We start from the raw sequence: 95,091 nt of genomic DNA, 5'->3' as shown, positions 1-95,091 counted from the left end.
GTGGTGGCACTGTAGAAGAACCAGGCGGTGGTGGCACTGTAGAAGAACCAGGCGGTGGTGGCACTGTAGAAGAACCAGGCGGTGGTGGCACTGTAGAAGAACCAATCGGCGGTGGTGGCACTGTAGAAGAACCAGGCGGTGGTGGCACTGTAGAAGAACCAATCGGCGGTGGTGGCATAGGAACAGGCAACCCAAACATATTCCCGATCGGATTACCGAACTCTAACGGAACTCCATTGGGTATAACGGAACCTAACAATCTGCCTCTTAGTGTGCCTCCCACGGTAAGTTTTTCCCAAGCTACTTACAAAGTCAAGGAAAGTTCCACAGGAGTCGTTCAGGCAGAAATTACTCTCACTCGCGCTGGGGATCTAGACAAAATTTCCAGGGCGTACATACAACCTGTTACTGGTGGTTCAGCGACTTTGGGAACAGATTGGAACTTTGCCTCCAGTTACTCTGGTCAAGTCACCTTTAACCCAGGCGAAGATACCAAAACTTTCACAATAGGCATCTTATCGGATAGTCAAGCTGAGGGAACAGAAGAAATCGCGTTTCGGATAGCTAGTGCGGATAATGCCGATATTGGCACTCAAAGCTCTACCACCTTGCAAATTTTGGATCAAGTTTTCACCAACGAACTCGCGGATCTGAAGATACCTGGTTTTGTCGGCCCTAATGCCTGGGGAGACTACGACAATGACGGCGATTTGGATCTGTTGGTGATGGAAGGAGGTAGTTTACCAAACAACCCACTTTCTTTTCCCCGATCGCAATACCTCCCGAAAGTGTACAGCAACGAAGGTGCTCAAGGCTTTAAACCAATTGATATAGGGCTGCCTCCCGTTTATGGAGGTGTGATTCAGGAAAATGGGAAGAATCATGATTCCAAACCTTCTGCTACCTGGGGAGACAGCGACAATGATGGCGATCTCGATATCTTGCTCACAGGCGTAATTAATGAAGGAGACACCTCTGGTTCGCCACGCTACACCCCCATCACCGGACTGTACCGGAACCAAAAGACTGATAGCACTATTCCCAATTACCCAACCTCCATCGACACCACTAAATTTACTCTAGACACGAGGGTAAAGCTGCCTGGTATTTTCAGCGGTTCCGCAGCTTGGGGAGACTACAACAACGATGGCAGAAAGGATCTCGTACTCACAGGTGACACGAGTTCAGGATACATCGCCAAAGTGTTCCGCAACGAACCCATTGGTTTTAACAACGGCAGTATCTTTAACTACGCCCTTACCTTTGAGGAGGAGACTGGGGCTAGCTTGCCCGGTGTTATTGGCAATGCGGCCTGGGGAGACTACAACAACGATGGCAAACCCGATATCTTGCTGACAGGGGACACCGCTCTAAAAAGCGACCCCAAGCCAAATTACATCGCAAAATTGTATCGCAACACTGGCAATGGCTTTACCGAAGAGAGCAATCCACTACTGCAATATCAAAACCCCCAAGAACCTATTATTTACGGTGCATGGGGAGACTCCTACGGCGATGGCAAACTAGATATCTTGCTTACAGGTGGATCGTCGCGTCCAAATGAATGGAACTACGGCCGTACCAGATTGCTCGGAAACAATAGCTATGGGGATACTACTAGCTTTCAGGAAGCTTACACATTCGGGTATGGTGGTAGTCCCGGTGCGTGGGGAGACTACGACAACAATGGCAAGCTGGATATCCTTGTGACAGAACTGGATGGTAATTCGGGTTCCAGTGTCGCGAAAGTTTACGAAAGAAATGATTCTGGCAGCAATTTTGAACTCCTCAAGGATTCAGGGCTGCCTAATAATGTTGCCAGCCCGAGTTCTTGGGGAGACTATGACGAGGACGGCAGACTAGATATTGCACTCACGACAAGAGATGATTCATCTTTTCCGGGTGGCAGCTTTGTCAAAATCTACCGCAACAACACCCCTGATGCGAACACCCGACCCTCTGCACCTCAACCTCAATTTTTACAGTCTCATACTATTTCAGAAGAAGGAGTTGTATTAAGTTGGCGGCCAGCACAGAGTAGTACCTCAATCGACGGTAAAACTCTGGACTCTAAAACTCCTGATCGGGGTTTAAGTTACAACCTGCAAGTTTGGACTACTCGTCCCAATCCCAACGGTGGTGATAAGCCCCCCATTAAAGAGTACATTGTTGGCCCCATGTCCGGTGATGACGGAACTCGGCAAGTAGTGCAGTTGGGGAATGTCAACCAAGCCAAGATCAACCAAAACTACGGGGAGTACAATTGGCTGCTCAAGCCAGATTACTTAATCCCTGGACAAACTTATAACTGGAGTGTACAGGCGATCGACAGTGCTTGGGCGGGTTCACCTTTTGCCCAAGGAGAATTTAAAGCCCCCGATATCAAACCAACCCTCACTATCACTGCTACAGATCCAAATACGGCGGAAACAATCCCTGCAACCGAAGAACCCAATCCTGGAAAATTCACTATTACCCGTACTGGTGGCAACCTCGCTAACCCGCTGGATGTCTATTACAAAGTGGATAATCGGCTCGATAATATAAGCTACACTCCCATACCTGATACTGCTATACCCGGTATAGATTACCAATTGCTTTCCGAGTCCGGTGAGCCCTTGCAATCTAACGAGTCCGGCAACTTTATCACCATTCCAGCCGGTAAACCCAGCGTCAACATGGTTGTCAAGGTCAACGACGATAACCTGGTAGAAGGCGACGAGAAAGTTTTTATCACCTTACATTCTGACTACTCCCAAAAGGTAGGCGATCCCTCTCGTGCTATTGTGACGATCGCGGACGACGACCCCAATAACCCGCCTGGAGGTACTGTTATTGACGGCTACATAGACGGTGCAACTGTGTTCTTAGACGCCAACAAAAACGCCGTCCTCGATACCAACGAACCATCTACCACAACCGATTCAGGCGGTAAATTCAATCTCAACATCCCCTTCGAGATTTTCGACACCAACAACAACGGAGAAATAGACCCAGAAGAAGGGCATTTAGTAGCCATAGGAGGCATTGACACCGCCACCGGCTTACCCCTAGAAACACCAGTCACCGCACCACCAGATGCGAGTGTAGTCACCCTCCTAACCAGCTTAATCGCCGACTTAACCGACAAAGGAATTACACAAGAAGAAGCCCAATCTTTAGTCAAAGCCGCCCTTGGACTCCCCGCTGAAGTTGACCTAACTAGCTTAGATCCAATAGAAGCTACCAACAACAACGTACCGGGCGGAGTCCAAGTCTTAGCAGAAATGGTGAAAGTCCAAAACTTCATCACCCAAACCAGCGGTTTGATTGACGGTGCTTCCAGTGCAGTCAATACTGATATTGTCAAGGCTGTTGTCAGTTCAATTACCAATCAAATTGAATCAGGTACAGTCTTAAACCTCAGCAATGCAGCAGCTTTAGAACCAATCATTCAGCAAGCAGCCGCTAAAATCCAGCAAATAGACCCCAGTTTCAACTCTCAACAAGTCAGCCAAATTACATCGCAATCCGCGACAGTAATGGCAACAGCCAATCAGCGCATTGATGTGGCTGTCTCCAACCCAACAGGAACATCAATTCCTGAATCACTTGCCCGCCTCCAACAAGTAGCCTTGGGCCCAACCACTCAAGACTTCAAAGAAGTTGGTACAGGAAATAAACCTATTTCCCAGCTAGTTGCTGACAATACTGGTACTGCTTTAGATAGCAGAATTGAAGCTGTAGTATTGCCGACTGGGATTGCAACTCCTGTTGTCAGCGGCGATGCTGATTTGGGCAGCAATTCCCCGGATGCAATTATCGGTACAAATGGCGACGATATCCTGACTGGCGACAGCGGGAATAATGTGTTGATGGGGATGAGGGGCAATGATTCCCTCGACGGAAGTCTGGGGAATGACACTATTTTCGGGGGCAAAGGTAGCGATACAATCCTGGGAAGTAGCGGTGATGATGTCTTATTTGGCAACCGTGGTGCTGATATCTTGAATGGTGATGATGGTAATGATATTCTTTACGGAGGTAAGGGAGATGATTTACTGGCGGGCGGTTTGGGAAGTGATACTTTGGTAGGAGGAAGGGGATTAGATAAGTTCTTACTCTCTACCAATTCCGGTACTGATACTATTGCTGATTTTGAAGTCAGTCAAGACTTGTTAGTATTGGGTAACGGGTTGAGTTTCTCGCAATTGGCTATTGCTCAAGATAGCGGTTCGACTTTAATCCGGTTGGCACAAACAGGGGAGATTTTAGCTTCTCTCAATGGTGTTTCGGCTAGCAGTATTAGTGCTGCTAATTTCGGGTTGATTTAAAGGTTCGTAATGAGGACTTTCGTCCTTATTATTCTTCAGTCTCTTAGAGACGGGCTTCGTTTGTATATATGCGGTTTCAACCGCTGACTATCAAGGCCTTGATCCCCCCTAACCCCCCTTAAAAAGGGGGGGACAAGAAACTTCTCAAAGTCCCCCTTCTTAAGGGGGATTTAGGGGGATCTGACCTCGGCGGTAAACGAGAGATCAAGAGGGTTTTAGACTTAAGTTGACACCAATAGCCTAAACGGAATTCGTTTGTATATATGCGGTTTCAACCGCTTACTCTCAAGGCCTTGATCCCCCCTAACCCCCCTTAAAAAGGGGGGGACAAGAATCTTCTCAAAGTCCCCCTTCTTAAGGGGGATTTAGGGGGATCTTGCCTCGGCGGTAAACGAGAGATAAAGAGGGTTTTAGACTTAAGTTGACACCAATAGCCTAAACCGTATTAATTACAAATCAGCACCGCTGATATCGCATTCCTGGTAACTGCGAAACTAATCCCAACAATTCCAACTGCAAAAGTATACTAGAAACTGTTCCCGCTTCCAATCCCGCTGCTTCCACAATTACATCAAAAGAAATCGGCCCAGATTCGATCGCACTTAACACCTTAGCCAATTCCGGCTCCAACGGCGGCCCTTGCTTCTCAACCGTCGGATTTGGAGGAAATAGCGACAACTGCTCGGCTCTATCCAATTTTGGCATAGCTCCGAGCATTTCCAACAACCTGTCTTCGCTTAACAGTCGATCGCTACTCGGCAGAATCGGATGAGCACCTTTACTCAGCAACTCCAAACACCCAAAGGAACGCTCATCATCCAATCTGCCCGTCAGAACATACACATCCCGGCAAAAATCATTCGCTTGATAAGCAGTAATTAAAGCACCCGATTTATGCGGAGCTTCTATCACGATTGTAGCGCGGCTTAAGCCAGCAATTATGCGATTTCGGCGCGGAAAATTAGTTCTATTCGGTTGAGTCCCCGCCGGATATTCACTAATTACCAATCCCTGCTGCAAAATGCGATCGCACAACCTCTCATTTTGTTTAGGATATACAATATCTACTCCCGTCCCCACTACTGCAAAAGTCCTTCCTCCCGCCTCCAAACAGCCTGTATGAGCCTCTGTATCAATGCCCGCAGCCAATCCCGAAACCACGGTAAAACCGCTTCTAGCCAAAGCCGTACTAATTTTGCGAGTCCACCTTCTGCCGTATTCCGAAGGGCTGCGAGTACCAACCATTGCCACCGTCGGCGTAATTCCGTGATTCTCTTTGCGATCGACATTACCACGATAATACAACACCGGTGGCGGATTGGGAATTTCTAATAATAAGCGGGGATAATCTGGATCGGCGGGCGTCCAAAAACAGGGATTTTTTATAAGATGTTTCTCGATAAATTCTTCAGGATTAAGTTTAGTGCGTTCTTGCACAATGGTTTCAATTATCTGCTTGCCGAACCCTTCGATTCGCATTAAATCTACTGGTTTTGCCGCCCAAGCTTCTGCCAAACTATTGAAATTTTGGTGCAATCTTTGCAACAAAATCGGCCCGATACCGTTAATTTGCGACCATGCTAACCAGTAAGCGCGTTCTTCTAGCAACGAGTTACCCTCAACTTATCTGAGAATAATTTTATCATTTTTTGTTGAATGAATAGTAGGGAAACGGCATTGCCGTGTCCTGTATTCCTTGGGTAGGGAAATGGCACTGCCGTGTCCTGTATTTTCACAGATGTCCGGGTAAGGAAACGGCACTGCCGTGTCCTGTATTTACACGTATTTAAAACTGCTATATAAATGTTTTTTTACGAACCGCCAAGGCGCGTTAGCGCTAGAACGCGAAGAGAATTAAGAGGGAGATAAACAATTACTGGCTAAGCTTTCCAATCTACGAAACGGGCGTAAATATAAGCAATGATTTCTCCGATTACAGTCCGAAAACCTTCGCTCGATTTCCACCATTCTTGTGAGTTGTAATCTTGCGGTTCAGCAGCTATAATCCCGACTTTAGTGTCAGGATTCAGCACTTCTTTGAAAACAATCCAACTTCTGCGGGCGTGAGGGCCAAAGGAATAAAGATTAATTGAGTCAACTTTTATGGCAGAAGCAGCCAGCCAATCCCGAAGTGCGATCGCAGAAGCAGCAGTGCGGTGTTTCACAACACTCGCTGCTGGTACTGCTACTACTTTGTTTTTATCAAATCCTAGCGCAATACAAGTCGCGGCAGTTAGTGCGGCATAATTTTTATATTCAGCAAGATAGTAGCCTTTACTTAAAGGAACTCCTGTGGTAATTAATTGGCGGTATTCCCCTTTTTTGAATTCGGCGATCGCACTTTCGATCGCATAATCCGGCAACCAGCCTTCGACAACCAAGATATCTGCTTTAATCGGCGCATTTACCGCCAAAAACGGATGGATATTTGTGAGAATTAAGATCATTGCAATTATTAATCCCATCAGAGCAATTACCCAACCTTCCTTGGTAACTGCCCACATTTCTCGGCGGCGGATTAGACGAATTCTCATTTTAACTCGATCTAGATGTTTTCGGCTATGGAGACCGATTCGGCGAGACTGGGGAAGAGGGAAATACTGGGAAAGTGATAGAATTTCCCAATGCCCAATGCCCCATTCCCAATGCCCCATTCCCAAATTATTGGTGTTTCAGATACTCAAAAACGCTTTTATCCCCGATATCCTGCGGCATTGGTTGAAAAAACTTACGCACAGCAAAGATGATAAACAAAGCCGCCCAAATTGCCAGCAAAAATTGTTCATTCTCGGCTGACAAAAATCCAAAAATATGTCCTAAAATTAACAAAGGAACTCCCGGAGTCAAAAACTTAGTTTCGAGGCGATTAAAGCAGAATGCTTCCTTAAAATAAATGCCATTTAAGGCAGCAAAAGTAAAGCCAATTCCCCACAACGTGGCGGGATGTTCGTACACTGCTAAAGCTAGAGGTTGGCTACTTTGTAGGGCGACAAACAATGCTGCCGCGCCGCCGATCGCCCAAAACGCCTGTAGTGTGCGGTGCAGCGCAATCATGTAAATGTGAATAGTTGCCAAGCTGACGCCTAAAGCTATCCAGAAACAAGCAAAAACAGGCGTTACAGCTTGGATTGCCATCGGGTTGTCACCCTGTTGTAGCACCAGAGTAGCGCCGATCGCAAAACACAGCGCCGCCACCCCCAATCCGGCGCGGTAAATCAACACTCCCGTGCGATCGTTTTGAGTAATCGTAAATTCGCCGAATTGTCCTTGATAGACTGGCGATTCATCAGGTGATTTCAGTAGTTGCATTACAGCTTCCTCCTATTAGACACAATGTACTTCTGCCAAGATATACTGTATTGATAAACCGATCCAGCGAGACCGAGCGATGCCTAAATTTAACAAGCCTAAACTTAACCAGCCTAAAGTTAACAAGTCTAAAGTTAACAAGTCTAAAGTGGACGATCGCCCCGATCAAAGCAAATCCCTTTCTTCAGAATCCGAACTTCCTCCAGTTCAGCTTGATGAAACCATTGTAGCAGGCAGAAGACCGAAACCGGTCAACGACTTTCAGAGCCTGCTGGAGGAATTATCCGAATTGAGAGCGGGGTTCGATCCAGAAATGTTAGCGCATCTCGATAAAAATATGCCATTTAATAACAAGCAATTTGAAACTAAAATCAGTAAGATTTTGGGGTCAAAAAATATTGATTTCAGCCTAAAAAATTCAGTCAAATATCTAGAGTACATCAAGCAAAATATTCAACTTCCCTGCCACGTTACCGGCATAGAAGAGTTTGAATGGGAAGAAGAATATACAATGGGTTCGGGCAGCAAAAAAGAATATGCACGGCTCAAAAAAACTCAACCTTCTTATACTGATAGATTCACAATTAATCGGTTGGAAGATTTGGTGCTTCAGGAAGAAGGCATATTTGTGGAAGTGCAGCGCGTCAGCGATCGCCAAAAGTTTATGTTGCCTTTATCAGAGTTAGAATCAGTTGATGTGATCTCCCGGAACAATCAGTTATTAGATGATTATGCCGTGTGGTTTATCAATTATTAAGGAAGAGTGGAAAAGTGGAAAAGTGGGGGAGGGGAAGAGGGGGAGAAGGGGAGAGTGGGGGATAGGAAAAATCTTCCTTCTTCCTTCTTCCTTCTTCCTTCTTCCTTCTTCCTTCTTCCTTCTTCCTTCTTCCTTCTTAATTAAATGGAAGCCGGCAAGTGCGATCGCGAAACCAAAGCCAAAGCTTCAACCAAACTGCGAACAGCCGCAATCATCGCCACTTCGCTATTAAGTTGGCTGACAGCAGAACCGACACCAACACCCGCAGCACCGGCTCCAATAGCGAGGGGTGCGGTGACGCTGGAAATACCGGAAGCGCAGAGTACGGGGACGGATACGGCGCGGGAAATTTCAAAGGCTGCGGCCAAAGTAGGCGCTGCTTTTTCAATTAATCCCAAGGTGCCAGCGTGAATTGGTTGGGCGCTGGTGCCACCTTCGGTTTGGATGATATTAGCCCCAGCTTTGACTAATTCAATTGCTAATTGCACTTGTTTGTCGAGTGCCAAAATGTGGGGAACTGTCACAGAAAGAGTGATGTTTGGAAATAGCGATCGAGTTTCGCGAGTCAACTGCAAAACTTCCTCAGCTTCAAAGCGGCGGCCTACTGCGTAGAAAGCATCAAAGTTGCCAATTTCAATCAAATCAGCCCCAGCTTCTACCGCAGACACAAACTTTTCCGGTTCCACAGCCGAGACACAAATTGGCAAATTTGTCAACTGTTTTGCCATCAATACCAAATCTCGATCGGCAGCAATATCGACAAAGGAAGCACCGCCGAGATCCGCTGCTTTGACGACAGCCGCAACGTTTGCTGCATCAAAATTATTTAAACCGCTGATAATTTTCAGGGCGCGACCTTGCTCAAAAGCGCGCTGCAATTTAGAATTTACACTCATCGTTAGTTTTCCCAGTCAAAAAATTTCTTAGACTCATTTTGACACAAATTAGAAGATTTTTTGATTTTTAATTCTTAATTTTTAATTACTACGCGGCTGGCGAAATTTGTAAACATCTTTGATAACTTGTGCCCAGCCGTCAGAGAGAGATTCTAGAATACGAGTTCCCTTTTCTTTCGTCGCCACCGTCGCATCGCCCAACACACCACTTTCAGTCAACTCTCGCGTCAGCCAAGCAAAAGGCAAATTCCCTTCCATACTCAGCAAACTGTCTGTTGGTAAACCTTGCGGATATTCTGTAACAGCCAGTTCCATTTTTACCTGCGACGGCAAAATTGCCAACATCAAACTCGTTTCTGCATCGCCCGCGTGAATCCCAAACTCCAACTCCTTCGCAGTTAATAATTCAGCAGCCACATTCGGAACGCGCCAAACAAACAGCGGAAAAACAGAGAAATCCTGATATTTTTGATGAATATCCCGCGCCGCAATTTCCATCACCTGCGGCTGTCCGCCGTGACCATTCATTAACACTAATTTCCGAAATCCCGCCTGATAAATACTGTCCGCAATTTCGCTGATTACTGCTAAAAGTGTCTGAGCACTGAGCATAATTGTACCGGGAAAATGGCAGTGCTCGTTCGACTTGCCATAGTACAAAGGTGGCAAAGCATACGCGGGAATATTTGCCTCTAACTTTGCCAGGGCTTTGCCTGTCACCGCCTGGCTAATTGCCGCATCTACAATTAAAGGCAAATGGGGGCCGTGCTGTTCGATCGCACCTAGCGGCAGAATTATCACAGTATTTTCCTTATCCGGCATAGACTGAATTTCTATCCAAGTTAGATAGGAAAAAAAGCGCGATTCGGGAATAAAATTGTGCATAAGGTGGCGACAAGAGTAAAGGCAACTAAGGCAATCCACTAGCAGGAAAAATAAAAAGTAATTACCAAGATAGATAACTAATTTTGTCTCTCGGTAAATGCTATGATTTTTATCAGATGGTTTAAGAGGGCGCTGATGTATGCTCGCCAGCTCAGACCGAAAGACATAGAGACCATTAATTGATGGAAGCTTGGCACACCCCACAAACTAATTTAACCGACATTCCGATCGCCGAGGAACTGTCGCGCCGCACCCCTCGATCGCACGATCAAAAAGCAGAAAACCGAGCGCTGCAAACGCTGGCTCGACAACTGGCAACCTCACCCCACACGCTTCTCAAAACACTGGTTGCGATCGCTCAAGATTTGTGCGACGCAGGAAGCGTCGGAGTCTGCTTGCTAGAAGAAAATGCAACTTCCGAACAAATATTTCGCTGGGAAGCCTTGGCGGGAGCCTGGGAAGCAGCAGAACACAGAAACACACCCCGCAAGTTGCGTTTGTCGGGAGCCGGCTTTGATCGCCAAACTCCCCAGCTTTACTTCGCTCCCGAACAATACTTCACCGACTTACAGCAGCTAAAATTGCCGATCGCCGAAGCATTAGTCGTGCCGCTGCAAGCAGAAAATCAACCGCTGGGGGCAATATGGATTGTATCTCACGATTCCGATAGCCAATTCGATGCCGAAGACTTGCGGATCGCGATCGTCCTAGCAGACTTTGCCGTTGCCGCCGTACAAATCGATCGCGCCAATCAAACTAAAGAAGCTTTGCGAGAAAGCGCAGAACGCTGGCAGCTAGCCTGTGCCGGCAACAACGACGGCATTTGGGATCACAACCTGCAAACAAATTGCTCTGTAGTGAGTGATCGCTGTTTAGAGATTTTGGAACGTCGGCCTGAAGAAGTCAAGGACTTCAGCCAATTTTTGAGCTACATTCATCCCGATGATGTGGAGATAATGCAAAGCAATTGGCAGCAGCACCTGAATCGAGAAACCTCACATTACTGCTGCGAGTACCGCATTCGCCGTCGGGACGGGCGCTACAAATGGGTTTTAGCCAGAGGGCGAGCAATTTGGGACGAGTCAGGCAATCCCTTGCGGGCTGTGGGTTCCCTGACAGATATCAGCGATCGCAAACAAACTGAAATTGCCTTAAAACAAAGCGAAGAACGTTTGAGCGTCGCCATCGAAGGCTCAGGCATGGCAACCTGGGATTTAGACGTGCGAACAAATCGAGTAATTTGGTCGGCGACCCATTTCAGCATTTTGGGCTGCGAACCAGTACCAGACGGCGAAGTAAGCGTAGCTGTGTGGGAAAACTGCGTGCATCCAGACGACTTAAAGCAAGTCCTGCAGGCAATAGAAACAGCTAGGCAAACCCGATCGCTCTACTCCCCCGAATACCGCATCATCCGGGCCGACAACGGAGAAATCCGCTGGTTGAGAGCGTTCGGGCGCTATCTCTACGACGCCGCAGGCGAAGCAGTGCGGTTTATCGGAGTATTATTTGATGCTACCGATCGCAAAATCGCCGAACTCGCCTTGCAAGAAAGCCACAACCGCTTTCAGTTAGCTACAAGGGCGATCGACGGCCTGGTGTTTGAGTGGGATTTCGCAGCGAACTCAGTTTACCGTTCCGAGGGACTGTACTCGATCGTCGGTATCTGCCCAGAGGATGCACCCGCAACACCAGAGTGGTGGAGAGAACGCATCCATCCCGCCGATTTTGCAAGCCTCCAGGCCGGGGGGCAATCAATCTTGAATATTCCGGATCGCTACGAAGTCGAGTACCGAGTCCGGCACGAAGACGGGCGCTGGATAGACGTTTGGGAGCGCGGCTGTTCGATCCGCAACCAGCAAGGTGAACTGACCAAAATAGTCGGCTTCACCAGCAACATTACCAAGCGCAAACAAGCAGAAGCAGCACTGCGCGAGCGTGAAACCCACCTGCAGTTGATTCTCGACAGCGCCAAAGACTACGCCATCTTCACCATCGACACCAACGGACACGTGACCAGTTGGAACGCAGGTGCCGAGAGATTGCTGGGCTATCCCGAAGCTGAAATCGTCGGGCAGCACGGACGCATCATCTTCACCCCAGAAGACTCTGCTGCCCGAAAGCCGGAAGCAGAAATGCACATCGCCCTGACTCAGGGAAAAGCAGAAAACGAGCGCTGGCATCTCCGCAAAGATGGCAGCCGCTTTTGGGGCAGCGGACTGGTGATGCCCCTGCGCGACGCAGCCGGCGAGGGGCAAGGTTTCCTGAAAATTCTGCAGGACAAAACCGAGCGCCGGCAAATAGAAGAAGCACTGCGGCAAAGCGAAAATCTCTACCGCACCCTCGCCGATGGCGTCCCGGAATTAATGTGGATCAACACGGCCGACGGCAGGTTAGAGTTTTGCAACCAACACTGGAAAAGCTATACAGGCATGATGCCAGAATTGCCGCTGGCTGCGCCGGTGCTGCACTTATTTCATCCTGATGATCTGCCAACAGTTGTCGCCACGCGCACTCCTGCGATTGAAGCAGGAGAAGCCTACGAATTCGAGTGTCGGGTACGCAGGTTTGATGGTACTTACCGCTGGCATCTAGCGCGACTTGTGCCCGTCAAAGACAGGAACGGACAGGTGGTGCAATGGGCTGGAATCGGGATTGATATTGACGATCGCAAACGAGCCGAAGAAAGCTTAGCAGAAAGCGACCGCCGCTTCCGTTTTCTGGCTGAGTCGCTGCCCCACCTGATTTGGAACGTAGACTCTGCCGGGGAAATTCGTTTTACCAATCAACAAAAATGGTTGGAATATCTGGGAATGTCTTACGAGGAAGCCGCTCAAAACAATTGGGAATCCCTAGTCCCGCCCTCGGATTTGGCAGAATCTTGGGCCCGCTGGGAAGAATGTCTAATCACAGGAGAAGTTTATCAAGTTGAGCTGCGCCTGCGGCGGGCCGCAGACCAAATGGAACGCTGGCATTTGTCCCGCGCCGTCCCAATTCGCGGCGCAGGAGGCCAGGTTGTCGAGTGGATCGGCACGAATACCGATATTCATGATCGCAAAAGGGCCCAACTGAACGAGCAGTTTCTCGGAGAGCTCGAACTCCGCTTGCGGCAGCGCTCCAACCCCGCAGAAATGTTGTGGGAAGCCATGCACAGTCTGGGAGAATATTTAAATGCCGATCGCTGCGTGTGGCACGAAATCGATGTCGAAGCCGATCGGGCAATTGTCCACCAAGACTGGCATCAGTCCGCCCTTGCTAGCGCCGCCGGTACCTATCAAATCTCAGACTTTAAGACACCAGAACTGAAAGCTCTCTCTATGGCAGGTCAAACACTTGTCATTTCAGATATCGCTAATCACCCGCATACAGCGCATTTGGTCGATAACTACGGGGCCGCTAGCATTCGCGCTTTGGTCGATGTTCCCTGCCTTCAGGAAGGGCGCTGGGTGGCTCTTTTGGTAGTGACATCAAAGGCGGTGCGACACTGGCGGCCCGATGAAGTTTGGCTGATGCAAGAAGTGGTGGCTCGCCTCTGGACGGTGATCCTGCACGCGCGAGCCCTACAGGATCTGCACGAAAGCGAGGCTCGGTTCCGCGCTCTAGCTGACAACATCGCTCAGTTGGCATGGATGACAGATGCCACCGGCTGGATTTTCTGGTACAACCAGCGCTGGTTTGACTACACGGGCACCACCCTAGAGGAAATGCAGGGCTGGGGCTGGCAGCAGGTGCACCACCCGGAACACCTCGATCGCGTTGTCGCAAAATTTAGGCGCTGCATTGAAATAGCCGAACCCTGGGAAGATACTTTCCCCTTGCGCGGCAAAGACGGATCGTACCGCTGGTTTCTCTCCCGCGCCGTGCCGATTCGCGACGATCAGGGCAACGTGCTGCGCTGGTGTGGCACCAACACCGATATTACCGATCGCAAAGTTGCAGAAGCGGAACGGGAACGCCTTCTAGCACGGGAAAAGGCAGCGCGGGAAGAAGCAGAACGCGCTAACCGCGTCAAAGATGAATTTTTGGCTGTTTTGTCCCACGAATTGCGGACTCCCTTAAACCCGATTATGGGCTGGACGAAGCTGCTGCGATCAAACATTCTGACACCGGAAAAGCAGCGTTACGCCTTAGAGACGATCGAGCGCAACGCCAAACTGCAAACCCAGCTTATCGAAGATTTGCTCGACGTGTCGGGGATTCTGCAAGGCAAGGTCAGCTTGAATATTGCACCTGTGGATTTAGCCGGGGTCATCGGCGCTGCTATTGAAACGGTGCGTCTGGCGGCCCAAGTCAAGTCGATTCAAATCAGCACTCAATTTGCACGGAATCTCGGCCCGGTGTTGGGCGATGCGGGCAGACTTCAGCAGGTAGTCTGGAATTTGCTGTCGAATGCCGTCAAGTTCACCCCGCCGTCCGGCAAAATCGAAGTCGTTCTCGATCGGGTGGACACCTTGGCCCAAATTACTGTAACTGATACGGGAAAAGGTATCGAACCTGATTTTCTGCCCTATGTATTCGACTACTTCCAGCAAGCTGACAGCTCGATGACGCGCAAGTTTGGCGGATTGGGTTTAGGATTGGCGATCGTCCGCCATCTCGTCGAACTCCACGGTGGCACGGTAAAATCGGAAAGTGCAGGCGAAGGAAAAGGCGCGACATTTACCGTCAGGATACCCCTGATGCCGGTGCAACCTCAGACAAGTCTTGCGGCCGCTGCGCCAAAGCAATCCTTCAATTTGAGCGGTATCCGCGTGTTAGCGGTGGATGATGATGCCGATGCGCGAGATTTGGTTGTTTTTCTGCTTGAGGATTGTGGGGCAAGTGTTACAGCAGTTGCTAACGCCGCCGATGCCTTGGCAGTTTTAGCTGAGTCTGTGCCGGATTTGCTGTTGAGCGATATTGGAATGCCCGACACCGACGGTTATATGTTGATGCGACAGGTTCGGGCTCTGGCGCCTGACCAAGGGGGACTGGTTCCGGCGATCGCCCTCACGGCTTATGCTGGAGAAATTGACTATCAGCAGGCGCTGGCTGCGGGGTTCCAGCGGCACATTGGTAAGCCTTTAGACCCCGAAAAGTTGGTGCAGGGGATTTGGGAGGTGTTCGGTCGATCGGGCAAAAACATTGTTTAAAGTGTTTTTGTGTCGGAAAAGTCTTTATTTAACGAACCGCGAAGACGCAAAGAACGCAAAGGAAGAAGGGAAGAAGAAAAGAAGAAATAAATAATATCAAGTCCGGTTATATCTAAATGATATCGAGGGTGCAATGGTTGTTCGATCGCGCATTATCTCATATCGTTTCCGGTTGCATCGGTATTGTTCAAACAGTCAACAGTCAACAGTCAACAGTTAACAGTCATGTCTGAGTGCAACCGGAGTTGATATCAAACGAAAAAACCCCACCGATGGAGGTTTTTTGATGATTATTGGTGCTAGTCGGACAGGTTAAAACATCCTGTCCCTGCATGATGCCCACAGCCCTAAGACTCAATTTTTAGCGGTAGTCACTTCGCACGGCTGGCTCGCGATCACTCGTTGTAGTTGTATAGCGGACATTTTCTTCGCGTTTGCGGGGAATCAAGCCCAACAAACCAGACAAGCCTAGCAATCCCAACCATCCCCAATCAAAATCGCGATCGGTTTCAGCAGTGTAGACATCGGAGCGAGGAGTGGTGGTGGTGGTGGTAGTGTTGTTAGTACCAGGAGTTGTATCTGTCTGAGCAGAAGCAGGCAGATGAGCTGGTGCTATGGCTAAACCAGCAGCTATAATACCTGCACCGATTGCTTTGGATAAATCAGAACGTTTCATAATTCAAATGCTCTCTGTTGGCTAAAATCTTTAACTATCAAAACTATACCGATGGGCTATTAAAGTTAAATCCATCTCTAGCGGTAAACATTGCTAAGTTCCACGTATTACTACAGATTGATATCAAATTTTTAGCAGCCGCACGAAATTAAACATGGCTAGCAAAGGCAAAAACGGCACTCGCGCGGGGTGTCTCATATCGTTTCCGGTTGCATCGGTATTGTTCAAACAGTCAACAGTCAATCGATTTGAGATTTTAGATTTTAGATTAAAGAATTGAAGCATTGACCCCACGGATAAATTCGGGGGGCAAGTTTCATCGGATACAGGTTTTTTATTTCTGGACGGATGAATCACGTGGCGGGTATCCTGGATGCTTTCGGTCAACAGTCAACAGTCAACAGTCAACAATCATACAAATAATGTGTTGTTGACAAAAAAAGGTAAACTCAGATATTGCACAGACAAGTGTTGGAACTCGATCGACGGAGATCAAAACTTTTGGGTATAGAGCTACGCAGCTACGTATTTCTAGACAACTTGCAGCCGCAGCACGCAGCATACATCGGCACAGTCGCCGCCGGATTCTTGCCGCTGCCGGGGGATGCGTCGCTGTGGATAGAAATCTCGCCCGGTATCGAAATTAACCGAATTACCGATGTCGCCCTCAAATCTGCCTCCGTGCGCCCGGGAGTGCAGATAGTCGAACGCTTGTACGGCCTTCTGGAAGTACACTCGAGTCAGCAGGGGGAAACGCGGGCCGCAGGCAAAGCAATTCTAGAATTCATCGGACTCCGCAGAGAAGAATGTATCAAACCGCGAGTGATTTCCAGTCAAATTATTCGCAACATTGACCCCCACCAAACACAATTAATCAACCGCACCCGCCGCGGACAGTTGCTGCTGGCGGGACAAACGCTTTACGTCTTAGAAGTAGAACCGGCGGCCTATGCAGCCCTGGCCGCTAATGAAGCAGAAAAAGGCGCATCTATTAACATCTTAGAGGTTCAGGCTGTAGGCAGTTTCGGACGGCTTTACCTCGGCGGCGCAGAACGAGATATTATAGCAGGTTCCCAGGCAGCAATTGCGGCAGTGGAAAACGTGACGGGTCGAGAAAATCCAGCAATTGTTGGTCGCAAGGAATAGCCGTTAAAGGAGATGCAATTATGGCAAACACACAGCATTTAGCGCTGTTAAAAAAAGGTGCAGTTAGTTGGATTGAATGGAGAAATCTCAACCCAAATATAGAACCGGATCTCAGTGAAGCTAACCTCGCCGAAGCAAATCTCAGAGGTGCGTATCTTTGGCGATCGAACCTTTTTAAAACAGACTTGTTTAAGGCTAAATTAATTGCGGCAAACCTCGCCGAATCCAACCTCAGTTTAGCAAATCTTGCCGGAGCGCAACTGCTCGAAACTAATTTAATTAAAGCTAATTTAACTGGAACCAACCTGCGAGCGGCCGACATGAGGGGAGCTGATTTGAGCGGTGCTAATTTAATTGGGGCTGACCTTACCGCTGCTAATCTCCAACAAACCGATTTTGGAGAGGCGAATTTAATCGGTGCGGTGATGTTTCGAGTTAATGCGATGGGCGCAAACCTCAACTTTGCTAATCTCAGTCAAGCCAATCTGACTCAAGCCGAATTGATTGAAGCACATTGCTATGCAGCCAATTTCTCTAAAGCTAACCTCGCGGAAGCTCACTTCACAGCAGCATATCTTTTCCGGGCAAATCTCTGTTTTGCACAGTTGAGCGCGGCAGATTTCCGGTGGACAAACCTTGGCAAAGCTGATTTGAGAGGGGCTAATTTGACCGGAGCAAATCTCAGAGGAGCGAACTTGGCGGGAGCTAATCTGGGCGAAGCTATTTTGAAAAGAACAATCATGCCTGATGGCAGCATTGTTTGATAAATATTGGATAATATTTATTCTTCTAAAATAACTGCGATTGTGAAAAAAAAGTCAGTGGCGCGTTTACCGAAACGATTGTCAAAACATGAGCTTCTGGGGCGGGTTGAGGCTTTCTCTCTAATACAAATCCAAGATTGAGTAAACCCGCCTCGGCTCAAAAATCGCAACTGTCGATCGATTAATTTTGGCCAGCGGGCGATACTTGATAAAGTCCTCTAACAGGCCCTGAATCAGTAGGTGAACCTTCCTGCTGTGTGGGAAGTGTAAACTGATCTTGGAGTCCGGCGGGAGTAGGGAAACAGCCGCTTGGTTGAGATCCTAGCTGGCAAGCTGGAGGCAGCGCCATGACTGAGGAATCGAAGGGATTAACTGCATCCGGGACGCGCAGAATCGGATCGCTGGAAACTTGCCGCTGCATTACTCGTCGGTAAAAGCCGTTGATGCGACTGGCATCCCGCTCGATTTCTTTTTCGGGAAAGGCAACGACGCCGCTGGGGGAACCTATGCCTAAATAGTCGCCAAAGTAACCTTGCAAGCTGACGTTTTGGTAAAAGTCTCCTGAAGCTTCAAAGAATTGTCGGTTGAAGTCGTCGGCAATCGGGTGAAATCGCTCTGTTTGTGCTTGAGCTGGTTTGACGGATGCCAGCGCGGCAGAGGCGACAGCGAGAATCAACGCGCCACTCAGCCTTTTTAACTTTTGACTCATATATTTGGGCCTCCTTAATTAATTCCGATTCCAATATAAACTGATTATCGACGGATTATTTGTGTTTTTTACACGGTGTGAGTTATGAATGCTGCGGATTTAAAGGTGTTGCGCGATCGACTTCTAGATTTGTTGTGCGAGTTTGCCTATCGCGAAGGCGATTTTGTGCTGTCTTCGGGGCAGAAAAGTTCTTATTACATTAACTGCAAACCGGTGACGCTACACGCTGAAGGTGCTTTGGCAACGGGACGTTTGCTGTTGTCGATGCTGTCGTCGGAGGTGCAAGCTGTGGGCGGTTTGACTTTGGGTGCTGACCCGATTGTAACTGCTGTGAGTGTGGTTTCGGCTCTGGAAGGTCGATCGATTCCGGCGCTAATTGTCAGAAAGGAGACGAAGGGACACGGGACAATGGCGTACATTGAGGGCCCACTGTTACCAGAGGGCACGAATGTGGCGGTTTTAGAGGATGTGGTGACGACGGGTAAGTCGGCGATGCAGGCAGTGGAAAGGTTGCGGGGAGCGGGTTATAAAGTCGATCGCGTGTTGTCGCTAATTGACAGAGAGCAAGGTGGAGGGGAATTATATCGCGAGGCGGGATTGGATTTTCAAGCCATTTTTACCATTCAGGATCTTAAGGAATGGATTAGTAGCAAGAAATAGCAGTTTGTGCGATTCCCTTCGTTACCACGTAGAACTTGGTAACGGAGATATTTTCGCTCTGCCTCATGTTAACAATAGTGCAAGATATCAATCTTAACCAGCGAGTTTAAGGCTATGAAAACCATCCGTTTTATTGACTTATTCTCAGGAATAGGCGGCATGAGATTAGCCTTTGAATCCGCCGCTCGTTCCTTGAATCTGGAAACAGAATGCGTATTAAGCAGCGAAATCAATCCCGACGCTCAATTAATTTACCAGAAAAACTTTGCCGACAAACCTTTAGGCGACATCCGATTAATTGACAAACTGCCTGAACATGAAATTTTATTAGCGGGATTTCCTTGTCAGTCTTTCTCCTATGCTGGCAAAAAAGAGGGCTTTGGAGACACCAGAGGCACCCTATTTTTTGAGATTGCCAGGTTAATTGATACCTTTAAACCTCAAGCATTTATTTTCGAGAACGTGCGGGGGCTTGTCAGCCACGACGGCGGCAGAACCCTCGAAACTATTAAGGGCGAAATCAAAAGCCGAGGTTACAGCTTCGATTATTTTTTGCTCAACAGCTCTAACTTTAGTTTACCTCAGAACCGCGTCCGAGTTTACCTAGTAGGAATTTTCAATGCTTCGCCCCAATTTGGCTTAATTTCTGACTTAGGCCCAAAAGATTCGCATTCCTCTAGTCATCAACAGCTATCGTTATTTTCCCCGTTAAGTAAACCTGTCACAGTTGCAGATATTTTGGAAGACAATCCAGATCCAAAATATGATTGTTCGCCAGAATTTGTTAATGCCTTGAAACAAATAGTTAACAATGATTTCAGCCGACTGCACGGTAGGCGGCTAATTGACTATCGCGGTGGCAATTCGATTCATTCTTGGGAACTGGGTTTGCGAGGCGAGTGCAGTTTAGACGAAATTGAATTAATGAATCTTTTTATCTTGAAAAGGCGCAATAAAGAATTTGGATCTGACCAAGATGGCAAGTTATTAACTAAAGAGCAAATAGCTACTTTTTTTGCTCATCCCAATCTCGATGAAATTCTCGATTCCTTGGTAACAAAAAAGTACCTGCAACGCAACAACAATCAATACAAACCTGTATCAGGTAACTTTTCCTTTGAAGTCTATAAATTTCTCGATCCGCAGAAAATCTCTGTAACAATAGTTGCCAGTGATGCTAATAGATTAGGAGTTTACTATCATAACCGAGTCCGCAGGATTACTCCCCGCGAAGCAGCACGGTTACAAGGTTTTTCAGATAGTTTCATGCTGCATCCTAATGATGATAAAGCTTATCATCAACTGGGTAATAGTGTAAGTATTAATGTAGTTAAAGCTGTTGCTCTCGAAGTTATCCAGAATGTTTTGTGCTCTACCAAACAAAAAGTTAGCACCTGGTGAATTGGGAAGGGTGAGCCGAGTATTTCCGCCCACCCTAGCAACTAGCTTTGCGCTACAGGTTCCTTAGCCAAAAACTTCTCTAATTCCGCCAAAGCATCGGCATCAACCTTAGATCGCTGTTTTATTGGGTGGGATTAGAAACTATGCCCGCTCTAATTTTCTTATCAAAATCAGCTCAGGTACTTGCAGGACAAGGGAAAATAAAGTTTTCGGTGCTAAACAAGCGGCAGCTTTCAGGTTCAGAATCTCTACCAATCGGCAGATTTTAGCAGAGCGAAATTATAACCTGAGTGAGATATTAACTAGAGAAGATTGTTTTAATATGTTAGACGACGACGCAAGGAGAAGCAGTAATGATTTTACCTGCATCTATTAAAGAGAAATGGAAACTACTGGCAACAGCCTTTATTTTTCCTCTGACACTAATTGGTGTTGGGATTCAGCAACAACCGCTTCAAGCACAACAAAGTCCATCTAAGACTAATGTTGCTGCTTTGCCAGATGGTATTTACCTGTACGGAGATTCGCCACAGCCCAACCAAGTTCTTCAAAACTATATTGTGTTTCAACGCCAGGACGATCGGGTGGTTGGTGCAATCTACGCGCCGCGATCGGACTTTGCGTGCTTCACTGGTAAAATTCAGGGAAATACACTGTCCGGGAAGGCAATCTCAGCCGGAAAAATTCAAACACTTGAAATCAATACTCAGCTAACAAATCTGCATCCTATTCGCAAAATTAGCTCAAACGATCGCCGCATTCTTTCAACATGCCAACAGACAGCGCAAGTTAACATACCCAGGTAAATCTTTTACTTAGCTCAAAGGGTGCATTAGGCTAGGCGGTGCGTTACACTGCCTTAACGCAGCCTACGAATTGAAAATTTCTCGTTACCAGGCTCTACCTGGTGATGAATATCTAGAGGCTCTGCGTCGATTGAAAAATCGTACAAAATATGAGTTTTTAGCGCAGGCTTAATGGCTATGAAAAAAATTAGATTTATTGACTTATTCTCAGGAATAGGCGGCATGAGATTAGCGTTTGAGGCCGCCACTCGTTCCTTGAATCTGGAAACGGAATGCGTATTAAGCAGCGAAATCAATCGCGACGCTCAGTTAGTTTACCAGTACATGGTAGGCGGCTAATTGACTATCGCAGTGGCAACTCTCTTCATTCTTGCGAACTGGGTTGGCGAGGCGAGTTCAGTTTAGACGAAATTAAGTTGATGAAGAGTTTTATATTGAAAAGGTGAAATAAAGAATTTGGGCATGATCCAGATGGCAACCTATTAACTAAAGAGCAAATAGCTACTTTTTTTGCTCATCCCAATCTTGATAAAATTCTGGATTCCTTGGCAACGAAAAAGTACCTGCAAGGGAACATCGCAATTCTCCTTTTGGGAAACTGCTTTTAATATAACCTTAAGTAACGTGCGCCATCAGAACCCTACTTTTGAGCGGGCAGGATGCCCGCCCCACAAGAAACGAAACAGCTTTAGGATTAAGTAAATTGCGCCATCAGCACCCTACGAATTAATCCAATTAGCTTTGGGCTACAGGTTCCTTAGCCAAAAACTTCTCTAATTCTGTCAAAGCATCGGCATCAACCTTAGTCTGCATCGGACAGAACTTAGGCCCGCACATTGAACAGAATTCAGCAGTTTTGTAGATGTCCGCAGGCAAAGTTTCGTCGTGATATTCCTTTGCCCGTTCTGGATCTAATGACAGCTCAAATTGACGGTTCCAATCGAAATTGTAACGCGCTTTCGAGAGTTCATCATCGCGATCGCGCGCACCCGGACGACCCCGTGCAATATCTGCAGCGTGAGCCGCGATTTTGTAAGCAATCAGCCCGTTTCGGACATCCTCAGCATTCGGCAATCCTAAGTGTTCCTTCGGTGTCACGTAACACAGCATTGCAGTACCGTACCAACCAGCCATCGCGGCCCCAATTGCTGAGGTAATGTGGTCGTATCCAGGCGCAATATCTGTCACCAACGGCCCCAAAACATAGAAAGGTGCTTCCGAACACTCCTCCATTTGTTTCTTGACATTAAACTCGATTTGATCCATTGGAACGTGGCCGGGCCCTTCCACCATTACCTGCACATCATGTTCCCAAGCTTTGCGAGTTAATTGTCCCAAAGTTTTGAGTTCAGCTAATTGAGCCTCATCCGACGCATCGTGAGTGCAACCGGGGCGCAAAGAATCTCCCAAACTAAACGAAACATCGTATTTTTTGAAGATTTCAATGATGTCGTTAAAGTGAGTGTAGAGAGGATTTTGTTTGTGGTGATGCAGCATCCACCGCGCCAAAATGCCGCCGCCGCGAGAGACGATTCCAGTTAGTCTATTTTTCACCAACGGCAAATGCTCGATCAGAATTCCGGCGTGAATTGTTTGGTAATCAACACCTTGTTGAGCGTGTTTGTCAATGATGTGAAGAAAGTCATTGGGCGTCAGACTTTCCATATTACCATGAACGCTTTCTAGTGCTTGGTAAATTGGTACAGTACCGATCGGCACCGGTGAAGCTTTGATAATTGTAGTGCGAATTTCATCCAAATTACCGCCGCCAGTGGACAAGTCCATCACGGTATCAGCGCCGTATTTCACTGCTAATTTAAGCTTGTCAACTTCTTCTTCCATATTGGAAGAGTTGGGAGATGCACCGATGTTAGCATTGACTTTGCATTTAGATGCAATGCCGATCGCCATTGGCTCCAAATTCGTGTGATTGATGTTAGCGGGAATAATCATCCGTCCCCGTGCTACTTCGGCGCGGATCAGTTCTGCTGGGAGATTTTCTCGCTTAGCAACAAAGTCCATTTCCTCAGTGATGACACCTTGACGGGCGTAGTGCATTTGAGATACATTGCTCTGCCCGCTACGCTTAGCGATCCATTCGGTACGCATATTTAATTTCCTTGATAAACAGCTTCCCTCCGCTGGTATTACCCAGACTCAGGTTCTAAGGGTGTTTTCTCAGCCCGGATATTCGGGCACCCCTAGCTAAGCTGTTGATTGTATCACCGATTTATGGGCACGGTGGCAGCAAGTAAGGAAATCTTAATATTGAGAGATAGATGAGGGGAGCGATCACACTTTCCCGACTTCTGATATTTCTGCTGTGAAAAAAGTGCGATTGTACCCCATTTAACAATCTAAAAACAATCACACGTCATCAGGATTAATCCCCATTTCGCGCAATTTTGCTGCTAGGCGATCGGCGCGTTGTTTTTCTTCCTCCGCGCGAAGGTGTTCTTCTCCAGCGCGAAGGCGTTCTTCTCGGGCACGTTCCTCCCCAATTAACAGCAAATTCCCTTCACTATCCCACCAACGCAACCAAGGTAAATTCATCTCATCATATTCACCTTGCCAAATTCCCAACTCAACTCCAAGCTGAGGAATCGGATAGCGACCGCGCTCATTTACACTCATGCGCTGATAGCGATTGTCTTCTAAATGATACATTTCTACAGCCGCTTTTTTCACTTCATAAATGCCGTAGTAAGGCACGTGAATCGCCTGTTCGTAAACCCAAAATTTGCCCACCTTTTGTTCTTCGGCTTGACCGGGTTCGGGCGGCGGCGTTCTGTCTCGCTCTTCTGAACCGTTCCCCGACACAAATTCCAGTACAATCAGCGGTGCAACGTATTCTTTCCACAATACATAAGAACGTCGCACCTCACCATTTAATAGTGGGGGAACATTCGGCACATAAAACCAATCGGGCGCTTCGGCACCGCGTTCGAGAGGGTCAGTTAAACGCCAATAAATCCCACAATCTTGACCGATACGATAGCGTCCGTCAGGATGAATTTGCTGCAATACTGGTCGGAGTGAATCAGTCAGGATAATGCTTTGAGGAAGTTCTTGAAAGTTTTTCACAAAAGTACCGTCCGACTCTGGTAATTCAGTGTGGTCTGGGAGATGCGTGACTTCCAATTCAAATGGTTTGGCAATAGTCATAAAACTTGCGCTGATTTGAGGAATTAAACTTATTATAGTAGAAGGAAGAAGGAAGAAGCGAAATTTGGCGAATTACAAGCCCCCGGTAAATCAGTTAAATTTAATCATCAAAAAGTCAGCCTAACCCAATATAAAATCAACGCTCACTTCTAAATCGGGAAAAGCCAGCGGTGCAACTTGTTGACCGCGCCAAAACTTGAGCATTAAACTATAACCGTTCGGGCCTGGCTGACGGTAAACTTCCAAACAATTTTCAACTAAATCTACCAGCCAAACTTCCTGAATTAGCGATCGCGCGTAAATGGATACTTTCACATCTCTGTCATAATCAACCGTACTATCTGAAACCTCCACTAGCAGCAAAACTTCAGACGGTACTGGATGGGCTGTGGCGTAGTAGTCAGCGCGAGGTTGCAGCAATACAACATCCGGTTGAGGTTCAGTGCGCTCAGTCAACTGGATAGGGTCTTGGACACCCAGAGTCGCCCGATCTTCTGGAATGAGGCTGAAGCGCCTGGTGAGACGCTTAACAGAACTTGCGTGACGAGTACCAATTGCAGCCATTTTAACAATCTCTCCTTCTATTAGTTCTACCCGATCGCCCTCTGAGAGAATACCCGCCTCAGTCATCAAATGATATTCTTTTACTGTAAATAACCGTTTTTGAAGCTGAACAGACATATAACTATTCTCCTTGTTTACAGCTCACCTAAATTTACCATAAAAAAAACCGCCCCAAACAGAGCGGCAAAAAGAGGAGCATTTTCAATGACAAACTTTAGACAAAAAGCATTTAAATGCCCGCTATCAATTCGGCTTAAAGACTCGTCAATAACTGTAGGGGTGGTTCATCGCCAACTATTAATCCAGTTAAATTTGATGGTTGTTGCCAAAGTTCCTCTCGATATACAGCCAACATATTCTCTTCTCTTACCAACTTAAAAGTAAGGTGCGCTTGCCGATTACCTGACACCTATGAATTTTGAACAACGGAATTCGGCTTAACTTCAGTCTCTTTTTCCCCGGATTCATTTCCGTGTGTATCCTGTTTTAATTCCGATATAATTGCGCCTCGATCGCGCCAAGCTTCAGCATTGTCAGGTTTGATGGCAATAGCTCGATCGTAAGCTGCCATTGCTTCCTCATAACGCTTTAATTCTGACAAAGCTGTGCCCAAGTGATGCCAAGCATCGTAGGAGTCTGGCTTAATAGCAATCGCTTTCTCATAAGCTGCGATCGCTTCTTCATTGCGCTCTAATTTGGCCAATGATTCGCCTTTGCCAAACCAAGCTTCGTAACACTCGGAATTAAGGGTAATTGCTGATTCGTAAGAGGCAATTGCTGCTTCATGCTGCGACAGTTTGTCGAAAGCTACGCCTCGGTTGTGCCACACTTCAAAATCCTCCGGTTTAAGGGCGATTGCTTTGTCGTAGGATTCGATCGATTCTTGATATCGCTGCATTTTTCCGAGCACAGCAGCTCTATTGTACCAAACTTCGTATTTGTCGGGCCGGATGCCGATCGCCCGATCGTAAGAATCAATAGCATCGCTGTAACGGAGAAGTCTCCACAGCATATTGCCTCGATTGTACCAAGTTTCGCATCTGTTCGGATTGAGTTCAAGAGCGCGATCGTAAGAATCGACTGCTGCTGCGTACTGCTGTATTTTGCCCAGCATCGCGCCTCGGTTGTGCCAAATTTCGCTGTCGGTTGCTTTGATAGCGAGGGCGCGATCGTAACTGGCGATCGCTTCTTCGTAATGCTGCAATTGACCCAACAAAGCCGCTATACTGTGCCAACAACCGTATTTTCGAGATTCGCTCGAACTTGCTCGCTCGTAACAGGCGATCGCCTCTTCGTACCTGTGCAGTTTGCCTAGTAAATGCGCTTTATTATACCACAATTCGTAGTTATCCGGTTTAATCGATATTGCTTGGTCATAACAGGCGAGTGCTTCTTCCGAGCGCTGCAATCTTATTAACACATTTCCGCGCCAATACCAAGCCTCATCCAAATTATTATTAGCTAAAATAGCTTTTTCCAAGCAAACTAATGCCTCATCATAATTGCCTTGAAAATAAAGCCCTTCGGCTTGCTTGACATAATCGTCAGCAATCAAATTTTCGTTGCTAGCAGGTGCAGATTGCGAATTTTGGGAATTGTTTAAGGCCGATTGAGGCGCGATTTTGAGAGCTTCTTTGGCAACAACTGCGGGAACTTGGGCAATTTCTTGAACAATTTGAGATTTTTTCTCGTCAACTTCTCTCAGCAAAACTTGCAGGTGCATGATAAATTGAGATTTGAGAGTCTCAATTTGCTCCACGGAAGATTTGGAAAGTTCAGTTTCTCTAGTTAAAAAATCAATGGATTGTTTAGCTGCACCCATTTGCGCTTCTAATTCATCCCTCAACTTTTGATTCAGTTGGCTAGAATTTCTTAGTTCTGATTCCAATACACCAATGCCTTGCAATCGTTTATTGGCATCAGCAACCAACTGTTTGATTATCAGCCGTCGCATCATCCAAAAAAATGCAATTGTCACCGGTGGAAATACCGTACCAAGAATTAGCAAAATATTGAGCAGGGTTATGGTACTGTTAAAACCATATCCAGATTCAGCACTGCCACTAGACGGAGAGATAAAAGCGAAAACCTCGCGAACTTGAGGATTGCTTTCAGCCCCGGTTTCGATTAATTTAGCCAGCCAGGTTTCTTGTAAAGATTTTGTTAGTTCATCGCCGGATGCAGCAGGAGTATTCGCCTTGGTTTTTGCAGCAGCAGATAAATCGGGTTGAGCGGCCGCTACCAGCAAACCTGTCGGCGATTTTACAGCAATTCGCGGGGAAAATTGTTCGTGGGCGATCATCTCAGGCTCGCTAATCGGCTCAGCCCGACGGGATGTGGTATTATTTGGGGAAAATTGTTCGTGGGCGATCGTCTCAGGCTCACTAATTGACTCAGCCCGACGCGATTCAGTATTATTTACGGCATCAACAAAGTTGCTAGCTTGCGGTGTCTGAGGAGAAATAGGAGGTGCAGCAGGATTGGTGCTAGTATTAGCAGTTAAATTCTGGGATGCGAGGGCGGCCAGAGTCAAGAGAGCTAGATTAGAGACGCGCATAAACGTCAACTCATTTAGGAGAAATTGGTGCTTGGTTGTCAGCGATCGGGCGATCGACCTCATACTCTCAGCAGTTAGAATAGCTGACATGAGGAATGCTGACTTACTATCTCCAAAATACGCGCGCAGCTTGACTTTTCAGGAAAAGTGCCAATAATTCTGGCTGTGGAACTTTTGTCCAAAAATATATTCTCGCGCCTAATCCGGTTGAATAACCCTCGAAATCATCGGGGCGGGTTTACCAATCTGCACAATTAGCCCAATATCCCTGTGAACCCGCCCCAACAGACCCAATTTTTAGCTTTAAACCCTAGCTACAATTGCTTCTGGCTGCTGACGTTCAGCCGCCACTTCCTCTAAATCAGCGCCGTAAATTTCACAGCTATTATTCGGACTTTCAATCAGCTTAATCTTGTGCAACTGGGCGCCCAATTCCCGAACGGGCGATCGCAATAATTGCCCGATCCGAACAGCAATATTTTCCGCAGTCGGCACAACCTTCTCAAAATAAGCAATATCCTTATTTAAAAAAGTGTGATCGAACGGTTCAACAACATAATCGTCAACGGCTTTTTGTAAAGCTCCTAAATCAGCAATCATGCCAGTCCGCCCATCAATTTCCCCTTTAACAGTCACCTCTAAATGATAGTTGTGACCGTGACCGTTGGGACGAGCACATTTGCCGTAAATTTCCGAGTTTTCTTCAAAGCTCAAATCCGGACGAGCCAACCGATGGGCGGCGCTAAAATGAGTAGACAAAGTTAAATAAGCTTCCATTCCGTTTCCTAAATATTCAGCCCAAAGTTCGGGATGTTCAAACAATTGAATTTTGGTCACAGGCAAATGAGGGGCTAGCCGCAGCCAAATTTGCCGTGCTATGTTTTCGGTAGTTGGCAGAGTCTGCTCAAATTCCGGCCACGCTTCGTTGAGAAAGGAAAAATCGAGATCCTTGATAACTTCCCGCTTGATGACGTGCTTGACATCAGACAGGTTGAGCACCATGCCGTACTCGTCGAGTTTTCCTATCATGGAAACGTAAAGGACGTAATTGTGCCCGTGTCCAGGTGCGCGGGCAGTTGGGCCAAACCGCTCAAAGTTCTCGGCTTCGCTTAACTCCGGCAGCCAGTACCGGTGACTCGCCGAAAACTGTGCCCGACGATTGATGATGCACTGCATAAAAGTCAAGTAGGGTAAGCTTGTTAAGTTCTGTAAAGGACTCGCTTCTTAAGGATAAACTAATTTTTGCTGGAATTTTTCGATTATTTGAGGGTGCTGTAAATGAATTTCTACCAATTTTCGCAATATTGGCAACACGTCGCTGTTCGATCGAGCCGCCGGGCCCATTTTACGCCACAACACAGATATCCGGCAGAAAATACCGCTACAAAACAGTTTCTCGCCATCAGTTGCTAACCCATCATTTACGAGCCTTTGAGAGAGTGGGTGAAGCTGAGCTATTGCGTTCGCGAAGCGTTCCCGGAGGGTAGGGAATTGACCTTTTTTGCAACACAGGACACTCCACAGTTCGAGTTTTTCGCCTAAGCTCTGCAATAGTTAGCCGTTAGCCGTTCAGTTGCCCTCAAAACTAATCACCCATTACCCATTACCAAATATTAATGAATAGGATTACTGCACGAGCCGATCACTTTTTTGAAAATTGGTCGGGTGCGATGACAACCCCCCTCTTCTATATCGGGGACGCTCATCTGTCCATCAGTGCGATCGTTAAACTGATAATTTTAGCTATATTTGCCTTGATTATAGCTAAGATTATTAGTGAAGGAATCAAGCGCAGCGTGCTAGTTCGGATGGGATTGGATCGCGGCAGTCGAGAAGCGATTTCCACCATCATTAGCTATATTTTAGCAACTCTTGGCTGTATATTCGTTCTGCAAAGTGCCGGGATCAACCTCACTTCTCTCACCGTCTTGGCTGGGGTTGTCGGCATTGGTTTTGGCTTCGGCTTGCAAAATCTCGCCAGCAACTTTATCAGCGGTCTTACCCTGCTATTTGAACACCACATTAGAGTCGGAGACTTTATTGAAATAGACAAGTTATTAGGAACAGTAGAAACCATTTCGATCCGCTCTACAATTATTAAAACAATTGACGGTCTATTTGTAATTATACCAAACATTAAGTTTGTCGAAACTAATATTATTAACTGGAGTTACAAAGACCCCAGATGCCGCATCCACATCCCCGTCGGTGTTGCTTACGGATCAGACCCAGTAATAGTTACGGAAGCGCTGTTAATTGCGGCGCGGATGGAACCAAATGTCTTGTCCCATCCTTCTCCTAAAGTATGGTTTTGCGGTTTTGGAGATAACGCTTTAAATTTTGAACTTTTAGTTTGGATCGACCAGCCACAGGAAAGCGATGCTATTAAAAGTGCAGTTAATTTTTTAATAGATTACGAATTGCGCCACCGAAATATCGAAATTCCATTTCCACAGCGCGATTTGTGGCTGCGAAACCCGCAAGAGTTAACTAAACTTTTTCACCCTAACAAAGACGATAATTCCAACGGCAAACTTTTTCCACATAATGCCAAACATTCAGCCGAGTTGAAATCTAATTCCACCGTTTCTGAACCTAAAAATTCAGGTTCTAAATCCCCTAATAATTGGACGCTGCGAGATTTGTTGCGGCGAGTAACTTATTTTGAACAGTGTACGGATTTAGAACTGCGACAGTTAATTGAATACGGCTACCGACAACTGTTTCCAGCGGGACAGATTATATGTAAAGAAAATGACCCTGGAGATTCTTTTTATATTATTCTTTCGGGTGCTGTAGAAGTTCTTTCTCAAAAAGCTGGTCAGTATATTGCTACGCTTCATGAGGGCGAGTTTTTTGGGGAAATATCTTTGCTGTTGGGTACTCCGAGAACGGCGACTGTTAAAACTAGCGAAGATGCAATTTTGTTTGTGGTGGAACGTCACGATTTGCAAAAACTTTTAAGAGAACAACCCAATTTAGCCGATCAGATTGCTCAAAAATTGTCGGAACGCCAGCAAGCTTTGAGAGATTTGGGATTGTTAGATGGCGACTCTCTGGGACAAACTCCTTTTATTAAAATTCGCAAGCGCATTCAAGTTCTTTTTGGAATTTGAAAGAAGGAAGAAGGAAGAGAGAAGAGGGAACAATCTGCTTTTTTAACTTTTAATTTTTAATTCATCCTGCGCTTCCCGCCGCAGTCTAGCGGCAATTCTAAACAGTTCTTGACCGGTGTGCAAGTGGCGATCGTCATAATTGAGGGTAAATAAATACAATTCTTCTATGCCGTCTCCGACTTGATTGATACAGTAGTAGAGATGGGCCGCCACTCCGGCTATATTAGATGGATTGGGCATTGATGTAAGAAAGTTATGAGCTTTTTTGAGAAACTCGCGGCTGGTTTCGATATAAAGTTGAAACTTTTCTATCAGTTCGTCATCAAACGGATCAGCGGACAATTCGTCTATTTCTTTTTTAAGTGGCTTCAAGATGCTGTTTAGCATTCTATTGACTGGTTTGTATACTTTAATCAGCCACTGTTCCATTAGTTCATCCGCGTCCCGTGCTGTTTGTGTTTGCTGACGGCTGACGTTTGGTGCGGCTGGTGATTGCTGTTGGCTTGGCTGGGAAAATTGGCTATCGTAAGATTGTCTGTGCTGGGGGTCTCCTAATATTTCATAGGCTGCATTGAGGCGGACAATCTCTTCGTGACCCGCTGTGTCGCTGCGGCTGTCTGGATGAAATAATTTGACTAAACGGCGGTATGCTTGTTTAATCTCGGCTTGTGTTGCGGTTGGGCTAATTTTTAGGGTTTTGTAGTGATTGATAACGGAAGACACGCTGTTATTTCCTTGAAATCTGGATAATCTGCGAAAAAGTGCTTGACAAAAATATCATTTTTTGCTATTTATTTAGGTATTTATCTGATATAAATGCCAAAAAATGTAAGTTGAAAACCTCACTTTTCAACTTATCATAAATCTATTTTAGAAAAACATTGATGCTTTTGAAGTGGCAAGCCGATCGACATTAGGGACTCTGATAGCCCTCCTCCCAGCAATTTTTAGCTCCTTCCTTCCCGACAGCGCTTACCGGCCACTTCGCTAACGCGCCGAAAGCAGTTCGTTCAAAAAAAAGCCCCTTGAAAAATTCAGCCTTGATCGCGATCGATGCAGCTACAATCTATCGCCATTCTTTCACCTACTAAAAAGCCAAGCAGAGCGTATAGTCTACGCCCTGCTCTCTATTTCTGCGACTTGGCCGGAGGCTAGCCTAGTTGAGGGCCATCGCCAGATTGAGTTCTGGATCTTGGAACAAGGGAGTGCTGAGATAGCGTTCGCCGAAGCTAGGCTGAATCATCACAATCAATTTCCCTGCATTTTCGGGACGCTTGCCGACTTTCACCGCTGCACATAGTGCCGCACCGCTGGAAATACCGGACAAAAGTCCTTCTTCTCTTGCCAAGCGACGGCCATAGGCGATCGCCTCGTCATCCGTAACAACTATAATTTCGTCGATCGAATCCACATTCAGTACCGGCGGCACAAAACCAGCACCGATACCTTGAATTTTGTGAGGCCCAGGCTTTCCGCCCGACAGTATCTGACTATTGGCCGGCTCAACGGCGATCGCCTTAAACTCGGGTTTCCGCGACTTAATCACCTCTGCCACACCCGTAATCGTACCGCCAGTGCCGACTCCCGAAATCAGGAAATCCACTTCGCCGTCTGTATCTTCCCAAATTTCCTCAGCCGTTGTCGAACGGTGAACCTGCGGGTTCGCTGGATTCCGAAACTGCTGCAACATATACGCATTGGGGGTTTTGTCCACAATCTCTTGAGCGCGGCGAATGCAGCCGCTCATGCCCTCAATTCCGGGAGTCAGTTCTAGTTGGGCCCCGTAAGCTCGCAGCATTGATCGGCGTTCCGTACTCATCGTATCCGGCATCGTCAAAATCAATTGGTAGCCCTTAGCCGCCGCCACCATTGCTAAAGCAATTCCGGTATTGCCAGAAGTCGGTTCCACTAAAACCGTTTTGCCTGGACTAATCAGCCCTTCGGTCTCTGCTTGACTGACCATATTGACACCGATGCGATCTTTCACCGATGCTGCCGGATTCATGCCTTCGAGTTTTACCACAATCCGAGCCACGCAGCCTTCAGCTTGGGGAATGCGGTTGAGTTGCACCAGGGGCGTCCGCCCTACCAATTCTGTAATGTCGCCAGCAATACGCATAATCTTTGTCAGTTTGTGGTTGAAAGTAAATGTTAATTCCTAGTTGGCAATATTAACTAGATGTAATACATGATATCGAGCTGCCGTCTGCCATTGCGCTTTTCGCAAAGATCCTGTAGCGTATATTTTTGCAAAACTGAGTTGGCAATTGATCGAGCTTCTTGCCAAACTTCCCAAATCACAGCACTTTCTACAGTTTGAGCGGGCGAGTCTTTTTCAGAGCGATCAAACTCTGAGCCTTCGAGACAGTTGATAATTTCTAGGAGTGTAATTTTCCAGGGTTCCCTCGCCAAGATATAACCTCCCTTAGCTCCTCGCTGGCTGCGAATCAGCCCGCAGCGTCTCATCGTAGCCAGCAACTGCTCTAAATATCGATCGGGAATATTTTGCTGAGCCGCTATCTGGCGAATTTGCAGAGGCTCGCCTTCATCGTAGCAATCGGCAAGCTCCAGCAAAGCTAAGATTGCGTATTCGCTTTTACAGGAGAGTTCTACCATAATTGCTTCCAATACCAGAATTATCAACTCCGAAGTCAGATGTTAAAATTCTTCTCAATGTTGAGTTCCCAATTCTAACTCCTAACTTTACCTTTTATTATACCCCGGTTTTCCACTGAACTTAATCGACTTTCATCACTTCATCCTTGGAACGATCGGCAATCTGAACCCAACAAACCCAGTTTCTCGTTTCGACTCCCTCCCCTTCCACCACAGCCTGATCTCAAGAAATTGGTTGTCTGCCTTTATGACTGATAATTTTTAATTTTTAATATATTCTTGACACCCCCTTCGTCCCGCAAACAAAAAAGCCCTGCGCTAGGCAGGGCTAAACTTGGCCTTTAGAGTGGCCAGCAGAGAGGGTATAACCTCCCTGCCTCCTCTAACCCGCTCTTAGAAAGTGAAAGTAGTTCTCAGAGTACCAATGATGATGTCATCATTACGGTCATCTTGATTAGGATTTGTCACCCAAATCACGCCCGGAGTAACAGAAATGTTGTCCGAGAGCTGAAACTTGTAGAACCCTTCAACGTGATACGAATCATCGTTGCGGAAGCTCCGCAAACTGCTTGCAGCTTCAAGTTTATCCAAGTAAGGCTCACGACCTACCACGATCCCTAGCAAGTTGCCTTCTTTCCCTAAATCGGGCAAAGCCAAGGTAACAGCGTAGTTCCAGATTCTCGCATCGCCGATGCCGAGAATGCGGGCATTGGTTAAACCAGCCCAGCCGCCAAGGATAAACCTCGGGCTCAGCCGCAACGAAGCCTGAGCACCGTAGGAGTTGGTGACAACTTTGCGAGCATTGAAGCCGTCAAAGCCTTCGCTCAAACCGTTGAGAGAATTAGCCACGCCGGTACCTGTGAAACCGCCGAGACTGCCTGGCCCATTCGATAAACCATTGTCAAACCCAAAGTTACCTCTGCTAAAGTAACCGTGGTTGTAGTTGAAAGCAACTTGCAAGTTGCGCCCTGGGGTAAAAGTCAACTGACCCATCGCCGTGTAGTCGCCGTTCGTCAAGCCTGCACCCCTAGCCGGACTGGCTGCATTTGACGCCAAATAGCCAAAGGACAAAGAAGTTGGGCCGAACACTCCGCCCAGCAAGCCCCTGCCACCGAAGGCATAGTCAAAGCCGATACCTGCGCCACCGCCCAAGCGATAAATCGGGTTCCGCTGTCCAAAGGTGCTCAATGACCCGTTACCGCCGTCAAAGTCTTCAAAGTAAGGGTTGACAGTCGGCAGAATGTCGTCCCAGACGACAGCGTTTGCTGCAAGGGTAACGTTCAGTCGCTGACCCACGGGGAACTTATATAGCAAGGTGTCTAGAGCAACAACGTTGTCGGTTCTGCCGACTACGTTCCAAGTTTGAGTGCCTTCGCTGGTAGCCCCAAGGTTGAATCTTTGACCGTTGCCGACTTGAAGCCTGGTCAGCAGCAAGTCTCTGCCGGTGAAGCTCGTATTTAAATTGAGACGCACCCGCTGTTGGAAGACAGTTTCGTTATTGTTGCTGCCGATTCTTTCGCCGTCTCTGCCAAAAACGCTAACGTCGCTACTAAAGTCGTCGCTGAGAGCGAAAATAGCTTCCCCAGTCAGCTTGGTAGTGGTGGAGAATTGGTTGGCTTCGAGTTCGGATGTCCGAGCTTCCAGAGCATCGACTCGACCGCGCAGGGTTGCCAGTTCCGCTGCAAATTCTTCTTGGAGCCGTTGGAGGGCTGCCAAGTCATCTCTCGTAGCGAAGTTGCCCGTGCCGCCTCTAATTAGCTCGCTCACCTTGTCTAAGCAAGCATTTAAACCGGCTGCAAATTCGTAGCGAGTCATTGCCCGGTTGCCACGGAAGGTGCCGTCAGGATAACCAGCAATACAGCCGTAGCGCTCGACTAGGGATTGCAATGCTTGGAAGGCCCAGTCTGTAGGCCGCACGTCGGAAAGTTGGGAAACAGAGGTGACTTGACCTTGAGTTTCGCCGCCGGCAGCACCTTCGCTGCTGTACTGGTTGAGCTGTTCTAATGTGGCGGCTGGGTTTTGCTCTTGTGGTGTTGCAGTTTGAGCTAAAGATTCAGCCGGTTGTGGCAAACTTTGTTCGATCGACTCTGCCACTGCCGGGGCTGGAGTTTCTAATTGAACTGCACCGATTTGCTCTGGGATAGCGGTAGCTGCCGGGGCTGGAATTTCTAGTTGGGCGGCAGCGGCCGAATTTTCTACTGGTTGAGCAACTGTTGGCTCAACTGCAGCTAAAGGTTCACTTGTAGGTTGTGATGCCGCTTGGGGCACTGCCTCAGCAGGGGCTGTGTTGGCTCCGACGATCACACTTTCAGTTGCAGCCGTGGCCAAATCTGCCATCGCTGCCGGAGTTTCGCTGCCAGCGACTTGGGAAATTTCTTCTACTGGCTCGGAGGCGGCAGTTGTTTCGGAAACAGCAGCTAAAGCATTTAGTTTCGCTTCTGAGGTTTCAGCGGTTTCAGCTTTGGCTGCAGTTGTTTCGGAAACAGCAGCTAAAGCATTTAGTTTCGCTTCTAAGGTTTCAGCGGTTTCAGCTTTGGCTGCAGCGGGGTTGAGCGCATCAGCAGCCTGCTGAGCGTCTGCTGCCATCGCGCTCGAAGAAACTACTAGGGTAGCTCCTAAGACTGCTGGGCTGATTAATAGGTAACTCCACAAAAATTTCGACATATTCACTCTCATCCTCACACCGATTACAGAGAAACTTTTCTAGTCTTCTATGTGGTCAGTTGTTGCTCAACTAGCATACTCTAAAAAAAGACCAAAAATTCACTTTTTCTTTGGATTCTTTCGGGCTGACCGAGTTTATAGATGTGACTGAGGGCTGCGGAGAGCCTGTTTTTTAACCTGTACTCAACCGCGTCAAAACCAGACCAGACTTGGGCTGTCGATTGATTTGACGGATGACACAAGATAGCGCCCGATCGCCTTATTTACTTTTTAGCACAGCACGCCCGACTCGTCTAGGCTGATTCGACTTTAACATCCAAGTTGTGTCCGAGGACGCTAAAGACTCGGCGATGATCGAACAATTCTAACAAATCAGCGTTGATTTTGTTGTGAGCTGCTTCTTGCCGCAAAATTTTCATCGCTGCATCTGTTTGCAGAGCTCGTTTGTAGGGTCGATCGCCTGCTGTCAGGGCGTCGTAAATATCGGCGATCGTCATCAATTGCGCTTGAATGGGAATTTCTGACTTTTTTAAACCTCGCGGATAGCCTGTGCCGTCGAGCTTTTCGTGATGTCCGTAGGCAATTTCTGGAACATTTTTTAAATCCTTTGTCCAATTAATTTGCTTGAGGAAGTCATAAGTGTGAGTTACATGAGATTCTATCTCCGCTCGTTCTTCCGGCGTCAGGTTGCCCCTCGACACCATCAATTGCAATATCTCGTCTGGGTTCAGCAGGGGTTTCTTTGCCCCATCTATATCTCTGTAAGTTTGTCGAGAAATCTCTCGCAGTTGAGCTAGGGGTTCGGCTGCCAAAATGTGAGGCTCGTTTGCCTCTAGCAGCACTTCCCAGTATTCTGCTAATCTGGTTTTCGCCTCTGCTAGCTTAGTGTCTAGCTGTTCGATTTCCTGGCATTGAGCGCACTCTGGCTCCTGGATCTGGTGTTTTCGGTAGGCTGAATGCTCCAGCAAGTATTTGTATTTAGACTGGAGGCATTCCATTTCCATCGTCCGTTGAGCTAAGCCAAAGCGGTGGCGAATGATTTCTAGCTGTGCAGGGTAGAGCTTTTTCTGTTTGGTCAAAACTGCTTCGGGAACTCCAATTTTGCCAAAATCGTGCAGCAGGGCGGCGTAGCGAAGTTCTTGAATTTGGCGGTTGTTAAAGTAAATAGAGCGAAGTCCTCCGCTGCTGACGGTGTTTACTTCTTCTGAAAGGCGTACTGTCAGGGCTGCTACTCGTTCTGAATGGCCGTAGGTACAGGGGTCTCTGGCTTCTATGACTTGCACCGAGGCTTTGACGAAGCCCTCGAACAAATTTTCTATGCTGTCTTGGAGTTGATTGCGCTCGATCGAGATTGCTGCTTGAGAAGCGAGAGATCGAACTATCCTTTCTTCCCACTCTGAATACTGCTGCGTCGATTCCCAGGCATTGTCTGCTGTCAGCACCGTATCTACCTTTGTTTTGCGGTTGATCAGTTGCAGTACACCTATTGTCTCCCCCTGTCGGTTTTGCATCGGCAGTACCATTACCGAGCAAGTGCGGTAATTAATATCCCTGTCAAAACTGGTATCTAGCCTGTAGGGTACGCCAGGGGGTAAGTCGTAGGCATCAGACAGGTTCAAACTTTGACCTGTAATTGCAACGTATCCCGCCAAGCTTTTGTCTGTCAGTGGCAGGGCAAACTCCTTAAACGACAGGCTGGGTTTAGAAGCGTTTTGCGCTACCTTGAACAGCAGCTTAGGTGTTTCGTCGCTGTGATCTACTAAGTAAACACTGCCAGCATCGCTGTAGGTAATTTCTCTACTTTTGGATAAAATTAAGTTTAACAAGTCGCCCAAATCTTGGGCGCTCGACAGAGCCGCGCCAATATCTAAAAGCTTTTCTATCAGATCGGTTTTTTCTGCAGCAGACTCGTTCTTGAACTCTGGCTTTTCAAATACGATCATGGTCGGATGATGGGGAATAGCCTTTTATACATTGAACGTTTGGGCTCTCGACTTTTTAGCACCCGATTCTAACCCCAAGTCGATTTTTTATTTGCGAGCTTTTCTCTAGCGGGGAGTCTTGTTGGGCCAGCGGGCACTCTTTTAATCTAGCGTAGAAATTTCTTGGGCTAGCGCAAAGTCTTTCTCAGTTAACCCTCCGGCATCGTGGGTTGTCAAGTTAACTGTAACTTTGTTGTAGGAGATTTCTATGTCGGGGTGATGTGCTGCGGCTTCTGAGGGGGCTACCAACTTATTCACAAAGGCGATCGCTTCGATAAAATCTTTAAATAAACGGGTACACCGCAGTTGTTTACCTTCAACCGTCCAGCCTGACAATTGACTGGCGCGCTCTTGAATTTGAGTATTGTTAATTAGCTCAGCCATAATTTTTTTTCTTTGGGATTAGGAATGGCACATTAACTGCCAACGTGTAGAAACCCTGACCAAAAACTATCCGCTCTCACCCATAGCATTTAGTCTCAAGTTTTAATACTCAAGATTTAACACTATTTGAGGTGAGAGCGGTCTAGCGGGTCTTCAGATTAGAACCTGACTGCCGGGAGAATCCCTAGCTAAGCCTGGTTCCCCGTGGAAGTCGTTTCCCGTTGGAGACGACGGCTGACTGCTAGTGAGCGGCCCCGGCGCACAGCCGGTAGTTTCCAATCTGATGACCCATGCGTTTACTACTTTCTATCATGGGCATCACCTCCAGGTTTAGCTAAATGGCTTAATATTGGAACGCACATCACCTAAATACAAGATTTAAGGTGATGATTGGTGCGCTAGCCATTGCCAGCGTTACCAGAAGAACTTGCGTTCTGAGTATCATTCTAGTATTCACAATTATTAGAATAACACAAGGAATTAGAAGTGGGGGATGCAAATTGAGATTTTTGTAAGATGAGGGCAAATTACTGCTGCTGCAAGGTCTTTGATCGATCTCTACAGCAATCGGGCGATCGAAGTTTCAGCCATTTGCGGATATGTTCTCCAAAATCCGCGCTGTGTGGCTATCAGGTTCATTGCAACTCTGGCGGCTGGGAAAGGCAGATCGATTTCTTGCCAGATAGGAGAGTTCACGAGATATAAAGACACAAGTTTTTCTAGCTACAGGCAGAGTTGGTTTTTGTACAAAATCAACTTTTTTTAGGGCGCTAATTCGCTCAACTCCTGGAAACAAAAAGCTCCTGCCTGGTGGCGGGAGCTTTTTAAGCATTAAGGGTAAAGCCTAAACTGCTTTATCTTACCCTTTTAAAATGTTGGAAATTTTGATGTTTCGCGCTAATTACAGAGCGTTACCGCGAGGCAGAACTTCTTCAGGGAAGATGAAGTTTTCGTGGGGTTGGTCTGTCGGAGCCATCCAAGCACGAATGCCTTCGTTAAGCAGAATGTTCTTAGTGTAGAACGTTTCAAACTCAGGATCTTCAGCAGCGCGTAATTCTTGTGATACGAAGTCATAGGCGCGCAGGTTTAATGCTAAACCGACGATGCCAATGGAGCTCATCCACAAGCCTGTGACGGGTACGAACAGCATGAAGAAGTGCAACCAGCGCTTGTTGGAGAAGGCAATTCCGAAGATTTGCGACCAAAAACGGTTGGCTGTCACCATCGAGTAGGTTTCTTCAGATTGAGTTGGGTTGAAGGCGCGGAAGGTGTTTGCGCCTTCGCCGTCTTCAAACAAGGTGTTTTCTACGGTTGCACCATGGATGGCGCACAACAGCGCGCCGCCCAAGATGCCTGCAACGCCCATCATGTGGAAGGGGTTGAGCGTCCAGTTGTGGAAGCCTTGCAGGAATAACAGGAAGCGGAAAATTGCTGCGACGCCGAAACTGGGGGCGAAGAACCAGCCTGATTGACCCAAGGGGTAAAGCAGGAACACCGACACAAACACGGCGATGGGGCCGGTGAATGCTAGGGCGTTGTAGGGACGGATGCCTACCAAACGGGCGATTTCAATCTGACGCAGGCAAAAGCCGATCAGTGCGAAGGCACCGTGCAGGGCTACGAATGTCCACAGCCCACCGAGTTGGAACCAGCGGGTGAAGTCCCACTGTGCTTCGGGGCCCCACAGGAACAGCAGGGAGTGTCCGAGGCTGTTGGCTGGGGTGGAGACTGCTACGGTGAGGAAGTTGGCTCCTTCGAGGTAGGAGCTTGCCAAACCGTGGGTGTACCAGGATGTGACGAAGGTGGTGCCTGTTAACCAGCCACCGATGGCTAGGTAGGCGCAGGGGAATAGCAGGATGCCAGACCAGCCTACGAAGACGAAGCGATCGCGTTTGAGCCAGTCGTCGAGTACATCAAATATGCCTCTTTCGGTCTGGGCGCGTCCGACTGCGATTGTCATTACGCAAATCTCCAAATGGATATAATTACAGCGGATCTTTCTCTAGTCATTAGTCTCCAACCGTTGCCTCTGCTTAGCAGAAAACAAGTTGGATTATGAACAGAGTTTACTTTTCTTTACCGTATTGACGATTATAGAGGTAATTCTTTACAAGAGCAAGTTTTTCTGAAAAAACTTTCGGCTCTTGACTTTTGACCGAAAGCATCCAGGATACAAGCCCCCGGATTCATCCGTCCAGAAATAAAAAACCTGTATCCGATGAAAATTGCCCCCCGAATTTATCCGTGGGGTCAAGGGCTCAATCTAAAATCTAAAATCTAAAATCTAAAATCGATTGACTTGTGCGAACTCCCCGAAGCCCTCGAAGTCCCCGAAGTCTTTGCCCTGCTTTTGGGGACTTCTACTATATAGGAGTCTCTGCGCTTTGGGTCAGAAGCCCCGTGGCTTGGTAGATGTATCGCCCTCAACCTCTGATTTTTCTAAGAAACTGGGTTTCCGTGGGTAAGTCCTATATATATACTGAGGATAGAGCTCCAAACTTAGGTTTTTAAGACTATATGTTCAGCATTGACATCATTGTGAAAAATACGCCCGTCTCGCTGTCGGTGCAGCGGAAGTTGGAGGAGGACGCTGAGACTGTTTACCAGCAGGTACTGGCGGCGATTCGCAACTCCCAACCGCAAATTTTGGAACTCACCTGCGAGAAAAATCCTGAGAAAAAGGTGGCTGTACTCAGCAGCGAGATTTCTGGGGTGGTGGTTTCTCAGAAATCGGGGGCGTCATCTACAGGCAGATCCCCTGGCTTTGTCTCGATGACAGCAGAATGAGGGCTGGGGGTGTTGGTGCCGATATGAGCCAGTCAGCCGTTGCTGTGCGGGATTTGGGTTTTTGCTGGCCGTCGGGCGATCGAGTGTTGCAAGGTTGCTCTCTGGATGTACCCAAGGGCGAGTTTTGGATGCTTTTGGGCACTAACGGCAGTGGCAAATCTACGCTGCTGAGGCTGATGGCTGGGCTGCTGCACCCCCAGTCGGGGGAAATTGACCTGGGCGGGCGAGTGGGTTTTGTGTTCCAAAACCCCGACCACCAATTGGTGATGCCGACGGTGGGTGCGGATGTGGCTTTTGGCTTGGTGGAGGAAAAGCTTTCTAACGTTCAGGTGCGGGAGAGGGTGGCGGAGGCTTTGGAGGCTGTGAATTTGCTGGATTTGCAGCGGCGGCCGATTTATGCTTTGAGTGGGGGCCAGAAGCAGCGAATTGCCCTGGCTGGGGCGATCGCCCGTCACTGCGAAATTTTGCTGTTGGATGAACCGACGGCTTTGTTAGATCCTGATTCTCAGTTGGATTTGGTGGCGGCGGTGCAGCGGTTGGTGAAAAATCGCGGGATTACGGCTTTGTGGGTGACTCACCGTTTGGATGAGTTGAATTATTGTGATGGGGCTTTTTTGTTGGAAAAGGGCCAAGTTGTCGATCGGGGAGATCCGGCGCGTTTGAAGCAGCGGTTGATGCAAAGTCAAGATGTTTAGCTGTCAAGCAATTTGAGAATTAAGTCATTCTGCAAGGGAAATCGCTCTGCAAGTCAAACGAAGTCTGCCTCCGCCGACTAAGAAATAAATAGGGTATTTAACCAGATTTTGGCTCCAGCCCAAATTAATCTCGCAATCCTCGATCGCGCAACCAAGCATCTGCCCAAATTGTATCTGCCTCTGACAGCGGTGGTATGACTTCCCAGTTGCGATAATCTATCTTGAGGTCGTAACTTGCTATGTCGTAAATTTGAGTGAATAATTCCTGCAAATTGATTATAGGTTCGGTATCGCCCGATCGCAGCGGCAGAGGAAAGGCAGGCAGCGGGTTCTGCACGTTAAAAGCGTACAAATCTGCTCTGGGACGGCGATTTCCCCGACACACCAAAACGCTATAGTGGCTTTCAATGTCATTGCCAATAACTGGCATTTTTTGACCGCGCCGCAATAAATCTATTTCAATTAAATGAGTGCGACTGGATAAAATTTCTTCTCGCTTTTCTTCGTACATTTGTCGTCCTTTTCCTGTGCGCTTATTGCTAGGCGAGAGGATTTCAATCAGGGTGATTAGTTCTTGGTTTCCTCTTTCTCTAATTTCTAAATAGCCTTCCCGAACCTGGTAGGGCATGGGAATGTTTACTGTCAAGGGTTGTGTTGGTGGCGCTGCAACGGCTACGTTTGATGTGATTAATTCGGTTGTAGTTGTTGGCTGAATTACGTTTACATCAGGAATGCCAATTGATAAATTGTCGTCAGCGGTTTCATACATTCTCACTTCTACAGACACTAAATACTTAGGACGTAATTGCGGAGATAATAATCTGGCAATTTCAATAATTAGCCAGTGGTGTAGGGCAGGCCAGAGTTCAGGATGCTCTAAATACGGGTCCATACCGGGAAAGGGAGATGGCATTGATGTGACTCCTTGACTCAAATCTATTTCTAGTTTAGTTGAATATTTGTGGAAGAGGCATCTTGCCTGTTTCTTGGGCGGGCAAGATGCCCACGCCACAACATATTTTAATGTTTGTGGAACCGGCATCTTACCTGTTGTTCACACTTTTCAACGCTTAAACTTCGATCGACAATTGCATCGGAATTGGAACGCTGTTTTCATTTAAGACAGACAGCGCATTCACGAAAACAATTGTATGCGGGACTGCGGGCATTAAGCGGCGCAGCGCATTTAGGTAAGATTCGGCATCGGGGCGGCGGGCGAAACGGGTGACTGTTAACCGCTGACAGTTGGGGATGTGGCGAATTATGCACCAAGGTTGAAGTCGATCGCGATAAGTCGGTTGTTTTGGTATCATAGGAAAATCCTTCCCACTTTTGTGGGTGGTGAATGAAAGGCGATCGCTCTAGATTTCTCAGGTCAGGGGGCGATCGCTGTTAACTATCTTTATTAAAAGATATGAGCATAGCTGCTGTCAAGCATAAATGGGATTAATTCGATTGCGAGTTCGAGAACTCGCTGAGGAGAAGGGTTGGACGCTCAAAGAAGTGTCTGACAGAACGGGAATTCCCTACAGCACGGTTAAAAAATACGCCCAAGCTCCTAAACTGGCAACGGTAGACTACACGGCTTTGCAGAAACTTGCTGCTGTCTTCGATTTGATGATCGAAGATTTGGTTGAGGTTTTGGAACGGTAAACTGATTTTTCAGCGGAAAGATGGGGTTAATTCGGTTGCGAGTTCGAGAACTAGCCCAAGAGAAAGGTTGGACTTTGAAAGAAGTTTCTGAGCGATCGGGCATTCCTTACAGTACCGTTAGAAGTTATGCCCATTCTCCCAAGCTGGCAACTGTAGACTATACGGCTTTGAACAAAATGGCTCGTGTGTTTGATATTGCGATCGAAGATTTAGTTGAGATTTTGGAAGAGTAGGCTGATTGATCGTTGGGAATATGGGACGAATTAGACTGCGAGTTCGAGAATTTGCTCAAGAGAAGGGTTGGACTCTCAGGGAAGTCTCCAACAGAACGGGTATTACATACACTACGATCGCCACCTATGCTAATTCTCCAGGTATGGCAACTGTAGACTACACAGCTTTGGACAAGATGGCTCGTGCTTTTGAGATTGCGATCGAGGATTTAGTTGAGATTTTGGAACAATAAAGAAGAAATAATGCTCGCGAAGATTCAAATAGAGTTTATTGTCTAAGGAAATAACAATGTTGTGTTTCTAGTATTTTACTCAAAAAAACCAGGACACAACATTGTTGTGTTTATACTGTATTGTCAGCAATTGAGGAATCGTATTTTACTCAAAAAAGCCAGGAGACAACCTTGTTGCACTTCCCTACTTCATCTCATAACCAAACAAATTCGGATCGACTTCTCCCAAATTCAAATCGGCCAAACCATACTCAGCCCAACGCCTTTCTACCATCGCCGCCACATCCGGATCGGACTCCAAAACTTCCCCCCATTCGTGATCGGTTTCCGGCGGCATCTTCGTAGTAGCATCAATCCCCATTCTGCCTCCCAAACCAATCTTTTCACTAGCAAAATCTAACGTATCAAAAGGCGTATTCGGCAGAATAAATACATCGCGAACTGGATCGACTTTAGAACTAATTGCCCAAACTACTTGACGGGGGTCGCGAATGTTGATACTTTTATCGACAACAATCACAAACTTAGTGTAAGTAAACTGCGGTAATGCACTCCAAAATGCTAAAGCAGCCCTGCGCGCTTGACCGGGATATGCTTTATCAATCGAGATAATTGCCGCTTTATAACTAAGCGCTTCCATCGGTAAGAAGAAATCGACAATTTCCGATACTTGCTGCCGCAAAATAGGCGTATAAATACGGTTAAGCGCGATCGCCATCATTGCTTCTTCTTTCGGCGGCCGCCCGCTAAATGTCGTCAGATAAATCGGGTCTTTGCGGTGCGTCATGCAGTGGAACCGCACCAACGGCGAATCTTCCACGCCGCCGTAATAACCCATGTGATCCCCGAAGGGCCCGTCGGGCAGAACTTCTCCCGGCGTAATCGTTCCTTCTAACACGATTTCCGAGTCCGCCGGTACTTCCAAATCTACGGTTTTGCACTTCGCTAAACTCACGCCGGAACCGCCATAAAGTCCGGCAAATAACCATTCGGATAAATCTACAGGAATTGGGGTTGCTGCGGCGAGAATGATTAAAGGATCGACTCCCAGGGCGATCGCAACTTCCAACTTTTTACCAGCCTGCGCCGCTTTCCGCAAGTGTCGCGCGCCACCACGGACAGATAACCAGTGGACAGTCATCGTGTTTTTTGACTGCAATTGCAAGCGATAAACGCCCACATTCGGCGTGCCGGTTTCGCAATCCTTGGTAATTACTAAACCGAGGGTGATAATTTTGCCCGCATCTCCCGGATAGGGGCGAATCATCGGGATTTTGTTCAAATCCACGCCTTCCCCTTCAAACACCACTTGCTGACAAGCTGGGAAGAAATCACGGCCTGGTTTGGCTTTCACTACGTCGAACAAGACTTTGCCGAATTCTATGGCTTGGGATATCTTTTTCGGCGGTTTTGGCTGTTGTAGCATTCCCAATTTTTTGCCGAGCTCTTCTAGTTCGATCGGCTTTTCCATGTTCATCGCCCAGCAAACGCGCTCTTCCGTACCCAACAGGTTAATGGCGACGGGGAATTCGGCCCCTTTGACGTTTTCAAACAGCAATCCAGGGCCGCCTTTTTGCAGCATTTGGTTGGAAATTTCGGCAATTTCGAGGTCGGAATCGACTAAGGCGCTAATCCGGCGCAGTTGTCCCCGTTCTTCGAGTAGTTTTAGGAATCCCCGCAAGTCTCTTGCCATTTTTTTTAAGAATTGTTAACGTTCTTTTGTTATTATGAGCCGATCGACTGCCACAAGTTACTCCTGAACCGCTCAAAAGATACGTATTTAACGAACCGCGAAGACGCGAAGGGCGCGTTCGGCGAAGCCGTTCCCGTTCCCCGCAGGGGTTCCCGAAGGGTAGGGTAGGAAGAGAAAGAAGAAGATAGATAATGTCTTGTTCGGTTCAGGAGTAGGCTGCATAATGGGTTACATAGAATGTCCTCGATGCGAATCTGACCAAGTTCGTAAAAACGGCCGTCCCAACGGTCGCCAGCGGTATCTTTGCAAAGCTTGCCGCAAACAATTTTTTGAGCCGCCCGGCCCCGACTCTTTAAATCGCAAATGCACCGAAACACGGTTAAGCGAAGCTATCCCGAAGGAAATCGCCCCTGCAACCACCACAGAGTCCGGCGGGATTGCGATTTTGCTGTTGGATGCCGAAAATCTCAAACTTAAGGTTAATACAGAACAATTTTTAGCCGGTTTGTGCGACTATCCCCTGCAAGTTAAAATTGCTTTTGCTAACTGGAAAAACCCGAGTATCGGCAAGTTGGATGCTGAACTTTACGATCGCGGTTACGAACTGATTCACGTTCCGGGCGGTGCTAATAGTGCTGATGGTAAAATGATTGCTTTTGGCGCTGCTATTTTATACCGATATCGGGATGTAAAACAAGTTTTTGTCTGTTCTTCGGATGGTTTGTTAAATCATCTTTGCAATCAGTTGCAAAATCAGGGATTGACTGTCTTTCGGGTGCGCCGGCAAAATTCTGTTTTGTCTGTAGAAAACTGTCAGAATGGTGAGAGCAAGCACTATTCTTGCGAAAGGGAAGAGGAAATCCCTAGTTTTGAAGAATTGGCTAATCAAGTTGCAGATTTGTTGAAGGCTGAACGCAAATCTATTGATGAGCGGAGCGCTCGTTTTTCTACTGTGGCTGAGCTTTTTCAAGAGCGCCACACTATTGTTTTCCCTTCTACAACTTCCCCTGCTGCTGCACTGTCGGAGTCAGCGCAAAACGAAGTTACCCCGGTGCTTGAAGCATCTTTGGCTACCGTTGCTGTTAATCAAAATGTTGCGGAGCAAAATTTGCCCCAAATACAAATAATACCTGGTCTCAATTCAAATGCTATTGAGTCGCTGGATGTTTTTAAAACTATACTTGTAGAAATCATTGAAGCTGCAAAAATTGAGTTAAAAGAGGATGCTATTCCTGTGGTCAAACTCAAGAAAGATTTTTTGGCGAAGTATCAATCTCATGCTGATTCGGTTGTCAAAATTTTTCTGGGTAAAAATTTCAGTGTAATCAAATATTTGCAGTCGGAGTGGGGTGTTTTTCAAGTAAAATTAATCGGTCAGGAACATCAAGTGGCGATCGCCAAAAAATCCTCCAATTAAAAAACTCATTCCTCTGCTGCCCTGGAAGCATCTCTAGTCAAAATTCTCACAGGATTAACTGCTCAGTCTCCCGGTAGTTATATTCCGGTTAGCCAGGTTGCCAGCGAATTTAATAAGTTATACAATCAACCAATTACTAAAAAACTGCAATCGCTGAATTTGGGCAACAAGGTGATTAAATTTTTGCAATCATGCAAAACATTTAAAATTAAGAAAAACGGTAAAATTTATGAAGTGGCGATCGCACAGTCAGCTCCCTGACTTATTTAAGAAATCATGTTTCTGAGTCTTCGGTCGGAAAATTTAATCTATTTTTAACCAAAATTTAAGACAAGCTTATTCTGTTATTATTTAATCTATTTTTAACCAAAATTTAAAACGATCTTATTCTTTTAGATCCCTTTCTTTGGAAGTTTCAGTCTATCCTATGGAGGAGATTTGCAAAGCCGGCTATTAAGGGAGAGGAGGAGTATGAATTTTTTCATAGGACGTTGGCGACGTAGTTTTATAGTGACACTAGCAGCAGCAGCATTTTCGCTGACTTTGATTAGTTCCGCTGTAGCTGCTGTAACACTAAATGGTTCGGGAGCAACTTTCCCTAAACCTCTTTACGATCGCTACTTCTCTCAGATGAGAAGTGCAAATCAAATTACTGTAAACTACGAAGGAACCGGCAGCGGTGCTGGCATCAAAGCATTAATTACAGGCACTGTTGATTTCGCAGGCAGCGATGCGCTGATGACTGCTGCACAAATAGCCGAAGTAAAGCGCGGCGTCATGGCGATTCCGACTGCTGGCGGCGCTGTTGCAGTTGTTTACAACTTGCCCGGAGTGAACAATCTGAGGCTAAATAACGATGCCATGAAAGGCATCTTTGAAGGTAAAATTACTCGCTGGAATGATCCTAAAATAGCCGGAATTTCTGGACAAGCTAAAGGCTTGCCAAATACTGCGATTCGAGTAGCTGTACGGGCAGACAGCAGCGGTACTAGCTTTATTTTTGCTAATCACTTGCAGGCGACTGGCAGTAGCATCAAAGCTGCGGCGCAACCGAAGTGGCCAGACACCGCTGTCAGGGGTCCAGGAAACCCCGGCGTAGCTGCTTTGGTGAAAAATACAGCGGGTGCGATCGGCTACGTTCAAGATACTTTTGCTCGGCAAAACAATCTCCAAACAGCATTTATTCAAAATAAAGCTGGCCGGTTTGTAGATCCTAGCTTGGCCGAAGCAGAGAAAGCTTTAGCAGGGGAAACATTCCCAGCAGATTTCCGCTTAGTAGAAGGCAATCCCAACGACGGTTATCCGATTGTTGGTTTGACTTGGCTGTTAATCTACAAACAGTATCCTGCTGCGAAAGCAGAGGCTATTAAAAAGATGGTTAATTGGGTGATGACTACAGGTCAAGGTATCAACAAACAGCTAGAGTATACTACAATTCCTTCAGCTACAGCTCAAAAGGTGGTTCAAACAGTTAATCAGACTGTGGTTGCCAGAGGTTAATTCTGGCGATCGCACGGGGTTATGAGTTAAGCTGAGGCCCATCTAAATTTTACATTCCTCTCGCTCGTATTTAAATCCTCGATCCCCCCTAACCCCCCTTAAAAAGGGGGGAACAAGAGCATTGAAAGTTCCGCTTGTTAAGGGGATTTAGGGGGATTTATGGGGATTTAGGAGGCTCTCAAAGTCCCCCTTATTAAGGGGGATTTAGGGGGATCGAGGCTTCGATACAAACGAGATAGATAGAAGGTTTCCGTCGTAAATTGATACCAATCGTGAGCACTGTGCACCCTACCAGCCCATTAGAATTACTCGTCTTTCAAGCAAATATTTCACTTGGTACGCACTAATTTCGGTATGACGAATATTTCAAAAAAACCGAACAAATTGACTAGAAAATCGGTAGGAATAAACACAGAAGTAGATTTGACCGATACTGCTGGTGAAGGTCTATGGATGGAGTCAGGATTTACACTATTTGTATGGGGTTTTGCCCTAGTGACAGCGGGTACGCTCTTTTGGATGAGTGCGGTAATTTTTAAAGATGCTTGGCCTGCTATTAGCCAATTTGGACTCTCATTCTTGTGGAATCGCAAGTGGGATATCGGCGAGTTGCAGTTTGGGGCTTTGCCGTTTATTTACGGTACTGTAATTAGTTCTGCGATCGGCATAATCATCGCACTTCCTTTAGGGCTGTCAGTAGCTATAGTTACTAGCGAAAACTTCTTACCCGTTTGGGTACGATCGCCCTTGGGATTCATGGTTGAACTAATCTCGGCTATTCCCAGCGTGATAGTTGGGCTGTGGGGAATCTTTGTTTTGATTCCCTTTTTGTTGCCCTTGCAGCAGTCATTGTTTGATAATTTCAGTTGGTTTCCCCTGTTCAGCAGCGAACCTTTAGGCCCCGGAATGCTCCCGGCTGGAATACTGTTATCAATTATGATTTTGCCCACAGTAGCCGCCATCAGCCGCGATGTATTGATGTCAGTTCCAGTAGATTTACGCAGTGCTTCCATGTCCCTCGGTGCCACCCGCTGGGAAACAATATTCAAGCTGTTATTACCAGCAGCTAGTTCGGGGATTATCGGCGCCACCATATTAGCCTTGGGACGCGCTTTAGGCGAAACAATGGCAGTCACAATGGTAATTGGCAACTCGATTCAAATTAACCCATCCCTGCTAGCTCCCAGCTACTCAATTCCTGCTGTTTTGGCAAGTCAATTTCGGGAAGCTCTCGAACCGCTGCACATCGGCTCTTTGATGTATTTAGCCCTAATTCTATTTGTCATCACTCTGTTGGTAAATGCGATCGCAGTATTGTTAGTTCAGCTAATTGGGGCCAAGAAAGCTAAAACTTAACATCATCTAAAGCAATTTGGTTCCAAGTCGCGCCACCGGATTTACCCGCTGGTTCAATCTAAAATCTCAAATCTAAAATCGCATGACTCAAGCACAAAATTCAAACAGTATTCTGGATACAGAAATCAACAACCCCCTGTCGCTAAGCCGAACTTTTTTCAGCCGGGGAATGACAGTTATCGCTTTCGCTCTCACAGCTCTGGCCCTGCTCCCTTTGTTTGCTATTTTATACAAAATATTGGGGGAAGGACTGACACATTTGAGCTGGGAAGTGCTAGTGTCTCTACCAGCACCCGTCGGAGTTGAAGACCAGCCCAACGGCTTTGCAAATGCCATTATCGGCACTGCTTTAATGGTAGGAATTGCTACATTAATTAGCGTGCCCATAGGCGTAATGACGGGAATATTTTTGTCGGAGTTTGGTAGAGAAAACAAAGCGCTTACCAATAGTATTCGCTTTATCACCGTCATTCTCAGCAGCGTTCCCTCGATCGTAGTTGGCGTCTTTTCCTACGCCCTAATTGTCGTTACTACCAAAGCATTTTCAGCATTAGCAGGTGGTTTTGCCCTCGGCATCATCATGCTTCCAGTTGTTGCTCTGACAACAGAACAAGCATTAAAATTAGTGCCTACTTCTTACCGTCTCGCTTCTGCTGCTTTGGGAGGTGGACGCTTTCAAACTATGTTTCGCACGATCGTACCCTCAGCACTTCCAACTATTACCACAGGTATTTTACTCGCTGCTTCCCGGGCCGCCGGCGAAACCGCGCCGCTGATTGTAACGGCGTTGTCGAGTCAATTTTGGCCTCCTTTAGTTGATAAATTGGGCGAGATAACGCAGTCCCCCATAGGTGCAGAAACTATCTCAAAACTCAAAGAAATTCCCGAAACACTGCTGACTCCGACTCCTTCTATGTCGGTATTAATATATAGCTACGCCAGCTCTCCTTACAAGGAGCAGAACGAATTGGCGTGGACTGCTGCCTCTGTCCTTTTGGGCATGGTTTTAATTGCTAGCGTCGCATCCCGTACAGTAACTCGGAAACGCTTGCAAAACCGATAAATCAATAACTAAAGTGCATCTCTCAGTCAAATATTAACAATATAACCAGGCAAATAATGAAACCTAAAGCTAACTTGAAATCCGAAGACTATACACACCAATTCCTAGACGAGGCTACCCCGGAAATTGACCCCAATGCAATGCCAGCACTGCGGGTTCAGGACTTGAGTTTTTATTACGGAACTCACAAAGTCTTAGAAAATTTATCGATGAATATCCCTCACCCGCAAATTACGGCTATTATTGGGCCTTCAGGTTGCGGCAAATCTACCTTTCTCAAAGCTCTCAACCGGATTGGTGAATTGGAGGGAAAGGTTCAAATTAAAGGAAGAGTAGAGTTTTTTGGACAGGATATTTACAGTCAGAAAGTAAACATTAATAGTTTGCGCCGCCAAATTGGGATGGTGTTTCAAAGACCAAATCCTTTTCCGCTGAGCATCTACGATAATATTGCTTACGGGGTGAGGATTTTTGGTCGCAAAAGCAAAGCAGAATTAGATGAAATTGTGGAATCTGCACTTAAAAGTGCGGCGCTTTGGAATGAAGTCAAAGACGATTTGAAGAAATCGGCTCAGGGGATTTCGGGGGGACAGCAGCAGCGACTTTGTATTGCTCGCGCTTTGGCTGTGCAGCCAAAAATTTTGCTGATGGATGAACCTTGTTCTGCTTTAGATCCGATTTCTACGATGAAGATTGAGGAGTTATTTCAGACTCTGCGGCAGCAGTTAACTGTTGTGATTGTGACGCACAATATGCAGCAGGCTGCTCGCGTTTCTGATTACACGGCATTTTTTAATACTGATGAAAGTCGCATCGGCCGCCTGGTTGAATTTGGCCCGACAAGTAAGATTTTTACTTCTGCCGGCAATTCGAGTACGAGGGATTACATTCAAGGCCGTTTCGGTTAATACTTACATCTTGAAACTCTTTCAGAACAGGCAAGATGCCTGTTCCACAACAGACAAATATTTTTGTGGAGCTGGCATCTTGCCTGCTATAGTTATGTCTTCAGAACAGGCAAGATGCCTGTTCCACAACAGACAAATATTTTTGTGCAGGCATCTTGCCTGCTATATTTATGTCTTCAACACTGCTAAAGCGAGAATTGGGTATTTTCGGCGCTACTCTGATGGGGCTGGGCTCGATTGTGGGCACTGGGGTATTTGTGAGTATCGGCATTGCTGCGGAAGTTGCTGGGCCGGGAGTGATTTTGGCTGTAGGTATTGCAGCTTTTGTTGCTGTTTGCAATGGCCTTAACAGCGCTCAATTAGCGGCAAATCATCCTGTTAGCGGCGGTACTTATGAATATGGCTACAAATATCTCAATCCTTGGCTGGGTTTCACTGCCGGCTGGATGTTTTTGTTGGCGAAAACGGCTTCTGCTGCTACTGCTGCTTTGGGTTTTGCGGGGTATTTTTTAAATGCAGTTGGTGTAGCCGATCGCACTTACCTGATCCTAACAGCTTTAGTCGCCCTCGCCGCCATCACTTTAATTGTATTGACGGGAATTAGGCGATCGAATATTGCCAATACTGCCATAGTCTCCGTTACACTCCTATCCTTAGCGGTGTTTGTTGCTGTCGGTTTGCCAGAGGTAAGGTGGGAAATGGCCACCGTACAGAATGATAGCTCGATCGGCTCCATCTTCCAGGCCACCGCCCTGATGTTTGTCGCTTATAGCGGTTACGCCCGCATCACCACAATGAGCGAGGAAGTGCGGGAACCGAGGAAAACCATTCCCAAAGCCATAATTTTCACTTTGGTGCTGACAATGCTGCTTTACGTGGGGGTAGCAGTTGTTGTCACGGGCGCGGGGGGAACCGATAAACTGTCTTCACAAATAGGGGGCACGACTGCACCCTTGGAAGTCATCGCCCGCAGTTTCCGAATTCCGGGAGTTTCTCAACTGCTAGCCGTCGGCGCAATTACCGCTATGTTGGGAGTCTTGCTGAACTTAATTTTAGGGCTGTCGCGCATCTGGCTGGCGATGGGGCGACGCTTGGATATGCCGAGAGTGTTGGCGCGGCTGAATCCAGAGGGGACAACTCCTTATGTGGCTGTTGTGGTTGTGGAAGTTACGATCGCACTTTTAATCCTCGTCGGCGATGTCAAAACCACTTGGTCATTTAGCGCTTTTAGCGTTTTGATATATTACGCTATCACCAACCTCGCCGCGCTGCAACTTTCCCCCGCCGAAAGGCTTTATCCGCAGTGGTTGGCTTGGGTGGGTTTGGGGAATTGTCTGTTTCTGGCTTTCTGGGTGGAGAGGCAAATTTGGCTGACAGGATTGGCATTAATTGCCGTCGGTTTAATTTGGCGGGCGATCGTCCGACTCCCGGCGAGAAACTAGAAGTGTGATAAATTGAAACAGCATCCCGCATTGTAGAGGGTCATGCCCGATCGAACTCCCTTGCTGGCGACTCAAGAATCTCTCGCATTCAGCGCCATCAGTCGCTATATAGCTCAAACCCTAATTACCATTCAGGAAAAGCATCCCGAATGGATAGCTGAAAAATACAGGAAAACCCCCTGGGCAAAACCTGATTTTCAGTCAGTTTTGATTGGAAAATTGACAAAAAGTTTCACAGTAGCCAGCGATACAGATTCCCTGCTGCTGACTGCGAAAAAATACCTACAAATTCTGCTGGTTCCAGAATTCGTTAATTCACCTCAATTCAGCAAATTATTTGCCAAAATTCAGCAGGTAGCCCAATCTCAAACAGCACCAGCTAAATCACAAAACTCAGTTTCGTTAGAACCTCCAACTCCAACAGCCAATCAACCAGCCCCGCTTCCTCTCGGCATTGCTATCTTGCTGCTAGATGTCGAAAACTTGCAACTCAACATCGAAACCGAAAAATTCCTAGAGGGAATTTGCCACTATCCCATCCAAATCAAAGTTGCCTTTGCCAACTGGCGCAGCATGGGCAAAAAAGATGCCGAATTTCACCAGCGCGGCTATCAACTAATTCACGTCCCCCCCGGCAAAGACAGCGCCGACTTAAAAATGGCTACAGTCGGCGCATCGATTTTCGTACATTATCCCACAGCCAAAGAGATTTTTGTCTGTTCGTCCGATCGCGCCCTCACCCACCTCAGCAATACACTGCAAGCCCACGGATTAACCGTATTTCAAGTCCGCAAACAAATAGATAAAATCATAGTTTTAAACAGCAAAACTGGACAAGTTGAAACCCATTCCCTTGTAACTATACCGGAAATTACACCCCTAGAACAATTAGTTATTCAGCTAAAAGAATTAATCAAAAAAGAGCAAAAACGCACCTCAACTCAGTGGATAAAACTTTCTACTGTTTCAGCTTTATTTAGGGAGAATTACGGTTTAGTCCTCAATCAAGTTGTTGCCCATCATTTGTTGGGCACTAAAACCCGCGATATCTTTCTTAAATATCCCACCGATTTTGTCCTCCACAAACCCTCAGAAACTTCTCAAACTTATGTCACTCTTTTTGAAGTCAAACTGTCGCCCCCACCGCCAATACTTAGCCAAGAAAATCTGAATAACCATCAGGCAGCACCTGCCAGCTTGACAGATATTAATTCTCTGGAAGACTTGGAAAGAGCTCTTGTCAAAATCGTTGGCGACTTAACAGGCAACTCTCCTGAAAATTCTGTATTTCTCTCCAATGTAGGCAGCGAATTTCACCGACAATACGGCAAACAAATTACCCAAATAATTAAAGATTTTAATCTCGGTAGGAAATTTACTAAATTTTTGCAATCCTGCGCTTCTCTCCAGCTAAAAAAAGCCGAAAAAGGCTGGCAAGTTTCCCTCAATTAATTAAAAATTAAAATATATATAGCCTTTCTCAAAAAGGTGAGGTACGAATTTTGACCTGGAAAGCTTGACAATACAGGGTTTTTGTATACCTCATTTATCTGAGAACCGCTATAAGCATCGCCATTACTAGCAACTTGAGTTATCATCCAATCTGGACGTAAAGAAATGTAAAGGGATATGCACGACAAAGTTGTGGTTGTGGTGGGTGCGACTGGCGGCATCGGTTCAGCAGTGGCCCGCCAACTCGCTGATGCGGGTGCGAGGCTAGTGCTCGCCGCCAGAGACACCAGTAAATTAGACGCTTTAGCTAGCGAACTTTCAGCAACAGAGGTACTGTGCGTACCCACAGATATCACCAATTTGCCGCAAGTCGAGACGCTGATGCACAAAGCTGTGGAACATTTCGGACAAATTGATGCCCTCGTAAACGCCGCCGGTGCCGGAATTCTCAAGCAGTGGAACAAGTTAGAACCCGCTGATTTAGATGCAATGCTTGACTTGAACTTAAAAGGCAGTTTTTACACGTCTCAAGCAGCGGCGAATGTGATGAAAGAGCGCAAATCCGGCCACATTTGCAACGTCATCGGGATTTTGGGCAAGCATTCGATGGCGATGGGAACGGCTTATTGCGCTTCAAAGTTTGGGGTAGTTGGTTTCAGCAAGTGCATGGCAGATGAGCTGCGACGCTACGGCATTAAGTTTACGCTATTCTATTTTGGCGGCGTGGATTCTCCGTTTTGGGATAATGTGAGTTTGAAGGTAGACAGGTCAAAAATGCTGAGTACCGAAACTGCTGCAAATGCGATTATGTTTGCTCTTTCGGCTGACCCGCAAGCTGTGCCGATGGAGATTAATATTCAGCCGGAAAGTCATTTGTTCTTTTAGCGATTGAGGAGTGATTTGAAGGCATTCGGGATTCGGCAGCGGAAGCCCAAAGCCCGAAAAATTATGACATCTTTAAGTTTGAGAACTGGCCCGCAACCTAATTATGTAGGGTGCGCCTCGGCAAACCTTACCGCTTGATGAAGACCTCGCGGCCAAATCCAAGTTATCGCAGACACGGGGTTTCTTTTAAGTGCCGACTTATTTCTACCTTCAGAGGGAGCTAGGATATTCAATCTTTAGGTTATTATTAAGTGGGCGCGCAATAAAAAGTATGAAAAATATCCCTTACTCAGTCTCTCCCTTGCAGTTTCGCCTTGAAAATCAGCAGATTTTCCATTTTTCAGTTTCCATTTTCAATTATTGATTATGGAGTTCGATCGCATTCAATTTTACGTTGAAAACGCTAAAGTATCCCGCGACTGGTTTGTCGGCAAGTTAGGATTTCAATCAATAGCAGGTTATGCCAATAGCCATACTCACACTGAAGCTGTCAGCAGCGGCAATGTTTGTTTTATTTTATCTTCGCCCCTGACACCCGCTAGTCCCGCTGCTAGTTGGTTGAAGTTTCATCCTCCAGGGATTGCCGATGTAGGCTTTCGGGTAAAAAATATCGAATTAGCGATAGCTAGAGCGGCTGCACAAGGCGCTAAAATCCTGGAACCGATTCAAGAAGACCTAAACGCAGCAGGCTATTTTAAGCGGGCCAAAATCGCGGGCTGGGGAGATTTAACCCATACTCTCGTGGAGCGCATTGGCAGCCATTCACTGCTATCGGCTTCGGATAAGCTGCCGTTGTTTACTCGGATTGACCACGTAGTGTTAAATGTGGAATCGGGCGATTTGTCAAGTGCTGTGAGTTGGTATCAAAAAATATTAGGTTTTCAACCGCAGCAAAATTTTGACATTCAGACTGAGAAATCGGCTTTGCGGAGCCAAGTTATGGTGCACGCTGAAGGTGGGGTGCAATTCCCGATTAATGAACCGGCATCAGCTAATTCTCAAATTCAAGAGTTTTTGAGCGCAAATCGGGGGCCGGGAATTCAGCACATGGCTTTGCAAACTAATAATATTGTGGGGGTTGTTGCCGATTTGCGATCGTGCGGTTTGCCTTTTCTGCCGGTTCCTCCAACATACTACTCCGAATTGCAGCAGCGGCAAAACTATTTGCCCGCAGATTGGCCAGCAATTGCAGCTTGTCAAGTTTTGGCAGATTGGCAAGAAGATACTCCCGCAGCGATGCTGCTGCAAATCTTTACCCAGCCAATTTTTGCCGAACCGACTTTCTTTTTCGAGATTATTGAGCGCCGAGTTAGTTTAGTTAACGGCAAACAGGTGCAAGCTGGAGGTTTTGGGGCGGGGAATTTTCGAGCTTTGTTTGAGGCAATTGAACGCGAACAAATGAAGAGAGGAAGTTTGATAGATGATTGACAAAACTTCCACTTTTGAGGTCATAAAGGCGTGTTAATCAGCACTGCGATATCTTTCCAACCGTAGGCAATTTCTTTGAGTGCAACTCCGGCTCTAGTTGTTTGCTGTTCGTCTACTTTTTCACCTCCTAAGAATTCATAAAACCTATAGGCTGAATTGTCTCCTAGTACCCAAACTAGCATCGAGTTCAAACTTAATTCTGCCAATTTTGTGGCAACTGTTCTCACGAGTTGCCGTCCGATTCCTTGACGCTGATATTCCTCCAAAATATAGATGGCAAATAATTCTCCTTTATATACATATTTGCCCGTGCGCTCGCCACCACCCGCAGCAAAACCCACAATTTGCCCCGAATCATTCTCAGCAACGCAGACAAAAACCCCAGTATTTTTGACGTTTGCCAGGATTTCCTGCCAACGGCTTTCTGCTTTTTCATAGGACAGTTGCGCGAAGTAATCTGGCGGTACAATTTTTCGGTAAGCTGTCCGCCAAGTATCTAGATTCACCCGTGCGATTGCAGGTGCGTCAGCGATTTTAGCTTCTCTCACAATCATCAGAACATACTCCTTTCGGGCCCTGAAATTCTATTTTCAAGTCTAGGGCCACTATACGATCGCGCCCTTCTAGTTTAGCTCGATACAGCGCTCGATCGGCCTGTCCAATCAACTCCTCGATCGAGAAACCAGCAGCAGGTACAGTAGTAGCGATCCCCATACTGAGAGTTATCAACTCACTTACCTTGGAAGCAGCGTGAAGAATTGCCGCAGCTTTCAAATCACTGCGAATTGATTCAGCTACCCGCATTGCTCCTTGCACATCAGTTCGCGACAAAATTACCGCAAATTCTTCGCCGCCGTAGCGGGCGGCTAAATCTCCTGCCCGCTGAGCGTTGCTAGCTAAAATCTGGGCTACTTGTTTTAAACATTCGTCGCCTCCTTGATGCCCGTAATGATCGTTGTAAAGTTTGAAAAAATCTATATCGCACAAAATTAAAGACAGCGACTCTTTTTCTCGCTCCATCAACTGCCATTCTAACTCCAATTTTTTGTCAAAACAGCGACGGTTGGGAATTTGAGTCAATCCATCCACCGAAGCGAGCCGCTGCAATTCCATGTTAGCTGCTTGTAATTCTAATTTGGCTTGTTCTAAAGCTAAATTTTGCAGAGCTAATTCTTCGCTTTGCCGTTTTTCTTGTTCGTACAAAAATCGGATTGAAGCTTCAGCTTCTTGCAATTCTTGCTCTGCATATTTGCGCTTAACAAATTCTCCTAATTGAGAACTTACCACAGCTATGATCTGAAGTAAATCTTGATCCGGTGGCAGTTCTTTCCGGCAAAAAAAAGTCATTACTCCTACAACTTGGCTCCTAGCGTGAATGGGGAAACCGAATCCCGATCGCAGTCCTGCTTCCTCGGCCAAGCGCGATCGCACGAAAGTGGGATCGCCCACAAGATCAGTAATCCACTGCGTAGAACCGCTTCTGGAAACCGCTCCCGGCAAACCCTCACCCGCAGCCAAAGTAATCTGCTGATCGTTTTCGGCAAACTCCCTAACTTCCTCCGCTGCCTGCCAAACAGCCACCCGCCGCCAACAAGGAATTTCCTCGATCGGACAGCAGAGCGGCAGGCACCAAAGCGGATCTGTTTCAGATTGTATTTCCTCACCCAATCTAGTTTCTTTCTCCGCCTCTGCAGGCGTCCAAAGTTCGCCAAAATCCCACCCAAAACTTTGGCAAATAGCTTGCAAAATTTTCGGAGTTGCGCTATCTAGAGAAGTTGATTCTGACAGGATATGAGTCACAGCATACTGTGCTTCTTGACACTTTTTTATGCGTTGTTGCTTGGTAATGTCTTTGCCGATATAAACAAAATCTTGTATAACCTCGCTATCTTCATCCGGGCTTCCTGTGATTGTCTCGAAAGTAGAGCATGAAAATGCAACAATCAGATTTAAACCTATTTTCGTTTGGCAAGCTACTTTTACTTGAGGCCAATATTGGCTTTTAAGTGCAGGAGGTAGCTGGCTGACTTTTCGTAACAATTCCTCCTCAGCCGTAATCATGGATAGGGATTGGCCGATTAATTCCGATTCGGTGTATCCAAATAATTGCTGTGCAGCTTGATTCACTTTTTTGATTTTTCCCGATGTTCCTGTTACGAACAAAACATCACCTAGGGAATTAATAATTTTGTCAATGTAATCGCCAGTCGCCGCTAAGTAATCGACTTTCATACTGTTTTCGTTGACAGCCTGAACCATGATTTTCTGAGCTGCAATGCTATCTGTCACATCTTCGCATAAAATAATCAATCTGTCAGCATTGGCTTGTCCCTTATAACCAAATATGTACAAATTTAGATACAAATAAGATCCGTCTTTGAGAACTCGGTTAATTGATTTTAACTGAAAGTCTTGTTCTCGTTCTTCAATAATATCTTCAAGGATTCCTTCAATTCCAATCAGTTCAGGAAAACTATCGCGCACGTCTTTTCCTTCGGCTACTTCTTCATGAATGTAGGCAAAATCTTGCACTTTCAAAGATATTTCTTTAATCTTAAGTTCCCGATCGACTGCGAGGTATTCCATCCTGCGTAAGGATAACAGCTTATAAAGAAGAATATTAATACTTCTGGGGCTGCTCTCTACAGTTAATGTTGAAAGCATCTTGTTATTGTAGAGCATCTCTCTCAAAGGTTAGCCGGTAAAGTTAGTTGTTGTTTGGCGGCGATTTATCATCGGAATTTTTATACGGGCAGATGTCATCACCTGTTATCGCTGGCTAATTTATGCAAACATTACACTTTGGATTCTCCAAGCAGTTTTTTGCTTATTTTAAAAATGGTGCCAAATAGTAATTGAACCAACTTTTTTTGAGAAAGCGCAGTCAAAATCAGCCTCGATTGAGGTTGAGATTTATGAACAATATGTAGCGGTTTACACTATTTGTCCGGCACATTTTAATTTTAAATTCCCCGATATGGCTGACAACCGCTCAAGTTGAGGAACAGCACAGTTTAATTGAAATGTTTGCTTTAATTAGCACCATTCCTATAGACCTTACCTCCCCTGGGTATTTGTGTCAATTTTTGTAAACAAAGTGTTACCTTTAAATGATATATTATCGAAGGATTTGTATAAAAGCTTAAAAATACTCTGCTAAATGCTGAGACTTATTACCGACTTTGACGGCCCGATCATGGACGTGTCCGATCGCTACTACCGAGTTTACCAGCATTGTCTCGCCGAGACTCAACGTGAGGGGCAACCAGTGCGCGAACTCCCCAAGGCAGAGTTTTGGGACATGAAGCGCGCGCGGGTACCCGAAACCGAAATCGCCATCCTCTCAGGATTAGATGCAGATCAAGCCCGCGATTTTGCCCAGAAACGCCGTCAAACCGTCCACACCCTACCCTACATGATTTATGATCGACCAGTTCCCACCGCTCTGGAGACTCTCGAAAAGGTGCAGCGCGCTGGAGTAGACTTAGCGGTGATGACCATGCGCCGCGTCAGGGAACTAGACGAAGCCTTCAACCGCTGCAATTTAGGGCAATTTTTCCCGGAAAACCGCTGCTATTGCCTCGCCAACGATTACGTCAAAACTGGGGATATCAAAGATAAGCCCCTGTTAATGGCAAGAGCTCTCGCCGAACTGCCGCCGGCTTCTGACGTTTGGATGGTTGGGGATACGGAGGCAGATATTGTAGCAGCTAAAACGCACGGTGTCAAGGTAATTGGTGTTTTGTGCGGAATTCGCGATCGTACCCAACTAGAAATGCACCAACCGGATTTAATTGCCAACAATTTGAGTGAAGCAGTGGAAATTATTTTAGGTGGCAAAAATTAGTTATTAGTCATTAGTCATTAGTCATTAGTCATTAATTGTTAGCTGATGTTATTTGTCAGAGGTCTTGATTTCACAGTTATTAGTTGTTGGTTGCTGACTAATGAATTCTGACTAATGACTGCTGACTAATAACTGCTGACTAATGACTGCTGACTATCGCAGAAAACCGCTGACCAGCCACAGAATTAAAAACGTAAACAAAGCGATAAATTTCTCTGTTGTTATAAATGCCGGACTGACCAAAGAACCCAAAAATCCTCCCAGCAACAAGCCTATAACCAAGCCAGCCACAGTCAGCAGCACGGCGCGACCAAATTTTTGTTCCTTGCGATTAACAAAATAAAGACAAGAGCCGACCCCAAGAGCCAGAGTCAACTGTAGTAAACCATCATTAGCCGCCGGATAAATACTCAGTCCGCCTAACCCCACATACACCCCAGCCGGCCACAAAATGTCCGATCGACTAGGAGTATCGATCAGCCGCTGCAACCAAGCTGGGCTGCCACTAGGAGGAGAGGGAGTAAAGCTTGGGGGTGGGGGAGTCAGCCGTTCGGGAAAGCGGATGCGTTCGGGTACTTTAATTTTCCCTTCCTGTCGCTGCCGCAGGCGATCCATAAGGATCGCATCGTAAGCTGCTTCGAGCAATTCCAAACGTTTCTTGTCACCGCTGTACTGCTCAGCTAGGCGCGTGCGGGCCTCTTGCACTTCATCAAAGGAAGCATCTTCATCGACTTCAAGAAGTTGATAGGGAGTTGGCTCACTCATGGTAATAACCCGCTGAAGACTCTCGTTATAGAGCAATCTTAACAAGAGAGGAAAGCGGGGCGGGAGCTCTGCCGCTTTCCCAAAAGTTTTCCTGCTAGTTTTTGGTGCTTTAAAACAGGAACCAGCAAACCTTACGAAAATAGAAACTAGAAGGCATTTGGCATTCGTAAATAAAAAATAATGAATCCAAAGATTTTTATTTTTATCTTGGCCGTCTAAAATTTTACCTTCTGCCAAATGCCCTCAGAAGGGACTTGTCCTGCAGGCGCTCACAATTCCAGACCACTGGACTTTTTTAAGTTGATCGCGGCGGTAGGAAAAAAAGCGAGCCGAGTCAGAATAAGTACAGAAAGGAGCGATCGCCACTTGAGAAACATCGATTCCCAACTGCTGCAATTGCAAAGCATTGCAGAGGCGAACATCCAAGCGTACTTTTCCTGGTTCTGGATCGGCTAAGACAGGCGTTTCCGGCAGTTGATGCAAAAACTCTAGAATGCCGTCGGCTGTCGCACTAACGGCACTCTTAGGAGCAATGGTGGCTCCCAGTTCCGCTGCTACTTCCACAGATACCTGGTAAACCTCTCCAGCGATCGCCGGCCCCATAGCAATCTTCAGATTTTCTAGTTGACTGCCTTGTGCCACAAGTTGAGCGATCGCCTCTGGTAATATCTTAGCAGCAGTCCCGCGCCAACCCGCGTGAACTGCTGCAACGAGTCCCGTGCGATCGTCAGCAATCAGCACCGGCACACAGTCAGCCGAGCAAACCCACAGCGCCTCCAGTTCTCGCTCGGCAACCAAGCCATCAGCCTCAGCATAGCTTGGGGCAGCGGTTTCCGGGCCCGCAGCCACAACCGGGGACAACTCACTCGTTTTGAGTACCGCATTGCCGTGTACCTGTTGGAGTCGGTAAACCTTAGCTCCAGGTTCGAGAACTTCCGTCAGATCGATCGGCCCCTGGGGCGAGAAATCGCGAGTAAAAAAGCCGTGAGACCAGCGAGAAAGCAAGCTGCAAGTCAGATAGGGCAAGCCTTCAGAACTCTGCCAGTCCCAACTGATACCGTCAGGCTCTCTGACGCACTCAGAGTCAGGAAAATTTGTCAAGCGATCGCCAGCTACAGTCATGAAACCTATCCTTACCCAAGCGAATCATTTAGCTTGTATTCTAAACAATCAAAAATTTTGTCCGCGAAGTTTAAAGGCAGGGCCAGCTTTCAGGAAAAAATCGCGATGAGTCGGCGGTTTTAGGACGACTCACATCTTGCACCATTCTCGCTTAACAGGCTTTCCGGCCTGTTCCACAAAGAGTAGATTTTATTGTGGGGAGTAGGGGTTGGGCAGGAGATCCCGCCCTGAAAAGATTATTGAGAATGGTGCACTATCTCAGGACGATCGACTGCGCCGAAATTTTGCAGAATCTGACAAATATAGGCAACTAATTAACATAGACGAACGCCAAAGCGCTATCATCAGTGTGGCCCTAAGACACTTTTACGCAAGTGCCATCAGGATCAAAAAAACCGGATATTGATCGCAAGTGAATGCGTAAGGCATTTGAGCTTGTTCTATGTGCAAAAAAAATTGCCTCAAGCCCGGTAAAATCAGTTAGGCCTGTATATAAAGACAAGGATTGCCATACATTCGATCCTGACTTCGAGATCCTTGTGCCCCCTGTTGAGTTGGGAAAAAAAATCGTGAAACCAGTTCCAGACAAGCAAATAACAGCCCATTTGAAAACCAAACAGCAAAAAAAGAACCCTACAGGCGCCCGGAGTCGATCGCGCCTTTTGTCTGATCGCTCACTGCTGGTGGGACTGGGTTGTCTTGCCAGTCTGGGACTGCTCAGCAAAGGCTTAGTTTTGGCCCAAGCCGAAACTCCGCCAGCAGAACAAGCCGTCCCCGGCGCAGCAGACCTCCAGCCATTATTTGAAGCTCCTCTACCGCCCCCGGAACCCGCATACAGCCAAGTGGAACCAGAACCATACCCTGAACCGCAGGCAGAAGTTCCACCGTCCGAGCCTTTCGATCCTGAACCGGCCTGGGAGCCGGAGTACGCCAGCGAACCACCTCCCACGCAATATTATCTGCCGGAGCCTGCGCTGATTCCCCTGCCAGAAGCGACGGCCCAGGAGCCGCCTTTTGAAGCGCCAGTTAACCCAGCCCACGCTGAAATCGACCAAACAGACTACAGTGTTGGCGCTACCACCCAGTACGAAGAGTACCAAGAGTACGAACCGCCAACCAGAATAGAGTTTGCAGAACGATCGACCGGCTGCGAAGGAGGTGACGGTTTGTGCGCGCCTCCTCCTGTTTCCGAGCCGGTGAGGGCAGATGCCGGAGAACCCAACTACAGAGAGGAACCTCCGATCGCAGACAACGGTTATATTGCAGCCCCTCCTCCTCGAAATCGGCCAGAAAGCCTTCCGGGCGAGGTTCGGGGAACTGTGGCAGGAAATAGTAGCGGAAATCCTGTCAGTAAACTCGGTCAAGCCGTTCAACAAATAGGCAGCCAGGTTTGGAGAGGTTCAAACCCACCGGAATCTGCTTACGCACCCCCGCGCTACTCGGCTAACGCTGGATACTCTGCAGACACTGGATACTCCGCAGATACTGGATACTCGACTAACATCGGCTACTCGGCTAACACTGGATACTCCGCAGACGCTGGGTATTATGCCGGATCTGCATCTTACGGCGGCGGCGCTCCAGCGCCCAGCATGGGACTCGGGCCGGTTCAAGTCGGTGCGGTTAGTGTCAGCAGCGGCAGCGATAGCGGTTTTGCTTACTACAATCTCACGCCGCGTCCCCCAGGCCTCCCTGGAAATGGCAACAAAAGCTTGCTGTTTCCGCTATCTATTGCTTCGGCAATTACTTCGCCGTTTGGGTGGCGGACTCATCCGGTTCTGGGCTACGGCAGGTTTCACACCGGAACTGACTTGGGAGCCCCGATGGGAACGCCCGTACTGGCAGCCTATGCGGGTCAAGTGGCGATCGCCGATTGGTTGGGCGGTTACGGTTTGACAGTGGTTCTCAACCACAACAAAAAGTCTCAGGAAACTCTCTACGCCCACCTTTCGGAACTGTTTGTGAAACCGGGAGAATTCGTGAAACAGGGAGAGACGATCGGCCGCGTCGGCAGTACGGGAATGTCTACAGGGCCTCACCTTCACTTCGAGGTTCGGCAAATGACTGACCAGGGTTGGGTGGCGATCGACCCGGGTTCTCAGCTAGAATTCGCTCTGGCAAAAATGATCGGCAGTTTGGAAACCGCCAAAGTACCGCAAATGCCGAAAATGGTGGAAATACAAACCGCTAGCTCACTCAAGGATTGGGAAAACGATCTGCCCCAGCTTCCACCTCTGCCGTTGGGAATGGACATCGAAGTTCACAACCTCCAGCCGCCATTCCCGGAATTCTTAAAAGCTGATACTTCTAAGCCCAAAGATGCCGAAGCCGTCAAACCCAAAATTCAGAAGCAAGCTAACAGGTAAAAATTGGGAATTGCCTAGATTAATTTTCTTGTGGAACAGTCGAAAAGCGCACTCCACAAGAAAATTAATGTTTTGTGCAACCAGTACGCGAACTCGTTGCTTTTCATCGTTACCAGGCTCTTTCCGGTAATGATGAAAAACTGATAAAAAATGGTAACTTGCAGCTTATGCTAATAGCGCAGCATTTGTGGGAATTAATTTTATTTCTGATTATTGTAGTCGGGCCGATTCCCTTAAGCTTGTCTCTGGCGACCGAGAATCAGAAAGAAAACAATAACTATTCATTTCCCCATTTTCTCCTTGTGATCCTGACAGGGTGGAGTATTGCACAAGTTTGTATCGGCTTGATTTTAGGAAGTGCAGATCGACTAAATATTACTGCGGTGATTATAGCAGAAATTCTCATTTGTGCGATCGGCTTCATCCTGATTTATACCAAAAACCACAAAACTTTTACCTTCTCGCGCTGGCCGATTCCCCAACTCAAGCAACCTTTGGGCCCATCCGAACGCCTAATTATTGTTGCCACCGCTGTTGCAGGATTTTTGCTGTTGGACACTCTCGCAAGCAAACCCACAACCAATTATGACTCATTGTGGTTTCACTTACCCGCGATCGCCCGATGGTATCAAACCCATTCATTTACATTATTAGATGCCGCCGGAAATTGGATTTTCGAGCAAGAACAAGCCCGAGTATATCCCTACAATTGGCACGTTTTATCTGCTTTGTGTGTGCTTCCCTTCGGAGAAGATTTTCTAGCAGCTTTTCCCATGCTAATTGCTTGGGTACTTGAAGGAATTGCTGTCTATCTATTAAGCGTAAAATTTGGAGCATCTCGAATTCACGGTATGGCAGCAGCCTCTTTAGTATTGACAGTACCGATGATGCTCAACCAAGTTAATACCATTCACCCAGACTTACCGCTAGCTGCAATATTTACAGTGGGTTTGTATCTAGGTTTATCCTATCATAGCAGCCGATCGCAATCCGAACTTTCCCTATTTTTGGCAGCCACAGGAATGCTAGCCGGAATAAAAATCACTGGGATAGTCTATGCTGCCTCACTTTTAGGAGGATTAGCAATATTAGAAATTAAAAGATTCGCGGTTAATAAAAAATCCACATCAGCTAAATTTAGAATTCGCCACTTTATCAAACCAGTCTTGCTGTGCGGCATAGCTTGTTGCTTGCTGTTAGGAGGTTTTTGGTATGCGAGAAACTTGCTGCAAATCAATTATCCTGTCGCCGAAGTCGGCGATATTAAAATTCCCTTAGAGCCTGTTCCTTTACCGTCTCCCATACCTCCAGTACAGCAGCCGCCCGCTTCGCCACTTCTAAAGATTTGGCAAAGCACTTTAGCAGCTCAATTTAATCCCAGCAATATTTCCCACTGGCAAACTGTCGGCTTACAAATTATCATTAGATTGCAACTGCCCTTTCTGGCGATCGCGCTTCAGGTATTGGCAGCGCCTCTAGCTTTTATCCAGGGTAAAACCAGAATAATTAATCAAAATAATATTATTTTAATAATACTTCTCGCCAGCACAGGAATTCTGTATCTAATTACACCTTACACGTCCGGTACTGTCGGAGAGTCGATCGGTCAACTCAGCCCTATACTCGGTTTTAACCTCAGATACGGATTTCCCTTTTTAAGCGTACTCGCCATCGCCGCAGCAGCTACAGCAACTCTCTTGAAAACTCAAAATCAAGTTGTTCTGGCAGTGGTTTTGGTTAGTGGTTTGTTCGGAATTACTAGCAACCAAATTTTTGATTATATTAAAAATGCTTCTTTCACCGGAGATAGTATTGTTTGGGGGAGTTTGTTGATTGACAATTTGAAGTCTAGCCCCATAGAAGGTATTAATACTATCGGAGCAATATTACGCCCCAGTTGGCAATATATATTACCATATCCGATATTTTATCTTGTGTCACTGACTCTGGCTGCGATATGGTTGAAAATAAATCCGGGATTCGGATGGCTGAATCATCTGTTTCCTACCCGAAAAAAATCGATTTACCTAGTGATAATTGGTGTCTGTATAGGATTGATAGTAATTGGTCATTGGAGGGAAAAGCGAGATTTTGCACGCACCGAACTGTATCGTGGTATTTACGAATATATTGATAAAAATACAGTACCAGATGAAAGAATAGGCTTCTTTTTAAGTTCGCGCAGCTACCTGTTTTACGGGAGAAATTTGGACAGACAAGTTTTATATGTACCATTTAGAACCGATCGACTTTCGGAATGGATTGACAACCTGCGGCAAAATAAAATTAGGACTGTGGGATTAGGGCCCCTGACTGAGACAAACGCAGCTACCAGAAAAGCTTTATCTTGGCTGACAAGTGCCCAGGGCCCGCTGCAACCAGTTTTCGGGAAAGATTTTAATACTGAGTCGGTGCTATATCGCTTGAAAAATTAAAAGTTATTAGTTACCATGAACCAAGCTAAAACTCTATTTTCAATTATTGTTCCGACCTACAATCGCCCCGATAAATTAGCGGCGTGTATTCAGTCTTTTGTTGAAATTGAATATCCGCGCGATAAATTTCAAGTTATCGTCGTCAACGATAGCACCGAAATCTCTGTAGAAAATACAATTTCGCCTTTTCAAAATCAGCTAAATATCACTCTTCTGACACAACCCAACTCCGGCCCTGCAACGGCGCGAAATACTGGCTCTTTTGCTGCAGAAGGCAAATTTTTAGTGTTTACAGACGATGACTGTACTGTGGGGGTAGATTGGCTGCAAAATCTGGAAAAGCGATTTGTGGAAACACCAGATTGCTTAATCGGAGGTCGAACTGTAAACGCGCTGCCGGATAACATTTATTCTACTGCCAGCCAGCAACTGATCGATTACCTTTACAGTTACTATAATGCTATTGGCGATCGCGCGCAATTTTTCACTTCTAACAATTTTGCCCTTCCCGCTGAGGCTTTCCAAAAAATCGGCGGCTTTGACACGAGTTTTTCTCTAGCTGCTGGAGAAGACCGGGAATTTTGCGATCGGTGGTTGCATTCGGGCAATGCCGCAATTTACGCTCCCGAAGTTATAGTTTATCACTCACACGCACTAACTCTTCGCAAATTTTGGAAACAGCAATTCAATTATGGTAGAGGTGCTTTTTTGTTTCAGCAAATGATCTCGAAACGCGGGGTTAATGGGAAACTACAACATCCGTCATTTTATTTGAATTTGCTAACTTATCCATTTTTCCACGCACCGGGCTTTCAAAAGCTATTAATTGCTGCCTTGTTTTTAGTTTCTCAGGTGGGGATTGCTGCGGGGTTGTTTTGGGAGAAAAACAATTTTGTTGAGGAATAGAGTTTGATTATTGAACCGCAGAGAGCGCAGAGATCACAGAGAGAATTAAGAGTTAGTGGGGTGCGTCTGCTTTGAACAATTATTGATATAATAATTCCGCTGCTGACGCACCCGACAAATTTATTCTTTAGTCCGCAGAGGCGGACTTCGTTTGTATAGTAGCGGTTTCAACCACCGAGTTTGATGATCTGGGCTACGATTAAATAAATCCGTGTTCTGCTAAGAATTCTGGTGTAATTGTTCCCAAACTGTTGATTGTGGGGGTTTCTTCCCACGGTTCGGGATGGGATTTTGAGCCGCTGCGGAGAAATTTGGCGACATATTTGCCCAGAATATCTGCTTCTAAATTAACTAAACTTCCTGGTTGCAAATAGCTGAGGTTTGTCTCACCAAAACTGTGGGGAATGACAGCAACTTCAAACCAATTGCCGTCAGCATCGCAATCTGCCACGGTTAAGCTGATGCCGTTGACGGCGATGCTGCCCTTGGAAACGATGTAAGGTGCGATTTGACGTTGCCATCCCGAATTGGCTGTTGGTGGGGCAGTAAACCGCATCTCCCAAGCGTTGGCGGTTTGGGTGGATGTTGCTAAAGTGCCGATCGCATCTACGTGCCCTGTCACAAAATGTCCCCCCAATTTGCTACCGGCGCGCAGGGAGGTTTCTAGGTTCACCAAAGCATCGGGGAATGAGCCCAGAGTAGTGCGGCGGAGGGTTTCTGGGGAAGCGACGGCGACAAAACCTTGCGGCAGAACTTCCACTACCGTCAAACAGACTCCATCGACGGCTACGCTGTCCCCAATGGCTAAATCTTGTAAAATCTGGTAGGAGTTGTTTGATGTGCAGGAAATTTGGAAATAATCGTTGCCTAGCGACTTCAGCTTTCCGAGAGATTGAATTAGTCCTGTAAACATAAGTATTTTTCCGTAGTTGATCGCTTATTTACATGAAACCACAGCCACAAACCAGACACAGCAGCTTTTGCCGTCCCCTCTCCCCCCGAGTCAATCGAAAATCTAAAATCTAAAATCTAAAATCGATAGTCCCCGATCCGTAGTCGATCGCTTATTTACATGAAACCACAGCCACAAACCAGACACAGCAGCTTTTGCCGTCCCCTCTCCCCCCGAGTCAATCGAAAATCTAAAATCTAAAATCTAAAATCGATAGTCCCAGATCAGTTGCAGATTCAGGCGAAGATCAAGTCATACTGGATTTAGGTGATCTTTATGTCCAAGTTCTCTACTGCCTTACAGTTTCTTAATTCTATGAGGCCGATCGAATGATTGAAATGAAAGTCGCTGGAATTGCCTTAGATGCAGCCACGCGCAGTCCTATTGTCCTATTGAGAGACGCTACTGAGCGACGGGCTTTGCCTATTTATATCGGTCAGGAGCAAGCAAAGGCTATCATTAGCGCGATCGAAGGCCACAAGCCTCCTCGGCCCTTAACTCACGATCTGATGGTCAATTTTTTAGAGTCATGGAGTCTTACCTTGGAGCGCATAGTTATTCACTCGCTGCAAGATAACACGTTCTATGCCGTCCTGATCGTCCGTCAGGGAGAAGTTAAAAAAGAGATCGATGCCCGACCTAGCGACGCGATAGCCCTAGCCCTGCGAACGAACTGCCCCATCTGGGTGATGGAAGAAGTCGTCGCCGATGCTTCGATACCTGTCGATCGAGATGCTGATGAGGCCGAACGCCGGGCCTTCCGGGAATTTATCTCAAACCTCCGTCCAGAGGATTTGATTAAGAGAAGCGGCTTCAGCCCAGGCGAAACTTCCTAAACTTTATGCGCTATCGACGGTTTGGCAAAACGGAGTTGCACCTGTCTGTATTTTCCTTGGGAACCATGCGCTATTTGGCTTCTGAGGAAACTGCCTGTCAGACTGTACAACAGGCCCTGTCTCAGGGAATCAATCACCTGGAAACGGCGGCGGGTTACGGTTGCAGCGAGGAATATCTCGGTGCGGCCCTGTCGGCTGGTTTGTCTGTCCATCGATCGCGCCTCCACGTCACTACAAAAATTTCCCCAACCGAGGATGCAGCAGCAATGGAACGCTGCATCGACGCATCCCTCAAACGCCTGAATTTAGACTATATTGATTGTCTGGCAATTCACGGTTTGAATACTTGGGAACATTTGGCTTGGGTGCGATCGCCAACAGGCTGCATGGAAGCTGTACGCAAAGCCCTGGCTGATGGGATCATTCGGCACGTCGGCTTTTCGACTCACGGGCCTCTGGATCTGATTTTGGCTGCAATAAATACAGATTTGTTTGAATTTGTCAATCTGCATTATTACTATTTTTTTCAGCGCAACGCGCCCGCAATTGAACTCGCCAAGCACAAAGATATGGGCGTTTTCATCATTTCCCCGGCAGATAAAGGAGGGCAACTCTACACGCCCCCGGAAACTCTCGCACAATTGTGTTCGCCTTTCTCGCCCTTAGAGTTAAACTATCGGTTTTTACTTAGCGATACTAGGATTGGGACTTTGAGTGTGGGCCCTGCAAATGCGACAGAATTAGAGCAACCTCTGAAATATTGCGATCGCGACTTTCCTCTCACCAACGCCGAAATCGCTGCGTTCGATCAGCTAGAATCGGTTATTGCAGCCACTTTGAAAACCGACAAATGCAGCCAGTGCTATGCCTGTTTGCCTTGCCCGGAAAACATCAACATTCCCGAAGTATTGCGACTCCGCAATCTCGCCGTCGGGTGCGACATGACTGACTTTGGCAAATACCGCTACGCCATGTTTGAAAATGCCGGACACTGGTTTCCCGGCAGCAAAGGCAACCGCTGCACCGATTGCGGTGAATGTTTGCCCCGGTGTCCTGAAGAGTTAGACATCCCAACCTTGGTCAAAGATACTCACCAGCGACTGGGCGGTAAAGCAGGCAGGCGGTTGTGGGATTGAAAAAAAGGTGAAGCAGGGAAAAGGTCGATCGAGCATATCTAAGTTTTGCAATAATTACGCTAAACTTTGGTTTAACCTGGCCTCTTGCACCATTCTGCAGAACAGGTAAGATGCCTGTTCCACAAAGAATTAATTTCTTGTGGGGAGTAGGGGTTGGGCAGGAGAGCCAGCCCATAAAAACCTTATTGAGAATGGTGCAACATCTCAGTTTAACTGAATTTACGATACAGTCGATCGATAAACTACTTCGTTTTACGACTGTATGCGAGAGTATCCCGATTTTGTAAAAAGCGTTTTTGAGGAGTACGAGTATCTTGCACAGCCAAGCCTACATCTAACCGCGAACACTCCTGTGAAAGCAATCATTTGGATGCTTCCAACAAACTTTAAATAGGAGCCGACAGTATATGTAAAAACAGCTCAATAAGATAATCTGATTAACACCTAGAAACTGATTTATTTGAGAATACCCCAGTCATTTTATTGCTGGGTTGGTGGCGGCGAGAGGCAACAATTTTATAATGAGTGATTAACCGAACTCGATATAAAATATAAAATCCTTCAACTGAGCGCTCACGCCGAAATCTAAAATCTAAAATCTAAAATCTAAAATCTAAAATTGATTGTTTTCCCGATTAATTGATGGCCTGTCATCTATAACCGATTCAGCATCTACTACTATGGCTCAAACTCAGTTAAACGACAGCAAGCCAAATTGTCTGCAGCCAACTGAAGTTGCAACTTCCGAAAAAGTTAAAACAGCTTTCAAGCCGTCCACTTACAACTTGTCCGTTACCAGAAAACAGTTAATTGGACTGCTGGCGTTACAAACAATCTTGCCAGTCGGACTAACGGGAGCAGCATTTTGGCTAACATCGGCAGTTGGAAGCAACGAACTGCAAAATCAAGCTAAATCAGAACTGAGCCTTAGTGAAATTAACTACAATCTCCAACTCTATCGCGCCGCCGACCGTTTGCAAAACTCCTCTGACAGCAAAACGATCGCCCAAATAGCCTTATCTTACAACAGCGGAAAAAAACTATCATATTTGCAAAAATCTGTCAATCAAATTCTAGAAAATCAAGTCAAAACAGGGGAAATAGACAGCGCGGCCTTAGTTGGAAAAAACAGGCAGATAATGGTTAGCGTCAACTCTAACCAGAAGGGAAAATTTTTTAACCTGCAAAAAATAGTCGATCGAGTATTCGCTGCAAAAAACCCAATTACAGCTACGGAAATTATTGCCAAATCGGAAGTTCAAGAGCAATTGGGATCTTTGCCACCCGGAAAGGGCGATCGCCCTGTTCTCCTCCACTACGCAGCAATTCCCATAAAAGATCCCAAAAACCAGACAGTGATTGCTGCCTTAGTTTTAGGAGAAATTATCAGCCCAACTTCGGCAGTTGCTAGCACCGAAACCCTCAATTTACAGGACGGGGGATATCAGGCTATCTACGCACCGCTGGCTGACGGCAAATTTGTCTTGGCAAGTTCGCAAGCAGTTACAAAAAACCAACAGTTACCAGACTTGCTGGCCGAAAAATCGCTGCTGAAATCTGCACTCGCCGCCGGCGGCAAACCAGTCACCGGAAACGTACAAACAGGCAGTCAAACTTATGCAGTAGCTGCCAAATCCCTTGGGAATTTAGCGGGAAAACCCGCAGCAATTTTAGTGCGGTTTATCCCCAAAACCTCGATCGCAACTTGGTGGAGCAATAACTGGCTGCTGGCAATGTCTGCTGCTGCCCTTGTTCCCTTCGCCTTGGGAGTTGCCGTCACTCGCCGGATTGCCAAACCCGCTAACTCAGATTTATCAACAGCAGAGGGGAATTGGGCATCTAACTCCAGCGCCGAACCGCCGCAGCGATCGCGGAAATTTGAGATAATTTATGACAATTTAAATTTCGGCGAATTCCCTGATTTATTCCCTAAAAAATCGAGTTTAGATGGTCAATTAGCCCTAGATTTTCGATATAATAAAAAATTGGCTGGCGCTCGCCCGCTCGCAAATCCCCACATCCCGCTCGCTTTCCAGCCCCTAGAATTGCCCGAAAACTCCGTCTCAAATCAGTCGCGACAGGTAAATACAGAATTAGAAAAAAGCGCGATCGCCTTAAATCTAGTCCACGAAGCTTGGCAAGACTTAAATCGTCTCAACTTGGAATTGCAGCCAGAAATACTCGATCGCCAAAACACTCAAAAAGCCCTGCGAAAGAGCGAAGCACTACTGCAAGCGATTTTAGACAACTCAACAGCAGTAATTTACATCAAAGACCTTGACGGAAAATACCTGCTCACCAACCGCCATTTTGACAATTTGTTCGACATCGCAAAAGAGCAAATAACAGGGAAAACCGACGGCGATATTTTTCCCCAAGACAAAGCAGCAGCCTTGCGAGAAAATGACCTGAAAGTTCTCGAATCCTCCTCGCCCCTAACCCTCGAAGAAATCATCCCTCAAGACGACGGCCCGCACACTTATATTTCTCTGAAATTTCCCCTCTGCAACTCCGAAGGTAAAGCTTATGCAGTCGGTACAATTTCTACAGATGTGAGCGATCGCAAACTTGCCGAACTCACCCTAGAAAAAGCCAAAGCAGAACTAGAAATAGAAGTCGAACAGCGCACTCTATTCCTCCAACAAACCAACGAACTCTTGCAGTTTGAACTCGCCGCCAGAGTCCGCGGCGCCATCACCGTCAGACAAATGACGGCTCAGGTAGCCCGACACGCCAGAACAGTTGACGGCATTCTCGGCGCATCCCTTGACCTAATTTTTCTAGTAGATCGATCGGGAAAATACACCTATGTCAGCCGCACCGCCGCTCAAGCTGCCGGCCTGAACCCCAGAGAAATGATTGGCAAAACCTGGCAGGAATTAGGCTGGTCGCCAACAATTATGCAGCGGGTTCACGAAGAATGCCACGCCATATTTGCCACAGCCGAGCCCGTGAAAGGCGAAGTAATTGTCCCCACGGCAAGCTGGGGAACCCGCGACTACGAGTATATTCTCAGTCCGGTTTGTGCCACAGACGGCAGCGTCGAAGCGGTGGTGGCGACACTGCGGGATATCACCGAACGCAAAGACGCTGAGGAAGCGTGGCAGTTGGCGAAAGAAGCCGCAGAACTCGCCAACCGCGCCAAGAGTGCTTTTCTGGCAAACATGAGCCACGAGTTACGCACTCCCCTCAACGCGATTATCGGCTACAGCGATATGCTAGCGGAAGATGCCGAAGAGTTAGGCAACTTAGAGGTAGTCTCGGATTTAGACAAAATTCGCACTGCTGGCAAACACTTGCTGCGCCTAATTGACGACATTCTCGACATTTCCAAAATTGAAGCTGACAAGATGGAGATTTACCTCGAAAGCTTCGATGTGGGAGGCTTAATCGAGGAGGTGATAACAACTATCAAACCGCTAATGGATAAAAACGGCAATACTTTGGAAGTATTGAGTTCTGACAATATCGGCGCGATGCACGGCGATTTGATGAAAGTGCGGCAGGTAATGCTGAATTTGCTCAGCAATGCTGCTAAATTTTCTGCTAATGGGACGATCGTGCTTACTGTCGCAAGAATTACCAGTGAAGAATTAAAAAATAAATATCAACCGAAAGTTGCTCAAATGTTAATTTTGGATGCAGATTTTTTAATTTTCCGAGTGACGGACACGGGCATCGGCATGACACAAGAACAGCAAGAGCGACTGTTCCAACCTTTTACTCAAGCCGACAATTCAACTACTCGCAAGTACGGAGGTACTGGTTTGGGACTGACTATCAGCCAGCGTTTTTGTCAGATGATGGGCGGCGATGTTGAAGTTATTAGCGAGTTAGATTGCGGTTCTACTTTTACTGTTTGTCTGCCTGCTTCATTGTTTAGGCGATCGGAATTTTAATAATTTTGCAGAAATAAGAGAAGAGTCGGCGGTTGAAACCGCTACTATACAAACAATGTCCGCCTCCGCGAACTGAAGAATAATAAAATTAACTGGTTCCCAGGCTCCAGCCTGGGAACATAAATCTAGAGGCTCTGCCTCGGTTGGAAACATGGAGGCAGAGCCTCCGGATCTGCATTACTAGGCTGGAGCCTAGTAACGAGTAATTTAAAATTAATCTGCGTTTATCCGTGTTTATCTGCCTTACATCTGCGGTTTCTGTATCAATGAATGATTTATACAATCTTGTCTAATAATATAGCAAGTCTATTTGAGTCGTGAATGTAGAACCACCTGAAACGTTTGTGATGATTGAATCCATTGTTTACAAATCAAATGGTTTTGCTATATGATGAATATGATGAATTACCCCAAAATGCGCCACAAAAATCAAGTTTCCCGCCGCAAACACGGCATTTTGACAAAAAGTTTATTTTTGTTCCTGATTGCGGGTTCTGCGTGCCTAGGAGCCTTGCTGGGTGAGCAATCTGCGGCCTTTTCCCAGCAGCCAGCCTGCCCGACTGGCAACGCTGCTAATTTACCGTCGCCCCCGCTTTCGCAAACCGAAAAAAGCGTGCCGAGTCTGTGGTTAGCTCAAGAACTCTTTGGCGGCAAATTGCTCGATCGCTGGTTTGTCGATCCCGGCAATACTTGGGTAATTCTCATAGTCAACCGCCAACTTTGGAGTTTGCTCGATTATATAGAACGCTATCAGTTTGTCAACCACTTTGGCACTGTCGCCAGGGACTACGGTTACAATGTGCGAGTTTGCAACCGTCAAGGCACAGCTTTGGCAGTTTATTCGTGCAAGGACGATGGGCTTAGCTGTCGCATTGATTTAGAATCTCTCTCAAATCCGCGTATTCGAGGAAGGGTGAAAGGATTTTAGTAGGGTGCGTCAGAAGCGAGTTATTTTCTGGATCATCGATAAATCAAGAGCTGACGCACCGTGCATTTGAGCTGACAAATGCGGTTTGTAATACGTAGAAAAAAATGAAAAAAAACCTTGAGCTTCCTGCTGAATTAGAACCTTTTCGCCAACAAATTGAAAGTTCAGAAAAGCCTGTTATCAAAATCACTTACGAACTAAAGGGGACTGATTTCTGGTCAAGCAAATTTGGCGGAGTGCCTTACTTGTCGAAAGGTTACGATTTTCCTAAAGATAGTGATGGAAAATATATGCACCTTTTGGCACAACTCAATTTTGAGGAAATCTTTGCCCAAGTGCCATATTTAGCACCTTTCCCCAAAAAAGGAATTTTGCAGTTTTATATCGGTGACACAGATTTGTATGGCATGGATTTCGACAATTTGGAGAACCAAAAAGATTTTAAAATATTGTATTTTTCCGAAACTGACACAAATAATTGTCAAACAGATTTTGCTTTTTTGTTGGATCAAGAAGTTAAGGGATTTTCACCTTTAAACTATAAATACGTGAATAATCCGCAAGAATGTTTGGCTTTACAGTTTAGTCCTGACTATGAGTGGGTTTGCCGAGAAGACTATCAAATTACTAACATTTTGGAAGCACAAAAAATTAAACAATTCTTTGATATAATGGAGGCAGATGATTACAAATTAAATGATTGGTATTATGATAATTTATACGACATTCACCATAAAATAGGGGGATATGGCTACTTTACGCAAACTGACCCTCGTGAGTATAGCCCGCAATACCAAGACCATAAAATTGTAGTCTTACACATGATTAGTGATGATGAAATTTGTTGGGGTGATGATGGAGTAGGCAACTTTTTGATTCGTGCTGAGGACTTAGAAAAATTAGATTTTTCTCAGGTGATTTATAATTACGATTGTTATTGAAATTAAAATACTAACACTTTCCGCTCCTGCTGTTTTGTTTGTTATTTCACTGCCGTTTGTTGCTTTGCTACACACACAAGGCTGGTGACTGACGAACCCTACGGTTTAAGGTGCGTCAGTTTTGATGATTTTCTCGGCGCTTGTGGGCTGGTGACTGACGAACCCTACATTTTAACTTCTCACTACTTGCCTAGTTTCTTGCCAGAGCGATCGATATTGGGCAATACCAGCATCCCCCAAAGGCAGCAGAAAGTCGCTAGCAGCAAGAGTCTTAGCATCCGGCAACAACACAGGATTAGTGCGAATAGCTTCCGGCAAATTATCGGGTTTCATGCCGACAATTATCGGGGAACTAGCCTTAGCCAGCAAAGATAATTGAGGAGCAACCCGAGGCTGCAAGCAAAAATCAATCCATTTTTCCACTAAAGAAACTGGATTCCGCGACGATGCTGGTTGTACCCACAAATCTGTCCAAAGTGCAGTTCCCGAAACCGGAACTACTAAAGCAATATCCTTTTGAGTTTGCAGCAGCGGCAGCAAGTCTCCAGAGGAACCTACGGCTAACCAAGTATCGCCTAAAATTAATGGTTGCAGGTAAGCGTCAGAACTATAAACTTTAACTTGCTGGTGCAGATTTGCGAGTTCTTTTTTGAGATTTGGGACTTGATCTAATTGCTGCGTATTGTAAGATTTGCCGAGTTTTTTTAATGTTAAACCGATAACTTCTCTGGGACTGTCCGGCAGAGAAATTCGATCGCGCAATTCGACTCGCCACAAGTCTTTCCAATCTGTCGGAGTCCACCCCAAAGCCTTAAATTTGTCGGTTCGATAGGCAATTACCGTACTTCCCCAGCGGTAAGGTGCAGCCCACACTTTACCTTGAGGATCTAATTTACCCTCATCGTTGCGCCTGACGAGTTTTTGCCATCTTTCGGGCAATTGTGACCAATTCTCAAACTTAGCAGGATCGATCGGCTGAATCAATTTTTGCCTAATTGCCAAACTCAGCCAGTAATCTCCCAACATCACCAAGTTAGCTTGATTTTTTGATTCGGGAACCCGTTTCCACTCCTGCAACAGGGCGAATAATTCTTTTAATTGTGGTTCTTGCGTTACCTGTAAAAGCGGAGACGGTTGTACATCGCGCCTAAATTTGCTTACCAGTTGGGCCGGAATACCGTTTTTGAGCGATCGAATTTTGAGAATGGGCTTCGAGTCGCACCCTGCCGCCAATTGACTTAAAGTTAGGGTGGCGGCCCCCAATAGCAAAGACCTTCGTTTCACCTGTCAATCCGCTTTTCTAAATATTGACCAATCGTTTTGTGTTCTACAGCCCCGGAAATAATTGTTTGTCGAGTCCGGTAGTTGGCGCCGATTTGTTTTATTTCTTTTTCAAACACAGAGCCATTGTACTCGGTTCTGCTGCTAAGAGAGTCTGTTTGAGTCTTGCCCTGATTTTACCTTCTACCTTGTCGATCGAGCTTTCCGATGCCGAAAACTCCCTCAACTTAACGCCTAATTTCTGTGCTGCAAGTTCCTTTGAGCCAGTTTTGCTCGTCAGCCGGGTCGATCGACTGCATCTGTGTTACATTTTTTAACTATTCGAGGGGGTCTGGGGGAGCAATAAGTCCCACACCATAATCTTTGATTTGGTGTGGGACTTATTGCTCCCCCACACCGATTTTATCCGGTCAATCAGGCGTGAAATCGGTAGCAGGTATAGATTTATAGACCCGTAGTTCTGTGTTAGAGTTGACTGTATGACTCTGATAATGAACTACTGCTACCGAATTTATCCCGACGCCAACCAAGCAGAAACGATGCTTCATTGGTTGGAAATTTCTCGTAAGGTTTATAACTACGCCTTGCGAGAAATCAAAGATTGGGTCAATTCGCGTAAATGTAGTTTGGATTATTGTTCGCTGGAGAGAGAATACATCATTCTAGCCGACAAGCCATTCCCTACCTATTACGCTCAACAGAACGAACTTCCTAAAGCGAAAAAAACGTTTCCGTTGTTGGGCGAAGCCCCTTCTCAAGTTCTGCAAACTACCATTCGCAGATTGCATGACGCTTGGAATTATTTTCAGTCGCGGGGGTTTGGCTTTCCTCGCTTCAAGAAGTTTGGACAAATCAAGTCCATGCTGTTTCCTCAATTCAAAACCAATCCCATTACGGGATGGCAGATAAGCTTGCCCAAACTTGGGAAGATACCTATCAACTTGCATCGACCTATCCCAGAGGGGTTTGTGGTTAAGCAAGCACGGGTATTGAGGAAAGCTGATAGGTGGGAAGTTGTAGTGACAATTGAGTCTGATATGTCGATACCTGACGCTCAACCGCAGGTCGATGCGCTGGGTATCGATTTGGGACTGTCCAAGTTTTTGACAACCTCGGATAAAGAGTTTATTGCTAGACCCCGATTCCTGACATCCTTGTACCGCAAGCTGGAATTGCTGCAACGTAAGTATGCCCGAACGAAAAAGGGTTCTAAGAACCGTGAGAAAGCTCGAATCAAGGTTGCCAGATTCCACCACCACATTGCTAGAGTTCGGAAGGATTGGCAATTCAAACTGGCTAACCATCTGTGTACCAAGGAAGGTATTGGGATGGTCTTTGTTGAGGACTTGAACTTGAAAGCGATGTCCAGGGGGATGTTGAGAAAACATACCTTGGATGCTGCTTTTGGTCAATTTCTCAATCTGTTGGAGTGGGTCGCCAAGAAGCATCAAATCTATTTTTGTCGCGTCAATCCAGATGGAACGTCTCAAACTTGCCCTAAGTGCAACACACATACGGGTAAAAAAGAGCTTTCCGAACGAGTTCATAAATGTGGTGAGTGCGGATATCAAACCGATAGAGATCACGCAGCATCCGAAGTTATTAGGTTGCGTGGTTTAGAACTCATTAGTACGCAAGGACTTTGCGGAATAGAAAATGCCTATGCAGTCGGTCTGCCGGGGATTGATGAAAGTCAGTCGGCGTCAGAGGCGAAATCCCGCAGGGGAAGAACTAGGAAATCTTCCAACAGTGATGTTGGGAAGCCCATACCATAATCTTTGATTTGGTGTGGGAGGATGTCACTATAACGAAACAACGAGAGCGCTGCCATTTGCCGTTGGATGACGCTTTTTACACAACCGAAGTAAAAAATCCTTTTTAAATCGGTGACAGCTTAATAACTAAAAAAACTAAAAATCCACTCATCTGAATCCTGAAAGCACTGGCGAGAGCGAAGTCAATCTAATAGGACGCTCTGCGATCCGAGTCTCAGAAACCCGAGGTTTTAACTCTGATTGAAGGTTTGAACGAAGTATGGGGGTTAACCCACCCGGTTCCTGTGTCCAAGACTATGTAAAACCTAAAATCTAAAATCTACAATCGACTCACCAATGGCGATCGATTATCTTCAAGCTGGCTTTCTAAATCTACCGTCAGGATTGGGAACACAACAATTACGTCAAAAATTAAATAATTTAGTGATAAATCCAAGTTATGTAAAGATTTACCTAAAATGTAAAGATATAAGTTACGAGCCAAAGGATGATTGTATGGAAGCGCTCCGCCAGCAAGTTACAGTATTGAGCCAACAAGTCGAGGCCCTCTACAAACTCATAGAAAACCTCAATGAAAAGCTCTTGGAGTCTGCCAAGGAGACGAAGCTGACCCAGCAACAGAGAAACGATCGCTCTGGAACGGTAGGAAATGACCAAACATCGCCCTATCAAAGCTACAGCAGTCTCGACGGCCTGCTCGAACACAAAGACATACTGTTAGATGACAGCTACTTCGACAAGAATTCTCAAAGCCTGGAAAAAGAGCTGAGCGCCGAGATTCAAATCCAGCGCTTAACAGCTCAGCTAACAGCAGCTTACAATCGAATTGCCGCCTTGGAAGAACAGTTGCTCTCCAAAAGAATGCACTCGCAACATCTAGGCGGGCCTAATTAAATATTGCTAGCGGGGAGCGGGTAGTAATTTTAAAAAAATACAAGTTGCGTTGATTTATGCTCGTCTACTTATAGATTCATTGCATAGAGTTTTATATCTCCCGCAATTAGCAGGGGGAATACTGCATCAAAGCCAGATATTGTGTAGAAAATGCTGTAAATCTGACAGCAAAAATGCTACAGAAAGTGATATAATTATTCAGCCAAAACGAAGCTGGGTGAGCAAGAAAACCATCTTCGCAGCTAGATCGCCGCATCTGAATTTTTAATGTTTAAGCCCTAACATTCCTGGACGCACAGAAAACTAAAAACCCTGTTGGCGAGTGTATTCGTCGCTGGAAAACCCCAATTTTTCAGTAAAAACCTGGTTTTTTGCCTCCAGGACTTTCTCATGTTTAATATCAATTCCGGCTGGGCCGGAATAATATCAAATCCGCGCTTCATCGGCGGGCGTAAAGTAGAATCCTGCGGTCAACAAATAATTCGCGCAATTTTCATTTTTTTGACTCATAGTCAACAGTCAACAATCAACAGTCAACGGTCAACAGTCAACGGTCAACAGTCAACGGTCAACAATCATTCCGGTGCAACCGGAATCGATATAATTTCACACCGCGAGGCTAAAGCTTCAACAGCTTGGAGGAGTTGAGGAGGAGTCCAATTTGCAGCCAAGCCACTGGCGATCGCACAAGCTCCGGCACCGACACCTTCCTTAACATAGCCGCGATCGTAAGCTTGCAGTTGCGCGTAGCGAGATCCAGCAAAACTTAGCTGCGCGGCCAACAGAGGCACACCGCCGATCTCATTAGCAAGTCCTAAAGTGTCTCCTGTAGGGTCTTCGGCCACCCAGCGCGTAGTCCCCACCGCGACTTGTTCGGGACTCCATAGCAGAGCATATTCACGGGCTAAGGCTTGCATCAAAGCGTACACTGCCAGCATTTGCGTGCCCCCAGCCAGAAGCACCCCGCAAGTCCGACTCGCGGCGATCGCCATTGCCGCCACCGCTATTTGCATCGGATCGCCCACCGCCGCTACCAATTCCAGGGGAGTGCTGTTTTGCCCGCCAATTTCCCACTCAGCATTATTGAGTCCCGCTGTCACCGCAGCCAATTTTTGAGCGTGATTGCAGCGAGGATGAGAACTATTAACTTTGCCCGCCGCTGCAATACCCAAACCCATTAACACGCCCAAAGCAGTAGTCGTTCCCCCAACTACGCACTCCCCTAAAATTAAATAGCTGCCATTAGTTTGAGCAGCCAATTTTGCTCCCCAAATTAATCCTTGTTCGAGCAAATGTTTGACTGTTTCTAGTTCTAAAGCATTCCCCGAAATCAGACACTTTGCCGGAGTGCCGCCCAAGTCAATTGCAGGTACGGGAGGTGGGAGGGGCAAACCAGCATTAAATAGATAAAGCGGAAGTTCCAAAGCTTCGACTACAGCGCGAGATATGAGTACCGGTGATGCACCCGCTTCTAGGGGTGGCAAAGGATATTGGGGCGACGGTTGAGGGCCGTTATACAAAAATTCTGCATCGGCTAAACAAGTAAATTGTCGATCGTGCGGGGTTGCTCCTGCTGCTGAAATCCCCGGAATTAAGCCAGTAGCGGTAAATCCTAACACGCAGGCAAATATCGGTTTTCGTCCCCGATAGCGATCGATCCACCGCTGACCCTGTTCAATTTCTGTATAAATACCAATCATAGTTAGTCATTAGTCAGTAGTCATTAGTTAGCAGTCATTAGTTAGCAGTCATTAGTCATTAGTCATTAGTCATTAGTCGTTAGTCATTAGTTATTACACCTCTCCAATAATTTTTGTGGAACAGGCATCCTGCCTGTTCAAGACTTGCTTTTCAGGAGAGATATATTAGTCATTAGTCATTACTTATTAGTCAGGACTTATTTAGTAGCAATTAGCAATGCCCCATGCCCCATGCCCCATGCCCCATGCCCCATGCCCCATGCCCCATGCCCCATGCCCCATGCCAAATGCCCCATGCCCCATGCCCCATGCCCAATCTCCCATGCCCAATAACTACTCTTCATAATCGATTAAAAGTTGCACCCAGCGCGGCGGCCGCGGAATCGGATTTCCCAAACGATCTAACAGCAGCAAAGCTACTAAATGCACTACAAATAAATAGACAAAATTGTTAACTAAAATCATCCCGGCGGCGATCGCCCCAATTGTGTTCAAACTCGGTACATTAAGCCAGCCCAGCTTCACAAATACCCATTCCACCATCTCTGTTACCTGGGCCGTTACGTAAACCCAAAGATCTTGACCCACCAACGCGGACAGCAGCCAAAACCGAAAAAAGAAGCCTACAGTACCAATGAGAGCACCCACACTAATAGAGAGTGACCAACTCGCTTTGCGCCTCCAAAGTCCTCCCAGCGCAACTCCCATAATTCCAAAAGGCATCACGTATAAAATGCTCCGCGTCGGGCCCATGAGTACCGACAGCAGCAAACCCGATACCAAAGCTGCCATCCAAGCTGCTCGGTTGCCCCAGCGCAAGTAAACCAGGGCGATGGGTATCGGGAAAAAAACCCGCAGCAAAGGCCCCAGCGGAAAGTAATAATTTACCAGCCAAATTAAGCTAGCGGTACTTGCCAAAAAAGCCGTTTCTACAAGCCTTAAAGGCGCTTCCCCAGAGGGGCGCTTCCCCGGATCTGGATTTGTGCGATCGCCAGCCATTGCTGAAATATCGGCGGTTTGTGGCTCGTTATTTGTACTTGGTGAACTACCAGAATTAGACGCAGCATCTGCTGACAAAAAATCACTCATCCGATTTTAGATTTTAGATTTTAGATTTTAGATTTTACGGGGGCGCCCGATACGGCTGATTCCCAATTTTAGATTTTAGATTTTAGATTTTAGATTTTAGATTGATTTTACGAGACTTGCGCCCGATACGGCTGATTCCCGGTTTCACTGTTTGGATGCCTCGCCGCCAAATTTAATATTGCTCGCAGTAACCGGGTTTAGGTAGGAACGCAAGTCTTATTTTAGATGGATTTTCTCAGCAAAAATTTTCAGCAGCGTTATTTTTCGATTTTAACTTCCTGGATTACCAAAACCGAACAAGATGCGTGGTGAACGACATAATTGCTGACGCTGCCGAGGAAAGCTTCTGCGAGCCCCGTGCGGCCACGCCTCCCCAACACTATTAAATCTGCGCCCCAGTTTTCGGCGGCTTCACAGATACAATGCCCCGGATCGCCGTCCATTTTGCAGTCAAATTCCACCTGCAATCCTTTTTTTGCTGCGGCGTCGCAGTAATTTTTCAGCAAACCCGAAGCCTGTTTTACCTCGGTTTCCAGCCGCAAACGTTGAGCTTGATAAGCTTGATTCATTAAATCGACATTCATGCCCAAATCTACCGGAATTGGCACTGCCGTCTCGCCCATGGTGTTGACAGTAACGCAGTTAAATAGCATCACCTGGGCGCGATCGCTCAGAGCTAATTCTAAAGCTTGAGCGAAGACGCGGTGGCCCAGTTCAGAATCATCTAAGGCGGCGAAAATTTTCTTAAAACTCACAGCTTTACCTCCTGCGGGAAATCATTCATATCAGTTAGGTAACAGAGAGTGCTTTTGAATCTAATTCAAATTAGCAATCTCTGATACTTCTAGACTAACAGACGCTCTAAGGCGTGCAGGTCAGGAATGCACAAAACGTCACGTTCGCGCTGAATAGTTCCTTTTTTTTCCAGCTTGCTCAGCACTCGCGTTACTGTTTCTCGAGCCAGCCCGCTGAGGCTGCTTAATTCTCTGTGTGGCAGGTTTGGTATTTCTGTACCTCCTGTTTCCATGATTTTTTTGCCTTGCCCCTCGGCCAAAAACAAGAGAATATCTGCTACTCGCGAGGTACTGTCGGACTCTCGCAAACGCAGGCGGCGGTTGACTTGTCGCAGGCGCCTGGCCATCAGTTGAGCTAGCCGAATGCCTGCTAGTGGCTCAGTATGAATAAGCTGCACAAAATCCTGAGATGGCATATTGCCGATCAGTGTCGGGGCTAGGGTGATCACATCTGTCGATCGCGGTGCTTCTTCGATCGCGGCCATTTCCCCGAACAGTTCTCCTTTCCCTAAAATATTCAGTGTTACTTCTTTTCCGTCTAGGTTGTAGGTGCGAATTTTCACCCAACCATCCAATATAAAATACACTGATGTTCCCCAGTCATTTTCGAGTAAAATCACTTGATTTGCCGGATGACTGCGGGTAACGATGTGGAGAGTTGCTCTCTCAATTACAGGATCGGGCAAGCCTGCAAAAAAAGGAGTAGAAACTATCAATTGATTTATATTGGACTGCGGATCTCGGGTGTTAAAGCGGTCTTCCATGAGGCCATCATTTTAATTTATGCGCTTGAGCTGCGCTGGGCAGTTAGAAATAGCTTGCAGCCGAGTCATTCGATTTGAGATTCAAGATTTGAGAAACAAGGATCTAAAATCGGCAATTTTACCTCTAAAGTTTTGCGGTCAAAGGCTCAATATGGGAATTAATAGCCTCAAGCTCTGATTGGGAGCTAGAAACTAAAGAATATACCATAATTTTTTAGATATATACCACTGAGCAAATTTTATTAACAAAATTTTAGCAATGTGGCAAACGACTGAGCCGATCGAATTACCTTTGAAAGCACTTCGCGAAGACAAGCTTAACACTGCTCAGAGATTTGTTGTCAGTCGGCCCTGCTGTCGAGAAGACAGAATCCACGATCGCAAGCCTGGAAGCACGGTAGACAGATCCCAAATCCGAGCAACTGCCTAAAACCTGGCCAATGTCAGCACGATCGGCAAAATCCACAGCCATTGCAAGCCTAAAGACTGGCGCTCTTGGCGATCGAAACCCGCCCACTTCCCAGCAAACTTTTCTGCTACCCCAAGATTATTGTACCATTAGTATCTAGCCACGAATACATATAAAAGGCTATGATTAAAGGTTACTCAAACCGACTGTACGGGGACAATCCCGAATCTCGGTATCCCAAATCGCAAATTGTTTGAGGTTTTTTCCAAGTCGGTGAAAGATGAAGAGACAGTGGCGCGTCGCCATGCTAACGAAACTCGCCGTGACAGTGTGCGGTCCGCCGTTTAAGCGGGTGAAGGCAAAAGTTCGTCGGGAGCGCAGCTATTCCGAGCAGGAATCAGCCTCCGGGCCGGGAAACTCGCCCCTGAGCCGCAGAATTTGACAGCACTTGCAATTAATAGAAGCGGGCATTTGGTGCGGAAGTACCGGCTAACCTATCATAGGGAATAGAAGTTATCCGAAGATAAAACGTTAATTAACAGTTGTCAGAAAATATTAGTGAATAATTGACCGAAAGCATCCAGGATACAAGCCCCCGGATTCATTCCGAAAGCAGACTCAGGACCGGTGAAATAAAAAACCTGTATCCGATGAAACTTGCCCCCCGAATTTATCCGTGGGGTCAATGCTTCAATTCTTTAATCTAAAATCTCAAATCTAAAATCGATTGACGGACTCGCATTCAGATTATTCTATCTATTGGCATCGCTGCCGCCTGAGTTCAGTCTTTTTTCGGTAAAGTTTCTCCCAAGCCGCATTCCCAGAGGTTCCGCCCTTGAATTCTCAGAAGTACAAAATTCAAGCACTGATTGCTGAGATAGACGAGGTACTCAGCAAGCCCGCACCCCGCTTGCCTTGGACGGGTTCGATTGATACTGTCCACCAGCGCCAACTTTTAGAGCGAGTTCGCGCTTATCTGGTTTCCTCAGACTCAAAGCTAACGGCCCCAAAGGCCCCCGCCCGCCCAAATGTCCGCCCGCAACCAGTTCCAGTACCCAAAGTGCCTCTGCCCGCCCCTGGCCCCTCAGCCGCAGAGCAAATCATGCTTGCCGTAACCGGAGAAATCAGCCACCTGCGTTCCAGTCTGACAGGGCCGCTCCAAGAAGACATAGAAGCTCTGCGACAAGAACAGCAAGCTCTAATTCAAGAAATCAAACTGCTAGAAGCAAAACGGCAGCAGCAACAATCCCTAGCTCAGCAACAAGCCAACCAACAGCAAATCATTGCTGAATTCTTGCAGGTACTGACTGCCCGCTTGGAAGAAACCTTGACTAGCGATTTCTCCCAAATTCTAAGTTCCCTAGAAAATCAGTTATTGCAAAGCAGCGCAGTACCATACTCTTTGGGCAGTGCGCCTGATGAACAATCGGCTATTGACGTAACACTTAACCGACAAACCTCAGAAGAACACCCGTTGCTGACGCCGGCTCAGAGGTTGGAGCAAATGCAACTGTTCCAATCTCATGCTGACAATCTGCTGATGAGTCTCGATTCAAGGATGGCTATCGTGTTCGAGGCTTTGCAAGCAAATCTGCAAAGCTATCAAGCTTCCTTGAGACAAGAACTCGAAAATATGTACGGTTTGAGCCAGCAGAGCGAGGCGATGTTCGCGGCTTTGGTCAACCACTTGGCCTCACAGTTGGGGCGAGAAGCGTCTTCCTACGTTCAACAACCGATCGATTTAGCAAATAATCTCGAAACCGTCACCCCAACCGCAGCCGATCGATCTTCTGTCGCTCCCGCCCCTTCAAATACTGCGATCGAGCACTCAGCCACAGAGACTCAGACGGGAGACTCGGTGCAGGAAATTCGCACCGGCGAATTCGGAGAACAAGACAGATTTCCCTACGCCGGTACAGAAATTTCTCCGCAATTCAGACAGTTGAGGCGCGATCGAGATCGCATTCAATCCCCAATTTTGCTCCCGGAGTTGGAAGATAATTTGTTGGGTTCTACACCCGAAACATCTCGAAATACAACTCGATTTACTGGCGGTGACTCGGAGGATAGCTTAACAGAAACCGAAGAAGAGATTGAGGATTTGTATGCAAGTTTGTTTGCGGGGGAAGCTGTTCCTGAAGTAGAATTACAAATCGAAAGTTTCCCGGTAGAAAACACTGTAATTGAGACAAAAACTGAAGGCGTAGAATATCAAGCGGCGACGGATCAGGAAACTGCCGAATCGCTAAAAATGACCGAAGATTTGTTTGTAAATCTGCTAGAGGAAGGCGAATCTCTGGAAGAGATTTTAGTAGATGAAGATTCAGACTTTGTAATGGGGAATTCTGTAGAGCCTCTAACTTTAGATAGTGCCGATTTATTTGAACCGCAAGTATCAACAGTACCTCAAGTTTCAGAACCACCAGCCTCAACCGCCGAGGTGCAACTTGACGCGGACGATCGAGAAACTCTAGAAACGGCTCAAAACCAAGGCGAGCAGTTCGGCGCTACTGTGCCTCAATCAGCAGCTTTGCCGGTGAGAACGCCTGCAGAAATTAGCCCAAACCGCCCCAGTGCCGAGTCCCGTGTGCCGAGTGCCGGTGACGTTCAAACTGGCGAGTTCGACTCATCCTCGCAGCGGCTCGATGATGGGTACATCCAAGCTTCGCCGGACGAGGATTTGCTGCCGGTCGAGGTATTAGAAGATGACCTCGATCGAGCTCTAAATTTGGACAATAATACTCTGGAACTTTTGGAGGCGGACCTCTACAATCTGGAGGGATTGGAAAATACTAGCTTCGGGCGATCGAATTTCTCAGTCGCTAACAGCTTGGATTTATCGGCGAGTTCCCCCGAAGGCATTGCAAACAATCCCTTTGCGGAGGCGGCAGAGGAAGAACTCGGCACGCTGGAGGATTTGTTCTCCGATGTGTTGGAACTCTCCTCTGATGATGAACCTTTTGTTTTGGAAGACGAACTTGAGGATGATTTGTTTGCTGAGGAAGACGAATCGAATTTGACGCTAGACGAGATTTTGGCTAGTTTGACCGAGACTGAGCGACCTTTGACTGATTCTCCCCCTCCAGAAACTGCCGAAACCAACGAAGTGCGATCGACTCCTCCAGAAAGTAAAAAAAAAACCTGATTTCGACAGAGAGTAAAGCAGGAGTTGTTGAGGAGAAAACTGATTTTAGGGAGTTTGCCGGGACACAGCAGCAAGACTCGGCTGGGCATTCTGCAGCAGGTGCGATCGCCCCATCCCCAGAACGCCGGAATTCTAGCTGGTATTTGGGCATTGATTTCGGTTCCAGGGGGCTGTCTGCGGCTTTGCTCGATCGCACCAGTGGCGAGTTGCACCCAATTTACTGGAAAGCATCGCAGGCTGAGGCTTGGGCAGCAGACGCCAGCTTTCGGATTCCCTCGGCTGCGGTGCTGGCCCAAACAGCCCCAGGGAGCCCAGGGTCAGAGGTGACAGTCAAGTCGGTGGGATTCCGACCCCAGGCTTTGCCTGCAGGAGAATTTTTACTGGAAAATTTTAAATTGCCTTTAAAGGTGGGCATTCCTTATCAGCCGGAGGCTGCTGGGATGTACGAACCGCTGTTGCAGTGGTCGCCCTTGCAGGCTTTTTCGATCGCCTTGCCGCTGCAATGTGTGCGGGCACTGCTGGCTACTTTGAACCCGAGGAAGCAGGGGCAAAAATTTGCCGAATCAGGGGAAATTTTGGATTCTGCACCAAGGGCGAATTTTGCAGGATTGCCAGTTTCTAATTTAATTTGTAGGGCTTCGGGACTGACGCCAGAAACTCTCGATGCGGCGCTTTTAGAGTTGCAGGGTGTAATTTTGGGGACTCCGGCCGGCTGGTCGGATGTTTATATGTTTAATCTGCGGGAGGCGGTTTTGGGCGCGTCTCTGGTGGCTTCTGGTTCGCAAATTTTTGTGGTGGAAGATGCGATCGCCACTTTGCTTGCTGCTGTTACTCCTGTGAAAAATGGCATGGAAGTCGAGTCGTCAGCCGTGGATTCTGCTAAGGGCAGTGAAGAAGCTGCACCGCTGACTGTGAATGCTTCGTCTTTTAGCGGGGGAACTTTGATTTTGAATGCGGGGGCGGCGACGGTGGAATTAGCTTTAGTTGAGTTGCCGTCCAATCTTCAAGATTTAACTCGTGCTGATTTTACTTGCCACAGTTTTGGTTTTGCTGGCGATGCTTTCGATCAGGATATTATCTGTCAGTTGTTGGCTAAAAATGAAACTTGGGGAATGTCGATCGATTTGCCGCGTCCGGGGCATCCAGATTTGCCGAGCCGCTATCAATTGCAGCAGCGGTTACAAGGTTCTGCTTTTGGTCTGCAATTGTTAGAGGCGGCAAGGCAAATAAAAGTTATTTTGCAGCATCAAAAAAGTTTTGCTTTGGATATTGGTCAGCAGCATTGGGATGTGAAGCGCAAAGATTTGGAAAGTCTGGTTTTAGTGCCTTTTGTGCAGCAGTTGAATCGTGAATTGAATGCTTTGCTCAGCCGCGCGGGAATGTCGCCGGCGGGGATTAATCAGGCGATTTGTGCGGGGGGTATGGGTGCTTGGCCTGCGATCGCCCGCTGGTTGCGGCAGAAGCTGCCGAATGCGATCGTGGTTCAAGACCACGAATTGCAGGGCGATCGAGATATTTTTGAGATTCACAATTCTGCATTAAATTCTGTATCTCTAAATACAAATTTGTCCCAAAAATTTAGTCGAGTTGCCTGCGGGTTGGCGAGTTTGGCTCTCTATCCTCACATTTTGAATGTGTCGCAGCAGCAGTACAGCGACTTTTTTCTGCTGTGGGAATTAATGCAGGTTTTGGGTGAGGAAACTCTGAGCTTTCAGGAAATTTTGCAGTTGTTGGAACGTCAGGGCGTGAATACCCGCACCTGCGAACCCCGGATTTTGCGGATTTTGGAAGGCAATTTGCCGGCGGGACTTGTGCCTGCGGAGGAAGATTTCATGCTGTTGGCCGAGGAGTCGAGACAAAATCCTGATTGGGAAGCAATTTTGGGTGAGCCGCTTTTCTTTGAAGATGTCTCACGGGGTTATCGTTTGAATCTCGAACACGCCTTTGTTGTTCGCAAATATTTAGGCAAACTCGCCTCTAGCAGCCAGCAAAAATTGTTAGAGCCGCTAACGCTTGCTTGGGATGTTCGCACCGATATTTATCGCTAAACGGCAAAAAACCCGGTTTCTCAGTAGAATCCTCCCTGTCTTCCGGGAAGAGTCCTAGTGGAAACCAGGTTTTTTTGCGTCCAGGACTAACTTTTTTCTGTAAATGTACGCAAGTTTACATAAAGTTTATACGTTTTTATAGAAAACACATAGAAACTTTATAAAAGTGTTAGTGGTTTTTAAAGATTGTGCAAAGCTCAGCATTTCAGGTTCTGCAGATTTGAGATGGCTAATAAGATGGACGTAAGAGATCGTTAAAGTTGAGACAAATCATATGAAATTGCCGATGGGTGCCTCGTCGAAATCATCATTATCAGAAATGCTGTCCTTATTTTTTCAAGTATTTACTTACAAAGTCTGTGTATCAAAACAACAGCATCACCGATCCGTAACGAGCAAGGTAAAACGGTCGATCGATATTTTGGGATCGCTGCTGGGACTGGCAATTGCTGCAGTGGTGGCGGTGCCGGTGGCCGTGGCGATGCTGTTGGACGATCGGGGCCCGCTGCTGTACAGTCAAGTCCGCTGCAGCTTCAAAGGGCGACATTTCAGAATGTGGAAATTTCGATCGATGGTTGTCGATGCAGAAAAGCTCAAACATTTAGTTAGCAACCAAGCCAAGGGTCACATTTTTAAGAATGAAAATGACCCGCGAATTACCCGCGTCGGCCGTTTCTTGCGGTGTACGAGTTTGGACGAGTTGCCTCAATTCTGGAACGTGTTAGTCGGCGACATGAGTTTGGTAGGAACTCGACCGCCCACTCCTGATGAAGTTGCTGCCTATGACGATTTTCACTGGCAACGTTTAAATGTCAAACCCGGGCTGACTGGGGAGTGGCAAGTCCACGGACGGTCTGGAGTTAAAGACTTTAACGATATTGTGCAGATGGATCTCGACTATCAGGGCAAGTGGTCGGTTGTCTACGACATCACTCTGATTTGCAAAACAATTTTGGTTGTCTTGAGTAAAAACGGTGCGTGTTAATAGACTTGCTGTTTTGGGTTGTTTTTGGATTTTAAATTTTAGGGAAAAACAGGGGATTAAATAGTTGGAAAATGATTAAATATATGTTAATAGAATTAGCGATTGGTGACGCTTATGGTGCGGGTTTTGAATTTGTTGACCACCAGACGATCGCAATGTACAACAATCTCAACGGCTACATCCAGCATCCCCGTCACGATATCCAGCCTGGATGTTACACAGACGATACGCAGATGAGTTTAGCCGTCGCAGAAGCTATCGTCAGCCGAGAACCTTGGACGCCGGAACTTTTAGCCAGCAAATTTGTTGCAGCTTTTCACCGTGATCGGCGATTTGGTTATGCTGGCAAATTTTACAATTTTTTGCTACAAGTTCAAGACGGAAAAGAATTCTTAGAAAAAATTCACTCCGCTAGCGATAAAAGCGGATCGGCGATGCGAGCCGGGCCCATTGGCATTTTTCCTACTATTGAAAAAGTCATCGAAAATGCTACCATTCAAGCTGCAATTACTCACAACACTCCCGATGGTATTAAAGCAGCTATAGCGGCCGCTTTGATGTCCCATTATTTTATTTATCAGCTAGGTGTAAAGAAGAATTTGGGAAGTTTTCTAGAAAAGCACGTCCCTGGTGAGTGGTCGATACCTTGGCAAGGACAAGTCAGCGTTAAAGGTTTGGTCTGTGTTAGAGCAGCTATTACTGCGGTTATGCGAAATGATAGTATGAGCAAACTGCTCCAAGATTGCATTGCTTTTTCGGGTGATGTCGATACAGTAGCAACTATTGCTTTAGCTGCTGGTTCCTGTAGCAGTGAAATTGCCCAAGATTTGCCAGAAAATCTGGTACAAGGATTAGAAAATCAATCTTACGGCAGAGATTATATCATAGAACTGGATCGACAGTTAATGAATAGCAGGAGCGACTTCTGACTTCTTCCGGATATCTGTTACATCCGTTAAATCCCTTACACTGCGCGTTGCCGAACTTCTTTCTATTAGGATTAAGGCCCTGTCACAAATAGGATTCAATTTTATGTATGTAGTTGCGCTTGGGCGCTCTTTCCTAAGCTAAGAGCGCTAAAGCGCAACTACATACCTTTGTTTAATGTGCCAGTTTGCCTTAGTCATATCTATTATGAATTTGCCTAATTTGATTACTTTTTATCGCTTGCTGGGAGTGCCTTTTGTGCAGTAGTTTAACCGCTAATTGAATACTTTGGTCAGCCGTGCGGGAATGTCGCTGGTGGGGATTAATCAGGCGATTTGTGCGGGGGTTATGGGTGCTTGGTCTGCGCCACTGGTTAGGGCAGAAGCTGCCGAATGCGATCGTGGTTCAAGCCAGGAATTGCAGGTCGATCGAGATATTTTTTAAATCCACAATTATCTATTAAATTCTGTATTTTAAATTACAAAATTATCAGAAAAAAATAGTCTAGTTGCCTGCGGGTTGGCGAGTTTGGCTCTCTATCCTCTAGCAGCAGCAATGCCAAAAATTGTTAGAGCCACTCACAATTACTTGGGATGTTCGCACCGATAGTTATCGGTAAGTATATAAACTTATCGAGCGCCCTTAGATAAAGCTCATAAAACTTACGCAACTGTCACACTTATGTCAACTTGTATGGTGCGTCAGACCTCGTTGTTATTGTTCGATTATCAAGGCTTTCAGGTTTCGGGCAACCCTACCAATTGTGCCAGTTGTGTAAGTTTTGAATAAAAAACAGTATACCCAGAACCCGCAGCACTTACAGCAGAATTCAGGAGTCAAGAGCGTTGCCCTGACGAAGGGTATAACAGCGAATAGTCAGAATCAGTTTGTGCTTTTTCAGTAAAAATACGGGATTTTCTTATAAAGGTTTATACTTTCTGAGAATAAATTTACACAATCTTTATAAAAGTGTACTTTTTTTTAAAGATTGTGTAAAGAAGAGCCTTTGCCGGTTGTTGAAAATTTGGGGCTCTCATAAGATGTAGCCAGATTCAGCTATTAAAAATATTTGAGTCTAAAGTCCAGACCAATTGTTTCATGCTCTTCAAAACATAAGTTTTCACTTTTTGGTAACTACAAATGGTAGCGCAAAACTTTAGCAATCAAAACTTGGTCGGCAATAACTTTAGTGGGCAAAACCTGAATGGTTCCACATTCTTCAAAGCCCGACTGGAAAACGTCTTGTTCAGGCGCAACGCTCAAGGTATTTCCACTCAACTCAGAGGTACTAACTTTGAAGAGGCATTTCTGCTGAATGTAGATGCAACGAATGCCATCTTTGCTGCCAATACCAGCTTTGGACCGGCGAATTTTTATAAAGCAACCTTAGAAAACGTCAATTTCAGTCGCGCCAACCTAACAGGAGTAAATCTGTCGCTGATCAGCACAAAATTCATCAACCTGTCCAACGCCAACCTGAGCAATGCCATTCTCCATGAGGCCAATCTCAGCGGCGAACAGTCGGAGCGACCGAACCTAAGAGGAGCAAACTTTACGGGTGCTGATTTCTATAAAACTAAGCTGAAAGCGGCTGACTTTACGGGCGCCAATTTGACCAATGCCAAATTCCAGGGTGCTGAGCTGGATGGAACCTTGTTGATCAATGCGAACTTTACCGGCGCTCAATTCGACGAATCGACTAATTTCACAGACATTATCCTCAGCAACACCATCTTTGACCTTGCCAACCTGAGTGAGGTTAATCTGACGGATGCCGACCCACCCGATGGATTGACACTGACAACTTCTCGCTTTCGCGGAGCCAATAAGTAGTCAGACACAATTAATTACACAAATACATAGTAGAATGATATTTCCGGCAAAATTATGAGTTAATTACAGT

80 protein-coding genes, 1 pseudogene and 1 riboswitch are annotated in these 95,091 nt (G+C 46.6%); of the genes and pseudogenes, 45 read left to right on the top strand and 36 right to left on the bottom strand.

From position 1 onward, the window contains the following. Nucleotides 1–4,313: FG-GAP-like repeat-containing protein (locus QUB44_RS07950; RefSeq protein ID WP_333365259.1), on the top strand; the 4,313-nt coding region annotated here is incomplete at its 5' end. A 456-nt stretch (nt 4,314–4,769) separates the two neighbouring features. On the opposite strand, the gene dprA is transcribed toward QUB44_RS07950, so the two are convergent. The 3 genes from dprA to QUB44_RS07935 form a co-directional block, all read right to left on the bottom strand. Next, nucleotides 4,770–5,921: a DNA-processing protein DprA gene (dprA, locus tag QUB44_RS07945; RefSeq protein ID WP_333365257.1), complete on the bottom strand. Its 1,152-nt coding sequence runs from the start codon at nt 5,919–5,921 to the stop codon at nt 4,770–4,772. Nucleotides 5,922–6,193: 272 nt separating this feature from the next. Further along, nucleotides 6,194–6,847, bottom strand: coding sequence for a YdcF family protein (locus QUB44_RS07940; RefSeq protein ID WP_333365254.1), 654 nt, complete (start codon nt 6,845–6,847; stop codon nt 6,194–6,196). Between the two features lie 127 nt (nt 6,848–6,974). Further along, nucleotides 6,975–7,622, bottom strand: a complete 648-nt coding sequence (locus tag QUB44_RS07935) for a DUF2301 domain-containing membrane protein (RefSeq protein ID WP_333139095.1) — start codon at nt 7,620–7,622, stop codon at nt 6,975–6,977. Between the two features lie 79 nt (nt 7,623–7,701). Here QUB44_RS07935 and QUB44_RS07930 point away from each other — a divergent pair, with 79 nt between their 5' ends. Further along, nucleotides 7,702–8,379, top strand: coding sequence for a calcium-binding protein (locus tag QUB44_RS07930; protein ID WP_333365251.1), 678 nt, complete (start codon nt 7,702–7,704; stop codon nt 8,377–8,379). Nucleotides 8,380–8,519: 140 nt separating this feature from the next. On the opposite strand, the gene QUB44_RS07925 is transcribed toward QUB44_RS07930, so the two are convergent. Continuing rightward, complete coding sequence (locus QUB44_RS07925) at nt 8,520–9,275, bottom strand: DUF561 domain-containing protein (protein ID WP_333365249.1); 756 nt, start codon at nt 9,273–9,275, stop codon at nt 8,520–8,522. Nucleotides 9,276–9,356: 81 nt separating this feature from the next. Further along, entirely contained in the window at nt 9,357–10,160 is an 804-nt protein-coding gene (locus tag QUB44_RS07920; RefSeq protein WP_333365246.1) for a creatininase family protein, read from the bottom strand. Nucleotides 10,161–10,342: 182 nt separating this feature from the next. Between QUB44_RS07920 and QUB44_RS07915 the strand changes: the two genes are divergently transcribed. Beyond that, on the top strand, nt 10,343–15,289 hold the full coding sequence (locus QUB44_RS07915) for a PAS domain-containing protein (RefSeq protein WP_333365242.1): 4,947 nt from the start codon (nt 10,343–10,345) through the stop codon (nt 15,287–15,289). A 361-nt stretch (nt 15,290–15,650) separates the two neighbouring features. On the opposite strand, the gene QUB44_RS07910 is transcribed toward QUB44_RS07915, so the two are convergent. Beyond that, complete coding sequence (locus QUB44_RS07910) at nt 15,651–15,965, bottom strand: WGxxGxxG family protein (protein ID WP_333365135.1); 315 nt, start codon at nt 15,963–15,965, stop codon at nt 15,651–15,653. Between the two features lie 501 nt (nt 15,966–16,466). Here QUB44_RS07910 and QUB44_RS07905 point away from each other — a divergent pair. Further along, the gene (locus QUB44_RS07905; protein WP_333365132.1) at nt 16,467–17,111 is read left to right on the top strand and encodes a hypothetical protein; all 645 of its coding nucleotides are present in this window, start codon (nt 16,467–16,469) and stop codon (nt 17,109–17,111) included. A 20-nt stretch (nt 17,112–17,131) separates the two neighbouring features. After that, on the top strand, nt 17,132–17,875 hold the full coding sequence (locus tag QUB44_RS07900; RefSeq protein WP_333365129.1) for a pentapeptide repeat-containing protein: 744 nt from the start codon (nt 17,132–17,134) through the stop codon (nt 17,873–17,875). Nucleotides 17,876–18,056: 181 nt separating this feature from the next. Here the strand turns inward: QUB44_RS07900 and QUB44_RS07895 are convergent, their stop codons facing one another. Then, a complete protein-coding gene (locus QUB44_RS07895) occupies nt 18,057–18,584 on the bottom strand; it encodes a hypothetical protein (RefSeq protein ID WP_333365126.1) in 528 nt (175 codons plus the stop codon). An 84-nt stretch (nt 18,585–18,668) separates the two neighbouring features. Between QUB44_RS07895 and pyrE the strand changes: the two genes are divergently transcribed. From pyrE to QUB44_RS07875, 4 genes are all read left to right on the top strand, one after another. Beyond that, a complete protein-coding gene (gene pyrE / locus QUB44_RS07890; RefSeq protein ID WP_333365123.1) occupies nt 18,669–19,244 on the top strand; it encodes an orotate phosphoribosyltransferase in 576 nt (191 codons plus the stop codon). A 114-nt stretch (nt 19,245–19,358) separates the two neighbouring features. Beyond that, on the top strand, nt 19,359–20,645 hold the full coding sequence (dcm, locus tag QUB44_RS07885) for a DNA (cytosine-5-)-methyltransferase (RefSeq protein ID WP_333365120.1): 1,287 nt from the start codon (nt 19,359–19,361) through the stop codon (nt 20,643–20,645). A gap of 353 nt (nt 20,646–20,998) precedes the next feature. After that, entirely contained in the window at nt 20,999–21,451 is a 453-nt protein-coding gene (locus QUB44_RS07880) for a hypothetical protein (RefSeq protein WP_333365117.1), read from the top strand. A gap of 177 nt (nt 21,452–21,628) precedes the next feature. Next, complete coding sequence (locus tag QUB44_RS07875) at nt 21,629–21,790, top strand: DNA cytosine methyltransferase (RefSeq protein WP_333365114.1); 162 nt, start codon at nt 21,629–21,631, stop codon at nt 21,788–21,790. 396 nt (nt 21,791–22,186) lie between these two features. On the opposite strand, the gene thiC is transcribed toward QUB44_RS07875, so the two are convergent. The 6 genes from thiC to QUB44_RS07845 all read right to left on the bottom strand — a co-directional run bounded on the left by thiC (nt 22,187) and on the right by QUB44_RS07845 (nt 29,096). Beyond that, a complete protein-coding gene (thiC, locus tag QUB44_RS07870) occupies nt 22,187–23,560 on the bottom strand; it encodes a phosphomethylpyrimidine synthase ThiC (protein WP_333253766.1) in 1,374 nt (457 codons plus the stop codon). A gap of 7 nt (nt 23,561–23,567) precedes the next feature. Beyond that, a riboswitch (TPP riboswitch) is annotated at nt 23,568–23,664 on the bottom strand. A 154-nt stretch (nt 23,665–23,818) separates the two neighbouring features. Next, entirely contained in the window at nt 23,819–24,616 is a 798-nt protein-coding gene (locus QUB44_RS07865; RefSeq protein ID WP_333365109.1) for a Uma2 family endonuclease, read from the bottom strand. Between the two features lie 120 nt (nt 24,617–24,736). Further along, entirely contained in the window at nt 24,737–25,297 is a 561-nt protein-coding gene (locus QUB44_RS07860) for a Uma2 family endonuclease (protein ID WP_333294796.1), read from the bottom strand. Nucleotides 25,298–25,589: 292 nt separating this feature from the next. Further along, on the bottom strand, nt 25,590–27,827 hold the full coding sequence (locus QUB44_RS07855) for a tetratricopeptide repeat protein (RefSeq protein ID WP_333365105.1): 2,238 nt from the start codon (nt 27,825–27,827) through the stop codon (nt 25,590–25,592). Nucleotides 27,828–28,040: 213 nt separating this feature from the next. Next, the gene (locus tag QUB44_RS07850) at nt 28,041–28,913 is read right to left on the bottom strand and encodes a 6-carboxytetrahydropterin synthase (RefSeq protein WP_333365102.1); all 873 of its coding nucleotides are present in this window, start codon (nt 28,911–28,913) and stop codon (nt 28,041–28,043) included. Between the two features lie 48 nt (nt 28,914–28,961). Continuing rightward, entirely contained in the window at nt 28,962–29,096 is a 135-nt protein-coding gene (locus tag QUB44_RS07845) for a hypothetical protein (RefSeq protein WP_333365099.1), read from the bottom strand. Between the two features lie 257 nt (nt 29,097–29,353). On the opposite strand from QUB44_RS07845, the gene QUB44_RS07840 reads away from it, so the two are divergent. Continuing rightward, nucleotides 29,354–30,853, top strand: a complete 1,500-nt coding sequence (locus QUB44_RS07840; RefSeq protein WP_333365096.1) for a cyclic nucleotide-binding domain-containing protein — start codon at nt 29,354–29,356, stop codon at nt 30,851–30,853. Nucleotides 30,854–30,895: 42 nt separating this feature from the next. Here QUB44_RS07840 and QUB44_RS07835 read toward each other — a convergent pair whose 3' ends face one another. The 8 genes from QUB44_RS07835 to psbD form a co-directional block, all read right to left on the bottom strand. Beyond that, the gene (locus QUB44_RS07835) at nt 30,896–31,576 is read right to left on the bottom strand and encodes a J domain-containing protein (protein ID WP_333365093.1); all 681 of its coding nucleotides are present in this window, start codon (nt 31,574–31,576) and stop codon (nt 30,896–30,898) included. 433 nt (nt 31,577–32,009) lie between these two features. Continuing rightward, a complete protein-coding gene (gene cysK / locus QUB44_RS07830; protein WP_333365090.1) occupies nt 32,010–32,972 on the bottom strand; it encodes a cysteine synthase A in 963 nt (320 codons plus the stop codon). 56 nt (nt 32,973–33,028) lie between these two features. After that, nucleotides 33,029–33,469, bottom strand: a complete 441-nt coding sequence (locus tag QUB44_RS07825) for an RrF2 family transcriptional regulator (RefSeq protein ID WP_015176708.1) — start codon at nt 33,467–33,469, stop codon at nt 33,029–33,031. 393 nt (nt 33,470–33,862) lie between these two features. After that, on the bottom strand, nt 33,863–36,133 hold the full coding sequence (locus QUB44_RS07820; RefSeq protein WP_333365086.1) for an iron uptake porin: 2,271 nt from the start codon (nt 36,131–36,133) through the stop codon (nt 33,863–33,865). Nucleotides 36,134–36,426: 293 nt separating this feature from the next. Next, entirely contained in the window at nt 36,427–38,076 is a 1,650-nt protein-coding gene (locus QUB44_RS07815) for an HD domain-containing phosphohydrolase (protein ID WP_333365083.1), read from the bottom strand. A gap of 141 nt (nt 38,077–38,217) precedes the next feature. Continuing rightward, complete coding sequence (locus QUB44_RS07810) at nt 38,218–38,499, bottom strand: 4a-hydroxytetrahydrobiopterin dehydratase (RefSeq protein ID WP_333365080.1); 282 nt, start codon at nt 38,497–38,499, stop codon at nt 38,218–38,220. 558 nt (nt 38,500–39,057) lie between these two features. Continuing rightward, nucleotides 39,058–39,210, bottom strand: coding sequence for a hypothetical protein (locus QUB44_RS07805; protein ID WP_333160979.1), 153 nt, complete (start codon nt 39,208–39,210; stop codon nt 39,058–39,060). Nucleotides 39,211–39,400: 190 nt separating this feature from the next. Next, a complete protein-coding gene (gene psbD, locus QUB44_RS07800) occupies nt 39,401–40,459 on the bottom strand; it encodes a photosystem II D2 protein (photosystem q(a) protein) (protein WP_333040788.1) in 1,059 nt (352 codons plus the stop codon). 557 nt (nt 40,460–41,016) lie between these two features. Here psbD and QUB44_RS07795 point away from each other — a divergent pair. Together QUB44_RS07795 and QUB44_RS07790 are read left to right on the top strand one after the other, a co-directional pair. Further along, entirely contained in the window at nt 41,017–41,286 is a 270-nt protein-coding gene (locus tag QUB44_RS07795; RefSeq protein ID WP_190663726.1) for a hypothetical protein, read from the top strand. Nucleotides 41,287–41,309: 23 nt separating this feature from the next. Beyond that, entirely contained in the window at nt 41,310–41,981 is a 672-nt protein-coding gene (locus QUB44_RS07790; RefSeq protein ID WP_281363590.1) for an energy-coupling factor ABC transporter ATP-binding protein, read from the top strand. Nucleotides 41,982–42,105: 124 nt separating this feature from the next. Here the strand turns inward: QUB44_RS07790 and QUB44_RS07785 are convergent, their stop codons facing one another. Both QUB44_RS07785 and QUB44_RS07780 read right to left on the bottom strand, forming a co-directional pair. Then, on the bottom strand, nt 42,106–42,894 hold the full coding sequence (locus QUB44_RS07785) for a DUF4058 family protein (protein ID WP_333365289.1): 789 nt from the start codon (nt 42,892–42,894) through the stop codon (nt 42,106–42,108). Nucleotides 42,895–43,051: 157 nt separating this feature from the next. Next, nucleotides 43,052–43,294, bottom strand: coding sequence for a hypothetical protein (locus QUB44_RS07780; protein ID WP_333365076.1), 243 nt, complete (start codon nt 43,292–43,294; stop codon nt 43,052–43,054). Nucleotides 43,295–43,421: 127 nt separating this feature from the next. On the opposite strand from QUB44_RS07780, the gene QUB44_RS07775 reads away from it, so the two are divergent. From QUB44_RS07775 to QUB44_RS07765, 3 genes are read left to right on the top strand one after another with little or no spacing between them, the layout of a single operon-like run. Continuing rightward, complete coding sequence (locus tag QUB44_RS07775) at nt 43,422–43,634, top strand: helix-turn-helix transcriptional regulator (protein WP_333160987.1); 213 nt, start codon at nt 43,422–43,424, stop codon at nt 43,632–43,634. Between the two features lie 20 nt (nt 43,635–43,654). Next, a complete protein-coding gene (locus tag QUB44_RS07770; protein ID WP_333102249.1) occupies nt 43,655–43,867 on the top strand; it encodes a helix-turn-helix domain-containing protein in 213 nt (70 codons plus the stop codon). 20 nt (nt 43,868–43,887) lie between these two features. Then, the gene (locus tag QUB44_RS07765; protein WP_333365072.1) at nt 43,888–44,100 is read left to right on the top strand and encodes a helix-turn-helix transcriptional regulator; all 213 of its coding nucleotides are present in this window, start codon (nt 43,888–43,890) and stop codon (nt 44,098–44,100) included. A gap of 184 nt (nt 44,101–44,284) precedes the next feature. On the opposite strand, the gene QUB44_RS07760 is transcribed toward QUB44_RS07765, so the two are convergent. Further along, nucleotides 44,285–45,793, bottom strand: a complete 1,509-nt coding sequence (locus QUB44_RS07760) for a UbiD family decarboxylase (RefSeq protein ID WP_333365069.1) — start codon at nt 45,791–45,793, stop codon at nt 44,285–44,287. 235 nt (nt 45,794–46,028) lie between these two features. Here QUB44_RS07760 and QUB44_RS31100 point away from each other — a divergent pair. The 10 genes and pseudogenes from QUB44_RS31100 to hppD all read left to right on the top strand — a co-directional run. Beyond that, a pseudogene (locus tag QUB44_RS31100) lies at nt 46,029–46,127 on the top strand (IS1/IS1595 family N-terminal zinc-binding domain-containing protein); the annotation flags it as partial. Nucleotides 46,128–46,238: 111 nt separating this feature from the next. Continuing rightward, nucleotides 46,239–47,210, top strand: a complete 972-nt coding sequence (locus QUB44_RS31095) for an NYN domain-containing protein (RefSeq protein ID WP_445299877.1) — start codon at nt 46,239–46,241, stop codon at nt 47,208–47,210. A gap of 471 nt (nt 47,211–47,681) precedes the next feature. Beyond that, nucleotides 47,682–48,710, top strand: a complete 1,029-nt coding sequence (pstS, locus tag QUB44_RS07750; protein WP_333365066.1) for a phosphate ABC transporter substrate-binding protein PstS — start codon at nt 47,682–47,684, stop codon at nt 48,708–48,710. Between the two features lie 354 nt (nt 48,711–49,064). Beyond that, nucleotides 49,065–50,066: a phosphate ABC transporter permease subunit PstC gene (gene pstC, locus QUB44_RS07745; protein ID WP_333365062.1), complete on the top strand. Its 1,002-nt coding sequence runs from the start codon at nt 49,065–49,067 to the stop codon at nt 50,064–50,066. An 82-nt stretch (nt 50,067–50,148) separates the two neighbouring features. After that, the gene (gene pstA / locus QUB44_RS07740) at nt 50,149–51,129 is read left to right on the top strand and encodes a phosphate ABC transporter permease PstA (RefSeq protein WP_333365059.1); all 981 of its coding nucleotides are present in this window, start codon (nt 50,149–50,151) and stop codon (nt 51,127–51,129) included. A gap of 56 nt (nt 51,130–51,185) precedes the next feature. Continuing rightward, nucleotides 51,186–52,037 carry a phosphate ABC transporter ATP-binding protein PstB gene (gene pstB, locus QUB44_RS07735; RefSeq protein WP_333365056.1) on the top strand — a complete coding sequence of 284 codons (852 nt, stop codon included), beginning with the start codon at nt 51,186–51,188 and terminating at the stop codon, nt 52,035–52,037. A 170-nt stretch (nt 52,038–52,207) separates the two neighbouring features. Further along, nucleotides 52,208–53,479 carry an APC family permease gene (locus tag QUB44_RS07730; RefSeq protein WP_333365053.1) on the top strand — a complete coding sequence of 424 codons (1,272 nt, stop codon included), beginning with the start codon at nt 52,208–52,210 and terminating at the stop codon, nt 53,477–53,479. Between the two features lie 42 nt (nt 53,480–53,521). Further along, on the top strand, nt 53,522–54,931 hold the full coding sequence (locus QUB44_RS07725) for an NYN domain-containing protein (RefSeq protein ID WP_333365050.1): 1,410 nt from the start codon (nt 53,522–53,524) through the stop codon (nt 54,929–54,931). A 177-nt stretch (nt 54,932–55,108) separates the two neighbouring features. Then, the gene (locus QUB44_RS07720) at nt 55,109–55,816 is read left to right on the top strand and encodes an SDR family oxidoreductase (RefSeq protein ID WP_333365047.1); all 708 of its coding nucleotides are present in this window, start codon (nt 55,109–55,111) and stop codon (nt 55,814–55,816) included. Nucleotides 55,817–56,182: 366 nt separating this feature from the next. Further along, nucleotides 56,183–57,244, top strand: coding sequence for a 4-hydroxyphenylpyruvate dioxygenase (gene hppD, locus QUB44_RS07715; RefSeq protein WP_333365044.1), 1,062 nt, complete (start codon nt 56,183–56,185; stop codon nt 57,242–57,244). Nucleotides 57,245–57,264: 20 nt separating this feature from the next. Here hppD and QUB44_RS07710 read toward each other — a convergent pair whose 3' ends face one another. Both QUB44_RS07710 and QUB44_RS07705 read right to left on the bottom strand, forming a co-directional pair. Next, a complete protein-coding gene (locus tag QUB44_RS07710) occupies nt 57,265–57,798 on the bottom strand; it encodes a GNAT family N-acetyltransferase (RefSeq protein WP_333365041.1) in 534 nt (177 codons plus the stop codon). Then, the gene (locus QUB44_RS07705; protein WP_333365037.1) at nt 57,779–59,908 is read right to left on the bottom strand and encodes a diguanylate cyclase domain-containing protein; all 2,130 of its coding nucleotides are present in this window, start codon (nt 59,906–59,908) and stop codon (nt 57,779–57,781) included. The genes QUB44_RS07710 and QUB44_RS07705 overlap by 20 nt, the downstream gene beginning before the upstream one ends. Before the next feature lie 496 nt (nt 59,909–60,404). Here QUB44_RS07705 and QUB44_RS07700 point away from each other — a divergent pair, with 496 nt between their 5' ends. Continuing rightward, entirely contained in the window at nt 60,405–61,091 is a 687-nt protein-coding gene (locus QUB44_RS07700; RefSeq protein WP_333365033.1) for an HAD family hydrolase, read from the top strand. 153 nt (nt 61,092–61,244) lie between these two features. Here QUB44_RS07700 and QUB44_RS07695 read toward each other — a convergent pair whose 3' ends face one another. Together QUB44_RS07695 and pgeF are read right to left on the bottom strand one after the other, a co-directional pair. Then, complete coding sequence (locus QUB44_RS07695) at nt 61,245–61,856, bottom strand: CPP1-like family protein (RefSeq protein ID WP_190663744.1); 612 nt, start codon at nt 61,854–61,856, stop codon at nt 61,245–61,247. 243 nt (nt 61,857–62,099) lie between these two features. Beyond that, on the bottom strand, nt 62,100–62,978 hold the full coding sequence (pgeF, locus tag QUB44_RS07690) for a peptidoglycan editing factor PgeF (protein ID WP_333365030.1): 879 nt from the start codon (nt 62,976–62,978) through the stop codon (nt 62,100–62,102). 569 nt (nt 62,979–63,547) lie between these two features. Between pgeF and QUB44_RS07685 the strand changes: the two genes are divergently transcribed. The 3 genes from QUB44_RS07685 (at nt 63,548) to QUB44_RS07675 (ending at nt 68,685) form a co-directional block, all read left to right on the top strand. Beyond that, the gene (locus QUB44_RS07685) at nt 63,548–65,344 is read left to right on the top strand and encodes a peptidoglycan DD-metalloendopeptidase family protein (RefSeq protein WP_333365028.1); all 1,797 of its coding nucleotides are present in this window, start codon (nt 63,548–63,550) and stop codon (nt 65,342–65,344) included. A gap of 74 nt (nt 65,345–65,418) precedes the next feature. Next, the gene (locus QUB44_RS07680; RefSeq protein WP_333365025.1) at nt 65,419–67,779 is read left to right on the top strand and encodes a hypothetical protein; all 2,361 of its coding nucleotides are present in this window, start codon (nt 65,419–65,421) and stop codon (nt 67,777–67,779) included. 15 nt (nt 67,780–67,794) lie between these two features. Beyond that, complete coding sequence (locus QUB44_RS07675; protein ID WP_333365022.1) at nt 67,795–68,685, top strand: glycosyltransferase; 891 nt, start codon at nt 67,795–67,797, stop codon at nt 68,683–68,685. A gap of 199 nt (nt 68,686–68,884) precedes the next feature. On the opposite strand, the gene ribE is transcribed toward QUB44_RS07675, so the two are convergent. Next, nucleotides 68,885–69,598, bottom strand: a complete 714-nt coding sequence (gene ribE / locus QUB44_RS07670; protein WP_333150934.1) for a riboflavin synthase — start codon at nt 69,596–69,598, stop codon at nt 68,885–68,887. A 368-nt stretch (nt 69,599–69,966) separates the two neighbouring features. Between ribE and QUB44_RS07665 the strand changes: the two genes are divergently transcribed. The 5 genes from QUB44_RS07665 (at nt 69,967) to QUB44_RS07645 (ending at nt 77,377) form a co-directional block, all read left to right on the top strand. Beyond that, nucleotides 69,967–70,473, top strand: coding sequence for a bifunctional nuclease family protein (locus QUB44_RS07665; RefSeq protein ID WP_333161029.1), 507 nt, complete (start codon nt 69,967–69,969; stop codon nt 70,471–70,473). 5 nt (nt 70,474–70,478) lie between these two features. Continuing rightward, nucleotides 70,479–71,609, top strand: coding sequence for an aldo/keto reductase (locus tag QUB44_RS07660; RefSeq protein ID WP_333365019.1), 1,131 nt, complete (start codon nt 70,479–70,481; stop codon nt 71,607–71,609). A 680-nt stretch (nt 71,610–72,289) separates the two neighbouring features. Then, nucleotides 72,290–75,508: a PAS domain-containing protein gene (locus QUB44_RS07655; RefSeq protein ID WP_333365017.1), complete on the top strand. Its 3,219-nt coding sequence runs from the start codon at nt 72,290–72,292 to the stop codon at nt 75,506–75,508. A 397-nt stretch (nt 75,509–75,905) separates the two neighbouring features. Beyond that, nucleotides 75,906–76,436, top strand: coding sequence for a hypothetical protein (locus QUB44_RS07650; RefSeq protein ID WP_333365014.1), 531 nt, complete (start codon nt 75,906–75,908; stop codon nt 76,434–76,436). A 104-nt stretch (nt 76,437–76,540) separates the two neighbouring features. Beyond that, entirely contained in the window at nt 76,541–77,377 is an 837-nt protein-coding gene (locus tag QUB44_RS07645) for a DUF1963 domain-containing protein (protein WP_333365012.1), read from the top strand. A 171-nt stretch (nt 77,378–77,548) separates the two neighbouring features. Here QUB44_RS07645 and QUB44_RS07640 read toward each other — a convergent pair whose 3' ends face one another. Beyond that, the gene (locus QUB44_RS07640) at nt 77,549–78,661 is read right to left on the bottom strand and encodes an extracellular solute-binding protein (RefSeq protein ID WP_333365010.1); all 1,113 of its coding nucleotides are present in this window, start codon (nt 78,659–78,661) and stop codon (nt 77,549–77,551) included. Further along, on the bottom strand, nt 78,658–78,777 hold the full coding sequence (locus tag QUB44_RS07635) for a hypothetical protein (RefSeq protein ID WP_333161040.1): 120 nt from the start codon (nt 78,775–78,777) through the stop codon (nt 78,658–78,660). The genes QUB44_RS07640 and QUB44_RS07635 overlap by 4 nt, the downstream gene beginning before the upstream one ends. A gap of 39 nt (nt 78,778–78,816) precedes the next feature. On the opposite strand from QUB44_RS07635, the gene QUB44_RS07630 reads away from it, so the two are divergent. From QUB44_RS07630 to QUB44_RS07620, 3 genes are all read left to right on the top strand, one after another. After that, complete coding sequence (locus QUB44_RS07630) at nt 78,817–78,975, top strand: hypothetical protein (RefSeq protein WP_333365009.1); 159 nt, start codon at nt 78,817–78,819, stop codon at nt 78,973–78,975. 162 nt (nt 78,976–79,137) lie between these two features. Then, nucleotides 79,138–80,433 carry a transposase gene (locus tag QUB44_RS07625; RefSeq protein WP_333365008.1) on the top strand — a complete coding sequence of 432 codons (1,296 nt, stop codon included), beginning with the start codon at nt 79,138–79,140 and terminating at the stop codon, nt 80,431–80,433. Nucleotides 80,434–80,928: 495 nt separating this feature from the next. Continuing rightward, on the top strand, nt 80,929–81,327 hold the full coding sequence (locus QUB44_RS07620; protein WP_333161046.1) for a hypothetical protein: 399 nt from the start codon (nt 80,929–80,931) through the stop codon (nt 81,325–81,327). 575 nt (nt 81,328–81,902) lie between these two features. On the opposite strand, the gene cobT is transcribed toward QUB44_RS07620, so the two are convergent. From cobT to QUB44_RS07595, 5 genes are all read right to left on the bottom strand, one after another. After that, complete coding sequence (gene cobT / locus QUB44_RS07615; RefSeq protein ID WP_333365007.1) at nt 81,903–83,027, bottom strand: nicotinate mononucleotide-dependent phosphoribosyltransferase CobT; 1,125 nt, start codon at nt 83,025–83,027, stop codon at nt 81,903–81,905. A 197-nt stretch (nt 83,028–83,224) separates the two neighbouring features. After that, on the bottom strand, nt 83,225–83,371 hold the full coding sequence (locus QUB44_RS07610; protein WP_333365006.1) for a hypothetical protein: 147 nt from the start codon (nt 83,369–83,371) through the stop codon (nt 83,225–83,227). Continuing rightward, complete coding sequence (locus tag QUB44_RS07605) at nt 83,361–84,116, bottom strand: DUF2232 domain-containing protein (protein ID WP_333365005.1); 756 nt, start codon at nt 84,114–84,116, stop codon at nt 83,361–83,363. Before QUB44_RS07605 ends, QUB44_RS07610 begins: the two co-directional genes overlap by 11 nt. A 257-nt stretch (nt 84,117–84,373) precedes the next feature. Next, nucleotides 84,374–84,871, bottom strand: a complete 498-nt coding sequence (locus tag QUB44_RS07600) for a universal stress protein (RefSeq protein ID WP_333365004.1) — start codon at nt 84,869–84,871, stop codon at nt 84,374–84,376. Nucleotides 84,872–84,960: 89 nt separating this feature from the next. After that, complete coding sequence (locus QUB44_RS07595; protein ID WP_333290119.1) at nt 84,961–85,674, bottom strand: Crp/Fnr family transcriptional regulator; 714 nt, start codon at nt 85,672–85,674, stop codon at nt 84,961–84,963. A gap of 259 nt (nt 85,675–85,933) precedes the next feature. Here QUB44_RS07595 and QUB44_RS07590 point away from each other — a divergent pair, with 259 nt between their 5' ends. The 8 genes from QUB44_RS07590 to QUB44_RS07555 all read left to right on the top strand — a co-directional run bounded on the left by QUB44_RS07590 (nt 85,934) and on the right by QUB44_RS07555 (nt 95,021). Beyond that, nucleotides 85,934–86,104, top strand: a complete 171-nt coding sequence (locus QUB44_RS07590; protein WP_333365003.1) for a hypothetical protein — start codon at nt 85,934–85,936, stop codon at nt 86,102–86,104. Nucleotides 86,105–86,363: 259 nt separating this feature from the next. Further along, nucleotides 86,364–86,525, top strand: coding sequence for a hypothetical protein (locus tag QUB44_RS07585; protein ID WP_333365002.1), 162 nt, complete (start codon nt 86,364–86,366; stop codon nt 86,523–86,525). Nucleotides 86,526–86,918: 393 nt separating this feature from the next. After that, a complete protein-coding gene (locus tag QUB44_RS07580; RefSeq protein ID WP_333365001.1) occupies nt 86,919–89,228 on the top strand; it encodes a hypothetical protein in 2,310 nt (769 codons plus the stop codon). Nucleotides 89,229–89,371: 143 nt separating this feature from the next. Beyond that, complete coding sequence (locus QUB44_RS07575) at nt 89,372–91,276, top strand: hypothetical protein (RefSeq protein ID WP_333365000.1); 1,905 nt, start codon at nt 89,372–89,374, stop codon at nt 91,274–91,276. 319 nt (nt 91,277–91,595) lie between these two features. After that, a complete protein-coding gene (locus tag QUB44_RS07570) occupies nt 91,596–92,261 on the top strand; it encodes a sugar transferase (RefSeq protein WP_333364999.1) in 666 nt (221 codons plus the stop codon). An 83-nt stretch (nt 92,262–92,344) separates the two neighbouring features. Beyond that, nucleotides 92,345–93,190: an ADP-ribosylglycohydrolase family protein gene (locus QUB44_RS07565; protein ID WP_333364998.1), complete on the top strand. Its 846-nt coding sequence runs from the start codon at nt 92,345–92,347 to the stop codon at nt 93,188–93,190. A gap of 277 nt (nt 93,191–93,467) precedes the next feature. Beyond that, nucleotides 93,468–93,632, top strand: coding sequence for a hypothetical protein (locus QUB44_RS07560; protein ID WP_333364997.1), 165 nt, complete (start codon nt 93,468–93,470; stop codon nt 93,630–93,632). Between the two features lie 696 nt (nt 93,633–94,328). After that, the gene (locus QUB44_RS07555) at nt 94,329–95,021 is read left to right on the top strand and encodes a pentapeptide repeat-containing protein (RefSeq protein WP_333364996.1); all 693 of its coding nucleotides are present in this window, start codon (nt 94,329–94,331) and stop codon (nt 95,019–95,021) included. Nucleotides 95,022–95,091: the final 70 nt, after the last annotated feature.

This window comes from Microcoleus sp. AT3-D2 (assembly GCF_036705715.1).
Classification (GTDB): Bacteria; Cyanobacteriota; Cyanobacteriia; order Cyanobacteriales; family Microcoleaceae; genus Microcoleus.
This window is presented reverse-complemented; position numbering and strand designations above follow the sequence as displayed.

What these genes read in the sequence shown, in the direction of transcription:
- QUB44_RS07700 (WP_333365033.1), top strand. Translation starts at nt 60,405, where the DNA reads ATGCTGAGACTTATTACCGACTTTGACGGCCCGATCATGGACGTGTCC.
- QUB44_RS07660 (WP_333365019.1), top strand. Translation starts at nt 70,479, where the DNA reads ATGCGCTATCGACGGTTTGGCAAAACGGAGTTGCACCTGTCTGTATTT.
- ribE (WP_333150934.1), bottom strand. Translation starts at nt 69,598, where the DNA reads ATGTTTACAGGACTAATTCAATCTCTCGGAAAGCTGAAGTCGCTAGGC.
- QUB44_RS07865 (WP_333365109.1), bottom strand. Translation starts at nt 24,616, where the DNA reads ATGACTATTGCCAAACCATTTGAATTGGAAGTCACGCATCTCCCAGAC.
- QUB44_RS07695 (WP_190663744.1), bottom strand. Translation starts at nt 61,856, where the DNA reads ATGAGTGAGCCAACTCCCTATCAACTTCTTGAAGTCGATGAAGATGCT.
- QUB44_RS07860 (WP_333294796.1), bottom strand. Translation starts at nt 25,297, where the DNA reads ATGTCTGTTCAGCTTCAAAAACGGTTATTTACAGTAAAAGAATATCAT.
- QUB44_RS07620 (WP_333161046.1), top strand. Translation starts at nt 80,929, where the DNA reads ATGGAAGCGCTCCGCCAGCAAGTTACAGTATTGAGCCAACAAGTCGAG.
- QUB44_RS07780 (WP_333365076.1), bottom strand. Translation starts at nt 43,294, where the DNA reads ATGATACCAAAACAACCGACTTATCGCGATCGACTTCAACCTTGGTGC.
- QUB44_RS07775 (WP_333160987.1), top strand. Translation starts at nt 43,422, where the DNA reads ATGGGATTAATTCGATTGCGAGTTCGAGAACTCGCTGAGGAGAAGGGT.
- cysK (WP_333365090.1), bottom strand. Translation starts at nt 32,972, where the DNA reads ATGCGTATTGCTGGCGACATTACAGAATTGGTAGGGCGGACGCCCCTG.
- QUB44_RS07940 (WP_333365254.1), bottom strand. Translation starts at nt 6,847, where the DNA reads ATGAGAATTCGTCTAATCCGCCGCCGAGAAATGTGGGCAGTTACCAAG.
- QUB44_RS07665 (WP_333161029.1), top strand. Translation starts at nt 69,967, where the DNA reads ATGATTGAAATGAAAGTCGCTGGAATTGCCTTAGATGCAGCCACGCGC.
- pstA (WP_333365059.1), top strand. Translation starts at nt 50,149, where the DNA reads ATGACTCAAGCACAAAATTCAAACAGTATTCTGGATACAGAAATCAAC.
- QUB44_RS07895 (WP_333365126.1), bottom strand. Translation starts at nt 18,584, where the DNA reads ATGAGTCAAAAGTTAAAAAGGCTGAGTGGCGCGTTGATTCTCGCTGTC.
- QUB44_RS07935 (WP_333139095.1), bottom strand. Translation starts at nt 7,622, where the DNA reads ATGCAACTACTGAAATCACCTGATGAATCGCCAGTCTATCAAGGACAA.
- QUB44_RS07820 (WP_333365086.1), bottom strand. Translation starts at nt 36,133, where the DNA reads ATGTCGAAATTTTTGTGGAGTTACCTATTAATCAGCCCAGCAGTCTTA.
- QUB44_RS07730 (WP_333365053.1), top strand. Translation starts at nt 52,208, where the DNA reads ATGTCTTCAACACTGCTAAAGCGAGAATTGGGTATTTTCGGCGCTACT.
- QUB44_RS07785 (WP_333365289.1), bottom strand. Translation starts at nt 42,894, where the DNA reads ATGCCATCTCCCTTTCCCGGTATGGACCCGTATTTAGAGCATCCTGAA.
- pstB (WP_333365056.1), top strand. Translation starts at nt 51,186, where the DNA reads ATGAAACCTAAAGCTAACTTGAAATCCGAAGACTATACACACCAATTC.
- QUB44_RS07720 (WP_333365047.1), top strand. Translation starts at nt 55,109, where the DNA reads ATGCACGACAAAGTTGTGGTTGTGGTGGGTGCGACTGGCGGCATCGGT.
- QUB44_RS07655 (WP_333365017.1), top strand. Translation starts at nt 72,290, where the DNA reads ATGGCTCAAACTCAGTTAAACGACAGCAAGCCAAATTGTCTGCAGCCA.
- QUB44_RS07675 (WP_333365022.1), top strand. Translation starts at nt 67,795, where the DNA reads ATGAACCAAGCTAAAACTCTATTTTCAATTATTGTTCCGACCTACAAT.
- QUB44_RS07810 (WP_333365080.1), bottom strand. Translation starts at nt 38,499, where the DNA reads ATGGCTGAGCTAATTAACAATACTCAAATTCAAGAGCGCGCCAGTCAA.
- QUB44_RS07760 (WP_333365069.1), bottom strand. Translation starts at nt 45,793, where the DNA reads ATGGCAAGAGACTTGCGGGGATTCCTAAAACTACTCGAAGAACGGGGA.
- QUB44_RS07900 (WP_333365129.1), top strand. Translation starts at nt 17,132, where the DNA reads ATGGCAAACACACAGCATTTAGCGCTGTTAAAAAAAGGTGCAGTTAGT.
- QUB44_RS07825 (WP_015176708.1), bottom strand. Translation starts at nt 33,469, where the DNA reads ATGGTAGAACTCTCCTGTAAAAGCGAATACGCAATCTTAGCTTTGCTG.
- QUB44_RS07570 (WP_333364999.1), top strand. Translation starts at nt 91,596, where the DNA reads ATGCTGTCCTTATTTTTTCAAGTATTTACTTACAAAGTCTGTGTATCA.
- QUB44_RS07650 (WP_333365014.1), top strand. Translation starts at nt 75,906, where the DNA reads ATGATGAATTACCCCAAAATGCGCCACAAAAATCAAGTTTCCCGCCGC.
- QUB44_RS07605 (WP_333365005.1), bottom strand. Translation starts at nt 84,116, where the DNA reads ATGAGTGATTTTTTGTCAGCAGATGCTGCGTCTAATTCTGGTAGTTCA.
- dcm (WP_333365120.1), top strand. Translation starts at nt 19,359, where the DNA reads ATGAAAACCATCCGTTTTATTGACTTATTCTCAGGAATAGGCGGCATG.
- QUB44_RS07555 (WP_333364996.1), top strand. Translation starts at nt 94,329, where the DNA reads ATGGTAGCGCAAAACTTTAGCAATCAAAACTTGGTCGGCAATAACTTT.
- QUB44_RS07645 (WP_333365012.1), top strand. Translation starts at nt 76,541, where the DNA reads ATGAAAAAAAACCTTGAGCTTCCTGCTGAATTAGAACCTTTTCGCCAA.
- QUB44_RS07725 (WP_333365050.1), top strand. Translation starts at nt 53,522, where the DNA reads ATGCCCGATCGAACTCCCTTGCTGGCGACTCAAGAATCTCTCGCATTC.
- QUB44_RS07880 (WP_333365117.1), top strand. Translation starts at nt 20,999, where the DNA reads ATGATTTTACCTGCATCTATTAAAGAGAAATGGAAACTACTGGCAACA.
- QUB44_RS07920 (WP_333365246.1), bottom strand. Translation starts at nt 10,160, where the DNA reads ATGCACAATTTTATTCCCGAATCGCGCTTTTTTTCCTATCTAACTTGG.
- QUB44_RS07625 (WP_333365008.1), top strand. Translation starts at nt 79,138, where the DNA reads ATGACTCTGATAATGAACTACTGCTACCGAATTTATCCCGACGCCAAC.
- QUB44_RS07710 (WP_333365041.1), bottom strand. Translation starts at nt 57,798, where the DNA reads ATGATTGTGAGAGAAGCTAAAATCGCTGACGCACCTGCAATCGCACGG.
- QUB44_RS07815 (WP_333365083.1), bottom strand. Translation starts at nt 38,076, where the DNA reads ATGATCGTATTTGAAAAGCCAGAGTTCAAGAACGAGTCTGCTGCAGAA.
- psbD (WP_333040788.1), bottom strand. Translation starts at nt 40,459, where the DNA reads ATGACAATCGCAGTCGGACGCGCCCAGACCGAAAGAGGCATATTTGAT.
- pyrE (WP_333365123.1), top strand. Translation starts at nt 18,669, where the DNA reads ATGAATGCTGCGGATTTAAAGGTGTTGCGCGATCGACTTCTAGATTTG.
- QUB44_RS07595 (WP_333290119.1), bottom strand. Translation starts at nt 85,674, where the DNA reads ATGGAAGACCGCTTTAACACCCGAGATCCGCAGTCCAATATAAATCAA.
- cobT (WP_333365007.1), bottom strand. Translation starts at nt 83,027, where the DNA reads ATGATTGGTATTTATACAGAAATTGAACAGGGTCAGCGGTGGATCGAT.
- QUB44_RS07795 (WP_190663726.1), top strand. Translation starts at nt 41,017, where the DNA reads ATGTTCAGCATTGACATCATTGTGAAAAATACGCCCGTCTCGCTGTCG.
- QUB44_RS07910 (WP_333365135.1), bottom strand. Translation starts at nt 15,965, where the DNA reads ATGAAACGTTCTGATTTATCCAAAGCAATCGGTGCAGGTATTATAGCT.
- QUB44_RS07925 (WP_333365249.1), bottom strand. Translation starts at nt 9,275, where the DNA reads ATGAGTGTAAATTCTAAATTGCAGCGCGCTTTTGAGCAAGGTCGCGCC.
- pstS (WP_333365066.1), top strand. Translation starts at nt 47,682, where the DNA reads ATGAATTTTTTCATAGGACGTTGGCGACGTAGTTTTATAGTGACACTA.
- QUB44_RS07915 (WP_333365242.1), top strand. Translation starts at nt 10,343, where the DNA reads ATGGAAGCTTGGCACACCCCACAAACTAATTTAACCGACATTCCGATC.
- QUB44_RS07590 (WP_333365003.1), top strand. Translation starts at nt 85,934, where the DNA reads ATGTGGCAAACGACTGAGCCGATCGAATTACCTTTGAAAGCACTTCGC.
- QUB44_RS07765 (WP_333365072.1), top strand. Translation starts at nt 43,888, where the DNA reads ATGGGACGAATTAGACTGCGAGTTCGAGAATTTGCTCAAGAGAAGGGT.
- pgeF (WP_333365030.1), bottom strand. Translation starts at nt 62,978, where the DNA reads ATGACTGTAGCTGGCGATCGCTTGACAAATTTTCCTGACTCTGAGTGC.
- QUB44_RS07790 (WP_281363590.1), top strand. Translation starts at nt 41,310, where the DNA reads ATGAGCCAGTCAGCCGTTGCTGTGCGGGATTTGGGTTTTTGCTGGCCG.
- QUB44_RS07770 (WP_333102249.1), top strand. Translation starts at nt 43,655, where the DNA reads ATGGGGTTAATTCGGTTGCGAGTTCGAGAACTAGCCCAAGAGAAAGGT.
- pstC (WP_333365062.1), top strand. Translation starts at nt 49,065, where the DNA reads ATGACGAATATTTCAAAAAAACCGAACAAATTGACTAGAAAATCGGTA.
- QUB44_RS07840 (WP_333365096.1), top strand. Translation starts at nt 29,354, where the DNA reads ATGAATAGGATTACTGCACGAGCCGATCACTTTTTTGAAAATTGGTCG.
- QUB44_RS07565 (WP_333364998.1), top strand. Translation starts at nt 92,345, where the DNA reads ATGTTAATAGAATTAGCGATTGGTGACGCTTATGGTGCGGGTTTTGAA.
- QUB44_RS07855 (WP_333365105.1), bottom strand. Translation starts at nt 27,827, where the DNA reads ATGTCAGCTATTCTAACTGCTGAGAGTATGAGGTCGATCGCCCGATCG.
- hppD (WP_333365044.1), top strand. Translation starts at nt 56,183, where the DNA reads ATGGAGTTCGATCGCATTCAATTTTACGTTGAAAACGCTAAAGTATCC.
- QUB44_RS07930 (WP_333365251.1), top strand. Translation starts at nt 7,702, where the DNA reads ATGCCTAAATTTAACAAGCCTAAACTTAACCAGCCTAAAGTTAACAAG.
- QUB44_RS07875 (WP_333365114.1), top strand. Translation starts at nt 21,629, where the DNA reads ATGAAAAAAATTAGATTTATTGACTTATTCTCAGGAATAGGCGGCATG.
- thiC (WP_333253766.1), bottom strand. Translation starts at nt 23,560, where the DNA reads ATGCGTACCGAATGGATCGCTAAGCGTAGCGGGCAGAGCAATGTATCT.
- QUB44_RS07705 (WP_333365037.1), bottom strand. Translation starts at nt 59,908, where the DNA reads ATGCTTTCAACATTAACTGTAGAGAGCAGCCCCAGAAGTATTAATATT.
- QUB44_RS07585 (WP_333365002.1), top strand. Translation starts at nt 86,364, where the DNA reads ATGAAGAGACAGTGGCGCGTCGCCATGCTAACGAAACTCGCCGTGACA.
- QUB44_RS07610 (WP_333365006.1), bottom strand. Translation starts at nt 83,371, where the DNA reads ATGAAGAGTAGTTATTGGGCATGGGAGATTGGGCATGGGGCATGGGGC.
- QUB44_RS07850 (WP_333365102.1), bottom strand. Translation starts at nt 28,913, where the DNA reads ATGCAGTGCATCATCAATCGTCGGGCACAGTTTTCGGCGAGTCACCGG.